The following is a 115,343-nucleotide window of genomic DNA, read 5'->3' on the forward strand; positions in this document are numbered from 1 at the left end:
TTCAACGCCAGTCCGGCAATTGACGCGCCCGGCTGCAGGCAGGCGTCAATCAGCTTGCGCTTACCCTCAGCGTCAAACTTGCGCTTGCCTGCCGCCGTCACGCCGGTCACCCGCAGGGGAAGGAAATCAACTTCGTTCTGTGTCATCGGTTGCGTCCGCAAGTTGTAGTTGCGGACGCAAGCCTGCGCTCGTTCAGCTTCCGATTCTAGGTGCGCTTAAATTCGCGCTTACGGTCGAGCGACTGCGGCTAGCCAAAACACTACCTAGAAACGCCCCGGTATTACCTCGTTGCTGGCAATTGAGGCGCCGCGTTCAGCGCGGCGTCCGAGGCCCCTTTTTGCCCGCATTTTTTGCGAATCCCCAGAAGCGTGCCGAGCCCGTACGGCAGCTTCTGGCTCGTCGCATGCCGATTTTCAACAGCAAGTCCAACTCCAAGAGGAAAAGCACCATGCGCAAACAGACTCTCCCAGCGGTCTTCAGATTAACAGGATGTATGCGCTGTCGGGCAATCCGGGCAATTTCGCTACGAACCGTTCATACAGCGTCGGCGCGACCTACGCGAATGGTCCGTTGCATCTGGGTGCGGCTTACGTGATGCTCGATCATCCGGCCACCGACACGACAGGCGCGATTCCATCCGACAACTACTTCACGTTTCTCAAAGGTATCAGCCGGCAGCGCATTTACGGCGCGGGCGGACTGTACGACATCGGTAATGCCAGCGTCGGGCTCATGTACACGAACACCCGCTTTGAACTGACGCCCGCGAGCCAGTATCAGACGTACCAGAACGCGGAAGCGAGTCTGCGCTACCGCATCACGCCCGCGTTGCGTGCCGCGGTTGGCGAAACCTATACGAATGTATCGACGAACGGGAAGGTGGATTCAAACCGTCAGAACGCCGAGCACGCGCGCGAAGCGACGCGACTGGCCTCCGAAGCCTTGCAAGCCGCACACGAAGGCGATGGCGCAACCGCTCGAATGCTAGCGACGATGAATGACATCAGGGACGGTTCCGCGAAAATTTCCGAAATCATGACATTGATCGAGGCTATCGCGTTCCAAACCAACATTCTCGCCCTAAACGCGGCGGTTGAAGCGGCGCGCGCCGGCGAGTCTGGGCGCGGCTTCGCCGTGGTTGCCGGCGAGGTTCGCACACTCGCTCAACGCTCGTCCAAGGCAGCAAAGGAGATCCGAGCACTGATCCGCAGTTCCTCGTCGACGGTGCAGTTGGGTTCAACTCACATGGAAGTGGTCGGCCACACGATGGCGAATATCACTCGCGCTATTCGCCTTGTAGCAGATATCAACGCGGCGATTTCGGTGGCATCCTGTTCAGACTGCGCCGACGAACCCTCATGGGTGTTCGGCGCTAGGAACGAGCGGAACCGCGTTGACGATAACGATCCAGCGTCACCGCACCGACGATCACGAGCCCCTTGACGATGTACTGCCAAATATCCGACACGCCGAACAGCACCAGACCGTTAGATAGCACCGCGATGATCAGTGCGCCCACCAGCGTCCCGACGATCGAGCCCACACCGCCGACGAAACTCGTGCCGCCGAGAATCACGGCAGCGATGGCGTCGAGTTCATAGGACTGCCCGAGTTGAAGGCCGTTCGCCGCGTAGAGACGTGCCGCTGACATCACTGCGCCGACTCCAGCGAGCAGGCCGGAGATCGCGTAGACGAAGAGCTCAATGCCCCATACGTTGATGCCAGACAAGCGCGCCGCTTCCGGATTGCCTCCGACCGAATAGATGCGCAGGCCTAGCACGGTGCGGCGCAGAATGAACCACGAGACGATGACTACGGCGAGCGCGATGATGACGAGCCATGGCACGCCGAACAGCGTGTCGTTGCCGATAAAGGCGAATGAGAGCTGCGGATTGAAGATGGTCGTGTCGTGCCCGATGAGTCGTGCGATGCCACGCACTGCGGTGAGCGAGCCGAGCGTCACAATGAAAGGCGGCAGCTTGAGCAGTGCGATCAGCAGGCCGTTGATGACGCCGAAGCCGAGCCCAACCGCGAGCGCTGCCGGAAGGCCGAGCCAGCCGAGGCCCGAAATGTTCGAGGCCAGCAGCGCTGTGACGGCCGCCGCCGACAGCACCGAGCCGACCGAAAGATCGATGCCGCCCGTCAGAATCACGAAGGTCATGCCCGCCGCGAGCACGATGTTGATCGAGGCCTGCTGCGTAATGATCGACAGATTTTGGATGCTGAAAAAACCGTCCGTCAGAATGCCGAACCCGGTGCACAAGAGGATCAGCACCGGCAGCATGCCCGCCGTTCGCATCAGCGCCTGCATTCGTTCCTTGTGCTCGATGCGCGTCTTGCGCTGCGCCGTGCCCTCCGCCTTCGCAATGGGTGCACTGCCCGTTTCGTGATGTTTCGACGCGTTAGCCATGTCTCTTTCCAGATATGCTTTCGTCAAGCCAACGGCTCGGCCTTCGAGCCCGTCGCCAGTTCGATAATTGCTTCCTGTGAAATCGGCTTGCCTGAATGGCCGCCGAGTTCGCCCGCGATTTCGCCTTCGCGCATCACTAGCACGCGGTCCGCCACGCCGATCACTTCCGGCAGTTCGCTCGAAATGACGATCACGCCCACGCCCGAGCGCGCCAGGTCGTTGATGATTCGATAAATCTCTGACTTCGCGCCGATATCGACGCCGCGCGTAGGCTCGTCGAGGATCAGCACTTCCGGCTTCGTTTCGAGCAGCCGCGACAGCAGCACCTTCTGCTGATTGCCGCCCGACAGCGCGCCGACATGGACGCGCATGTTCGGCACGCGAATGCTCAGCGCGGCGATTGCGTCCGTGGCGCGCGTGTTGCCGCGCGGCAAATCCATCACGCCCATCTTCGCGTCGCGTCCGGCAACCGTGATGTTGATGTTGTCGCGAACGCTCATGTCGAGGAACAGACCTTGTCCCTTGCGGTCTTCGGTGAGATAGACGAGGCCCGCGTCGATGGCGTCGCGCGGCGTGCGCAGTCGCAAGGGCTTGCCGTGCATCGACACTTCGCCGCGCGTCTTTTCTGCCGCGCCGAAGATAAGGCGCGCCAGTTCCGTGCGCCCCGCGCCGACGAGTCCAGCGATGCCGAGCACTTCGCCCTTGTGCAGATCGAGGCTGCAACCTTTCACGCAATTGTCGTCGGCGATATCGCGCACGGACAGCACGACGTTGCCAGGATCGTAGCGCGCGTGCTCCTTCTTGTAGAAGCCGGAGATATCGCGGCCGACCATCATCTTGACGAGGCTTTCGGCGGAGAGTTCGTCGCGCATCAGCGTGCCGATGTACGAGCCGTCGCGCAGCACGGAGACACGATCGCTCAATTCGTAAATCTCGGCCATCCGGTGACTGATGTAGATGATCGCGATACCTTCCGAACGTAACTGGCGCACGAGCTCGAAAAGCCGGCCGGTTTCGCGCGACGATAGCGGCGTCGTCGGCTCGTCCATCACGAGGATGCGCGCGTTGGCGTGCACGGCGCGCGCGATTTCGACGAGTTGCCGTTCCGCGATCGACAGATCGCCAACCAGCGTATGCGGTTTGAACGGCGCGCCGAGGCGCTTCAACACGTCCTCGCAGCCGCGCTCCATGCCCGCGCGATCGACGAGCCTGCCGCGCCGCAGTTCGCGCCCTGCGTAAATGTTCTCCGCGACGGACAGATTCGGTGCGAGACTCAATTCCTGATAGATCACCGAGATGCCGAGCGAGCGAGCGGCAAGAGGTCCGGCGATGGCGGTGGGCTGGCCATCGATTAGAATCTCGCCGCCCGCATCGGCCTGATACGCTCCGGACAGAATCTTCATGAGCGTGGATTTGCCCGCGCCGTTTTCGCCCATCAGCGAATGCACTTCGCCGGGATAGACTGAAAGACGCACATCGTTCAGCGCACGCACACCGGGAAACGTCTTGCTGATGCCTCGCATTTGTAGCAATGGCGTACTCTTTCGCGAACGAACCGGGGATTGCGAAATCAACATGATCATCTCTTTTTTGTGCCGACGCACTGCGAAGGTCTGCTATGGCGACACGTTGGGTAAGCCAACTCGAACAGTAGATGACGACTCCCTCTTCCATCGGACAGGACGGAGAGATGACTCGCTGATATGTTCAAGCGGCTTATCGTGGCGCGGTCCACCCTTTGTAACTACCGACGTTCTCACGAGTGACCAGCGTCGAAGGCATCAGCGTCATCTCGCGCGCGGGAGCCTTCCCATTCATGATGTCGTAGCCGATAGAAATCGCCTTCTGAGCCATCAAGTATGGATCTTGACTGGCCGATGCCTGGATGAGCGAATCGGATTTCAACGCTGCTTCGACCTCGGGAGAACCGTCAACGGACGTTATGACGATACCGCTTCGGTGAAGCTGCTTCGCAGCTAAGTCGCTACCGATTGCCTGAGGATCGTTGATTGCGAAGACTGCATCCAGCTTGGGGTAGCGCGTCAGATAGCCCTGCATGACGTTCATCCCCCCTTCTCTCGACGCTTTGCCATCTTGATCGTCGCTGAGAACTTTAATACCCGGCGCCTTCGCGAGCACAGACTTGCAGCCTTTTACCCGGTCAACGATGGATGAGACCTGGGGCCCATTTTCGATGATCATCGCGCCCTTCCCGCCCAACTTCTTCACGATGTAGTCGCAAGCGAGCTCTCCTGCTTGAACATTGTTGGTCTGAACCGTAGCGTTTGCGCCAGCAGATGCGACATCGACCGCCATGACTACGATTCCGGCAGCGCGCGCCTTCCTGACCGCCGGTTCGATGGCCTTCGGGTCTACCGAATTGAGAAAAATCATGTCGACATGTGCCGAAATGAAGTTGTCAATCTGAGTGAACTGCTTATTCAAATCGTAGTCCGCGGAGACGGCGGTCAGCTTAACGTTCGGGTTGATCTGTTTTGCCTTATCTTCCGCCCCTTGGACGAGCAATGTCAGATAAGGATTTCCAAGCGAGCCGACCGTCGCGCCGATGGAGGTAAGCTTTCTTTCGTCAGCGTGAGCACCGCTTGACGCAATGCCAAAGGCAATTGCAACGCTCGCGACGACAATCTTCGTTTTCAACATATTCGTCTCCTAAAGACCAACAAGTGTCAACAATTGGCTTGGACGAGCTACGGCTCTGCCAATCGCATTAATTTAAGTGGCTACCGGCGGTCAGCCGCGCGTATGACTCCAACAACAAACTGATTTTCAGAATCTCGAGCGATTCCAACCCTGCCCCCAAATTGCCATGCAGATGAACTTCGGCTGCGCGCGTAACTCGCAGACCAAACCTAACGAGTTGAAGATTGAACGCGCCGTCAGCCGTTAAACTGGCTTACTTGCAATTCGCAGAAATTGCCGACTGCAACGCTCGAAGCCAGCACGTCACGGCGACTGCGCCACCGTCTGGCGAACCGACCGCCCGTTCTCCGAGGTAGCTGGCTCGGCCGGCACGCGGTTTCATGTTCGCAGTCTGCTGAGTGCCATCCTCCGCCGAGGCGACGGCGGAACGCCATGCCCGCGCTGCCGGTTCCCCCGCATGCAGTTTTTGCTGGAATGTCGTGACTGCGGGTATGAGCGCATCAAGCATTGTGCGATCTCCAGCTTTTGCTCCGCCTAGATCACTGATTGCTTGGACAGCGTCTTCGAAGGCTTGAGCCCAATCACTCGCACTCGGTTGATCGACCTCGCCGAGGCGACGTGAGGCACGAGCGAGCGCCGTCGCGTAGAACGGGCCTGAGCTCCCCGCGATCGCGCGACGCAGTGCAGCGCTGAGGGCGGCAAGTCCATCGCTGGGTGACGAAAGCGCGCTCTCGGGTATAGCCATGATCGCCTCAGCGGCCCGCTTCATGCTCATCCCGAGATCGCCGTCACCAGCAATAGAGTCGAGCTCGGTCAGACGAGGCTCGTTTTCGCGCAGCGCCTCTGCAACGGCTACTAGTGCGGGTCTGAGAACGGCCGCCCAACGCTGCCCACTCTCGCCGCAATTTACGTTAGCCGCCTCGCGCCCCTTGGCTGGCGATTCGATACGAATACTTCGATTTACCTGACCGCCGCGCGGCCACGCGTGCGCGTCGGTCGCCGCATCGAGCAACTTGAGCCGTGCGCCGTCAACGCGGAGAATCGAAATTGAGCAGCCCGGCATGTTGAGCGCCGAAAGTAACGTTCCCGACCACGCCCGTTCGACGATGATCCCACGCTTGTTCAGCAGCTCGTATGCAGCGCGAAGAACGACGTCGAGCTCCATTTGAGTGGTGGCACCAAGCCCGTTGATGAGCAGCGCGACCTGCTCCCGCTGTGAGATCTCCATATCATCGACGATATTGGAAATCAGCACATCGACAAGCTTGTCGGCAGGCAGCGGTACGGTGCGCTCAACACCCTTTTCGCCGTGTATCCCCAAACCAAGCTCGATTTCATTGTCCGCAAGGGTGAATCCCGACGTCTGCGAGCCAGGCAGCGTACAGCCGTCGAGCGCAACGCCCATCGTTCCAAGATCGGCCGCTGCCCCGCGTGCAGCTGCAGCAACTTGCTCGAGCGACTGACCTTCGGCCGCTGCGGCGCCAGCAATCTTGTGCACGAGTACAGTCCCGGCAATGCCGCGTCGACGATCGCGCGTCGTGTGCCGGCGCAACGAGACGTCATCGGCGACAATCACCACCTCTACGGGGATGCCTTCTCCGCGCGCAAGCTCCGCTGCGAGGCCAAAGTTCAACCGATCGCCGGTGTAATTTTTGACGATGAGCAGCGCACCCTGCGGACCCGCAGTTGCGCGGATGGCCGCGAGCACCGCGTCTGTTGAGGGAGACGTGAACACTTCCCCGCACACTGCCGCACTCAACATTCCCGCGCCAACGTATCCACCATGTGCGGGTTCATGGCCGCTTCCACCGCCCGAAATGATCGAGACCGGACGACTGGAAACTTCTTGTAGATCTCTGCGGACAAGAACGTTCTCTTGGCCAAGAATGGCCACACCGGGCGCCTGGCGTGCAATGCCTTCAAGCATCTGCCGTACTACGTCGGACGGGTTGTTGAGGAGCTTTTTCATGGCAACCTTTGAGGATCAGTGACGTTCAGTCGGGCGTAACGGGTAGTTAGGCGGCACGGACCAGCGAGGCCCGGTCTTCTTCAGCGATCTCGGCGAGGAAAGAGCGCTCGCCTTCCGGGTTGAAGGCATGCGGCGTGTCCTCCTTGTGCTTGAGGGTGATCGACTGTCCCAGTTCTAGACCAGGCTGTCGCTCAAACTGAGCCATGACGATCGCGCTGCCAGTTGAAACCTGAATCATGACCTGTGAGCCAAGCGGCTCGATGAGTTCGATCTTGCCGCGCACCCAACCACAACCTTCCAGCGGTCCTGCTTCTGCCGGAAATAGATGCTCCGGCCTGATACCGGCAATCATTTTGTGCGAGTCGGAGCGCGCAAGAGCTTTGGCAAGACGATCCGACGTACGTAATTCGAAGCCGGGACCACGCAAGACTTTGCCATTCTCCTCCGACGTCGCATACAAGAAATTCATGGCCGGACTACCAATGAAGCTCGCAACGAACTTATTGACTGGTTCGTCGTAAATGCGCTGCGGCGTGTCGATCTGCTGCGCAACGCCGTTGCGCATGACAACGACGCGATGCCCCATTGTCAGCGCTTCCAGCTGATCGTGAGTAACATAGAAAGTTGTGACTTTTAGACGACGGCACAGTTTAATGATTTCGCCGCGCATATCGACGCGCAGTTTGGCATCGAGATTGGAAAGCGGTTCGTCCATGATGAAGATGCGCGGCTCTCGCACGATCGCTCGACCCAAGGCGACGCGCTGACGTTGTCCGCCCGAAAGTGCGGCGGGCTTGCGATCCAGATACTGCGACAGCGCAAGCGATTCCGCGACTTGCCGAACACGCTGGCCGATACGCTCTTTCGACCATTTCCGCACCTGGAGGCAGAAGGCGATGTTGTCGTAGACGGTCAGATGCGGGTACAACGCATAGTTCTGGAAGACCATCGCGACATCACGCTCGGTCGGCGACAATTCGGTCACGTCCGCACCATCGATAAGAATCTTTCCGGACGACACCTCTTCAAGGCCAGCAATCATTCGCATGGTCGTCGATTTGCCACAACCGGATGGTCCGACGATAACGATAAACTCGCCATCTTTCGTCGTGAGGTTGAGCGCGTCGACAGCGTCAACGCCTGCAAACGACTTCTTAATGTTCCGCAATTCGACGACAGCCACGATAGTCTCCTAAAATTGCAACCGGCCCAATCTTCAGCCGTCATCCCGAGCCATTATTCGGCTGGCGCTCCCTTGCTCTCGCTAATGAACCGCGTGGCACCAGCATGGAGTCGTTCGTAAGCGTCTTGCCATTCGGGAACCGGCTGAACGACGCGGGACTTTCTTGAAAACGGCTCGCATATAAGGCTCGGTCCCAGCGCATCTCGCGCAACGAGCGCAACGCCTAGCGCGGTCAACTCATCTTCTTCCACTGCGAATACAGACTCTCCGAAGATGCTTGCCCGCAGTTGTAGCAGCGCATCCGAACGGGCCCATCCTCCCACGGCGTAGATTGGGCTTGCTGCCGCCCCAGCCTTTTGAATCGCTTGGCGCATACACTTGGCGTAGAAACACGCTGCTTCAAGAGTCGCCCGCAACTGTTGAGGATCAGCCGTGCCCATAATGTCTGTTTGACGCCGGATTGCACGATCTATCGCCTCTCGGATATCGGGTAATGCACTCGGCGCCCCCCGCGCGCGGGAACTGGCGAGGAACGCTCGTAACGACGCACCGGAGTCTGATGCGCGGAACGGCTCGATCGACGCCGCGAATTCGAACACACCAAGGCACGCTACTCCCGGAGTACCCAAGGCAGGAACCGAGAAGGCGACGTAGGGGTCGCCATGCGGCTCAAGCGCAGGAACCTCGTCGTAGACCAAGTTCGCTGTCCCGAGCGAATCAATCATCGCGTGCTGCTTCAAACGCCTTACGGCCGAGGCGGCAATTGGGTGATCATGGCCGCCCGCAACCAGAAGCGTGGACTGAGTAGCGGCCCCGCTTTTCAGCAGGCAGCCTGTAGCGACGGTACCAATAACAGTGCCTGCTGTCACAACCTTTGGCAGATCTGGCGCACCACTGGCTTCGAGCAAGCCAGAAATCCATGTACGGGAAAAGACGTCATAGCACGCTGTGCGTGCAGCAAGCGTCTGACTCATGAACGGAGTTTGGCCCCACCAGACAGTCGGATAGTCAGTCAAGGCGATCCAGAAGCTTGCCTCCCGCATTGCATTCGCGCGGTTCGCGCGCAGCCACGACCATTTCGCTGCAGTACGCGAGTAATCGATCGGTAGCCCAGCTCGAATGTCGTCTCCGGTCAACTCTCGTAACGTTCGAGCCTCTTGCTCGGCCCGCCGATCAAACCAAGGAATGGCAAGATCCAGCGGACGCAGATCTCGTCCGACCGCCAACCCGTCTTCGCCAACGCCAGTGACGGAAATTGCGGTCAAGGGCACCTTTGTACCAACAGCTTGCCAGCCCTCAATCACTAGCTGCTCAAGTTTCTCAACCAGGACCATCGCGTCTGTTACTGGCCCAAAGCCTTGCATAACCCGTGGGACCGGGATGGCTTTGGTCCAGAGCGTCTGTGCCTGACCATCGACCAATATGACTTTCAGATTGGTCGAGCCCAAGTCAATCCCACATAGAAGGACGTCCATTGCAGGAGTCACGGTCGCGCTCACTCTCGTTCCTAGCTCAAGGCGGCAAATGTCACGATTAGTCGAAGCGCAGTTGCGTTTTGACCGCGCTGCTCGATGCCATTTTCTGGACGGCCGCACCAAAATCCCACACTGAGTACGTCTCGCCGATGAGCTTGCCGGCGGGTTGCGCAATGTCGTACATCAGATCTACCGCTGCAGGGAATTGGTTGGCCAAAGAGTTCGACCCAATGATGCGTAACTCGTGCTCGTAAATCGTGAACGGATTGACTTCAACAATTGCCTCGACGTTGTGGACGCCTACCTGCACCAACACGCCCGTCTTGCGGATGTGGTTGAGAGCCATGCGCAAGGCCGGCATCGCGCCAGCGGCTTCAAAAACGACTTCATATCGCTCGTCGCCGAGCTGTTCAGGCGTCGCAACTTTGTGCGCACCGACGTCCACGGCGATCGGGTGCTTGCCCTGGTTCGGATCAATCACCGTTACTTCCGCCGCGCCGTGGTGCCGTGCGATGATCGAAGTGAGCAATCCCATAGTCCCTGCACCGATCACGAGCACTCGCCGATCCCTGACGCCTTGCGATGATTCAACCGCGTGCAGCGCACAGGCGAGCGGTTCTATCAGAGCGGCCACTCCGTAACCGATGCTCTCTCGAACCACATGAGCGTTCTGTCCCGGAACCACGACCTGTTCAGCGGCGGCACCTGGGCGCCCTACTCCGATGGGGGTGAGCGCGTTGCAAAGATGAGGCTTGCCCTCCTTGCACCATTCGCACGCGCCGCACGAAACGTTGGGGTTGACCGCGACAAAATCGCCTTCCTTGATTCCCTTGACTTCACGGCCGGCCGCGACAACGTGGCCAGCGAACTCGTGACCAGGCGTGACCGGATAATTGGTTCCAGGAAAGCCGTGCTGGCAAATATGAAGGTCCGTTCCGCAGATTCCGCATGCGACCGGTCGGACAACAATTTCCCTATCCTTGGCAATCGGCGCAGGAAGCTCGATGACGTCAATCTTGTGGTTACTTTCAATACGGACGGCACGCATTGCTCAACCTCAATGGATGTATTCAGTTATGGCGTTTATCGGACCGCCCCAAATGTCAGACCTCGCGTCAGGCTCTTTTGAGCGAGCCAACCAGCTGCCACGACCGGAATATTGAGCAGCACCGCGACAGCCGCGACTTGTGCCGTGTACAACTGTCCGAAGCTCAGGAACTTCTGCAAGAAAACAGGAAGGGTGCTTGACGTCGTCGTCAAATTCACAGCAAGGAAGAACTCGTTCCATGCAAAAATGCCGCACAACAACGCTGTTGACGCGAGTCCAGGCATGATGAGCGGGACCACCACCAGCAGGAGTTCCCGGAAGAAGCCCGCGCCGTCGACGCGAACCGCCTCAAAAATTTCGACTGGAATCTCGATCATGAAAGATCGAATCATCCACACAGCAAGGGGCAAGTTCATCGACGTGTATACGATGACGAGGAGCGAGACCGAATTCAACAATCCCAGGCTTTGCGCCACAAGGTAGATCGGGACGATGCCAGCCGCAACCGGCATCATCTTCGTGGAGATCAAAAAGAAGAGCACATCGCGCCATTTTTCGACCGGTCGCACACATAATGCGTATGCCGCGGGCACTGCCAAGCAGATCACAATCGCCGTGGAGACGCCAGTTGCAATCACCGAATGCAGAGCGAAGTCGAGGAAATCGTTGTCGAAAATGCGCGCATAGTGCTCCAGCGTCGGGCGGAAGATCAGCAGCGGCGGAGAGCTCACCGCGTCCTGTTCCGTCTTGAAGCTCGTCAGCACCATCCATGCAATCGGCGCGAACATTGTGAGCGCACCGCCCCACGTCAGAACACTCAAAAGGATGTCGAAAGAAGCGCTTATAGTCTTGCGGCTCATTATCGGCCCCCAGCACGGAAGATCCCAGCGACGACTTTAAGCATCGGCATCACAAGGGCGATCGCGATCGCGAGGGTTATGACGCCGTAAGCGGATGCCTGACCGAGATCGAATGCGCTGAAAGCTTCAAGATAGACGTAGTACGAAAGATTGGTCGTCGCGTAGGCTGGGCCACCTGCCGTCAGCGTCGCAATGGCCGCAAAGTTCTCAAGAACGTACATCGATGCGAGGAGCGCAGTCAGCTCGAAGAAAGGGCGCAGGTGAGGCAGCATTAACCGTCGGAAGGTGAGCCAACGACCCGCCCCGTCAATTGATGCGGCTTCCGTCACTTCGACCGGGAACGATTGCATCCCTGCCAGCAGAATGAGAAGAGCGAACGAGGCCCACTGCCAAGCGGTCAAGATGATGATCGATAAGCGCGGATATTCGCTGACCCAATTGAGCTTCCCTAGGCCCAGCGCCGACGTCGACCATCCGAGCAATCCGAAAGTCGGATCAAAAAGACCGGCCTTCCAAAACAGCGCCGCTGCAACAGGCATGACGAAGAAAGGCGTGATCGCCAGCGTTCTAGCAATTGCACGGCCCCGAAAAGTGCGGTGCAATCCAAGCGCGAGCAGCGTTCCGACAACAATCGCGCCGACGACGATACTGATCGTCATGAACGCTGTGTTCGCGATCGCCTTCAGGAACACCGGATCCGAAATGGCGTCGATGTAGTTGTTCAAGCCGACGAATCGCTTCGCACTTGTAGACACCAGATTCCAGCGAAACAGGCTATAGAAAGCCGTGATAAAAAATGGAGCTTGCGTGACGGCGACCACGACGATCACCGCCGGTAACAATGGAGCTCTGCGCAACCAGGCCTTTCGCTGTTGCTGCTTGTTGCGCCCTACCGCACGAGTCTCGTCGGTCGGGACAGCATTTGCACTTGAGTAAGCCATGAGCATCTTCCCAGTTTGTTTCCGCCGGTGCCGAGCGTACTTGAGCGCTATTCGCACCGGCGATTACCACATCAGCTTCCGCTCGTGGTTATTTGATGTAACCGGCGTCTTGCATGATGTCGGTCATCTTCTTCTGGGATGCATTGATGGCCTCATCAACCGTCACTTGTCCGCTAATCGCACCTGAGATTTGCTGTGACGTGAAGTCGCCGATTTGCTCGAACTCCGGGATATCTACGTATTGAACACCCGAGTACGGAACCGGCTCGATCGTGGGACGCAGCGGGTCGGCCGAATTGATCGACTGGAGCGTCAAGTCGCCGAACGACGCAACGGCCTTCTTATATTCGGGAATCTGGTAAGTCGAAGTCCGCGAACCGGGCGGCACTTGGCCCCAACCGGCTTTTTCGCCTGCCAACTTGATGTATTCCTGGCTCGTGAGCCACGAGATCAGCTTCCATGCTGCGTCCCGGTTCTTACTCGTGGTAGGAATCGACAGACCCCACGCCCACAACCAGCCCGAAGCCTTTGTTGCCTTCACCGGGGCCATCGCAAAGCCGACGTTGTCCTTCACGCCCGGACCCGCTTGATCGAGCACCGGGCCTGCAAAGACGGTGTCGTCGTACCACATCGCCGCATGACCTTGCGAGAACAGCTGCAGACACTCCTGCCAGCCGTCTTTCGCCGCGTCCGGTTGGCCGTGCTGGCGAATCAAGTTCACGTAGAAATTGATAGCGGCTTTCGATTCGGGTTCGGAAAGTGCGGGCTGCCACTTTTGATCGAACCAGCGACCGCCGAATGTGTTGATTACGGTGGTGAGCGATGCGAGGTTTTGGCCCCAGCCGGGAACGCCGCGAAGACAGATGCCGGAGACACCAGCCTTCTTGTCGTCCAGCTTCGCCGCAAACTGAGCAACCTGATTCCAAGTAGGTGTCTCGGGCATTGTCAGACCAGCTTTTGCAAACAGGTCCTTCCGATAAAACATGAATGAAGACGAACCGTAAAACGGCGTCGCGAACAGATTTCCCTTATAGGAAACCAGATTGCGGATCGGCCTCAGAAGATCCCCTTCGTTCCAGGCGGTGTCCGCCTTAGCGTACTGACTGAGGTCGACGATCCAGCCCTTCTGTGCCCACAGCGGCACTTCATACGCGCCGATCATCACCACGTCGTATTGGCCGGACTTCGTTGCGACGTCCTTCAGCACGGCGGGACGCAGCTGATTTTCCGGAAGCGTCTGAAAGCGAACCTTGATATCCGGGTATTTCTTCTCGAAGTTGCCGATAAGCTTCGCCGCGGTCTGCATTTGCGGGTTGGCGGCGAGCGCAACTGTCAGTATGGTTTCGCTGTATGCAAGCGTTGCAAATCCCAATCCCAAAGAAGCAATGAGGCCGGTTTGCACAGCGAGCAAGCGCAGTCGAGCCGAGTATTTCATTTAGTACTCCTAATTTATTGGGCGGGTACGCCGGTCTGTTCGGCGTAGTACGTTGGACCTTAGTCGTTGTTCAAACCTGCCTGCGCGTCTACCGTCACCTTCACGACGTCACTGCGCAGCCATGACGTATAGAAATCAAAAGGCTTGCCGTCGGCGCCCCACGAGACGGAGGTCACGAGCAGCAGCGGTGAGCCAGCTGGCACCTCTAGCAGAGCGGACAACGGCTCAGTCGCCGCTACTGCCTCGACGCCACGGCGAGCACGGGTCACGTCGTAACCTGCCGCCCTCAGGGTGCGGTTGAGCGAGGCACCGCCGGTCAACGCTTCGCTGGAGCGCAGGACGCTTTCGATTTCCAGCAACATATAGTTGACCGAGTACAGCGCCAGCTCACCGTCGAGTCGGCGCAGTCGAGCCAACTTGAAGCCACCGCTACCCGATTTGAGATCCAGCGCTTGCGCAACGTGATCCGGCAAGATGCATCGCTCAGCTTCGAGAACCTTCGTTTCCACCGAACGGTGCTGTTCAACTTCCACTTCAAAGAAGCCCTCAGCAACTTGTAACGTCCAGCCGGATTGCGCCTGGTCCGCCACGAAAGCCCCCCGGCGCGGCACCATTTTGATCCTGCCTTGGTCCGCCAGATGTCGAAGCATCTCGCGCACCGTCGAGCGTGCCAACTCGTAGTCACGGCAAAGATCGCTTTCAGAGGGCAGCCGGTCGCCGGGCGCATAGTCGCCGCGATCGATCGCTTGCTCCAGCAATTGCGAGAGCTGCAAATAGTAGGGAACCGGCGATGAGCGGTCGATTCCCGGCGCAAGCGGAGTAACGGCTTTCATATCGGTTCGTGATGTAGGTGTTGTACGTACAAGATGGAGGCGAGTATAGGCGTCGCGAAATCGAAAAAGAAGATGGGGTTCTCACCTACTTTTGTACGTTCTGTTCGTGTGTATCATACGGTACGTCTTGTACGTACAACACGTACACTTTTCCAACTGGGTCGCTTCGATTTAGCTTTCGCACCCAAATCTTCGCTAGGGACGCTCTTATGTCTATGGAATACCGCCTTCGTCGTACGCTGCCCAGTAACCGTGTGGCGATCATCATGCCGGTCGATCACGGCCTTATTTTTGACCGCATCGAAGGCCTCGAGACGCCGTCCGCGCCGTTTGCCGCGTGGGGCGAGAGCGACGTGACCGGCTTCATGATGACGCCGGGCCAAGTACGTCAAACTGCGCGGTACTTTGCAGCTCACCCTCATCTCACGCGGGTTCTGACGATCGACACCTACTACGACTACCGGAACCTGGATGGCGGCGGCTCACACGGCCTGATCACCAATGTGGAAGAAGCTGTTCGTATGGGCGTCGACGCAGTCAAAATGTTGTTCCCCTGGAACATGTCTCGTGCTGAACAAGTCGCCATGTGCACGCGCGTCGGGCAAGTGGTAAACGAGTGCAATCGCTGGGAGATCCCGCTCGTGCTCGAACCGGTCATCATAGGTGCGCCGCGTACCGAGGAAGTCATCAAGCAGGAAGAGAAGGTCGCGCGCATTGCTTACGATTTGGGCGCGCACGTCATCAAGATTGCATTCCCCGGCGAAGAGCGCACCAAACGTCTCGTCGACGAATTGAAAGTACCGCTGGTCATCGCAGGCGGCCCGCTGACTGGCACCCCTGCCGACACGATCGATGCGGTCGCGCAGACCATTCGTTCGGGCGCGCGCGGCGTGATCGTTGGCCGCAACATCTGGCAGCGGGAACGCGCCGAGGGTCTGCAGGTCCTGTCCGAAGTGGCCAAGTTGACCCGCGCGCAAAAGTTCAACGACTGAGCTCTGCCGCCAAAGATGCTCGAACTCGCGCAGCCTCCTGATCGAGCGCTGCGCCGGTTTCAGTTCCGCGTACGCATCACTCCCACTCGGCATCAACGTTTCCTGCGTTCTCCTTCTCGCGCCAATACATGCTCGGCGCATTCAAGAAGCCCGTTGATCAAACGTGCGCGAGGCGATGCCCTGTGCCAAAGCACACCAAAGCGCCGCGGTTCAGTCTTGCTCGGTAGTACCATCCTTGCGATGGCGAGCCCCGCTGTCAAAGGCGAGATGATGTCCGGTACGAGCGACACCCCGAGCCCACGGTCGACCATCATCGCGATGGCCGTCAGCGAATTCAGTTCGAACAACTCGTGCGGAACGATTTTCGCCGCGCGGAGGTATTGATCAGCTTGCTTGCCGCCGCCGAGCGAACGGTCATAGCGAATAAATGGCTCGCGGCGCAGCAATTCGTGCGGTTCCTCATCCTTCATTCGCAAGGGCGCCAGCACGACAATCGGCTCCTCGCGCAACAGATGCCAGTCATAAGCCTTGGGGAGCGCAAATGCCGGATGAAGGCAGATCGCCACATCGAGGTCTCCGCGCTGCAGCGTCTCGTACAACTCCATCGACGTCCCTGCACGGATCAGTACCTTGGCTCGAGGAAACGCAGCCGCGAAGTTTGCAAGCACGTCAGGCAAGAGGCTTAGGAGCGCCGTGGTAATCGTGCCGATCCGCAACTCACCCGCCGCTTCGCCTTCCAGCGCGAAGGCCTTGAGTTCCGAGCATTCACGCACGAGTCCCCGCGCCTTGTCGATCACGCGATGCCCGGCTTCCGTGGGAATGACCGTGCGCCCGGCGCGCACGAAAAGCGACACGCCCAGTTCGCGCTCGAGCGCTTGAATCTGCTGGGCGACGGCCGCCGGCGTCACACCGATACGACGCGCCGCTTCGGCCATTGAACCGCTATCGACCACGAGCAGCAGATTGGCGAGAAAATCGATGTCCATGAAGATAGTTTATCTATTATTTGAAGATAGACGTAGATAGTTCATCTAAATCCATAACAGTCTTAGACTCCTTTCCAGACATAGAAGGACTGGAGACATGAGAAGCAAGCTCTTCGTGCCGGCATCGCGTCCGGAGCTTTTTGCCAAGGCGTTCGCGAGCGCCGCCGATGCGCTGTCCTTTGATCTGGAGGATTCAGTCGCCGCCGAACGCAAGCAGCAGGCGCGCGATGCGCTTTGCGAACTGCTGCGCTCGAACGAGATTGCCGGCCATACGAAAGTGCTGATCGTTCGCGTGAATGCGTTGGACACGCCGCATTTCGCCGCCGACATTGACGCCGTGGTTCAGCAAGGCCTGGAATACATCAATCTTCCGAAGCCCGAGACGGTCGATGACGTTCGTGCGGCCGCATCGGCGATTGAGCGGGCGGAGCGGGCGAACACCATCAGCCGGCCCATAAAACTGCTGCTTAACATAGAGTCGCCGAAAGCGTTTCGCCACGCAGCCGAACTGGCGAGCGCCCATCCGCGCGTGGCGGGGCTGCAACTGGGTCTCGGCGATCTGTTCGAGCCGCTCGGCGTCGGTCGCGGTGACGTGGCCGCAGTCCAGCAGGCCATGTTCGGGTTGCGTATCGCGGCGGGCGAAGCCGGCGTCTTCGCCTACGACTCCGCATTCGCCAATATCAAGGACGAAGCCGGCTTCCGCGCCGAGGCGCAACTCGCGCGATCGATGGGCTTTCTCGGCAAGAGTTGCATTCACCCGCGCCAGATCGCGCTCGCGAACGAGGTCTTTCGCCCCTCTGACGAAGACATCGCGCATGCGGTGCGTGTCGTCGAGGCGGCGCGCGACGCTGACGCGAAGGGCATCGCCGCCTATGTGGTCGACGGCCGCATGATCGATCCTCCTTTCATCGAACGCGCACGCGCGCTCATCGCCCAGGCACAGCGGCTCGGCTTGCTGACGGGCGAACAGCGCCTCGCACTCGCAAGCGCGCATGCCGAAATCTGCGATGCGCAAGCACGCTGACTCACTCGAACGGAAGGAGAATTTCATGCAAGCATCGGCCAATCACGCCAGTGCCGCGAGCGCGGACCCGCTCACGGGCGTGCGCGTGCTCGATCTGAGCGCTTATATCGCCGGCCCGTACGGATGCACGCTGCTCGCCGATCAGGGCGCCGACGTCATCAAAATCGAACCGCCCACGGGCGACAATCTGCGCAAATATCCGTCGACGCTCGAAGCAGAAAGCCGCGCATTCCTCGGCGTGAATCGCGGCAAGCGTGGCCTCGTGCTCGATCTCAAGCAGCCGGAGGCGCTCGCGGTGCTGATGCGCCTTGTTGAAGCCGCCGATGTGCTTATCCACAACTTTCGCCCGAGCGTGCCCGAGCGGCTCGGTATCGCCTATGAGCAGTTGCGCGCGGTCAATCCGCGCCTGATCTATTGCGCGGTGACCGGCTACGGCGACACCGGCCCGAACAAGGACAAGGCGGGATACGATCAGGTGCTGCAAACGATGACGGGTATGTGCACGCTGCAAGGCAAGCGCGGCGGACCGCCCGAGATACTGTACGGATCGGTGGTCGACTACTACGCTGCCGCCCTCGTGGCGGCGGGTGTGTCGTCGGCGCTCTTCGAGCGCGAGCGTAGCGGCGCCGGACAATATGTCGGCGTATCACTGTTGCGCAGCGCGCTGGCGATGCAATCGGCTCGCATGATCTGGGCCGAGGGCGAACCGAAGGACATCAGCCGCGACATGCGCTCTGGCGGCATCACCGGCATCCATCCGACACGCGAAGGCTATCTGTACATTTCGGCCAACACGCCGCATTTCTGGCAATCGCTCTGCGAGAAGACCGGCCTAGCATCGCTGGCGCAGAACGAACGCTATGACTCGGTACGCAAGCGCGCACTGCATTGCGACGAAATCATTCCGCAGTTGCACGCTGCACTTCAGGCGCGCACCGCGCTCGAATGGGAAGCGCACTTCGGCGACGCCGTACCCTGTGCGGCCGCGCGCAGTGTCGAAGATATGTTCGACGACCCGCAAGTGTTGGCGGAAGACATGGTGACCCGCTTCGACTATCCGGGCATCGGCACCTATCGCGGCATCAAGCATCCGATTCGATTCGGCACAACGCCTGGACGCGATCCCGCAGCCGCGCCCGCATTCGGCCAGCACTCCGATGCGCTTTTGCGCGAGTTCGGCTGGACGGACGACGCGATCGAGTCGCTGCGCGCGAAGCGCGCGGTGTTGTGAGGAGATACGCGATGCCGTTCGATCTACCCGCGCACGCGTGCGACTTTTCTGATCGGCCCGGTGGTCTACGGCGGGCGCTGTTGCTGCTGGTCTGACGGACGCGCATGAACAAATCGAACGGAGACAGACGTATGGAATCAGCGACGACTCAACCAACACGGGCACACGCCCATCCTAAATCGCTGACGGAGCGCTGGTGGGGCCTGTTCGACACGCGCGTCGGCGCGCTGCCCGTACCGGTGTTTTTAGCGCTATTGGCCGTGCTCGCCGCGATGACGCTAAAGGGCAAGCTCGCTTCGGACCTGCCCACCGGTATTGCGCTGGTGGCGGTCGGCGGTTTCGCATGCGCCGAACTCGCAAAACGCATTCCGTGGATTCGCCACATCGGCGCGGCATCGATTTTCGCAGCGTTCATTCCGTCGATGCTCGTCTACTACAAGCTGATGCCCGCGCCAGTCGTCAAGGCGGTCACCGACTTCACGAAGAGTTCCAATTTCCTCTATCTCTTCATCGCGGCGATCATTGTGGGCAGCGTACTCAGCATGGACCGGCAGACGTTGATTAAAGGCTTCGTGCGCATTTTCATTCCGGTTGCGAGCGGCTCCGTGGTCGCGGCCCTCGTGGGGACTGGCGTGGGCGTTGCGCTCGGCATGCAAGCAAAGCACGCGCTTTTCTTCGTCGTCGTGCCGATCATGGCGGGCGGTGTCGGCGAGGGCGCGCTTCCGCTCTCCGCGGGCTATGCGCAGATTCTGGGTGTCGAACGAGGACCGCTCTTTGCGCAGGTGCTCTCGGCCGTCATGCTCGGTAACATCGCTGCAATCTGCTGCGCGGGTCTGCTGAGCTACCTCGGCGCACGCAAGCCCAGTCTGACCGGGAATGGCCAACTCACCATCGCCGGATCGGCTGAGGACACCGCCCACGCGGCCGCGCCTTCGTTCGAATTCGATGTGAGTTCGGTCGCCGCAGCGGGTGCGACGGCGATCACGCTCTATCTGCTCGGCGTGCTGAGCCATCAACTGTTCGGCTGGCCCGCTCCGGTCGTCATGCTGGTGCTCGTGGTCGCGGCGCAGTGCTTTCAGGTGGTGTCGCCGCGCGTGCGCGGCGGGGCACGCTTCATGTATGGCTTCTTCTCGACGGCCGTCACCTATCCGCTGATGTTCGCCATCAGCGTCGCGATGACACCGTGGGGCGAAATTGTCACCGCGTTTCAGTGGATCAATATCGTGACGGCTGTGTCGACGGTGCTTGCGCTGACTGCGACCGGATTCTTCGTTGGACGCATGGTAGGGATGTATCCCGTGGAAGCGGCGATCGTGAACGCGACGCATAGCGGCCTCGGCGGCACCGGCGATGTCGCGATCCTGACAGCCGCCAACCGAATGGAGTTGATGCCGTTCGCGCAGATCGCGACGCGCATCGGCGGCGGCGTTACCGTGATGACCGCGCTGGCCGTGTTCGCTTACTTGCGTTAGGCATGAGGCGGCGCACCCAAGTGTCCGGCGCGGAATCGCCGATCGAACCAAAAATGGGTTGGTCAGCCAGCGGCGGGAAGAGACTTCGCGTCAACGCCAGCGCTGGCTCGTTGCTAGCCATCGCAGCAATCATCGTCGCCATTACAATCTGGCGGTCGGTTAGCTACCCAAGATGGAGCGGCATCCCCTTGGCGATTGGCCTCGCGCTCTATAATCCCGCAGTTCTTTGGAACGTAGCCGCTCCGCCTCGCTCACGGGCTGCTCGTCGGTATAGGATGCTGGTGGATTGCAGCAGGGATGTTGAACCGGGGCACGAGGCAATGCCCTCAAGTTGCGCAATGTCAACATCGCTGACTGTATCGGCGAGATCGTCGATATGTAAGGCATGCCACTTCAGAAGGAGTCATCATGCGGCACGTCAACTCGCCATTCCGCCCTGCCTTGCTCACGGCCGACGTCCGATGTCGCAGGCATGAAGAATCTTCGGGACATGGTTCTGGCAGAAGGTCAGGTATGTCCGAACAATAGTCGAGGGATGGCGATGGGATGGATAAAGGAGGTTGATGGGCTGCTCGGGCAACGGAAACTGCGGCAGCAATTGCACGAGGCGCTTCTCCTGAATAGGCGCAGCCGCTAGAAAAGGCGGCAACTCAGTTAGCACATCATTAGCGAGCGCACGCACGCACGCACGCACAAGTGATGATAATCGTTGGTGGACAGAAGGGCCTTTGGCTCGATGATATGCCCAGCCAAGTCCCATCGTGCCGGGGCATCGACACTCGACATCCATACAGCGCACGGGAACCGATAGAGTTCGTCGGGTAGTGCCGGCACGCCGAGGCGCTCCACTAGCTTCGGGTTAGCTACTAGAACATGGCGATAGGACAAGATGTGTCGCGCCACCATAGCCTCGTGAACGATCGAGCCGACACGCAGGGCGACGTCGATGCCGTCCTCGATTAAATCCACCCGACGTTCAGTTGAGTAGACGTGGACTTGGATGTCCGGATAGCGGCGCTGGAACGCCGCAAGCAAATCCCACCATGGCTCAAAAGACTGAGGGAACGATAGCCGTAAGCGCCCTTTCAACTGCGCCTGATCGCTTACGATGGCTTGCTCGGCCTCAAGTAGCGCCTCGATGCCACGACTAGCCTGCTCGTACAGCTTTGTTCCGGCATCAGTCAGCCTCACCCCTCGCGCCGAGCGCTCCAGCAACTGCACCATAAGCTGCCGTTCCAGCTCCCGTATCCGACGGCTCAGCGTTGGCAATGGGATTCCAAGACGGCTCGCCGCCGCCGAAAGACTACCCGCCGGGACGACGGTAACGAACATGTGAGTGGCGTTCAGGTCCATACGGCATGCCTCTCATAACTGAGAGGCGGCTTCCAATTTTTGACAATGTTAATTCATTTATGGCAACGATATCCTGTTGCCTTAAAGATCTCAATTCCAAGAATGAGGACGCGTATGCAACAGACGTGGACATGTCGAATGAGGACATTTATGGCGATAGTCACAACCATAGCGACGCTAACTGCAACAAATGGCGTGGCCGCACCTGACGAATTCGCGGGGAGCGAGAAGCTGAAGGCGCACTCCGAGGAATTTCGGAAGCGCGTCGTCGAAGTAACGGATGGCGTGTACACCGCCATCGGCTACTCCGCCAGCAACGTCACGCTGATCCAGGCCGACAACGGGTCGATCATCGTCGATACCTCGGCCAACCCGGTCGATGCTCAAGCGATCATCAATGCCTTCGGGGATCGCATGACCAGACCTGTGCGTGCGATCATCTACACGCACAACCACCCCGACCATTCCGGCGGTGCGACGATATTCGCGGGCAATGACAAGCCCGAGATCTACAGCCACCAATTGCTGGTCTCGGCTAAACCCGACACGGGACGCGGCCGGCGCGATGGCGGCGATGTATTCGGAACCGCTCTGCCCGACGACCAGTTCATCAATGCCGGCACCCAGCTCGAATACGGCAGGAAGACGCCGCACGCGCGCGAGGGTTTTCTCCCGCCTACGAAAACCTTCGACGGCGAGCAACAAAGCCTGACGATTGCCGGCGTGCGGATGCAGCTCATCCTCACCCCCGGCGAGGCTGACGAAAACATCTCCGTCTGGCTGCCGGACCGCAAGGTACTGATCGCTGGCGACGTATTTCTGAAGACATTCCCCAACATTGCCCCCCTTCGCGGACTCCCCACGCGTCCGGCGGACAAATGGGTCGCCAGCCTAGACAAGCTGATCGCTCTGAATGCCAAATATGTCATTCCCGGCCATATGAGCACACTAGCCGGCGCGGACAAAGTCAGGGACGCTCTCACGGCTTATCGGGACGGTATCAAGTTCGTCTATGACAAAACCATGGAAGGGATCAGCAGGGGGAAGACCCCAGATGAGTTGGTTCAGGAAGTAAAACTTCCAGCGCGGCTAGCGCAACACCCATATCTACAAGAGTATTACGGCACTGTAGCTTGGTCAGTGCGCGGCATCTATTCGCAAAATGCTGGTTGGTTCGACGGCAACCCAACGCATATCTTCCCGCTGACCGAGAAGGAACGAGCGGAAAAAGTCATTGCGCTGGCAGGTGGAAAAGAAAAAATGTTGGAAGGCGCGGAAGCATCGCTTTCTGTCGGTGAGTTTCAGTGGGCCGCCGAGCAGGCCGACTATGTTCTTGCCATCGCACCGCAGAGCAATCGGACAACCATAATAAAGGTGCGCGCGCTTAGAGAACTGGGCGGGCGTCAGATGAATGCCACGGCGCGCAATTACTATCTGACAGTCGCGCAGAGCCTAGAGAAAGGCCTCCAAGCCGGTGGCTCAAAATAAGAGCAGCTAACAGAACTAGGACGTCGTCCCTGCGTAGGTTTGTGGGCGCGATACCGTCCACCGTCACCCTCTTTCGAATGCGCTCCGCGATACCGTCACGACCGCGATGCGAGCCCAAAAGACCCCTTGAATGTCGGGTGGCGGTTCGAGGCAGCCCCTGATTCAAACTCTTGTGGACACCAGCGAATCGGATTCGGATGGTCGCGATCGAGAAGAACACGCGCCTTATTCGACGGATCTGATCGACGAGAATGGTCGCAGGTTGAAGGACTTCTGCCGAAACTCCGGAAGACCACCGAAGACACGGAACTGGCACAGCAGGCGACGGTGTCGCCCGCTACCACCTCCCAAGTGTTGACCGAACTGGAGCGCTTCGACTGGCTGTTGGCGCGAGGGCAAGGCCCGAGCAAGGAGCGTCATCACGAAGGCCAAAATGCTGGCGGTGCGGATTGGTGAAGTCTTTGACATGCACGACGTCGAGTATGAAGTCAGCCACGAGGCCGCCGCGCAACGTTACCGTCGTCGATACCGTCATCTTCAACGCCTCTCAGAGAGCTACTGCTGCCTCGTCGGAGTGCCGATCGTCCGCCAAGCGTCATGCTCCCGCGATTCATTGGCTAGTCTTTTATTGGCAATCAACTAAAAAATGCAACACACTCCGGGTACGATGCCTTCCACTGATAAGACGCTCGAACAAGCGGTCCTGGCGCTCGCTGAGCGCCAGCCGCTGCTGCGCGCCCGCGATCTGGTCGAACAAGGGCTGCCGACCATGGTGCTCAGCCGGCTCGTTGCGGCGGGCAAGCTGGAACGCGTCGCCCGCGGCGTCTACAGCCTGCAAGGGCGCGCCCCGAGCGAGCATCGATCTCTGGCCGAGTCCGCACTGCGCGTGCCACGCGGCGTGGTGTGCCTGCTGTCGGCACTGCGCGTTCACGGCATCGGCACACAGGCCCCCTTCGAGGTCTGGATGGCGATTCCCCCACATACACCCACGCCGCGCCTAGATCAGCCGGCCCTACGCGTGGTGCGCATGTCAGGCGAAGCCCTGACCGAAGGCGTCGAGCACATGGAGATCGATGGCGTACAGGTGCCCGTATTTAACTTGGCCAAGACGGTGGCGGACTGCTTCAAGTACCGCAACAAGATCGGCCTTGACGTAGCCCTGGAAGCGCTGCGCGATGGCTGGTCGCAGCGCAGGCTCACGATGGACACGCTCTGGCACTACGCGACAGTCAACCGCGTGACCAATGTCATGCGCCCCTATCTCGAGAGCGTGACTATATGAGCCGCAACCTCGCCGCCTCCATCCGGGCCCGCCTGAAGCAGCACGCGGATGCCTCGCTGGATGGCGCGCGCATTGCGCTGCAGGTGGATATCGGTTTCGGTGATGCCGTCACGCCGGCACCTGAATCCGTCAACTACCCCGTGCTGCTCGACGATCTGCCGGCTCCACAACTGCGGGCCTATCCGAAGTACACCGTGGTGGCAGAGAAGTTTCACGCAGTGTGCCTGCTGGGCATGGCCAACACCAGCATGAAGGATTACTTCGATCTCTGGGTGTTGCTGACCGAGGAGAGCTTGGACCCTGCCGCACTGCATCGCGCATTCCAAGCCACGTTCGCCCGGCGAAGGCTGACCATCCCCGAAGCGATCCCCGCGGGCCTGAGCGACGCCTTTGCGCAGGACGCCACGAAGCAGAAGCAGTGGGCAGCCTTCCTGAAGAAGAACCGCCTGCAGCCTTTGGACCTTGTCCAAGTCGTGGGGCGGATGCGCGATGAGTTCCAGCGACTTCAAGCGCGCTGAACGCGGCCTCGCCCGTTCAAACGGCCGAGCCTATGAGCTTCACCGGAGCCCAACAAGTCCTCGACGATCACATGCAGGAACGCCCTGTATCTTGAATTCAAGAGAGGCGAAGCACTGGTGCCGGTCGAACGCATCGAGGCAGGAACTGATGCTGGTTGAACGAGACGCCCAAACGCACGGACCGCGTGCTCGCGCATATATATGAGAGCGACGCGAAGGGCGGCAGGCCGGCCCTGAGCGGCGGTGTCGTCCCGACGCCCGGCGTCTTGTTAGGTCGCAGCCCGACCCGATTGAGTCGTTCGATTACATGCAACGACTGACCGTTACGCGCTGATGGATGGAGGATCACCGTCGGCCGGATAAAATCTCTACTCTTAACCTGGCATCGATCCCATGACGAACGACCACTGCAGTTGGGTCGCGACACCCATCAGCGGGCAGCTTTTGCGTGGCGCCCTTGAACTCGAACAGACAGAACGGGGAGTATTGCCGCACCGTCTGCCCGCCTGGGCTCGCGTTCAATGCACTGACCCTCAGTTGGCGATGGCCGAATCGCAACCCTCCGGCGTGCGGCTGGCGTTCCGCACCCAGGCTACGGATATTGAACTTGATGTCCTGCCGACACGGTACGTCTATGCCGGTGTCCCGCCCAGGGCCGCCGGCGTGTATGACCTGCTCATCGACGGTCACCTTGTCCGCCAGAACAGCGCTGCCGGTGGAGACATTGTGACGATCAACATGGCCGCCGGCACAACCTCCAAAGAGGCCGGCCCGATCGCTACCCTCCGATTTGCCGACCTGCCCAGCCACGACAAGAAAGTCGAAATCTGGTTGCCGCACAATGAGACCACGGAACTCGTCACGCTGCGTGCCAATGCCTGCGTTGAGCTTGAGGCCGACTCCAGTCGCAAGGTCTGGTTGCACCACGGCAGCTCCATCAGTCACGGTTCCAGCGGAGACAGCCCCACCTCGATCTGGCCAGCTCTTGCCGCGTCCCTCGGCGACGTGGAACTGATAAATCTTGGTTTAGGCGGCAGCGCTCTACTCGATCCCTTTACCGCTCGAACCATACGAGGCACGCCTGCTGACCTGATCAGCCTTAAAATCGGCATCAACCTCGTCAACACGGATCTAATGCGCCTGCGCGCCTTTACGCCCGCGGTGCACGGTTTCCTCGACACGATCCGCGAAGGCCATCCAACCACGCCATTGCTGATCATTTCGCCGCTCTACTGCCCGATTCATGAAGATACGCCTGGCCCTGGGGCGTTCGATGTTAGTGCGCTGGCCACAGGGCGGGTGTCGTTTCGGGCGACGGGCGATCCGGCCGAGCGTAAGGCTGGGAAACTAACGCTGACCATCATCCGAGACGAGTTGCGACGCGTCGTGCTGCAGCGTGCGACAAACGATCCACATCTGCACTATCTCGATGGTCTTGAGCTCTACGGTCAACGGGATTTCGCCGATCTGCCGCTTCCCGATCAACTCCACCCAGATGGGCCGACGCATCGTCGCATTGGCGAACGGTTCGCCAAGCTTGCGTTCGGCCGCAACGGTCCTTTTTCGGTCGAATGCGCATAGCTGTGAAATTGGCATAGGCTCGCCAGCTGACATTCAAGCGCAAAGTGTGAATGTCCCTTCCTGGCTGATTTCCGCCCCATGCGAAAAGACGGCTCGAACTCGGCATCCGGCGCAACGCGATCACCGAGCGAAGTCCCCGTTGCACATCAATTCCGGCTACCCGCCAGTTGAGGTCCTGACCGGGCTCCCGAGCACCGCTGCAACTTCTGCCCCTTCAATTCTCCCGATGGCACGAAGCGCCTAACCCACCGCTCGCCGATACCGTCACTGATACCGTCAACGCCCCTGACGGTATCAAGCCAGCCTCTACACATACCGCCCATCGATACCGTCAGCAATACCGTCAAATATCGGCTGCTCGGGACTACATGCAAGCACCAACGAAGGTTTATTTCTTCCATACAATCAACGACTTGCGGACCCCCATCGTGCAATTTAGAATTGGACACACGCAATTTACCGATCACCGCAAGCCATTGATTCAAAGGGAATTTTAAAAAACCTCATTCCCACTCAATCGTCGCCGGCGGCTTCCCCGAGATGTCATAAACGACGCGATTGATCCCGCGCACTTCGTTGATGATCCGATTCGACACATGCCCGAGCAACTCATGTGGCAAATGCGCCCAGTGCGCCGTCATGAAATCGAGCGTCTGGACCGCCCTCAGCGCGACGACAAACTCATAAGTCCGCCCATCGCCCATCACGCCCACGCTGCGCACCGGCAAGAACACGGCGAACGCCTGACTCGTGAGGTCGTACCATGACTTGCCCGTCTCTTTGTCGATGGTGTTGCGCAGCGTCTCGATGAAGATCGCATCGGCACGCCGCAACAAATCGGCGTACTCGCGCTTCACTTCCCCGAGAATCCGCACACCGAGCCCCGGCCCGGGGAACGGATGCCGATAGACCATCTCATGCGGCAAGCCGAGCTTCACGCCGAGCTCGCGCACCTCATCCTTGAACAACTCGCGCAGCGGCTCGAGCAGCTTCAAGTTCAACGTCTCGGGCAGACCGCCCACGTTGTGGTGGCTCTTGATCGTATGGGCCGCCTTCTTGCCCTTGCCGGCCGATTCGATGACGTCCGGATAGATCGTCCCCTGCGCGAGCCACTTCGCATCTTTGAGCTTGCCTGCCTCGACCTGGAAGACCTCGACAAACTCTGCTCCGATGATCTTGCGCTTCTGCTCGGGATCGGTCACGCCCGCCAGCTTGGAGAGGAACGCTTCGCTCGCATCGACATGAATGACGCGCACGCCAAGGTGATCGGCAAACGTCGCCATCACCTGCTCCGCTTCGTTCAAACGAAGCAACCCGTGATCGACGAACACGCAAGTCAGCTGATCGCCGATCGCACGGTGCAGGAGCGCCGCCGCGACCGACGAATCGACGCCGCCCGACAGACCCAAAATCACATGCTCGCTGCCCACTTGCGCGCGAATCTTTTCGACGGCTTCGTCGATGTAATGCCCCATTTCCCAATCGGCCTTCGCGCCGCAGATCGACAGCACGAAGCGCTCGAGCATCGCGCGCCCTTGCACCGTATGCGTGACCTCCGGGTGCCACTGCACGCCGTAGAAATGGCGCGATTCGTCGGCAATCGCCGCGATCGGACACGACTCCGTCGACGCCATCATCTTGAATCCCTCGGGCATCTCGGTGACCTTGTCGCCGTGGCTCATCCAGACCTTCAGCATCCCGTGCCCTTCGGGCGTGCGGAAGTCCTCGATGCCTTCGAGCAGGCTCGTATGGTTGCGCGCCCGCACTTCCGCATAGCCGAATTCACGCACGTGCCCCCCGTCGACTTTGCCGCCGAGCTGCTCGGCCATCGTCTGCATTCCGTAGCAGATTCCCAGCATGGGCACGCCGAGCTCGAAAACGGCTTGCGGCGCACGTGGCGTATCGGACTCCGTAACGGAGTTCGGCCCGCCCGACAGGATCACGCCCTTCGGCGCGAACTCGCGGATGAACGCGTCGTCGACATCGTACGGATGAATCTCCGAATAGACGTGCGCTTCGCGAATGCGGCGCGCAATCAGTTGGGTGACTTGCGAGCCGAAATCGAGGATCAGGATCTTGTCATGCATGGCGGGCGCGTAACTCAAATGGGCAAATGGAATTCAATTCATTGGCCGCCGTCACGGCGACCGAACATAAACAAATTGCGCCTTCCCGCCGGAAGCTCTTTCGGCTGAAAGGCGCAACGTCCGATGGCACGCGGCGTGCGTCATCGAAGACTGCGAGGCAGGAACATCGATCGATCGAGATACCCACGCGCCGCGACGCTCTCATCGGCCGTCGTGGCCGTCGTCAATCGATGTGGTAATTCGGCGCTTCTTTCGTGATCTGCACATCGTGAACATGCGATTCGCGCATGCCTGCCGCCGTGATTTCGACGAACTGCGCCTTCTCATGCATCTCTGCGATCGTCTTGCAGCCGCAGTAGCCCATGCTCGCGCGCACACCGCCGATGAGCTGGAACAGGATCGCGTTGACCGAGCCTTTGTAAGCCACGCGGCCCTCGATGCCTTCGGGCACGAGCTTGTCGATATTCGCCGAGTTGTCCTGGAAGTAACGGTCCGCGGCGCCATCCTTCATCGCGCCCACCGAGCCCATGCCGCGATACGACTTGTACTGTCGGCCCTGATAAAGGAACACGTCGCCGGGCGCCTCTTCGGTGCCTGCGAGCATGCTGCCCATCATCACCGCGTCCGCCCCGGCCGCGATCGCCTTCGAGACGTCGCCCGAATAGCGCACGCCGCCGTCGCCGATGACGGGCACGCCCGATCCCTTCAGCGCTTCGGAGACGTTCGCGATCGCCGTGATTTGCGGCACGCCGACACCCGCCACGATCCGCGTCGTGCAAATCGAGCCGGGCCCGATGCCGACCTTCACGCCGTCCGCCCCGTATTCGACGAGCGCACGCGCGGCATCCGCCGTGGCGATGTTGCCGCCGATGACTTCCACGTGCGGGAAGTTCTTTTTGACCCAGCGCACACGCTCGAGCACGCCCTTGCTGTGGCCATGAGCCGTATCGACGACGATCACGTCAACGCCCGCCGCCGCGAGCAGCGTCACGCGCTCTTCGTTATCGGGACCGACGCCGACGGCTGCGCCGACGCGCAGCTTGCCGTGCTCGTCCTTGCAGGCGGCCGGGTGCTCAGTCTGCTTCGTGATGTCCTTGACGGTCATGAGCCCGCGCAACTCGAAGGCGTCGTTCACGACGAGCACGCGCTCGAGGCGGTGGCTATGCATGAGCGCCTTCGCATCGGCGAGCGAGGTGCCCTCCTTGACCGTCACGAGCCGATCCCGCGGCGTCATGATGCTGCGCACGGGCTCATCGAGCCTTGTTTCGAAGCGCAGGTCGCGATTCGTCACGATCCCGACCAGTTTCGGGCCCTCGACGACCGGGAAGCCGGAAATGCCATGCTGCTGCGAGAGCGCGATGACGTCGCTCACCTTCATTTCGGGCGGGATCGTGATCGGATCGCGAACGACCCCCGATTCGAAGCGCTTAACCTTCGCCACTTCACGTGCCTGCTCGGCGGCGGTCAGGTTCTTGTGAACGATGCCGACGCCGCCCTGCTGCGCCATCGCGATTGCCAGGCGCCCCTCGGTGACCGTATCCATCGCGGCGGATACGAGCGGGATATTCAGGGAGATATTGCGGGTCAACCGGGTCTTGAGGCTGGTGTCGCGCGGCAAAACCTCGGAGAAGGCCGGGACGAGGAGCACGTCATCGAACGTGAGTGCTTTCTGGATCAGACGCATGGCAAATCCTATAGGCGCAAAACCGAATTATACGCGATACCTCCCTGGTTTTTCACTGTGCGAACAGCAAGTTAGCGATTTTTGCGGCCGATTCGCGCCCTCGCTTTCGGTTCTTCGTTCGGTCGATGTTCGTTCGTTTTTCGGAGCGCGAGGCCGCGCAACTGGAAAGAACGAAGGGCCGCGATTGCAGAATCGAACAAGACATCGCCGCTCAGGACCGCCTAGACTGCGAGCCGGTCCATAAGAGAAACGGGGAAGCGACAATGCGACGCGGGGTGATGTACGGCATGATGGCGGGAGCGCTCTGGGGCACGGCCTTTCTCGTGCCGCGGCTCCTGGCCGATTTTTCCCCGGCCCTGCTCGCCGCGGCGCGCTGCATGATGTACGGGGTGGTCTCGCTGGCCGCCGCGCTGCCGATCGCTCGGCGCATCGCTGCCAAGCTCACACGTGCCGACCTCGTGGCGCTCGCCCGCCTCGCCTTGATCGGCAATCTCGTCTACTACGTGTTCCTGACTGCCGCCGTGCATCATGTCGGCATCGGGCCCACGTCGCTGATCGTCGGTGTGCTGCCCGTCACGGTGACGCTCGCGGGCCGGCGCGATCACGGCGCCGTGCCGCTCGGCCGCCTGATTTGGCCGCTCGCGCTCGTCATGGCCGGTATCGTCTGCATCAATGTGGACGTCTTTGCGAACGCCCCGGCGCCGACGCCGGACGCGGAATCGGTGTCGGGCAAGCTCCTTGGCCTCGTCTGTGCGCTCGGTGCACTCGCGAGCTGGACGTGGTTCGCCGTCGAGAATGCGCGCACGCTGCGGCGTCTCAATGCGCAGGAGACGAAGTTCGACAGCAACGAATGGTCCGTGCTGCTCGGCATCCTGACGGGCCTCTTCGGCGCGATGCTGTGGTTCCCCGCTTCCGCGCTGACCGGCGGGCCGGCCGGCATCGCGAAGGCGGGCGCGATAGCGGCGGCCGGCGCGGGCGACGCCCGCTGGCAGGTCTTCTGGCTATTGAACCTGGGGCTCGCCGTCGGTGCCTCGTGGCTCGGCAACGGCCTCTGGAATGCCGCCGCGACGCGGCTGCCGCTGACGCTTTCGGGTCAGATGATCGTCTTCGAAACGCTGTTCGCCCTGCTTTATGGCTTCATCTACGATAGTCGCCTGCCGAGACCGCTCGAAGCGGCCGCGATCTTGCTGCTGCTCGCGGGCGTCGTCTGGGCGGTGCGCCGGCACAGCGGAGGGCAAGCGGGAAAGCGTCCAGAGCAGGACGTTACCGTGCTGGATGCGCATCTGGCGCGCGAAGCCGCGGCCCCATCCCGGGATGAGGCGCGCAGCCCTTCAGCGTGAATCCTTGGGCAGCCACTTGCGCCCTTCGATCGATCCTTCACGGCGCGTCTTGTCGACGCGCCGCTGCCGCGCGACCTTCGGATCGACGATGAGCGCGCGATAGATCTCGACGCGGTCATGATCGGCAAGCGGCGCATCGAGCGGCTTCAGCTTGCCATAGATGCCGACCTTCGCCGTCGCCAGGTCGATCTCGGGATGGCGCTCGACGATGCGGCTGGCCTCGAGCGCATCTCGCACGGTCGAGCCGGCGGGCACATACACTTCGATCAGCGTCTGCGCCTTGGCGAGCGCGTAAGAAACCTCGACCGTCAACTCCGTACTCATGATTTTCCGTAGCGCTGATTGGCGCGCTTCACGAACGATTCGACGAAAGTATTCGCGATGTGATGGAAAACCGGCCCGATGAGCTTCTCGAGGATGACGCTCGCAAACTCGTAGTGGAGCGCGAATTCGATCTTGCAGGCGTCGGTGCGCAGCGGCGTGAAGCGCCAGTAGCCCGTGAACTTGCGAAACGGGCCGTCGGTGAACTCCATGTCGATGCGAGTCGGCCGCTGCTGGGTATTGTGCGTGGCAAAGTGCTGCTTGATGCCCTTGAAATTGATGTCGATCCGCGCCTCCATGCTGTGCTCGTCCTGGTGCCGGATCTGCACGCCTCCGCACCACGGCAGGAAGTTCGGATAGTCGTTCACGTCCGTGACGAGGTCGAACATCTCCTCAGCCGAATGACGGATCAATACGGTTTTCTGGACATCTGCCATAAAATTGCACCGCGCGAGGCGAAAGTGAGTCGGCGCTACGGCCTCTCGAGGCACCGCTTTGCTAAAATTGCGATTTTAAACGAGTTCGCCGCCGGTCATTCATGAGCATCATCGACAACAGAAAAGCCTTCTTCGATTACTTCATCGAAGAACGCTACGAGGCAGGGCTCGTGCTCGAGGGATGGGAGGTCAAGGCGCTGCGCGCCGGCCGCGCCCAGATCAAGGAGGGCTACGTGGTGGTGAAGGACGCCGAGCTCTTTCTGATCGGCGCGCACATCAGTCCGCTGCCCGAAGCGTCGACGCACGTGAACCCCGATCCCGTGCGCACGCGCAAGCTGCTTTTGCACGCCGACGAGATCAAGAAGCTCATCGGCAAGGTCGAGCAGCGTGGCTATACGCTCGTGCCGCTCAACTTTCACTACAAGGGGGGCCGCGTCAAATGCGAAATCGGTCTCGCCAAGGGCAAGAAGCTGCACGACAAGCGCGAAACCGAGAAGAAGCGCGATTGGGAGCGCGAAAAAGCGCGGCTCATGCGCACGGCCGGCTGACGAAGGGGCGCTCGCGGCCACGGCGCCCAGCTTTCGCCGAAACGCCAGCCGTGGCCTAACTCAGCGGATTTCGGCCGCCTGCGCGTTTTTGCCGCGACTGACAATCGTGAGCGCCGACGCGATCATCGTGCTCAGATCCGACAGATTGCCCGGGACGATCAGCGAATTGCCTGCCTTGGCCAGATTCCCGAACGCGTTCACGTACTGCTCGGCCACTTTGAGGTTCACGGCGTCCATGCCGCCCGTCGACTGAATCGCCTCGGCAATCTTCCTGATCGCCTGTGCGTTGGCTTCGGCCACGGCGAGAATTGCGGCGGCCTCGCCCTGCGCCTGATTGATCGCCGCCTGCCGCTCGCCCTCCGAGCGCTGAATGGCCGCCTCGCGGCCGCCCGACGCGATATTGATCTGCTCCTGCTTGCGGCCTTCCGAGGCCGCGATCAGCGCCCGCTTCTCGCGCTCGGCCGTGATCTGCGCCTGCATCGCATGAAGGATTTCCTTCGGCGGCGTCAGGTCCTTGATCTCGTAGCGCAGTACCTTCACGCCCCAGCTCTCGGCGGCTTCGTCGAGAGCCGCGACGATACTGCGGTTGATGAGATCGCGCTCCTCGAACGTCTTGTCGAGCTCGAGCCGGCCGATGACCGAGCGCAGCGTCGTCTGCGCGAGCTGCGTGATTGCGAGCACGAAGTTACTCGAGCCATACGACGCCTTCATCGGGTCCGTGACCTGGAAGTACAGCACCCCGTCCACCTGCAGCTGCGTATTGTCACGCGTGATGCAGACCTGCGCCGGGACATCGAGCGGAATCTCCTTGAGAACGTGCCGGTAGGCTACGCGGTCCACGAACGGCAGCACGAGGTTCAAGCCCGGCGCGAGCGTCGCATGATAGCGGCCGAACCGCTCGACGACCCACGCATGCTGCTGCGGCACGATCTTGATCGTCTGCGCGGCGATCACGATCACGACCACGAGCAACACGGCTGCGACGATGGTCATGTCCATTGTTTTTACTCCTTCGTTGTTGACAGAGGATGGTCGGATCGCGCCGGCTTCTTCTCCACGACGATCAGGCGGTTCGCCCGCACGGCGGCGATCTCGTAGACGCGCGCATCGGCACTCGCGCCGGGCGCGAGCTCCACGTCCCATTCGGCCCCACGGTATGGGACGCGGGCACGGCCGTCATGCCAGACATGAACCTCGAGCGTCGCTCCGATATCGGGATTCACGTCGGGATTCGACGACGCGTCGCGCCGCGCCTTGCGGCGCCCGAATCGCGAGCGCCGCAGCACGATCACGGCCGCCAGCGCGACGAGCGCGGCGGCCAGATATTGCTCGGCCGCGCTCGCGCCAGCCCAGTGTGCGATCGCGCCGGCGATGAAGCCGAGCGCGATCATGAGCAGGTAGAACGTCCCCGTTAGCAGCTCGGCGACGATCAGCGCCCCCGCGCCAACCCACCAGATAAAGTCGCTCGGCGACATAGTGGTCTCCCTTTTTTCCGATGCGGCTCAAAACGGTCGAGGACGCTCTCACCGCGGCTCATCGATGCCGGCCACACCATAAAAAAACGCCCCGGTCCTACTACCGAGGCGTTATAGCATGAAGCCGTTGCACCGATGACGTGCAACCTGGAAATCAGACGATTCCGATCAATGGGTCACCGTAGCCTTTGCGAGTGCCTGCCATGTCTCGATGACCGTGTCCGGGTTCAGCGAGATCGACGAAATACCCTCGTCGGTCAACCACTGCGCGAAGTCGGGGTGATCGGAGGGACCCTGACCGCAGATGCCGACGTACTTGTTCTGGCTCCGGCATGCTTCGATGGCCCGCTTCAACAGGAACTTGACCGCATCGTCGCGCTCGTCGAAATCCGCGGCCAGCAGCTCCATGCCGGAATCGCGGTCGAGCCCGAGCGTCAGCTGCGTCAGGTCGTTCGAGCCGATCGAGAAGCCGTCGAAGTGCTCGAGGAACCGCTCGGCCAGAATCGCATTCGACGGAATCTCGCACATCATGATGAGGCGCAGGCCGTTCACGCCACGCTTTAGGCCGAACTTCGCGAGCAGCCCGATCACGCGCTCGGCCTGCTTCAGCGTCCGCACGAACGGCACCATGATCTCGACGTTCGTGAGCCCCATGTCCTCGCGCACACGCTTGAGCGCGATGCATTCCATCTCGAACGCTTGAGCGAACTCCTGCGCGACGTAACGCGAAGCGCCGCGGAAACCGAGCATTGGGTTTTCCTCGTCCGGCTCATAACGCGAGCCGCCGATCAGCTTTTTGTACTCGTTCGACTTGAAGTCCGACAGGCGCACGATGACGGGACGCGGATAGAACGCGGCCGCGATCGTCGCCACGCCCTCGGCGAGCTTGTCGACATAGAACGCGCGCGGCGACGCATGGCCGCGCGCCACGCTCTCGACGGCCTTCTTCAAGTCCGGATCGACGTTCGGATACTCGAGGATCGCCTTCGGGTGCACGCCGATGTTGTTGTTGATGATGAACTCGAGCCGCGCGAGGCCGACGCCGGCGCTCGGCAACTGCGCGAAATCGAACGCGAGCTGCGGATTGCCGACGTTCATCGCGATCTTGACCGGAATCGGCGGCAGATCGCCGCGGTCGATCTCGGTCACTTCCGTCTCGAGCAGACCGTCGTAGATCTTGCCCTCGTCGCCCTCGGCGCATGAGACCGTCACGAGCGTGCCGTCCTTCAGCACGTCGGTGGCGTCGCCGCAGCCGACCACGGCCGGCACGCCGAGCTCGCGCGCGATGATTGCCGCATGGCAGGTGCGCCCGCCGCGATTCGTGACGATCGCCGATGCCCGCTTCATGACGGGCTCCCAGTTCGGGTCCGTCATGTCGGCAACGAGCACGTCGCCCGGTTGCACGCGATCCATTTCAGACGGGTCGCGAATGACGCAGACGCGCCCCGCACCGATCTTTTGGCCGATCGCGCGGCCCGTTGCGAGCACCTGCGACTGCCCCTTCAGCTTGAAGCGCTGCTCGACCTTGCCGGCGTTCTGGCTCTTCACGGTCTCAGGGCGCGCCTGCAAAATGAAGATCTTGCCGTCGCGGCCGTCCTTGCCCCATTCGATGTCCATCGGGCGCTTGTAGTGCTGCTCGATGATGACGGCGTACTTCGCGAGCTCGATCACATCGTCGTCCGTGATCGAGAAACGGTTGCGCTGCTCGTGCGCCACGTCCACCGTCTTCACGCGGCCCGGCTCGCCCGGCTGCGTGAACTCCATCTTGATCAGCTTCGAGCCGATCGAGCGCCGGATGATCGGGTACTTGCCCTGGGCCAGCGTCGTCTTGAAGACGTAGAACTCGTCCGGGTTCACCGCGCCCTGCACCACCGTTTCGCCAAGACCGTAGCTCGACGTGATGAAGACGGCGTCCTTGAAGCCCGATTCGGTATCGAGGGTAAACATCACGCCGGCCGCGCCGACATCGGAGCGCACCATGCGCTGCACGCCGGCCGAAAGCGCGACCTCGGCATGCGTGAAGCCTTTGTGGACGCGGTAAGAGATCGCGCGGTCGTTATAGAGCGACGCGAAGACGTGCTTCATGCGATCGAGCACTTCCTCGATGCCGACCACGTTCAAATAGGTTTCCTGCTGGCCCGCGAAAGACGCGTCCGGCAAGTCTTCGGCCGTCGCCGACGAGCGCACGGCAAAAGACAGCTCTTCGGGCGAGCTCTTTTGCAACGTCTCGAAATGGGCGCGAATCTCGGCTTCGAGGCGCGGTTGCAGCGGCGCGTCCGCGATCCATTGCCGGATTTCCTTTCCCGCGGCCGCGAGCGCCTTTACATCGTCGACGTCGAGCGATTCGAGCCGTGCGGCGATCCGCTCGGTCAGCTGGTTGTGCTCGAGGAAATCGCGAAAGGCGAGCGCGGTCGTTGCGAAGCCGGTCGGCACGCGAACGCCCGCCTCGGCCAGCTGGCTGATCATCTCGCCGAGCGACGCATTCTTGCCGCCGACGATTTCGACATCAGTCATTCGCAACTGCTCGAACGGAATTACATACGCCTGGTCCTTTACGACGTTTGCTGCGTTAGACATACAAGCCCCTAAGTGTGAAAAAAATTCTCGGCTGCGCACGCGGGCTTGGATGCGGGAACCGGGCAACCGGCTCCCCGCATCATGCGCAACCTGTTCGATAAGCAATCGCCAGCGCGTTTTGATAGCAATGGCTTATCGAACAGGTTCGTCGCTATTTTACCGTGCCGACTCGCCAAACGGTGGCGGCGGCGCGATAATTGCCGCGCTTCGTCTTTGAAAAGGCCGATCGGCCTTCCCCCACTCGAGCTTTTGTCGATGCCGCCGCCCACCGTATTCATCGTCTCCGACGGTACTGGAATCACTGCCGAAACGTTCGCGCATTCGATCCTGTCCCAGTTCGACCAAAAATTCCGCCTCGTGCGCGTGCCGTTCGTCGATTCGGCCGACAAGGCCTTTGCGACTGTTGAAAAGATCAGCGAATCGGCCGTCCTGGACGGCCGCCGGCCGATCGTCTTCACCACGCTCGTCGATAGTTCGTCGAACTCGATCGTGAAGAACTCGAACGCGCTCGTGCTCGATATCTTCCAGCAGTTCGTCGAACCGCTCGAGCTCGAACTCGACATGAAATCGACGCACGCCGTCGGGCGCGGGCACCAGAACGCCGATACCGAGGAGTACAAGAAGCGGATCGAGGCCATCAATTTCTCCCTGGCCCACGACGACGGTCAATCGAACCGGAATCTTGCCGAAGCCGACGTCATCCTGATCGGCGTCTCGCGCAGCGGCAAAACGCCGACGAGCCTCTATCTGGCCATGCAATATGGCGTGAAGGCAGCGAACTATCCGTTGATCCCCGAGGATTTCGAGCGCGGCAAACTGCCGACGCCGCTTTTGCAACATCGCGACAAGCTGTTCGGCCTCTCGATCGACGCGCAACGCCTTTCCGAGATCCGCAACGAGCGGCGCCCCGGCAGCAAGTACGCTGCGCTCGAGAATTGCCGCTACGAGATCAACGAGGCGGAGGTGATGATGCGGCGCGAAGGCGTCAAGTGGCTTTCGTCAACGCACAAATCGATCGAGGAAATCGCGACCACGATCTTGCAGGAGATCAAGCTCGATCGACCGGCTTATTGAGCGGCAGCGAAGACACGCGCAGTGCTCAGCCGCGCCGCTGGCGGCACTGCTCGAAAAGACAGATGGCTGCGGCCGCCGCCACGTTCAGCGACTCCATGCCGCCCGGCTGCGGAATCGTCAGCCGGTAGGTCACCGCTTCGCGCCAGGCGAGTGAGACGCCCGCCCCTTCGTTGCCGAACACCCAAGCAACCGGCCCTGACAGATCGCAGTCGTAAAGCGCCGCATCGGCGTGAGAATCGGTGATCGCCACGGGCACTGCGAGCCGCTCGACGAGCGTGCGCGGCTCGATGTCCTCGTGCACGTCGAGCAGAAAGTGCGCGCCCATGCCCGAGCGCAGGACTTTCGACGACCACGCGTAAGCAGTCCCCGGTCCGCAAAACACGTGCTTCACGCCGGCCGCGGCCGCGCTGCGCAGAATGGAGCCGACGTTGCCTGCGTCTTGCACCCCGTCAAGCACGACGCAGGTCGTCTCGATCCGCTCCGGCAGTGTCGGCGCAAGCTTCGGTACGACGAAAAGCAACCCAACGCCGTTGACCACGTTCGAAACCTGGCCGAAAAGCGCCGCCGGCAGCGTAGCGACGCGCGACGGATCGATCCGGCCGACGATCGCCTGTGCCTCCGCATGCCGCATGGCCTCGTCCGTCACGACGCAGGTCTCGGGCTCCCCGGCGACGTCGAGATAAGCGCTCGCAAGATGAAAGCCCTCGAGCAGCGCCTGGCCGCTCTTGCGCTGCTGGTGCGTCGAGCCGGCGAGCGCCTTCAGGCGCTTGTAGAGCGGGTTGTCGCGCGAGGTGATCGCTTTCACGGGCGGCGCTCGGCGTCGCGCTCGGCGTCGCGCTCGGTCGCCGCGCCGTCGCTGCCGGCCACGGCCGCGCGCCCGGCCGTCTCGTCGGCGGCGAAATCCGCGAAAGGTGCCGCGTCGGGCGCGCCGGGCTCTCGCGCAAACTCGCCGGCGCCAGCATCCGCCTCCGCCCGCGCGTCCGCATCGACGAGATCGAACGCCTCCTCGATCGTCGCCGGTGCGACGATGGCGACGCCCCGCGGCAGCTCCACTCGAATGCCGAGCCGCTCATACGCCTCGCGCACGGGCGCGAAAGAGCGCCGATGATGCTCGCAGGGGCCGTGGGCAAGAAGCGCGGCCAAATGCTGCGGCGTGCTGTAGCCGACATGCGAATCGAACCCATAGACCGGAAACCGCTCGTGCAGCTCGGCCAACATCCGATCGCGCGTGACCTTGGCCAGAATCGACGCGGCCGAAATCGCGGGCACGAGCGCATCGCCGCCGATGATCGCCTCGCTGCGCACGGACAGCGTCGGGCAACGGTTGCCGTCGATCTTGGCCAGCGTCGGCGTGACGGCCAGCCCTTCGACCGCGCGTTTCATCGCGAGCATCGTCGCATGCAGGATGTTGAGCGTATCGATTTCCTCGACGCTCGCGGAAGCGACGCAATAGGCGATCGAGCGCTCGACGATCTTCTTGTAGAGCGCCTCGCGCGTCTTCGCATTGAGCACCTTCGAATCGTCGAGCCCGCGAATGCGGCGTTTGGGATCGAGAATCACCGCCGCCGCGACGACCGGTCCCGCAAGGGGCCCGCGGCCTGCTTCGTCGACGCCGCAGACGATATCGAGCGGCGACTCGAAATTGAGCGCGGCTTGAGCGAGCTTGGCCGCTCTCACGGTTGCCGCCTTGCCTGTTTTCATCGTCGCTTTCATCGCCGTCTTCGCCGATGCAGGGGACTTGGCGGACGGGTTCGAATCCGCCTTCGCATTCTTCGCAGCACTGCGCGCCGGTGCATTCGCGGTGGCTGATACGCCGGTGCGCCGCTTCGTTGCCGACGCTGTCATCTGCGCAGCTTCCTTGCATCGATCACGCGCTCGACGGCCTCGGCCGCGCTTTGCGCCGTGTTCCGCCGCAGCGTGTGGTGCATCTGAGTGAATACGTCCACGAGCGTGCGCCGATTCGCCTCGTCGTGCAACTGGGTCAGCGTCGCGTCGGCAAGCGCTTCCGGTGTCGCGAAGTGCTGCAGGATCTCGGGCACGACGAAGCGCCCGGCGAGGATGTTCGGCAGGCCGACGTACGGCAGATAGCCCTGCCGCCGCATGATCTGTCCCGTCAGCCAGGGCACCTTGTACGAAATCACCATTGGCTTTTTGAGCAGCGCGGCCTCCAGCGTCACGGTGCCGCTCTTGACGAGCACCGCGTCGGCGCTCGTCATCGCGCGCTGCGCATCGCCATCGGTGAGCGTCAGCGCCAGGCCGGGGTGCGCGTCGACGAGCGGCTGCAACAACGCGCGCAACGCCGGGGTCGCGGCCGGCATCACGAAACGAACGCCCGGCTCACGCTGCTGGATCAGCGCCATCGTGTCGAAGAAAGTCGGACCGATCAGTGCGATTTCGGAGCGCCGACTGCCGGGCAGCACGGCGATGACGGTGCCGCCTTCGGGCAAGTCCAGCGCCCGGCGCGCGCCGGCCATATCAGGCTCGAGCGGAATGTCGTCGGCAAGAGGATGGCCGACATAGGTGGCCGCCACGCCCGCCTTCTCGAGCAGTTCGATCTCGAATGGAAACACGCAGAGCATGTGATCCACGGCCTTGACGATCTTCTTGATGCGGCCGCCGCGCCAGGCCCAGATCGATGGGCAGACGAAATGGATCGTGGGAATGCCCGCCGCGCGCAGCGCCTCTTCCAGCCCGAAGTTGAAATCGGGGGCATCGACACCGATAAACGCATTCGGCCGCTCGGCGAGCAGCTGACGCTTGAGCTCGCCGCGAATGCCGAGGATTTCGGGGATGTGCCGCAGCGCCTCGACATAGCCGCGTACGGTCAGCTTCTCCATCGGCCAATGCGCCTCGAAGCCGTGAGCGATCATGCGCGGACCGCCGATACCGTAGTAGCGCGTCTCTTCGGGCAAGCGTCGCGCCAGGCCGCCCAACAGCGCGCCTCCGAGCAAGTCGCCCGACGGCTCGCCCGCCACCAGGGCGATGCGCAGCGGACTCGTCTCCAACGGCATTTAGCGAATGATGCCGCGCTGCGACGTCTCGATGAACGCAATCAGCTTGCGCACATGCTCGTCGCCATCGCCGCCCGCCGACGCGAGTTCGGCAAGCTGGGCCTTCGCGTCTTCGAGCGAAAGGCCGTTTTTGTAGAGCAAACGATAAGCCGTGCGCAACGCCGAGATCGAATCGGCGGAAAAGCCGCGGCGGCGCAAGCCTTCGACGTTGATGCCGTGCGGCTCCGCCTTGTTGCCGGCCGCCATGACGAACGGCGGCACGTCCTGCACGACGGCCGATGCGCCTCCGAGCATCGCGTGATCGCCGATCTTGACGAACTGATGGACGCCCGACATCGCCCCGACGATCGCCCAATCGCCGACGGTCACGTGTCCGGCCATCTGCGCGTTGTTCGAGAGGATCACGTGGCTGCCGACACGGCAGTCGTGGGCGATATGAACGTACGCCATGATCCAGTTGTCGTCGCCGACCGTCGTCACGCCGCCGTCCTGGGTCGTGCCCGTGTGAATCGTCGTGAACTCGCGGATCGTATTGCGATCGCCGACGACGAGGCGCGTCGGCTCGCCCTGATACTTCATGTCCTGCGGCCGGCCGCCGATCGACGCGTAGTGGCCGATCCGGTTGGCGGCGCCGAGGGTCGTATGGCCTTCGATCACACTGTGCGAGCCGACGACGGTGCCTGCTCCGATCACGACATGCGCGCCGACGATGGAGTACGGACCGATCTCGACATCGTCGGCGAGTTCGGCGCCGGTCTCGACGATTGCGGTGGGATGAATCTTGCTCATGCGGCTTGGCCCTTCCTTATTGATCGCCTGTGTGCTTCACGGTGCACATGAGGTCCGCTTCCGCGGCGGTCACGCCGTCCACTTCCGCGCGCGCCTTGAATTTCCAGATGCCGCGCATGTAGCGCTCGAACGACGCATGCAGGATCAACTGGTCGCCCGGCTCGACGACCCGCTTGAAGCGCGCGCCGTCGATGCCGACGAAGTAATAAAGCGTCTTCGTCGGATCGTGCGGCTCCTCGGCGAAAGTCAGCAGCGCCGCCGTCTGAGCGAGCGCCTCGAGGATCAGCACGCCCGGCATCACCGGTCGTTGTGGGAAATGCCCCATGAAATAGGGCTCGTTGATCGACACGTTCTTGAGCGCCTTGATGCTCTTGTGCGGCTCCAGCTCGAGCACCCGATCGACGAGCAAGATCGGATAGCGATGCGGCAGCAGGGTAAGAATCTTGTGAATGTCGAGATTGATTTTTTCGGTGCTCATGGTCTGTCTACTCCACGCCTGACTGCGCGGATGGTAACTGCGGATACTTCAGGCGCAGCGCTCCCGTGGCCGATGACGGCGCTACGCGGCGCCGTCGCGCTTTTCGACTGCCGCCTCCAATGCCTTGATGCGCTCGCGCAGCTTGTCGAGATTGCGCATCAGCGCGGCACTCTTGTTCCATTCCGCGTGCTCGACGGCCGGGAACGCGCTCGTGTAGATGCCCGCCTTCGGCAACGATTTGGATACACCCGACTTCGCCGTGACGATCACGTAATCGCCGAGCGTCACATGCCCCGCGATGCCGACCGCGCCGCCGATCATGCAGTGCTTGCCGATCGTCGTGCTGCCCGCGATGCCGGCACAACCCGCGATCACCGTATAGGCGCCAATGCGGCAGTTGTGGCCGATCTGGACGAGGTTGTCGATCTTGACGCACTCCTCGATGACGGTATCGGCCATCGCGCCGCGATCGATCGTCGTGTTCGCGCCAATTTCGACATCGGCCGCGATCGTTACGCCGCCGACCTGCGGAATCTTGACCCAGGTGCCGGTACGCGCGTCCCCGGCACCCGTGAAGTCGGGAGCGAAACCGAAACCATCGGAGCCGATGACGGCGCCCGCATGGACGATCGCGCGCGGCCCTATCTTGCAACCGTGATAGACGGTCACGTTCGGGTAGAGATGCGAGCCTTCGCCGATTGTGGTGCCCCGTCCGACGAAGACGTTTGCGTCGAGCCGCGCGCCCTCGTCGACGATCGCACCGGCTTCGATCACGACATGCGGTCCGATGACGGCCGTTTTCGCCACTTGCGCGGAAGGATCGACGACGGCGCTCGGATGCACGCCGTGCGGCAATGCCGGCGCCGCGAGATCGATGAACATCTGCGCGACGCGAGCGAAGTAAGCGTAAGGATTCGGCGTGACGATGAAGTTACGCCCTTCGTGCGACGAGAGCTTTTCGAGATCCGCCGGCGCGATGAGGACCGCGCCCGCGCGCGTCGCTTCCACTTGTGCGAGGTACTTCGGATTGGCGAGAAACGCGAGCTGATGCGGCTGCGCCTGATCGAGCGGCGCCAGCCCACCGACGCGCACCGTGGCGTCGCCTACGATCTCACCGCCGAAACGCTGAGCGATTTCTTCCAGCGTCAATGCCATTGCCCTGCGACTCCCGCGGTTCAGTTCGTTGCGGCCGGCTGCGATGCCGCGAGCGCCTTCAGCACCTGATCGGTGATGTCGATGCGCGGGCTCACGTAGACGGCTTCCTGCACGATCAGATCGTAATGCTGCTGCTCGGCGATCTGCTTGATGACCTTGTTGGCCTTGTCGAGCACGGCGGCGAGCTCTTCGTTGCGGCGCTGGTTCAGATCCTCGTTGAACTCGCGGCGCTTGCGCTGGAAATCGCTATCGAGATTCGACAGGTCGCGCTGCTTGTCCGCCCGCTCGGTCGGCGACAACGACGCACCGTTCTTGTCGAGCGCATCCGACATCGTCTTCAACCGCTGCGCCATGTCGCGCAGATCCTTGTCCCGCTTCGCGAACTCGGCCTCGAGCTTCTTTTGCGCGGCTTGCGCGGCAGCCGATTCGCGCAGGATGCGATCGGAGTTGACGGCCGCGATGCGCGCTTCCTGGCCGACCGCCTGCGCGCTGCCCGCAGCGAGCGCGGCGATCAACGTCGCGGCGCACATCAAGCGTTTCGAAAACGAACCGGTTAGCAAAATCTTCCTCTCGATGCTGTTTGAGCCGACGCGATCAGAACGCCGTCCCGATCTGGAACTGGAACTTCTGGTATTGGTCGCCCGTATGTTTCTGGAGGGGGAAGCCGAGGCTCAGCTTCAGCGGGCCAATCGGCGAGATCCAGGCGAGACCGACACCATAGCCGTACCGCAGGCCGTTCGCCCCCGTACTGTTGCCCAAGCTGCCCCAGACGTTGCCGCCGTCCAGGAACGTAAACACGCGCAGCGTGCGGTCGTAGCCGGTGCCCGGCAGCGGGAACGTCAGCTCGATGTTGCCGACGACCATCCGTGAGCCGCCGATCGGGTCGCCCGTCGTTTGGTCGCGCGGACCGAGCGAACTCGGCTCGTAGCCCCGCACCGAGCCGATACCGCCCGCGAAGTAGTTCTTGAAGATCGGAAAAGGCTTGCCGCCGAGACCGTTGCCGTAGCCGCCCTGGAGGTTCAGGCCGAGCACGAAGCCGCGCGCGAACGAGTAGTAGTACTGCGCCTGCACGTCGGCCTTGTAGTACTCCGTCGCGCCGATCGGCGTGCCGTATTCGGCGTTCGCCTGCGTGTAGTAGCCGCGGCTCGGTACGAGCGCGCTGTCGCGCGCGTCCCGGGACCAGCCCACGGTCAGCGGAATGTTGTTCGAGACGCGCCCGAACGAGCTCACGTAGTCCTTGTAGCTTTGCGGCGTGTTCGCATCCGTATCGAGCCGGTTCTGCTCGAAGCCCGCGCCGAAGTAGACCGTATCCACTTCGGAGAACGGAATGCCGAATTTCAGGTCGCCGCCCGCCGTGATGATCCGGAAGCTCGAAGTCGTCGAGTAATAGAGCGGCTCGGTCGTGCGGTAGTAGACATCCGTGATTCGCTTGATGCCGTCCACCGTGAAGTACGGATCGACTTGGGTGACCGTCAGCGTCCGGTAAGTGCGCGCCGTGTTGACGTTGACGGAAAGGCTCGTGCCCGAGCCGAAGACGTTGTCCTGCGAGACGCCGGCCGACAGCACGACCTTGTCCGTCGACGAGAAGCCGGCACCGAGTGTGATCGCGCCCGTCGGCTTCTCCGCCACCTTCACGTCGACGTCGACCTGGTCCGCCGTGCCTTCCACGGGCACCGTGGTTACATCGACATCGGTGAAGTAGCCGAGCCGGTTGATGCGGTCTTTCGAGAGCGCGAGGCGGCTCGAATCGAACCACGAGCTTTCGAGCTGGCGCATCTCACGGCGGATCACCTCGTCGCGCGTGCGCGTGTTGCCGTTGATGTTGACGCGCCGCACATAGACGCGCCGGCTCGGATCGACCTGCAACGTCAGGGCCACCTTGTGGTGCTGCTGATCGATATCGGGCTGCGCGTTGACGGTCGCGAACGCATAGCCGTACTCGCCGAGCTTGTCGACGATCGCCTTTGTGGTGGCCTGCAGCTTGTCGGCCGAGAAACGCTCGCCCGGCTTGATCTTGATGAGCTTTTGCAGCTCCGGCCCCCGATCGAGCAGGTTACCGGCGAGCTTGATGCTCGAAATCGTGTAGGGCTCGCCCTCATGCACCGTCAGCGTGAGGTACATGTCTTTCTTGTCGGGCGAGATCGAGACCTGCGTCGACTCGATGTTGAACTCGAGGTAGCCGCGGTTCAGATAGTACTTGCGGACGTTTTCGAGGTCGGTCGTCAGCTTGTCCTTCGCATAGAGGTCGTTCTTCGTGTACCACGAGAACCAGTTCGGCGTGGATAGCTGCATTTCGTCGCGCAGCGTGCTCGTGCTGAACGCGTGGTTGCCGACGAAGTTGACCTGGCGAATCTTGGCTTTCGGCCCTTCGGCCACGGAGAACAGAACCGACACACGGTTCTGGTCGAGCGGCGTGACCGTCGTCGTCACTTCGGCCGCGTAAAAGCCGCGCGTCAGATATTGACGCTTCAACTCCTGCTCCGCACGATCGACGAGCGACTTGTCGTAATAGCGGCCCTGCGACAAGCCGACGGTCTTCAACGCCTTCAGCAGCGCATCCTTCTCGAACTCGTGCAGCCCCGAGAAGTCGATCGAGGCGATGGCGGGCCGCTCGATCACGTTGACGACGACGACCTGGCCTTCGGTCGAAATGCGTACGTCGTTGAAGAAACCCGTCGCATAGAGTGCGCGAATGGCCTCCGATGCCTTGTCGTCCGTGAACGTATCGCCTTGCTTGATCGGCAGGTAGGCGAACACCGTGCCGGGTTCGATCCGTTGCAGCCCTTCGATTCGGATGTCTTTCACCACGAAAGGCGTCGTTGCATGAGCGACGAGCCCATGAGCGGCGAGCGCCGCGGCCGCGACGGTACTACGAGCAAAGCGATGAGGTTTCAACAACGTGCATCCCCAGTATTTTTAGCTGCAACCATCCTTGAGCGGCCTGCCGAGGACAGGAGCCGCCGGACGCATTAGAAGTGGATTAACCGAGCCAGATCGTTGAATAGCGCGATGGCCGACAAGGCGACGATGCAAACGAGGCCGGCTCTTTGCAAAACGAGCTGCCAGCGTTCCGATACAGCTTTGCCGGTCGCGGCTTCAACCAAATAATATAACAGATGCCCCCCGTCCAATACCGGAATCGGCAATAAGTTCAACACGCCGAGGCTGATGCTCACGAGCGAAAGAAAGGACAGGAAAGGCTCCCATCCGAGGCGCGCGCTCTTGCCCGCATAGTCGGCGATCGTCACGGGACCCGACAGATTCTTGATCGAGGCCTCGCCCGTCAGCATCCGCCCGAACATCCGCAGCGAGTACACGCCGATCTCCCAGGTGCGCCGCGCGCCGCGCGCGACGCTCTCCAGCGGGCCATAGCGGACATCGACCGTCGAGACTTTGGTCGCCAGCGCGGCGCCGATGCGGCCGACCTCGAGGCCCGTCTCGCGATCGCGGCGCGCTTCCGGCGTGACCGTCACGGCGATCGGTTCCTTCGATGCGCCGCCACGTTCGATGCGCAGGACGATCGGGCGTCCGGCGTGCGACTTGACATAGGCAATGAACGCCTGAGCCCCATCGACGCGCCGGCCATCGACGCCGCGCAGCGAATCCCCCGGGGCCAGGCCGGCGCGCGCGGCCGCGCTGCCGGGCTCGACGGCGGCGACCGAGAGCGTCCCGCCTTCGTCGAAGCCGAGTTTCGACATGAAATCGTCGTCGACGTCGCGATCGGAAACCTTGCTGAGATCGACCTGAAAGTCGTAGACGCCGTGCCCGTCGCGTGCGCGCATGACCACGCGCTTGTGATCGAATGCCGCATCGAGCAGCTTCCAGCGCAAGTCCGACCACGACCGCACGGGCTCGATATCCGCGCCGTGTTCGTCGCCGATCGAGAGGATCGTCTCGCCGCCTTCGAAGCCCGCGCGCGCGGCGACGGTGCCGGCCGGCGGCGTCGCCAGGGTCGCCGTCGGCTCGACGACGCCCGTCGCGAAGACGACCGCGAAGAGCACGATCGCCAACACGAAGTTGGCAAGCGGACCGGCGAGCACGATCGCGATACGTTTCACCACGGATTGCCGGTTGAACGCGAACGGCAGGTCCTTCTCGTCGATGCCCGGACCGGGGTCGCGCTCGTCGAGCATCTTCACGTACCCGCCTAGCGGCAAAGCGGAAATCGTCCACTCCGTCCCGCTCTTTTTGCCGACCCAGCGCACGAGCGGGCTGCCGAAGCCGATCGAAAACCGCAGCACCTTGACGCCGCACAGCCGCGCGACACTGAAGTGCCCGTACTCGTGTACGACCACGAGCACGCCGATTGCAACGGCGAATGCGGCGATTTCGATCAGCACGTTCATCGATGCCTCACTGCACCGCGCGATCGGCCGAGCCGGCGCTGCCCAGGCGACGGCCGGCGGCCGGCCGCGCCGCGATGAAATCGAGCGCCGCGCGCCGCGCCGCGGCGTCGGCGTCGAGCACGTCCGAAAGACCGTTCGGCGTGCGGTTCGGCAGCGCGTCGAGCACGGCGGCGACCGTTTCCGCGATCGTCGTGAACGCGATGCGCCGCGTGAGGAACGCCTCGACGGCCACCTCGTTCGCGGCGTTGAGCGCCGCGCTCGCGATGCCGCCCGCTGCTAGCGCCTGCATCGCGAGCGCGAGACACGGAAAGCGCTCATAGTCGGGTTTCTCGAACGAGAGCGATGCGACCTGGGCCAGGTCGAGCTGCGGGACGCCCGAATCGACGCGCTCGGGGAACGCGAGCGCATGAGCGATCGGCGTGCGCATGTCGGGATTGCCGAGTTGGGCGAGGACCGAGCCGTCCGCATAGGAGACGAGCGAATGAATCACGCTCTGCGGATGGATCAGCACGTCGATACGCTCGCCGGGCAAATCGAATAGCCAGTGCGCCTCGATGACTTCGAGGCCCTTGTTCATCATCGTCGCCGAATCGACCGAAATCTTGCGGCCCATGACCCAGTTGGGGTGCTTGCACGCCTCGTCGGGCGTCACGTCGGTGAGCGTCGCCGGATCGCGCGTCCGAAACGGCCCGCCCGACGCGGTCAAAATGATCTTCGCGACCCCGCCGTGCAGCGGAGCGCCGCCCGACGCCACTTCACGCGGCAAGCATTGGAAAATGGCGTTGTGCTCGCTGTCGACGGGCAAAAGCGTCGCGCCGTGATCGTGCACGGCATCCATGAAGATTGCGCCCGACATGACGAGCGCTTCCTTGTTCGCCAGTAAAATCCGCTTGCCCGCCATGGCCGCCGCGAGCGTCGGCGCGAGACCGGCGGCGCCGACGATTGCCGCCACCACCGTATCGCAGCCGGCGCTTTTCGCCACCTCGACGAGCGCCTCCTGGCCGTAGGCCACTTGCGTGGCCGAGCCGGCGGCGCGCAGTTGCAACTCGACGCTCGCCGCCGTATCGGCATCGCCGACCACCGCGACATCGGGCTGGAATTTCAGACATTGCGCGACGAGCTTTTCGCCGTTGCGATGGGCGGTCAGCGCGTGGACCTCGAAGCGTTCCGGGTGGCGGGCGACGACGTCGAGCGTGCTGTCGCCGATCGAGCCCGTGGAACCGAGCAGTGTCAAACGTTTTTTCATATCTCTTTCCCGAGGCCTCAGCGCAGCTTGCCTGAGGCCCTAACCCTCATCCTCCGACGCAGCGCGCTAGCCGATGAAGAGCATCGCGAGCGGCAACGCCGGCAGCAATGCATCGACACGGTCCAGCACGCCACCGTGCCCCGGTAGCAGCCCGCTCGAGTCCTTGACGCCGGCCTGGCGCTTCAGCATCGATTCGAACAGGTCGCCAACGATGCTGAACGCGACGATGAGCGTCAGCACGAGCACCGCGCGCGCCCATCCGAGGCGTGCACCGAGCGTCGTGAAAAGCGTTGGCGCGAGCGCATGCGTGGCGAGCGCGGCCACCCCTACGACGATTACGGCGATCCAGCCGCCGAAGGCCCCCTCCCACGTCTTGCCGGGGCTGATCGCCGGCGCGAGCTTGTGTTTCCCGAATGCCTTGCCCGAAAAGTATGCGCCGATGTCGGCGAGCCAGACGACGATCAGTATCGACAGGACAAACGATACCCCGATCGCCCGCGCCACGACGAGCGCATGCCAGCACGCCGTGAAGACGACGATCCCGGCCAGAAACAGAAAGACGCGCCATGCCCCGTGCGCGAGCCGCGGCTTGCGTGCGAGCACGAACGGCCCCGTCAGCAGCCAGAATACCGCCGCCGCCTCGAACAGCGGCCGCGCGGCGCGCATCCCGGGGCCGAGCCTCGTGCTCGCGAGCACCGCGAGCGCTGCGATCGCGGCATAGCCCACCGCCGTCATGCCGTTAAGATTCAAAAGACGTGCCCATTCCCAGGCCGCCAGTACAACTACGAGCCCGATCAGCGCGCCGAACCCGGCCGCCGGCGCATAGAGCGTCACCGGAACGAACACCGCCAGCAGCACGACGGCTGTGACGACACGGGTCTTCAGCATGGGAGCGAATCGGCGTCCTGCGATTGCGGCTCGAGCTGAGCGCTCGTCCGGCCGAACCGGCGCTCGCGCCGCCCAAACGAGGCGATGGCGTCGGCCAACGTATCGGCGTTGAAATCGGGCCAGAACGCGTCGGTGAAGTAGAGTTCCGTGTAAGCGAGTTGCCAGAGCAAAAAGTTGCTGATGCGCGTTTCGCCGCCCGTACGGATGAAAAGGTCCGGCTCGGGCGCGTAGGCCATCGCCAGGTGCTCGGCGAATGCCTGCTCGTCGATGACGCCGGCGCTGCCTTCGCGCGCGGCCTGTTCGGCGACTTTCCGGGCCGCCTGCAGAATGTCCCAGCGACCGCCGTAGTTCGCCGCGATCGTCAGCGTAAGGCGCTTATTGCCGGCCGTTTTCGTTTCGGCCCGGCGAATGAGGTCCTGAATGCGCGAATCGAATTGCGAGAGATCGCCGATCACGCGCAGCCGGATGCCGTTCGCGTGCAGCTTGCCGACTTCGCGCTCGAGCGCCGTCACGAAGAGACGCATGAGGAACGAGACCTCTTCGACGGGCCGGCGCCAGTTCTCGGAGCTGAACGCGAAGAGCGTCAGATATTCAACGCCGGCTCGCGCGCACGCTTCGACGCAGGCGCGCACGGCATCGACGCCGCGCGTGTGGCCGGCCACGCGCGGCAAGCGGCGCTGCGTTGCCCAGCGCCCGTTGCCATCCATGATGATCGCGATATGGCGCGGGACCGCTGCGACATCAGGCACGCGAACAGTTGAGCTGGTATATGTCATGGCCGCCGATACGAAAAACTGCTGGAAAGAGTGAGATCCGACGAGTCGGTCGAGACCCGGAGGCCTCAGACGGTCATGATCTCGGCTTCCTTCGTATGAACGAGCTTGTCGATTTCCGCGACGTATTTGTCGGTCAGCTTCTGGACTTCATCGCCGGCGCGGCGCTCGTCGTCTTCCGAGATTTCCTTGTCCTTCACGAGCTTCTTCAACTGCTCGTTCGCGTCGCGGCGCAAATTGCGTACGGCGACTTTGGCCGTTTCACCCTCGCTCTTCACGACTTTCGTCAGCTCGCGGCGACGCTCCTCGGTGAGCGCCGGCATCGGCACGCGGATGAGATCGCCCTGCGTGGCCGGGTTGAGACCGAGATCCGATTCGCGAATCGCCTTCTCGACGACGGCGACCATCTTCTTCTCCCACGGCTGCACGCCGATCGTCCGCGCGTCGATGAGCGTCAGATTCGCGACCTGGGAAATCGGCACGTTCGAGCCGTAATAATCGACCTGAATGTGGTCGAGGAGCCCGGTATGCGCGCGCCCCGTGCGAATCTTGGCCAGATCGCTCTTGAACGCCTCGATCGAGCGCTGCATTTTCTGATCGACGCTCTTCTTTATCTCTGCGACACTCATTTGGACCTCCGAACCTTCATGGCAGTACGGGCCGGCCACACCAGCGGCCTCGAACGCCGCTGGCGCGAGGCGCGCCCGCGCCCTGCGAGAGTTTACACGTGGACGAGCGTACCCTCGTCCTCACCTTGTACGATGCGCTTCAATGCGCCGGGTTTGACGATCGAAAACACACGGATCGGCAGCTTTTGATCGCGGCACAGCGCAAACGCCGTCGCATCCATGACCTGCAGGTTGCGGCCGATCGCTTCATCGAAGCTGATCGTGGAATAGCGCGTGGCCGTCGGGTCCTTGTTCGGGTCCGCGGAGTATACGCCGTCCACTTTGGTTGCCTTCAAAACGACTTCCGCGCCGATCTCCGAGCCGCGCAACGCCGCCGCCGTATCGGTCGTGAAGAACGGGTTGCCCGTGCCGGCCGCGAAGATCACGACCTTGCCTTCCTCGAGCTGGCGAATCGCTCGCGGACGGATGTACGGCTCGACCACCTGATCCATGCGCAGCGCCGATTGGACGCGCGCCTCGATGCCCGCATGACGCATGGCATCCTGCAGCGCGAGCGCGTTCATCATCGTCGCCAGCATGCCCATGTAATCGGCCGTCGCGCGGTCCATGCCGGCCGCGCCGCCCGCTACGCCGCGAAAGATGTTGCCGCCGCCGATCACGATCGCCAGCTGCGTGCCGAGGCGCACCACCTCGGCGATATCCGTCACCATTCTTTCAATCGTCGCGCGGTTGATGCCGAAGGCATCTTCGCCCATCAAAGCTTCACCGGAGAGTTTGAGAAGAACGCGTTTGTAGGCTGTGGGCATAGCGGTATCCGATCGCGCCGAAGGAGATGACAACAATGTGGAACTGTAGGGGTGAAACCTGAATTGGAGCAAGCGCCGGCGCCTCCTGCATGCCCGCCTTGCCGCGTGCCGCGTGGCCCCGCGCGCGCAGGCGCCGAACCGCACGTTTCGCCGCCGGACACTCGGGTTAACCCGTAACGGCAACCCCGAATGCCCGCCGACGTGATGTCCTGGGCGAGCGCCAGGCCGCTTAGGCGCGGCTAGCCAAAGCCGCGCAAGCACTGCTCCCGGCTTGGCGCCCGCCGCCGTCCCGCTTTACTGTTGACGCGCCGCGGCGACCTGCGCGGCCACTTCGGCCGCGAAATCGTCCTGCCGCTTTTCGATGCCTTCGCCGACGACGAAAAGCGCGAACCGCTGGACCGACGAGCCAGCCGCCTTCAGCATCTGCTCGACTGTCTGTTTGTCATTCTTCACGAACGTTTGGTTCAACAGCGACACTTCCTTCAGGTACTTCTGGACGCTGCCTTCGACCATCTTCGCGACGATCTCGGCCGGCTTGCCCGATTCGGCCGCCTTCTGCTCGGCGATGCTGCGCTCCTTGGCGATGAGCTCGGCCGGAACGTCGTCGGCCGACACCGAGACCGGCTTCATCGCGGCCACGTGCATCGCGACGTCCTTGCCGACCTGCTCGTCCGCGCCCGTGTACTCGACGATCACGCCGATACGCGTGCCGTGCAGGTAGGTGGCCAGCTTGTTCGCGGTCTCGTAGCGCTCGAAACGACGGATCGACAGGTTTTCGCCGATCTTGCCGACGAGCGCCAGGCGAACGGCGTCGACGGTCTGGCCGTCGAGCGTCAGCGCCGAAAGCGCCGCGACGTCGGCCGGGTTTTGCTGGACGACGAGCTCGGCCACTTGCTTGGCGAATGCGTTGAAATCGTCGTTCTTCGCAACGAAGTCCGTTTCGCAGTTGAGCTCGACGAGCGCGCCCTTGCCGCCGCTCACGAACGCGGCGATGACGCCTTCCGCCGTCACGCGCGAAGCGGCCTTGCTGGCCTTGTTGCCAAGCTTCACGCGCAGCAGCTCTTCGGCACGCCCCATGTCGCCGTCCGCTTCGGTCAGCGCCTTCTTGCATTCCATCATCGGCGCGTCGGTTTTCGCGCGCAGTTCTGCCACCATGCTTGCGGTAATTGCCGCCATCATTCGCTCCTTGAGACTTGTCTCGTAACTTAAAAAAAGGGGGCCTTTAAGAAGCCCCCTTTTTTGCCGGCTGAGGGATTGCGTTACGCTTCCCCGTTGACCTCGACGAACTCGTCGCCGTCGCCGCGCACGGCTTGCACGACTTCATTCACCGCGTTCGCACGGCCTTCGAGGATCGCATCGGCCACGCCTTGCGCGTAAAGCGCCACGGCCTTGCTTGCATCGTCGTTGCCCGGGATCACGTAGTCGACGCCCTCGGGGGAGTGATTCGTATCGACAACGGCAATCACCGGCACGCCGAGCTTGTTCGCTTCGGTCACGGCGATCTTGTGATAGCCGACGTCGACGACGAAGATCGCGTCCGGAATCCCGCCCATGTCCTTCACACCGCCGATCGACTTCTGCAGCTTGGCGATTTCGCGCTCGAACAGCAACGCTTCCTTCTTGCTCATGCGCTCGAGCTCACCCGCCTCGACCGCGGTTTCCATGTCCTTCAGACGCTTGATGGACTGCTTGAGCGTCTTGAAGTTGGTCAGCATGCCGCCGAGCCAGCGCTGGTTCACGTACGGCATGCCGGCGCGCGCCGCCTCTTCCGCGATCGTGTCGCGCGACTGACGCTTCGTGCCGACGAAGAGGATCGTGCCGCGATTGGCCGCCAGCTGACGCACGTACTTCAGTGCGTCGTTGTACATCGGCAGCGTCTTTTCGAGGTTGATGATGTGAATCTTGTTGCGATGGCCGAAAATGAACGGGGCCATCTTGGGGTTCCAGAAGCGCGTCTGGTGTCCGAAATGGACGCCGGCTTCCAGCATCTGACGCATGGTGACTGCCATGAAATTCTCCACGAGGGTTGGGACTTAAGCCGGCTGCCGCACCGGTCGCGCTCGCGCTCTGCCTCCCGCATCGGGAAAGCCCGCCCGCTCGCGGCGGACTACGCGCTCGTCGCAACCGGCACCCTTGGATGCCCCGGCTTGCGAATCAGCCGCCGACAGACGGAATGTTCGACTCACATCCGATCCATCCAATTCCGGATCGAATCGGGCCGAACTTCCACTCGACGACTAGCCCGAGAGTATAGCACGCGCGCCGAAGGTGCCTCAAGGCCGGACTGGGAATGCCAACCTTGCCGCCACCGTAGCTCGAAACCGGCGCCGCGAAGGCGCGCGGCCCGGCATAGACCCTGCCAGCGGCCGAATATGGTGCGATAATCGCCGGATCCACGTTTCAGGCACGAATCCATGGCCATTACGATCAAAAACGAACACGACATCGCCAAAATGCGCGTCGCGTGCCGGCTTGCGAGCGAAGTGCTCGATTACATCACGCCGCACGTCAAGCCAGGGGTGACGACGGGCGAGCTCGACCGCCTCTGCCACAACTACATGCTCGACGTGCAAGGCACGGTGCCCGCGCCGCTCAACTATCAGCCGCCCGGTTATCCGCCCTATCCGAAGGCCACGTGCATTTCCGTCAACGACGTGATTTGCCACGGCATTCCGGGCGACAAGATCGTCAAGAACGGCGATGCGCTCAACATCGACATCACCGTCATCAAGGACGGCTATTTCGGCGATACGAGCCGAATGTTCATCGCCGGCGAAGGCTCGATCCTCGCGAAGCGGCTCGTGCAGGTCACCTACGAGTGCATGTGGCTCGGCATCGAACAGGTCCGCCCAGGCGCGCACCTCGGCGACATCGGCCACGCGATCCAGCGGCACGCCGAGGCGAGCGGCTACAGCGTCGTGCGCGAGTACTGCGGACACGGGATCGGCACCGTGTTCCACGAGGATCCGCAGATCCTCCATTACGGCCGCCCGGGCGCCGGTCTGGAACTGCAGCCGGGCATGATCTTCACGATCGAGCCGATGATCAATGCCGGACGCCGCGAAATCCGCACGATGCCTGATCAGTGGACCGTCAAGACGCGCGACCGCAGCCTCTCGGCGCAGTGGGAGCATACGGTGCTCGTCACCGATTCCGGTTTCGACGTGCTGACCGTCTCGGCGGGAACGCCCGAGCGGCCGCGCTTGCCCGTCGCCGCATGAGCGGGGAGATGAGCGTCGCCGCCGCCCTGCCCGATCCCCTTTCGCTGAAAGCCGATTATCGGGTCGCCAAAACCGCGTTGCTCGAGCGCTTCAAGACCGCGAGCAACGTCGACACGGCGATGCGCGCGCTCGCCCGCGCGACGGACGACGCCTTGCGGCGCGCCTGGGTCGGCTGCGAGATGCCTGCCTCGCTCGCGCTCGTCGCCGTCGGCGGCTATGGGCGCGGCGAGCTCGCTCCGTTCTCCGACATCGACATCCTGGTGTTGCTGCCCGAATCGCCCGAGCCCGCGCTCGAGGCGCGCATCGAGCGGTTCATCGGCCTCGCCTGGGATCTCGGGCTCGAGATCGGCAGCAGCGTGCGCACCGTCGGCGAATGCCTCGAGGAGGCAGAGCGCGACATTACGGTGCGCACTTCGCTCATCGAAGCGCGGCGCATCGTCGGCAGCACGACGCTCTTTCAGCGTTTCGCGTTGCGCCTGAACGAAACGCTCGATGCGCGCGCGTTCTTCCAGGCGAAAGTCCTCGAGATGCGCCAGCGTCACGCGAAGTTTCAGGACTCGCCGTACAGCCTCGAGCCGAACGTCAAGGAAAGCCCCGGCGGGCTGCGCGATTTACAGCTGATCCTCTGGATCACCCGCGCGGCGGGATTCGGCAGCAGCTGGCGCGAGCTCGACGAGCGCGGGCTCATCACGGCGCGCGAAGCGCGCGAGCTGCGCCGCAACGAGGCGTTCCTGAAGGCATTGCGCGCGCGCCTGCACCTGATCGCGGGGCGGCGCCAGGATATGCTCGTCTTCGATCTGCAGACGGCGGCGGCCGAAAGCTTCGGCTACAAGGCGACGGCGGCGCGCCGCGCGAGCGAGCAGCTCATGCGCCGCTACTACTGGGCGGCCAAGGCGGTGACGCAGTTGGCCACGATCCTGATCCAGAACATCGAAGCGCAGCTCTTTCCGCGCACGAGCGGCGTGACGCGCGTGCTGTCCGAGCGTTTCGTCGAAAAGCAGGGCATGATCGAAATCGTCAGCGACGACGTTTTCGAGCGCACGCCCACCGCAATCCTCGAGGCGTTCCTGCTCTACGAGGCCACGCCGGGCACGAAAGGTCTGTCGGCGCGCACGCTGCGCGCGCTCTACAACGTGCGTGACGCGATGGATGCCATTTGGCGCAAGAACCCCGAGAACCGGCGCCTCTTCATGGAGATCCTCAAGCAGCCGCATGGCATCACGCATGCGCTGCGGCTCATGAATCAGACGAGCGTGCTCGGGCGCTATCTGCTGAATTTCCGGCGCATCGTCGGGCAAATGCAGCACGACCTCTATCACGTCTACACGGTCGATCAGCACATCCTGATGGTGCTGCGCAATCTGCGCCGCTTCGCGCTCGCGGAGCATGCGCACGAGTATCCGTTCTGCAGCCAGCTCATGGCGAACTTCGAACGCCAATGGGTGCTCTATGTCGCGGCGCTCTTTCACGACATCGCCAAGGGCCGCGGCGGCGATCATTCGACGCTCGGCATGGCCGACGCGCGCCGCTTTTGCCGCGAGCACGGCATCACGGGCGACGACGCGGCGCTCATCGTCTGGCTCGTTCAGCATCATTTGACGATGAGCCAGGTTGCGCAAAAGCAGGACACGAGCGATCCGGCGGTCATCAAGCAGTTTGCCGAGCTCGTCGGCAGCGAGCGGCGCCTGACGGCGCTCTACCTGCTCACCGTGGCCGACATTCGCGGCACGAGCCCGAAGGTCTGGAACACCTGGAAGGGCAAGCTGCTCGAGGATCTCTATCGCACGACGCTCGCCGTGCTCGGGGGCGCGCATCCGGACCAGCATTCGGAGCTCAAGATGCGGCAGGAGGAAGCGATCGCACTGCTGCGCCTCGAGACCGTGCCCGAAAACGCGCATCGCGCACTTTGGGATCAGCTCGACGTCGGCTACTTCCTGCGGCACGATGCTGCCGACATCGCCTGGCAGACGCGCGTGCTCTACCGCCATGTCGCGGCGGACGCGCCGATCGTCCGCGCGCGCCCCTCGCCTATCGGAGAGGCGCTGCAAGTGCTGGTCTATACGCGCGATCGGCCCGATCTCTTCGCCGGCATTTGCGCTTATTTCGACCGCAACGGCCTTTCGGTGCTCGACGCGCGCGTGAACACGACGCGTCACGGCTATGCGCTCGACAATTTCATCGTTGCCCATACCGAAGAGGACGTGCAGTACCGCAACATCGCCAATCTCGTCGAGCAGCAGCTCGCGGCCTGGCTCGCCTCCGAGGCGACGCTGCCGGAACCGTCGAAGGGCCGCCTCTCGCGGCTCTCGCGAACGTTTCCGATCACGCCGCGCGTCGACCTGCGAGCCGACGAGCGCGGGCAGTACTACATCCTGTCGATTTCGGCGAACGACCGCCTCGGTCTGCTCTACGCCATCTCGCGCGTGCTCGCGGAGCATCGCGTCGGCGTGCACGCGGCGCGCATCAACACGCTTGGCGAGCGCGTCGAGGACGTGTTCCTGCTCGACGGTCGAGGGCTTTCCGACAATCGGCTGCAGATTCAGGTCGAAACGGAGCTGCTGCGCGCGATCGCCCTTTGAGCCGTAAGCCCGCGCGGCTACTCTGCCGTCGATAATCGGGCTTCCTCTGTTATTGCATCTTTTTCGAGAATTTATGCGCGTCAAGTTGACAGCCAAGCATCCGCGACCGGCCGCGCCGGATCGCGCGCCTGTCCGTGCCGGCAGCCCTTCCGGACGAAAACCGGTTCGCGCCGCCGCCCCCGCCAAGCCGGCGGGAGCGGCGGCGTCCGGAGGCCGACAGGACCGCTCGCCGGCCAAGGCGCCAGGCGCCGCGCCGAAGCCGAAGCCAAGCAGTAGCGCTCGCCCCGATCGCGCACCGGCCAGGAAGACGCCGCGTGCGAGCGATTCCGCGACACAACCCGCGAAGGCGAAACCGGCCGGCCGCAAAGTGACGCCCGGCGCGCGCCGGAGCGAAACCGAGGCGGGAAACGGCGCGCGGAAGACCGGCAGTCCAGTCAAGCGCTCGGGCGACGGGTTCGCTGCCCGATCCGCGCACACTGAACGCCGGGACCGCGACGAGCGCAGACCGCAGGCGGTCGAACGCGCGAGCGGCGAGCAGGCCACGCGATCGAGGCAGCCAGAGCGTCGGGAAGGCGAAGCGCGCAAGCCGCAATCCACCAAGCGCTCGATTGGCGAGCGGGCCGCACGCTCGACGCAGACCGATCGTGGGGAAGGCGAACAGCGCAGGCCTCAATCGGCCAAACGCGCGAGCGGCGAGCGGGTCGCGCGCGCAACGCACACAGAACGTGGGGAACGCGAGCAGCGCCGGCCTCAACCCGTCAAACGCGCCAGCGGCGAGCGAGCCGCCCTCGCAACCCACGCCGAACGTGGGGAACGCGGGGAACGCAGGCCTCAACCCGTCAAACGCGCCAGCGGCGAGCGGGCCGCGCGCGCAACCCACGCCGAACGTGGGGAACGCGAGCAGCGCAGGCCTCAACCCGTTAAGCGCGCCAGCGGCGAGCGAGCCGCGCGACGCTCCACGCACACCGAAGGCCCGGAACGCGAGCAGCACGACGGCGACACGTCCGGCACCCTGCGCCTATCGAAGCGGATGTCCGAGCTCGGCCTTTGCTCGCGCCGTGAGGCCGACGAGTGGATCGAGAACGGCTGGGTGAGCGTCGATGGCGTACGCGTCGATACGCTCGGCGCGCGCGTGCGTCCCGACCAGCGCATCGAAGTCAGCGCCGATGCGCGCGCGGTGCAGGCGCGCCAGGTGACGGTCCTGCTGCACAAGCCTGTCGGCTACGTTTCGGGCCAGGCCGAAGACGGCTACGAACCCGCGATCACGCTCGTTACGGCGGCGAATCGCTGGGATGGCGATCGCTCGCCGCTGCGGTTTTCGGCAACCCACCTGCGTGGCTTGGCGCCGGCGGGCCGGCTCGACATCGATTCGACAGGGCTCCTCGTGCTGACGCAGGACGGCCGTATTGCCAAGCTGCTCATCGGCGAGCATTCGGGCGTGGAAAAGGAGTATCTCGTGCGCGTCGCCTATGGCGAGCGCACGACCGACGTCGCGCAGCACTTTCCGGCGGACAAGCTCGCGTTGCTGCGGTACGGCCTCTCGCTCGACGGCAGCCAGCTAAAGCCGGCCAAGGTCAGCTGGCAAAACGGAGAGCAGCTGCGCTTCGTGCTTCGCGAAGGCAAGAAGCGGCAGATCCGCCGCATGTGCGAACTGGTCGGCCTGCAGGTGGTGGGATTGAAGCGCGTGCGGATGGGCAGTGTAACGCTCGGCGCCCTGCCGCCGGGGAAATGGCGCTATCTGCTGCCGAACGAGGCGTTTTGAGCGGGGCAGCGCCGGCGCTCGAGCGGACTCGGCGCTCGAGCGCGACCCGGGTGCTCCAAAGCCGGCGCAGCCAAGCGCTGCTGCATCACAGGCGATGCAGCAGCCACGGCCGCCCGGCACCTGCGCTGTACGTCAATCGTCGCTGTTCGGGTCGAGGCCGGGAAACAGCACCTCGGTAAAGCCGAACTTCGAGAAATCCGTAATCCGCATCGGATACAGCTTGCCGATCAGGTGATCGCACTCGTGCTGCACGACGCGCGCGTGAAATCCTTCCGCAACGCGATCGATCGGCTGACCGTGCTGATCGAAGCCGTGATAGCGGATCATCGAAAACCGGCTGACGACGCCGCGCATGCCGGGCACCGACAAGCACCCTTCCCAACCCTCTTCCATGTCCTGCGAGACAGGTGTCACCGTCGGATTGATGAGGACCGTCTCCGGCACCGCCGGTGCCTCCGGGTACCGTTCGTTGTGCCCGAAGCCGAAGATGACGACTTGAAGATCGACGCCTATCTGCGGCGCCGCAAGCCCCGCGCCGTTTACCGCGTGCATCGTCTCGAACATGTCGGCGATGAGCTCGTGCAGCTCCGGCGTATCGAAATGGTCGACGGGTTGGGCGATGCGCAAAAGGCGCTCATCGCCCATCTTGAGGATTTCTCGTATCATGAATTGTCGCCCTCCAGGAGCTTGCGCATACCGTCTTCGTCGAGTACGGGGATGCCGAGTTCCTCGGCCTTCGCCAGCTTACTGCCGGCCTCTGTGCCCGCCACCACGTAATCGGTCTTTTTCGACACTGAGCCGGCCACCTTCGCGCCGGCCGCCTCCAGCATTTCCTTGGCCTCTTCGCGCGACAGCGATGGCAAAGTGCCGGTCAGCACGACCGTCTTGCCGGCCAGCACACCCTGCGGCGCGCGCGGCGCGGGTGGCCCCTCGGGCCACGTCACCTTACCCGGCGCACGCAATTGCTCGATCACCGTGCGGTTGTGTTCCTCGGCAAAGAACTGATGTATCGCCTCGGCGACGACTGGCCCGACGTCCTTGACCTCGAGCAATTCGTCGAGCGACGCATTCATCAGCGGATCGAGCGAGCCGAAATGGCGAGCGAGGTCCTTGGCAGTCGATTCGCCGACATGGCGGATGCCGAGCGCATATATGAAGCGCGCGAGCGTCGTCTTCTTCGCCTTTTCGAGTGAATCAAGCAGATTTTGCGCCGACTTCTCCGCGAACCGATCGAGCTCCGCCAATGTCGAGAAACCGAGATTGAACAGATCCGCCGGCGTGCGCACGAGGTTCTGTTCGACGAGCTGATCGATGATCTTCTCGCCGAGCCCGTCGATATCGAGCGCTCGCCGCTGCGCGAAATGCCAGAGCGCCTGCTTGCGCTGGGCCGGGCAAAAGAGCCCGCCCGTGCAGCGCGCGACGGCCTCGTCGGGCAGCCGCTCGATGCGCGAGCCGCAAACGGGGCAGTTCGTCGGCATGACGAATTCGCGCGCATTCTCGGGCCGGCGCTCGAGCACGACTGATACGAGTTCCGGGATCACGTCGCCCGCGCGCCGCACGATCACCGTGTCGCCGATCCGCGCGTCCTTGCGGCGCACTTCGTCCTCGTTGTGCAACGTGGCATTGGTGACCGTCACACCGCCGACGAACACAGGACTGAGCCGCGCCACTGGTGTGATAGCGCCCGTGCGGCCGACGTTTACGTAGATGTCGACGAGCTCCGTCATCGCTTCTTCGGCGGGAAACTTGTGCGCAAGCGCAAAGCGTGGCGCGCGCGAGACGAAGCCGAGCTTGTCCTGCTCGTCGCGCCGATTGACCTTGTACACGACGCCGTCGATGTCATACGGGAGCGACGTGCGCTTTTCGCCGATGCGCCGGAAGAATTCGAGCAGCCCTTGCGCGCCTTTGACGACGGCCTGCTCCGCGCAAACGGGAAGGCCCAGCTCGCCATACCACTCGAGCAGCCCGCTATGCGTATCGGGCATCTCGATGCCTTCGAGCTCGCCGATTCCATATGAAAAGAACGACAGCGGCCGCTGCGCCGTCATTCTCGGATCGAGCTGGCGCAGACTGCCGGCCGCGGCGTTGCGCGGATTTGCGAACTCGCGCTGCCCCGCCTCGCGCTGACGCTCGTTCATCCGCTCGAAGTCGCGTCTGAACATCAGCACTTCACCGCGCACTTCGACCACGCGCGGCACGTTTGCGCCTTTCAGCTTCAACGGGATCGCGCGGATCGTTCGAACGTTTTGCGTCACGTCCTCGCCCGTTGCGCCATCGCCGCGCGTCGCGGCCCGCACGAGGCGGCCGTCCTCGTAGCGCAGCGCGATCGCGAGGCCGTCGAACTTGAGTTCGCACGCATATTCGATCGGCGAGTGCCCGAGCGCCTCGGCGCTGCGGCGGTCGAATGCGATGATGTCTTCGTCGGAGAAGCCATTGTTGAGCGAGAGCATCGGCACTGCGTGCACGACGGGCAAAAACCCGCTCGCTGCCTGGCCGCCGACGCGCTGCGTCGGCGATTCAGGCGTGATCAGATCGGGATGCTCGCTCTCGATGCGCTGCAGTTCGAGGAACATCCGATCGTATTCGGCATCGGGAATCTCCGGCTGATCGAGCACGTAATACGCATGGTTCGCGCGTTCGATCTCGGCGCGCAGCCACGCTGCGCGCTCGGCCGGCTTGTCTGCGGGCGGTTCAACGGTGTTCAGGGCCATGCTGTCGGCGTTCGCGTTCGCTTTTCAGTTGATCCCGCATTATCGCAGGCAAGCCCGGGCTTGCGTTCACCGGGGCAGGATCATTGGCTGAATAGCCGACGCGTTGCCGCCGAGCCGGCCGGAATGCCGGCCTCCTCGAGCTTCGCATAGAGCGTCATGAGCTGCTTCTCGATCGCGAGCAATGCCGCTTCGGGCAGCGGCCGCCGCTGATCGTCGACGACGCGTCCCCCGATGCGCTCGGCGAGCGACTTCGCGTAGTCGCACATGAGCCTGAACGGCAAGATGTCTTCGTCGGCGACGGGCACGTCGAGAATCAGCGTGATCGTCTGCCCTCCCTTGTAGGTGAGGTCGTCGCGCAGAAAATTGGTATCGCCGAACTGCAGCATGAAGACGGGGCTTTGCTTCGCATCGAGCTTCACGAAGCGCGTGCCGTCGCGTGAGAGCAGCAAGCCGTCTTGAGAAGCGACGGCCTGCACGTAGTTCGCCGACCATGGCGCGCCGTCGGAAAGCACGTTGATCGAGAGCTGCGCATCGCACTGCGCCGAGAATGCGTCGAGCTCGCGCGCCATCGAGACCGTCTCGAGCATGTCGGGAAACTCCGGCCCGCCGTCTACCGCGTCGGCAAACTGCTGCACGCCCGAGACGAATTCGGAAAACTCGAGCTCGTTGAGCGCGCCCGATCGATTCGCGAGCTGCACGGCCGCGCGCATCTCTTCATAGCGATGCCCGCTTTGCAGCAGCTCCCAGCCGGCCCCGCCTTCGGGCTTGCCTTCGATATAGACGGGCTTGCTGCCCGCACGCCGCAGCCTTTGCGCAAACGGCATCGCCTTGTCGCCGGCAATGGGGCCGCCGAGGCGGATCGGCACGACGCAGTCGATGCGCCGATCGACGACGTGCGGCGGCGCGGCCGAGATCGTCGTCGCGGCCGGAGCGATCGGCTCCTCGGGCTTCGCGGCGCCACTCTCGTCGATCGAGGGCTCCGCTTCGTCCAGATAGCCGTTCGGTATCGTACTGTCGGCTTGGATGTCGGCCGGTGTGTCGAGCGGCGCGGCGCCGCCGAAGCTCGGCTCGATGCGCCCGCTCGCCCCTTGGCGCGGGGCCTCCCCCACATCCGGCTCGCGCCGCGCGGTCGGACGCGCGGGCTCGATGAACGGCCGCTCTTCCTCGTGATCGTGGCGCGTATGCGGATCGACAGTATCGGGCGGCATTGGTCTCGGCATCCGGCGACGGACCTTCGCCGCAGCCCACGCGTTGTACACGACCACGCCCCCTACCACCACGGCACCCGCGCCGATCAATCCGAGTGTCAACTCGTCCATGCACGCTCCATCAAGCATTCTTCTGTGGGCCGCCGGCCCGGGCCGGCGCATCGCGCCAATGCGCGCCGCGTCGGCCGACCGTTCAATGTCAAGCCGTATTCTGGGCGAAACCCGCGGCCGTTTCCATGTCGACGGCAACGATACGCGAGACGCCTTGCTCCTGCATCGTCACGCCGATAAGCTGCTGCGCCATTTCCATTGCGATCTTGTTGTGCGAGATGAAGAGGAACTGTGTTTTGTCCGACATCGCCCGAACGAGGTTCGCGAACCGCTCGGTGTTGGCGTCGTCGAGCGGGGCGTCGACTTCGTCGAGCAGACAGAATGGCGCCGGATTCAACTGGAACATCGCGAAGACGAGCGCGGTCGCGGTCAGCGCTTTTTCGCCGCCCGACAGCAAATGAATCGTGGAGTTCTTTTTGCCGGGCGGCTGCGCCATCACCTGCACGCCCGCATCGAGAATTTCGTCGCCCGTCATGATCAGCTTCGCCTGGCCGCCGCCAAAAAGGCGCGGGAAGAGCTCGCCGAAATGCCGGTTGACCTCATCGAACGTACCCTGCAGCAATGTGCGCGTTTCCTGATCGATCTTGCGAATCGCGTCCTCGAGCGTCTCGATGGCGCGCGTGAGATCGGCCGATTGCGCATCGAGGAACGTCTTGCGCTCGCTCGCCGCGGCCAGCTCCTCGAGCGCCGCCATGTTGACGGGGCCGAGTGCGTTGATCGCATTGTTGATGCGCGTCACCTCGCCCTGCAGGTAGGACGGCTTCATGTCCGGCGTCAGCTTCTGCTGCAATTGCGCTTCGTCGACGCCGGCCTCGCTCAACTGCTCGACGAACTGCTCCCCGGAGATTCGCGCGGCCTGCTCCTTCAATTGAAGCTCGGTGATCCGGTCGCGCAGCGGCTGCAGCGAACGCTCGGCCGTGAGCCGCAGCTCGTCCGCCTGGCGTAGCTTCGCCGTCAGGTCGTCGAGTTCCGTGCGCGCCGCGCCGAGCGCGGCTTCCTTCGCCGCGCGGACCTCGAGCGCATCTTGCAGGCCCGTGTGCGCGGTCTGCTCGTTGATCGTCTCCAACTCGGCTCGCGCATCGTCGAGAGAAGCGGCAACGCGCTCGCTCTGATCGTGCGCGACCTGGATGTTCCGCTTCAGCTCCTCGATCCGCGTCGCCACGTTGCGCGCGGCGAAGCGCGCGTCGGTCGCCGCGCGCTCGAGATCGCGCGCCTGCGTGCGCGCCGCGCCGAGCTCCTCGTCGAGCGCCTCGAACGACAGCTGATTTTCTTCAAAGCGCGCCTGCAGTTCGGCGAGCTCGCCGTCGTGCCGCTCGAAATTGCCCTCCGATTCGGCTCGCTGCGCACGCTGCTCCTCGATCTGCGCCTTGATTTCCTCGAGTTCTTCGCGAATCTGCGTGCTGCGCTGCGTGTAGCGCTCGTGGGCCTGCGCGAGCTTCAGCACCTCCAACTGCAGCGCATGGACGCGCTGGGTCGCGCGCTCGGCTTGCGCGCGTTCATCGGCGAGCGTTTGCGAAGCCTGCGTATAAGCGGCCTCGGCGCGAATCGCCGCGGTCTTCGCCTCGTCGGCCAAGAGCGTCTGCGCGCGAAGCTGGCGCGTGAGATTCTCGATTTCCTGCTGACGCGCGAGCATGCCGGCCTGCTCCGAATCGGCCGCATAGAGCTGCACGCCGACGCGTGTGACGATATGCCCCGCCTTGACGACGAGCGCGGCGCCCTCGGGCAACTGCGAGCGCATCGCGAGCGCTTGCGGCAGATCGTCGGCGATATAGACCGTGCCGAGCCAATCCGAAAGCACGGCGCGCAAGCCCGCATCGTCGATGCGGACGAGCGAGAGCAGCGTCGTGAGTCCGGCCGGCGTTTCGCGCGGCGTCGCAGCCGACGGCGGCGCGTAGAAAGCCAGCTTGGCGGGCGGCGCATCGCTTGCGAACGCCTTCACCCAGTCGAGGTTCGAGATTTCGAGCGCGGCCAACCGCTCGCGCAGGACCGACTCGAGCGCCGTTTCCCAGCCCGCCTCGATATGAAGCTTCTTCCATAGCCGCGGCAGGCCGCCGAGCTCGTGCTTGTCGAGCCAAGGCTGGATCTTGCCCTCGGTCTGCACATTCTCCTGAAGCTGCTTGAGCGCGACGAGACGCGCCTCGAGCTGGTGAATCTGGGCGCTCTCGGACTGCACGCGCTCGTGGGCCGCGCGGCGCTCGGCGTCGTGCACCGGCAGCGCTTCCTGCGCGTCGGCGAGCCGCGCTTGAGCCTCGCTCAGAATCTCTTCGTGCTCAGCGAGCTGGATTCGCTGTTCTTCGAGCTGGGCCTCGTCGGGCGCGTCGAGGCCGCTCGCCTCCGTCTGAAGGCGCTCCTGGCGCTGCTGCAGCTGCTGCAGCTGCTGATCGGCATTGCGCTGGTGAGCGGCCTCGAGCTTGAGCGCCTGCTCCGTCTGCGCGATCGCGCCCCGCTCGTCGTTGAGTTGCCCCTGCGCATCGCGCCAGCGCGCCTCGAGCGTCGGCAGCGCGTCGTGCCTGGCGGCGGCCTCCTCTTCGGCGATCGCGGCTTTTTCTTCCGCGATGGCAAGCTGCGCCTCGGTATCCTCGAGATCGCCGCGCGCTTTTTCGGCCTGCATCTGCCACTGCTCGCGCTGCGCCGTCAGCGCGGCGATCTGCGCCTGGACGCGGTTGCGCGATTCGATGATGAACTTGATCTCGGCCTCGAGCCGGCTCACTTCGGCGTTGGCCTCGTAGAGCGCGCCTTGCGCGCCCTGCATCGCGTCGCTGGCCGCGTAGTGCGCGACACGCAGCGTTTCGAGCTCCGCCTCGACCTCGCGCAGCTTGGCCGTCTGAGCTTCGAGATCGATCTGTGCCTCGGAGATGGCGCGCTGCTGGCGCGCCTGCTCGGCGGCCGCCTCGTTCTTGCGAAGCAGCCAGAGCAGGCGCTGCTTCTCCTCGCCCTCGGCCTGCAGCTCCTTGAACTTCGTCGCCACGACGGCCTGCGCTTCGAGCTTCTCGAGATTCGTGCCGAGCTCGCGCACGATATCCTCGACGCGCGTCAGGTTCTCGCGCGTGTCGTGCAGGCGGTTCTCCGTTTCGCGCCGGCGTTCCTTGTACTTCGACACGCCCGCGGCCTCTTCGAGAAACACGCGCAGCTCTTCGGGCTTCGCCTCGATGATGCGCGCGATCATGCCCTGGCCGATGATGGCGTAGGCGCGCGGCCCGAGGCCCGTCCCGAGGAAGATGTCCTGAATGTCGCGCCGGCGCGCCGGCAGATTGTTGATGTAGTAGCTCGACGTGCCGTCTCGCGTCAGCACGCGCTTGACCGCGATCTCGGCGTACTGGCCCCATTGGCCCGCCGCGCGGCCGTCCGAATTGTCGAACACGAGCTCGACGCTCGCCCGGCTGCCGGGCTTGCGCGCCGTCGATCCGTTGAAGATCACGTCTTGCATCGATTCGCCGCGCAGCTCGGACGCGCGCGATTCGCCGAGCACCCAGCGGACGGCATCGATGATGTTCGACTTACCGCAGCCGTTGGGCCCGACGACCCCGACCAGCTGGCCGGGTACCTGAAAATGCGTGGGATCGACGAAGGACTTGAAGCCAGCGAGTTTGATCGAGGTGAGACGCACGGCGATTTCGCTGTTTTTGAATAAGATCGGCAATCATACCATCGGGTCCGGCGCCGTCGAGTCGCCCCGCGGGGCTATAATTGCCCGCTTCCGACGATTCGTGATTTTTTGGCGCGCCCAGCGCCGGCATGGTGCGCTTCGACGCGCAGGCCGGCATCGCGCATCCCGTTCCGCACCGCCGAGCTCAACGTGAACGCACTGAACCCTCGCCTCGATCTGCTTCAGCCCTATCCGTTCGAAAAGCTGCGCGTGCTGCTGAAAGAGGCGACGCCGCCCGCCACCTTGCCGCACATCAGTTTCGGCATCGGCGAGCCGAAGCATGCCACGCCGACGCTGATCCGCGAGGCGATCGTCGCTTCGCTCGATGCACTCTCGAGCTACCCGGCCACCGCCGGCTCTGGCGCGCTGCGCGAGGCCATCGCGCGCTGGACGACGAACCGCTACGGCTTGCCCGCGCTCGATCCGGCCACCGACGTGCTGCCGGTCTCGGGCTCGCGCGAAGCGCTTTTCGCGCTCGCGCAGACCGTCGTCGACGGGACGCGCGAAGGCGCGGTCGTGCTCTGCCCGAACCCGTTCTATCAGATCTACGAAGGCGCGGCGCTTCTTGCCGGCGCTGAAGCCCACTTCGCGAACAGCGACCCCGCGCGCAACTTCGCCTGCGACTACGGCGCCGTGCCCGACGAGGTCTGGGCGCGCACGCAGCTCCTCTACGTCTGCTCGCCGGGCAACCCGACGGGGGCCGTGCTCACGCTCGACGATTGGCGCGAACTCTTTGCGCTCTCCGACCGCCACGGATTCGTGATCGCATCGGACGAATGCTATTCGGAGATCTATTTCGACGAGGCGACGCCGCCGCTCGGCGGCCTCGAGGCGGCGCACCGGCTCGGCCGCGGCTACGAGCGGCTCGTCATGCTCTCGAGCCTGTCGAAGCGCTCGAACGTGCCCGGCATGCGCTCCGGCTTCGTGGCCGGCGATGCGGTGCTGCTGAAGAAGTTCCTGCTCTACCGCACCTATCATGGCGCCGCGCTCTCGACGGTCTACCAGGCGGCCAGCATTGCGGCATGGAACGACGAAACGCACGTACGCGAGAACCGCGCGAAGTACATTCAGAAATTTTCGACCGTCAGGCCGATGCTGTCGGAGGTGCTCGACGTGAGGATGCCCGATGCAGCCTTCTACCTCTGGGCCAACGTAGCGCGCACGGGCCTCTCGGACACCGAGTTCGCCCGACGTCTCTACGCCGACTATAATGTGACCGTTTTGCCGGGGTCGTATCTTGCACGAACCGCTCACGGCACGAACCCGGGCCGCGATTTCGTCCGCATTGCGCTCGTCGCCGACGTGAGCGAATGCGTCGAAGGCGCACGCCGCATCGTCGATTTCTGCCGCGCGCTGTGACTCTCGCGCGGGCACGCGTGAAGCGCGCATCCGTCGCGCTCGCGCTCGATCCACCGATATCCAATCCGCCAGACCACGAACATGTCGCAACAACTACAGCAGATCATCGATAACGCCTGGGAAAACCGCGCCGAGCTGTCGCCCAAGGCGGCGCCGGCCGAGGTGCGTGACGCGGTCGAGCACGCGCTCGAGCAGCTCGACAAAGGCGCCCTGCGCGTCGCCGAAAAGAAGGACGGCCAATGGGTCGTCAATCAATGGCTGAAAAAGGCCGTGCTGCTGTCGTTCCGACTCGAAGACAACGTGCCGCTGCCCGCCGGCGGCTACTCGCAGTTCTACGACAAAGTGCCGTCCAAATTCGCGAACTACACCGCCGAGGACTTCGCGGCCGGCGGCTTCCGCGTCGTCCCGCCCGCCATTGCGCGGCGCGGCTCGTTCATCGCGAAGAACGTCGTGCTGATGCCGTCGTACACGAACATCGGCGCCTACGTCGACGAGGGCACGATGGTCGATACGTGGGCAACGGTCGGCTCGTGCGCGCAGATCGGCAAGAACGTTCACCTCTCGGGCGGCGTCGGCATCGGCGGCGTGCTCGAGCCGCTGCAAGCGAATCCCGTCATCATCGAGGACAATTGCTTCATCGGTGCACGCTCCGAGGTCGTCGAGGGCGTCATCGTCGGCGAGAACTCCGTCATTTCGATGGGCGTCTACCTCGGCCAGAGCACGAAGATCTACGATCGCGAAACCGGTCAAGTCAGCTACGGCTACGTGCCGCCGGGCTCGGTCGTGGTGGCCGGCAACCTGCCGTCCAAGGACGGCACGCACAGCCTCTATTGCGCCGTGATCGTCAAGAAGGTCGATGCCAAGACGCGCGCGAAAGTCGGGCTCAACGAGTTGTTGCGAGGCGACTGATGGCGGCGAAAGGGCGAACGATCGTCTACGGCATTCCGAACTGCGACACCGTCAAGAAGGCCCGCACGTGGCTCGAAGCGCGCGGCGTGGCGTTTGAATTCCAGGATTTCAAAAAAGCCGGCCTCAGCGCTGCGCTCGTGAAGTCGTGGCTGGCCGACGTGTCGATTGAGTCGCTGCTGAACCGCCGCGGCACCACGTGGCGCGGCCTGCCCGACGAAGCAAAGGCCGCCGCCGAGACCCTCGACGGTGCGATCGCGCTCATGGTCGAGAAGCCGTCGATCGTCAAGCGGCCCGTGGTGGTCGTCGACGGACGCGTCAAGTCGCTCGGCTTCTCCGCGGACGAATACGCATCGCTCTTCGGCTGACCGATCGGCGCGGCGGTCTCGCGCCCGCCCGCCGCCCGCAGGCGGTCCGGCCAACTTTTATTGAAACGGGTTCGCATTCATGTCCGGCACCCTTGCCCTCACCGAAGAACTGATCGCGCGCGCCTCGGTGACGCCCGACGATCAGCATTGCCAGCAGCTTCTGATCGAGCGGCTCGAAGCGATCGGCTTCGAGTGCGAGACGATCGCCTCGCACGGCGTCACAAATCTCTGGGCGGTCAAGCGCGGCGCCGACGGGACGAGCGGCAAGCTGCTCGCGTTCGCGGGCCATACCGACGTCGTGCCGACGGGGCCGCTCGAGCAATGGAAATCGCCGCCCTTCACGCCTACGCGGCGTGACGGCAAGCTTTACGGACGCGGAGCCGCCGACATGAAGGCGTCGATCGCGGGCTTCGTCGTCGCGAGCGAGGAATTCGTCGCCGCGCATCCCGGCCATCGCGGCTCGATCGCCTTCCTCATCACGAGCGACGAGGAAGGCCCCGCCACGGACGGCACCGTCAAGGTCGTCGAGGCGCTGCACGCGCGCGGTGAACGGCTCGACTACTGCATTGTCGGGGAGCCGACCTCGGACGCGACGCTCGGCGACATCATCAAGAACGGCCGCCGCGGCTCCATGTCGGGCAAGCTTACCGTCAAGGGATTGCAAGGCCATATCGCCTACCCGCATTTGGCGAAGAACCCGATTCATCTGCTCGCGCCGGCCCTGGCCGAGCTCGTCGACGAACATTGGGATGCCGGCAACGAGTACTTTCCGCCGACGACCTGGCAGGTCTCGAACCTGCACAGCGGAACCGGCGCGTCCAACGTCATTCCGGGCCGCGCCGAGCTGATCTTCAACTTCCGGTTCTCGACGGCGAGCACCGTCGAGGGCTTGCAGCGGCGCGTGCATGCGATCCTCGACAAGCACGGCCTCGACTACGAGCTCGAATGGACCGTGAGCGGCCTGCCGTTTCTTACCCCCCGCGGCGAGCTCTCGGACGCGCTCTCGCGCGCGATCGCCGACGAGACCGGCGTCACGGCGGCGCTTTCGACGACGGGCGGCACATCCGACGGCCGTTTCATCGCGCGCATATGCCAGCAGGTGGTCGAGTTCGGGCCGCCGAACGGCAGCATCCACAAAATCGACGAGCATATCGAGCTCGCCTTCGTCGAGCCGCTGAAGAACATTTACCGGCGCGTGGTCGAAGCGCTGATTGCATAGCGCCGAGCGCGCAATCGAGGAGCCGCTGACGATGACGACGCCCATGACCCCGTTCACCACCGTGCGCGATCTGCTGCGCTACGCCGTGTCCCGTTTTACCGCCGCGCAGCTCGCCTTCGGCCACGGCACGGCGAATGCCTACGACGAAGCCGCCTATTTGATTCTGCACACGCTGCACCTGCCGCTCGATACGCTCGATCCGTTTCTCGACGCGCGGCTGCTGGACACCGAAATCGCGGACGTGCTGAAGGTCATCGAGCGGCGCGCGACGGAGCGCGTGCCGGCGGCCTACCTCACGAACGAGGCATGGATGCACGGGCGGCGCTTTTATGTCGACGAGCGCGTGATCGTGCCGCGCTCGTTCATCGGCGAGCTGCTCGAGGATGGGCTGCAGCCGTACGTTGCCGATCCCGACGAAGTCGCCGCCGTGCTCGAGCTGTGCACGGGTTCGGGGTGCCTCGCGATCCTGGCCGCCGAGGCATTTCCGAATGCCGACGTCGATGCGGTCGATATTTCGCCGCAAGCAATCGAAGTGGCGCGTATCAACGTCGCCGACTACGGGCTCGATGACCGCGTCGCTCTTTTCGAGGGCGATCTGTTCGCCCCGCTGCCCGAGCGACGCTACAACGTCATTCTCGCGAATCCGCCCTACGTGAACCGCTCGTCGATGGAAATACTGCCGGCCGAATATCGGCACGAGCCCGAGCTCGCGCTCGCCGGCGGCGAAGACGGCATGGACGTCGTCCGCCGGATCGTGGGAGCGGCACGCTCGTGGCTAGAGGACGACGGCGTGCTCGTCGTCGAAATCGGCAACGAGCGCCATAACGTGGAGGCAGCGTTCGGCGGGCTCGATCTCGTCTGGTTGCCGACGAGCGCCGGCGAAGACAGCGTGTTTCTGATCCAGGCGAGCGATCTGCCCGAGCTTTGATCGACCGCCCTTGCGGCGCTCAGGCGCGCTTTCCGTCGCGCGCACGCGGAAGATCCGCCCCTCATCGGACGGCGTTCGGTAAGATGCGAACCGGCGGCGCTTCGAGCGTCGCCGGGTAGACCGAACCGGCAGTCTCGCGCACGCATGCAATTCGAATTCAACTGGCTCTCGCTTGGCACGCTCATCTTCGTCTCGCATACGCTTGGCGTCATCGCGGCCATCCATGCCATCCTCAATACGCGTACATCGCAAGGCGCCGTCGCGTGGGCCGTCTCGCTCGTCGCGATGCCGTACCTTACGCTGATCCCCTATCTTTTTCTCGGCCGCAGCAAGTTCGCCGGCTATGTCGATGCGCGCCGCCTCGAAAACGAATTGCTGCGCACGCGCGCGCATCCGAGCGCCTGGGACACGCACGCGTCATCCGCGGGCCGCCCCGCCGACGCGCTCGGCCACCATGTCGTGCGCGCGCTGACGGGGCTTTCCGGCATGCCGTTTCTGCCCGGCAACGCGGTGCGCACGCTCGTCAACGGCGATGCGACCTTCGGCGCGATCCTCGACGCGATCGAGAACGCGCGCCGTTATGTGCTCGTGCAGTTCTTCATCGTACGCGACGATCCGCTCGGCACGATGGTGAAGGATCTGCTGATCGCCAAAGCCCGCGAAGGCGTGCGCGTCTGCTTCCTTTACGACAGCATCGGCTCGTTCGATCTTCCGCAACGGTATGTGGCCGAGCTGCTGGCCGGCGGCGTCGAAATCCATCCGTTCGCGACCAACCGGCGCTTCGTCAATCGATTCCAGCTCAACTTCCGCAACCACCGCAAGATCGTCGTCGTCGACGGCGAGCGCGCCTTCGTCGGCGGTCATAACATCGGCGTCGAGTACCTGGGCGGAAATCCACGGCTTTCGCCGTGGCGCGACACGCACATCGACATGCGCGGTCCCGTCGTGGCGAGCGTGCAGTTCGTCTTTCTCGAGGACTGGCACTGGGCGACGCAGCGGCTGCCGCGGCTCGAGCCGTCGCAGGCCGAAGAGCCGCAGCCGCAGCATGGGCACGACATGCACTGCCTCGTGGTCGCGCCGAGTCCGGCGGACAAAGGCGAGACGGGTTCGCTGTTCTTCGTCGAGGCGATTCACGCGGCACGCGAGCGAATCTGGATTACGACGCCCTACCTGATCCCGGATGAGGCCGTATTCGCGGCGCTGCGCCTTGCGGTCATGCGCGGCGTGGACGCGCGGATTCTCATTCCGAGCCGGCGCGATCATTATGTGGTTTTCGAGGCATCGAAGCTTTATGCGTACGACCTCATTCGGGCGGGCGTGCGCATTTTTCGGTACCGCCCCGGCTTCCTGCATCAAAAGGTCGTACTGATCGATAACGTGGCCGCAGCGGTCGGCAGCGCCAACCTCGACAATCGATCGTTTCGCCTCAACTTCGAGATCATGGTCTTGACGATCGATCATGAATTCGCCGCTGAAGTCGAAGCGATGCTGGCCGAGGACTTTGTACTCGCTTACGAGGTCGATCGCAGCGAATATCGGGAAGCGCCTGCGCTAAGACGCGTGACCATGCACGTGGCTCGGCTTTTTTCCCCGATTTTGTAACTGACGTCGGCGGTTCTGTCGGCCAAAAACTCGAGGCTCACGCGCCGCCGGCCACTTGTACTAGCGCGAAAAAACGACGCTGGTGCAACCACGCCGCTTCACCGTCAGCCCCAAAATCCAAGGGGTGCTTTGGCTGCGCTCGCGCGTGGCTGTGTGGGTCGATCCGCGTGCCGAATGCCGACCAAGCCGTTGCCGAGGCTGGCGAAATGAGTATGTCCCTCACCGGCATGCCAGGTGACTTTCATCCTGGCATGACTGGATTCGTACAAATTGGCCAGCTCCTCTCGCGTATTGACGATGCGCCAGTTCCCCCGGTCACACACGGCCAGTGGCAGCGACGGGTGCGCCACTGCGGACACGAGCTTATCGCGCATACGTTCCCGGCTCATGGCAAAGGCCGGATAGTTGACCTGCGGCCCGTGGCGGACGACGAGATGCTCAAGGCCGGCGCGATGCGGGTCGACTGCGGCAACAGCGGTATTCACCGCCTCGCGAACGAACGCCTCTTCCGTCGATTCGCTGACGACGCTGTGCGGACCACCCGCGCCCTTCATCATCAACATGTCGTGCGCGTCATAATCGCCCGTGATGACCGCCTTTTCCCAATTGGGTTGGGCTTTCAGTGCGCGCAAATTTCCGTCTCTTGCGTAAGAGAAATCGATCGGAATATAAAAGTTGCCGTGATCGTCAGGCCGCACCTGCGGGCCGCCGGCGCCCTTCCATTGCGCGGCGGCCTCCCGCGTGACGAATACGCCCACGGGGCGGCCGTCCTCCCAATGGGCCGCCAGCCCCTGCAAGCCACTATCGGCCACTCCCTGTCGCAAACTCTCCGGTACGCGTGCCGATTTCAGTGTCTTCTCGAGGATCGTATGGGGCTTGGTAGCCGCCCCTCGATCGAGCCAACGCAGAGCGAGCGCTCCAGTATCTCGGAAACTGACGACGAAGTTTCCTTTTGCGGCCGCCGCGGAAATGGCGATGAGATGTTTTTTAGTGACGAAACCGCCGTCGACGACCTGCCGCTCGACCGGACTGAGCGCCCGATCGAGGTCAACCTTGGACGCAGCGCCCGCAATCACATTCAACCGTCCTCGACAGGGCACCGGGTCTAAAGTGTCGAGGTCCTCATGATTCGGCCTTGCGCTGTTCAACAGAGGAGCTTCACTTGCATGAGTGCCAGCCGCGTGACTTCTTCGATCAGCGAAATCGACTCGAGGTCTGTTTGCGAAACTGAGTTTCAAGCCCTACTCCAATGAAATAGACGTCGCAACGATTCGAAAAACCGGATCCCGCTGCCAGCGGCGTTTCGACCAGTGCTTTCAGAGCAGCGCCTCGATATCGGGCACCAGCGCTTCGGGCTTCACCTTCGGTCCGTAACGCCTGACAACGTTACCGTTGCGATCGATCAGAAACTTCGTGAAGTTCCACTTGATCGCCTTCGTCCAAAGCAGGCCGCGAGCTTCCTTCGTCAGATAGCGATAAAGCGGGTGCGCGTTTGCGCCCTTTACGTCGACCTTCTCGAACATCGGAAAAGTGACGCCGAAGTTCTTCTCGCAAAAAGTCGCGATCTGCGCGGCATCGCCGGGTTCCTGCTTGCCGAACTGATTGCACGGGAAGCCCAGCAACTCGAGGCCACGCGCCGCGTACTTTTCGTAGAGCTGCTGCAGCCCCGCGTACTGCGGCGTGAACCCGCACTCGCTCGCTGTGTTGACGATGACGAGCACCTTGCCGCGATAGCGATCGAGGCTGATCGTTTCGCCGCCGAGCGTGCGTGCCGAAAATGTGTAGACCGGACTCATGCGCATCTCCTCCATGAATCGCGAAGTCTACGCGAACGTAAGCGCGACAACGACCGGATTCCTCTCAAACGCATTCCGTCGTGCTTAGCAACGCACCATCGCTTCGGCATTGATCGACCCGCCGCCATGACAAGGCGCCATCTGCCGCGGCATCTCCGGCGCGGGGTCGCCCGAGCCGTCTAAAATAGCGGTTTTCGCTTCAGCCGCCCGTCCGCCGTGATCCGCTTCAGCCAGTTCAGTCTATCGCGCGGCGTCAAGCCGCTCTTCGACGCCACCACATTCACGTTGAACCCCGGCGAAAAGGCCGGGTTAGTCGGTGCAAACGGGGCCGGCAAGTCGACGCTCTTCGCCGTCTTGCGCGGCGAGCTGCATCCCGACGCCGGCGATTTCTCGCTGCCGCCCTCCTGGCGCATCGCGCATGTAGCCCAGGAGACGCCTGCCGTCGAGAGGACCGCGCTCGACTACACGCTCGATGGCGACGCGGCGCTGCGCGAGATCGAAGCCCGAATGGCCGCGGCCGAGGCCGCGCATGACGGCGAGGCGCTCGCCCATGGGCATGCGGCCTTCGCCGATGCCGACGGCTACACGGCACCGTCGCGCGCCGAAGCGCTGCTGCTCGGGCTCGGCTTTACGCTCGCGCAAACGCGCGAGCCGGTCGCGAGCTTCTCGGGCGGCTGGCGCATGCGGCTGAACCTCGCGCAGGCGCTGATGTGCCGCTCCGATCTGCTGCTGCTCGACGAACCGACGAACCACCTCGATCTCGATGCGATCGTCTGGCTCGAAGACTGGCTCCATCGCTACGCCGGCACGCTAGTCATCATTTCGCACGATCGCGAGTTCCTCGATTCTGTCTGCAATGTCACGCTGCACCTCGATAACCGGCAGGTGAAGCGCTACGGCGGCAACTACTCGCAGTTCGAAATCCTGCGCGCGCAGCAGCTCGCGTTGCAGCAAAGCGCCTACGAGAAGCAGCAGAAGACGATCGAGCATCTCGAGAGCTTCATCAATCGCTTCAAAGCCAAGGCGACGAAGGCGAAACAGGCGCAAAGCCGGATGAAGGCGCTCGAGAAGATGGAGCGCATCGCGCCGGCGCATGTCGCGTCGCCGTTCACGTTCGAGTTCCGCGAGCCCGATGCGGCGCCGAACCCGATGCTCGTCATGGAGGACGTTCGGTGCGGCTACCATTCGGACGACGGCAGCGAGATCGCGATCCTCGACGGTATCTCGCTGTCGATACAGAACGGTCAGCGTATCGGCCTGCTCGGCGCGAACGGCCAAGGCAAGTCGACGCTCGTCAAAACGCTGGCCGATACGCTACCGCCGCTTGCGGGCTCGATGCGTCAAGGCCGCGGGCTCGCGATCGGCTACTTCGCTCAACATCAGCTCGAAACGCTGCGGCCGGACGACTCGCCGCTCGCGCACCTCGCCCGGATCGCGCCCGACGCGCGCGAGCAGGAGCTGCGCGACTATCTCGGCGGCTTCAATTTCCCCGGCGAGATGGCGAGCTCGTCGATCGCGCCGTTCTCGGGCGGTGAAAAAGCGCGGCTCGCACTTGCGCTCATCATCTGGCAGAAGCCGAATCTGCTGCTGCTCGACGAGCCGACAAACCATCTCGACCTCGAAACGCGGCATGCGCTGACGATGGCGCTCGCGCAGTTCGAGGGCACGCTGATTCTGGTTTCGCACGATAGGCACCTGCTGCGGGCCTGCACGGATCAGTTCATGCTCGTCGCCAACCATCGGCTGCAACCGTTCGATGGCGATCTGGACGACTACCGCGACTGGCTGTTGCAGCACGCGGCGCAGGTACGCGAGGCGGCGAGGGCCGCGGGAACGGCCGACGCGGCAAAGTCGGGAAGCCTGGGCGCCGGAGCCGGCAACGGCGCGACGGACGGGGCGGCGAACCGCAAAGACCTGCGGCGCCAGGAAGCCGAAGCCCGGCAAAAGCTTGCGCAGCTCAGAAAGCCGCTGCAAACGCGGATTGCCAAGATCGAGAAAGAAATGGAAGCATTGAACGCGGAAAAGGCGACGCTGGACGCATTCGTGGCCGATCCCGCGAGCTACGAGCCCGCGACCAAAGCGAAGCTGACGGATACGATAAGACGGCAAGCGGACGTCCAGGCGCGGCTTGAAACGCTCGAAGCCGCTTGGCTCGAAGCGCAGGAGGAACTCGAACAAATCGGTTAGGAGGTGTTCGTTGACGACGCATAGTCCGCTGCGAGGTCTTCGTGTACTCGATCTCACCCGCCTGTTGCCAGGCCCGGTCGCCACACTGCGGCTGGCCGAGCTCGGCGCCGACGTGCTCAAGATCGAGGAGCCCGGTGCCGGCGACGGCGCACGCGCCATGATGCAAACTGCCGCCGACCGGGCCGCCGGCCGGCCAAGCGCGTTCTACCGGATCGTCAATCGCGGCAAGCGCGAGACGCGGCTCGACCTCAAGAGCGAAACGGGCCGCACGGTGCTGCGTGCGCTCGTGCGCGAATCGCACGTGCTCGTCGAGAGTTTTCGTCCGGGCGTGATGGCGCGTCTCGGGCTCGACTATGCGAGCCTCGCGCAGATCAATCCGAAGCTCGTCTACTGCGCGATCACGGGCTACGGCGCGCATGGACCGCTCGCGCATCGGCCCGGCCATGACATCAACTACCTCGGGTACGCGGGCGTGCTCGATCAGATTCGGGCAGCCGACGGCACCCTCGTCCTTCCCAATATCCAGATCGCCGATTTGCTCGGCGGCGCCGCCACGGCCGTCACGCAAATTCTCGCGGCACTCTGGCAGGTCGCCCAGGGCGGCAACGGCGCCTTCCTCGACGTATCGATGACGCATGCGATTCGCGACAACAACGTCGTGGCGCGTGCGGCGCTGGAGACGAGGGATGCCGCCGCGGACGCGCAAGGCACGGCCGATACGCTCGCCGGCAGCCGCGGGCTCCTCGACGGCGGCGTGCCCTGCTACAACGTCTACCGCACGGCGGACGGCCGCTGGCTCGCGGTCGGCGCGCTCGAGCTCAAGTTCTGGGAAAAGCTGTGCCGGGCGCTCGGCCGGGAAGACTGGGCAAGCCGCCACTGGAGTCTCGGGCAAGCCATCGGCGGCCCCGATGCGACGGCGCTCACGCGCGAGCTCGCCGCGCGCATTGCCGCGCAACCGCTCGCAAGCTGGCTCGAGCTGCTGGAGCCGCTCGATTGCTGCGTCTCGCCGGTCCTCACGGTCGAGGAGGCGCGCCGCCACCTGCTGTTTCGCAACGACGGCCCGGCGTAAGCGCAAGCCGAAAGCCGATAGCCGAAAGCCGCCTCGGCCGCCGCGACTCGGGATAAGCTCCGTCAACCTAGCCAGGGCACCTGCGAAGGGGCCATGCTGATGCACGCCCCTTTGCCGCCGCGCCCTATTCCAGCTCCTTCACGCGGTCGATCGCCTCTTCGATGCGCTCGACGGCGAGCACCTGCAAGCCGTCGACGGCCTGCTTCGGCGCATTGGCCTTCGGGATCAACGCCGCGGTAAAGCCGAGCTTCGCCGCTTCCTTGAGCCGCTCCTGGCCACGAGGCGAAGGCCGGATTTCTCCGGCGAGCCCGACTTCGCCGAAGACGATGAGCCCCTTGCCGAGCGGCTTGTTGCGCATCGACGAATGGATAGCGAGCAAGACGGCGAGATCGGCGGCCGGCTCGGCGATCTTGACACCGCCGACCGCGTTGAGAAACACGTCCTGATCGAAACAGGCGATGCCCGCATGACGATGCAGCACCGCGAGCAGCATGGCGAGCCGGTTCTGCTCGAGCCCGACTGCAAGACGCCGCGGATTCGGCACATGGGCCGTATCGACGAGCGCCTGAATCTCGACGAGCAGCGGCCGGGACCCTTCCTGGGTGACGAGCACGCACGAGCCCGGCACATGCTGGCCATGCTGGGAGAGAAACAGCGCGGACGGGTTGGCCACGCCGCGCAAGCCGCGCTCGGTCATGGCGAAGACGCCGAGTTCGTTGACGGCGCCGAAGCGGTTCTTGAACGCGCGCACGAGGCGGAAAGACGAGTGCGTATCGCCTTCGAAATAGAGCACGGTATCGACGATATGCTCGAGCACGCGCGGCCCGGCAAGGTTGCCCTCCTTCGTCACGTGCCCGACCATGACGATCGTCGTGCCCGACTGCTTCGCGATGCGCGTCAATTGCGCCGCGCACTCGCGCACCTGCGCGACCGAGCCCGGCGCCGAAGTCAGCGCCTCGGAGTAAACGGTCTGAATCGAATCGATCACGGCCACGTCGGGACGCTCGGCCTCGATCGCGGCCTGGATCTTCTCGAGCTGGATCTCGGCGAGCAGCTTCAGCTCAGCGGCCTTCGAGCCGGATTCGAGCAACGTGAGCCGCTGCGCACGCAAGCCGATCTGCGCGGCCGATTCCTCGCCGCTGATATAAAGCGCGCGACGGCTTTCGGCGACCGCGGCGAGCGATTGCAGTAAAAGCGTCGACTTGCCGATACCCGGATCGCCGCCGATCAGTACGACGCCGCCCGCGACGAATCCGCCGCCGAGGACGCGATCGAATTCGCCGATGCCGGTCGAGAAGCGCGGCACGTCCGCCGCTTCGATCTCGGCGAGACGCTGCACGGGGGCACTTTTCGCGAGCGACTGAAAGCGATGCCCGCCCGCCGCGGGGGCGACCGCCTCGACGAGCGTATTCCACGCCCCGCAGGCTGGGCACTGCCCTTGCCACTTGGGGGCCTGCCCCCCGCATTCGGAACAGGTAAAAGTCGTTTTCTGCTTTGCCACGTGCCGCCTTGATCTTTCTTGTCGGTTCTTTTTCCGGAGAGAGCCGGGCGGTTTATTCGGCGCGCACGGGCACACGCTGCGCCACGGCGCACATGAGCTCGTAGCCGATCGTGCCGCAAGCGCGAGCGACGTCGTCGATCGATAGCTGCGCGCCCCAGAGCTCGACGCGCGAGCCGACGTTCGCCGTCGGGCATGGCGTCAGGTCGACCGTGATCATGTCCATCGATACGCGGCCCACGACGCGCGTGCGCACACCATCGACGAAGATCGGCGTGCCTTCGGGCGCGCAGCGCGGATAACCGTCCGCATACCCGCAGGCGACCACGCCGATGCGCATCGGCCCCGCCGCGGCGAAGGTCGACCCGTAGCCGACCCTTTGCCCGGCCGCGAGCGTCTGCACCGCGATGAGCTCGGAGGCGAGCGTCATCGCCGGCTGCAGGCCCAGCCCCTCGATCGCGCCGGAGACGCCCGACGGCGACCCGCCATAAAGGATGATGCCGGGCCGAACCCAGTCGAAGTGCGACTGCGGGTGCCAGAGCGTCGCCGCGGAGTTCGCGAGACTGCGCGCGCCCGCTATCCCTTCGGCGCCGCGCGCGAAAGCCGCCATCTGTTCGCTGATGCCGCGCTCGCTGTCGGCGTCCGAGAAATGGGTCATCAACACGATCTGGCCGACGCCGGGGCAGGCGCGCGCGCGCTCCCACGCTGCGCGGAACTTTTCGGGCGTATACCCGAGCCGATTCATGCCCGTGTTCATCTTGAGCTGGATGTTGAGGGGCTTCGAAAGCCGGGCCATTTCGAGCATGCGCAGCTGCTCGTCGCAGTGCACCGTCGTCGTGAGGCTATAGCGATCGATGACGTCGATGTCGGTCGGTCGAAAAAACCCTTCGAGCAGAAGAATCGGCCCGGCCCAGCCAAGCTCGCGCAGCTTGACCGCCTCTTCGAGATCGAGCAGACCGAAGCCGTCTGTCGCGCGCAGACCGGGGAATGCGCGGGCGAGCCCGTGGCCGTATGCATTGGCCTTGACGACGGCCCACACTTTCGAGCGCGGCGCATGGCGGCGCGCGACGGCAAGATTGTTGGCTAAGGCGGCGGTATGAACGGTGGCGAGAAGCGGGCGCGGCATAGGTGTTTTCGTCTGAATAGGGAACGAAGAACGCTCGTGGCGCTCTTTTCGTGCATATAAACCGGCCAAAAAGCGTCGTCTTCCCGACGCGCCGGCAGTCCGAAGGCACCTATTTTCGTGATATAAAGCCGTGCGCACAACCCATTTCGAACGGCATAGGTCCCAACGCGTCTCTCGCGCGGCCGGGCGGACGACCGCAGCGAGGACACACACGCATCAGATGAAAAAAGGTTTTTATTCCATCATGGCCGCGCAGTTCTTCTCGTCGCTGGCCGATAGCGCCCTTCTGATCGCCGCCATTGCACTGCTCAAAGACCTTCACGCCCCGAACTGGATGACACCGCTGCTCAAGCTGTTCTTCGTCCTTTCGTACGTCGTGCTGGCCGCCTTCGTCGGCGCGTTCGCCGATTCGCGCCCGAAAGGCCGCGTCATGTTCGTGACGAACACGATCAAGATCGGCGGTTGCCTCTTCATGCTGTTCGGCGCGCATCCGCTCATCGCCTACGGCATCGTCGGTTTCGGCGCCGCCGCCTACTCGCCCGCCAAGTACGGCATTCTCACGGAGCTGCTGCCGCCCGAGCGGCTCGTCGCCGCGAACGGCTGGATCGAGGGAACGACCGTCGCCTCCATCATCCTCGGCACCGTGCTCGGCGGCGCGCTGATCAGCCCGCACATCGCGAGTCATATCCTCCGGCACCATCTCCCCGTCATCGCCACGGCCGCCGAGGCGGCCATGGTCGTGATCGTCGGCATCTACATCGTCGCGGCGATCTTCAACCTGCGCATTCCCGATACGGGCGCCCGCTATCCGAAACAGCAGCACGGGCCCATCCGGCTCGTGACCGATTTCGCGGATTGTTTCCTGACGCTCTGGCGCGACAAGCTCGGGCAGATTTCGCTCGCCGTCACGACGCTCTTCTGGGGCGCCGGCGCGACGCTGCAATTCATCGTGCTCAAATGGGCCGAGGTCTCGCTCGGCATGTCGCTTTCCGAGGGCGCGATCCTGCAGGCGATCGTCGCCGTGGGCGTGGCGGTCGGGGCCATGATGGCCGCCGCCAAAGTGCCGCTCAAGAAATCGCTGAGCGTCTTGCCCGTCGGCATTCTCATGGGCATCGCCGTCATGGTGATGGCGTTTTATACGCGCAATCTCGTTCCCCCGAACTGGGGCCTCTACTTCGGGCATATGCGCGTGCCCGGTTATCTCATCATCGCGTACGTGTTTCTCATGTTCGTCGGTGCGCTTTCGGGCTTCTTCGTCGTGCCGATGAACGCGCTGCTGCAGCACAGGGGCCACGTCCTGCTCTCGGCGGGCCATTCGATCGCCGTGCAGAACTTCAACGAGAATCTTTCGGTGCTCGTCATGCTCTGCCTCTATGCGGTGCTCGTCTGGCTCGACGTGCCCGTTGCCATCGTCATCGTGCTGTTCGGCACGTTCGTCTGCCTGACGATGTGGATGGTCATGCGCCGGCACCAGGCCAATCAGCGCGCGTTCGACGCCGTCGCATTGATCGGCGAGGTCAAGCACTGACGGGCCGAGGCTGGTATCCCGAGGCTTCGCACACCTCCCGCTCTCGCACACCTGGAACCATGTCGCGCTCCATTCCGAACGTGTTGACGATCGCCGGCTCAGATTCGGGCGGCGGCGCCGGCATTCAGGCCGATCTGAAGACGTTTTCGGCGCTCGGCGCGTACGGTGCGAGCGTCGTCACAGCGTTGACCGCGCAAAATACATGCGGCGTCACGGCTGTCCATACGCCCGACGCGTCATTCGTCGCGGCGCAGATCGACGCTGTCTTCGGCGATATCGGCATCGACGCGGTCAAGATCGGCATGCTCTCGAACGCCCGCATCGTGCGCGTCGTCGCCGCCGCGTTGCGGCGCTACGAACCGCGTTGCGTCGTGCTCGATACGGTGATGATCTCCAAAAGCCATCGCGCGCTGCTCGAGCCAGACGCAGTCGCGGTGCTGCGCGACGAACTGCTGCCGCTCGCGACAGTCGTCACGCCGAATCTGCCCGAAGCGGCCGCGCTGCTGGGCGTCGTCCCGGCCGCGGACGAGCCGGAGATGCTGCGTCAGGGCGAAGCGTTGCGCGCGTTTGGCGCTCATGCCGTTCTGATGAAAGGCGGACATCTTGCGGCGCCCGACAGCCCTGACTGGCTCATCGACGCGAGCGGGTCGCACCGGTTCGGCGGCCCTCGCATCGCTGTCTCGAATACGCACGGTACCGGCTGTACGCTGTCGTCGGCCATCGCCGCCCTCGTGCCGCAGCGCGCTGACCTTAGGAGCGCCATCGCCGACGCCAAGGCCTACTTGCTCGATGCATTGCGCGAAAGCGGCCGGCTGAGCGTCGGGAGCGGGATCGGGCCGCTCCATCATTTTCACCGCTGGTGGTAAGGCCGGCCGGCGAAGGCGCAGGCTCGCTCGGGCCAATCGTCGGGTACCACGAAGCCGCGTGCGGATTCCCGCCAATGCGGCGAGCCGGCATCGCCCTCCGCACGGACGAACGCCGCGACCATCGTCGGATCGTCGTGCTGCGCCAACCGCTCGGCGAGCGCCTGCGCCGTGGAAAGCCCGGCCGCTTGCGCCCCGTCGCCTTTGCTCGAGCGCCGCGGCGCAAGCCACGCCAGTCGTGGCAGGATCGCCCAGGCGTCGGCGCGCTGGAGCGACAAGCGTGAGCTTTGCTCGATAGCTGAGTGGGATGCGAAATTGTCGACTCGGGTCGCGTCGCACGCGAACCGCCCCGCAAAGCGCGGCCACTGCGCCCGCGTGATCCAGAATCCGCGCGCGTGCAGCGGATCGACAGCTTGGGGATGCAACTGAGGCAAAGCAACGTTGCGGACGGGGGCGTACTCTCGCCAACGGTAAAACAGCCAGCCTTTGACGAGCATCTGAGCTTCCCACGGGCCCGCATGGCCGAGCGAGGCGAATTCGTCGCGTGCCGACAACGGCAACTGATGCTCGAGCAGACGGGCGAGCTTTACATCGAAGCGATCTTGCAGGTTCGGCCCGACATAGTCGGCCAGAGACGCTGATTCACCGCCCAAATGCAGATAGCACTTGACCGCGAGCTCCCAATGCTGACGTCGGCCGCTTGCCGTTTCGACGAGGAAATCGCATTCCCCGACCGTGCGCCCCGCGAGGCGCAGCGCCACATTCGCCGCGATGAGCCGAGTCGCCGGACCGTGGGCGAGAAAGTAAGCCAGCAGGCATTCGGCATACCGGCCGAGCCGTGTCAGCCTCGATGTGGCGAGCGTTTGCCGCAACGGATCCGAATCGCGGTCGAGCGCGAGAAGCCAGGCTTCGGTCGCAGCCACTTCGTCCGCCGTCTCGAATGCATTCACCAGCATGCCGAGCGGGGGCTGCTCGCGCAGCAGAGGTGGACTGAAGAGGAGCCAGGCCAGATCGCGTACGGCGTCGTCGTGGAGTTCAGCCAGCAACGCTTCGAGCACGGCTCGCCGATCGGCCGGCTCGAGCGCGTTCATCTTTCCGCCTGTTCGGCGAGCGCGCGCCGGTAGGTATCTTGCGCAAGGCACAGGTCGACCCAGGCTTTCGCCTTGTCCGTCAGGCTGCGCAACAAGTAGGCCGGATGATAGGTGACGATGACGGGTACATCCTGGTATCGATGAACGCGCCCGCGCAACGAGGAGATGCTTGCGTCGGTCTTCAGGAGATTCTGCGCCGCCACGCGGCCGAGCGCGACGATCAGCTTCGGCTTCACGAGTTCGACCTGACGCTGCAGGTAGGGCTCGCAGCGCGCCACTTCGTCGGGTTCCGGATTCCGATTGCCGGGCGGTCGGCACTTGACGACGTTCGCGATATACACGTTGCGGCCGCGTGCAAGCTCGAGCGCATGCAGCATGCTGTCGAGCAGCTTGCCGGCCTGCCCGACGAACGGCTCACCCTGCTTGTCCTCGTTTTCCCCCGGCCCCTCGCCGATCAGCATCCAGTCGGCTTCCCGGTCGCCGACGCCGAAGACCGTCTTCGTGCGCCGCTCGCAGAGGCGGCAAAGCTGACAGGCCGCGACACGCGCCTCGAGCGCCTCCCAGTCGAGCGCGGCGACGCCGGGCTCCGACGCGTCCGTGTTACTGCTCCGCGCCGAAACAGCCGACGTAGTCTCGACGGATGCCGCTGGCGGCGAGACGTCGGCCCCGGATGGATGGAAGTCGTCGAATGCCGTCTCGTTCTCGATCGAGTCCGTCTGCGCTCGGACCGTCGGCTCGACCGGCGGCACCGGCTTGGTCGCTTGGCGCGCCGCCACGGCTGGCCCGGCGACGGTCGTTGCCGGTACCGTGGCGCCGCGATCCCCGCCCGAGGAGGTCTCGGCGGTCGCGGTCGGTGTTGTCGTCGCTGTCCGCTCACCTCGCCGCACCCAGATCGGCGCGAGCCCCAATGTTTCGAGCGCGGCTTCATCGAACGCCATGCGCGTCCTCCTTCGGAAACGTGAATCGCATGACGAGCGCGTCTTCGCGGCCGCGATGGCGGGCGGGATAGTAGTTCTTGCGGCGGCCGATCGTCACGAAGCCGAAGCGCTCGTAGAGCCGCACGGCGCGAAGGTTCGACGGCCGGACCTCGAGCAGGATGCCCGCAAGCCCCTTGCCGCGCGCGATGCGCACGGCTTCTCGGAGCAAAGCGAGCCCCGCCCCCGTGCGCTGAACACGCGGCGCGACGCAGAGGTTCAGCAGATGCATTTCGTCGACGACGGGCATGAGCACACAGTAGCCGATGAGCATGCCCGTGACGTGCCGCATGCAGACGCCGAAATAGCCGTTGCGCAGCGAATCCTCGAAGTTGCCGCGCGTCCACGGAAACTCATAGGCTTCGCGCTCGACGACGGCAACTTCGTCGAGGTCCGCGTCGGTCATCGGCGTCATGTAGCGGTCAGTCAGCAACACTCCGCTCATGGAGCCGACTCCCCCGCCCGAACGGCCCGTGCCGCAAGCCGTTCGGCCGTCGTTTGCGCGACTTTGTCGCGCACGTATTCGGGAGCCGCCTGATCGGCCGACACGGTGCGGCCGCCGCGATAGGCGCGCAAGGCCGCGTACGCAAGCGGCACGGCGTGCGGAACCGCATCGTGGTCGACGACGCTCGCGGCCGCCGCGGCCGGCAGCCGCTCGCCGAACTGAGCCGCGGCGTTGCCCGCGAGGGCGAACGGCTCGGAAGGAACGACGACAGCCGCGGGTGCCGCGAGCGCGGGCCGCGACAGCGTCTTCCATTCGCCCTCGCCGGCATCCCACGCGTAGTCGGCCCAGTAGACTTCGTCCATGCGCGCGTCGAGTGCGGCGAGTACGCGCGTCGACGCCGCATCGCGCATCCTGGCGCTCTCGGCGCAGGCCAGCAGCGTGCTGACGGGAACCACGGGCACGCCGAGCGCGAACGCCAGCCCTTGCGCTACCCCGGTGGCCGTGCGCAGGCCCGTGAACGAGCCTGGGCCGGCGCCGAACGCGATCGCGGAGCATTCGGCCAGTGCGAGTCCCGCTTCGTCGAAGAGCTCGCGCACCGCGGGCAGCACGCGGGCGCTCGATACGGCGCCGGTCCTGTCGTGACGGCCCCAGATTCGCGAAGGCGCGCCGGATTGCGCGCCAGGACTATCGTCGGAACAAAGCAATGCAACCGAGCAATATTCGGTCGAAGTGTCGATCGCAAGTAAAACGGTACGGGTCATGGCCGGTATTGTAATGCGACACCAGTGACTGACCGCGTTTGGAGGCACTGCTCCAGGCTTTCGCGCTCGCCGCTTGCTATGATCGGCCGCCTGACCTTTTAGGCAAGGAGAACGTTCGATGACCACTCTCGACGCGCGTTTCGAGCAGGCGCTGACCGACGTGAAGGCGCTCGCCGAAAAACCGGGCAACATGACGCTGCTGCGGCTTTACGCGCTCTACAAGCAGGCAACGGAGGGCGACGCGCACGGCGACAAGCCGGGCTTCGCCGACATCGTCGGCAAGTACAAGTACGACGCCTGGGCCTCGCTCAAGGGGACGGAGCGGGATCGCGCCAAAGAGCTCTACATCGAGCTCGTCGAATCGCTCAAAAGCGGCGCGGTCAGCTAAACAGGGCGTCCTCCGACTCGCGCGTGGCTCCTGTGAGATCGCCTTTCGCCTATCGGCTCGTCGCAGCGTGACCGGCCGTCCCCGGGCCCCGACGAGGTAAATCGGCTCGGGTGGCGCAGCGCAGCAAAACCCGGTATAATCCGCTCCGCGTCCTGTCGTGGCGGAAGTCTTCCTCGGCTTCCGCTGCGATCGGGCGCTTAAGTAGCGTTCCGCTCCAATCCAGTTTAGAAACTGTCCCTTCCGCCTAGGCCCGCTACGGGTCGTCTTGAACGGCTGGCGGCGGCGTCTTCCCGGCGTCCCGCATTCGAAACAGCTTCTAACGAAATGCTCGCAGCAACATGCGGGCTGCCCCCGTTTTTCGATTTGCTCGCAGCGGTCGTGCAAGCCGAACCTGTGACTCAGGTCGGTCGGAATGAGCGCTTTTGCGCGTAGTTCCGATCTCGAACGAAACGGTCGATTGGCGCCGGCGTTTTTTCCCTGTGTCACAAGGATTCTCATGACTTCGAGCTTCACCTCCACCTCGACCTCCCCGCTCAACGCCATCGCCGATCACGCACTCCGTCTCGACGACACGGCGACGCCCGCCAGCGACGAGCCTCAGGTCGCGGCACCCGCGGGCAGCGGCTTTGCCGCGCTGGGCCTTTCGCCCGCCATCGTCTCCGCACTGACGGCCGCGGGCTACGTCGAACCGACGCCGGTTCAGCAGCGCGCCATTCCGGCCGGCCTGGCAGGCCGAGACCTGCTCGTGTCGAGCCCGACGGGCTCCGGTAAAACGGCGGCCTTCATGCTGCCGGCCATCGAGCGCTTCGCTCAATTGCAAAAGACGCCAGCCTCGCAGCCGGGGGAACAGAACGGCGAGCGCCGGACACGGCGCGGGCCGCCCGTGGCGCGCCCGGCTCTGCTCGTCCTCACGCCGACGCGCGAACTCGCCATGCAGGTGACGACCGCGGCATCGACCTACGGCAAGCATCTGCGCCGGTTGCGCACGGTCAGTATTCTCGGCGGCGTCGCCTACGGCCAGCAGTTGATGCTGCTCGCGAAGAATCCCGAAATTCTCGTGGCCACGCCGGGCCGCCTGCTCGATCACCTCGAGCGCGGCCGCATCGATCTGTCTCAATTGCAGATGCTCGTGCTCGACGAAGCCGACCGCATGCTCGACATGGGCTTCATCGACGACATCGAGACGATCGTCGCGGCCACGCCCGCGTCGCGCCAGACGATGCTGTTCTCGGCCACGCTCGACGGCAAGATCGGCTCGCTCACGAATCGGTTGCTGCGCGACCCGGAGCGCATCGAGATTCGCCGGCAAGCCGAGTCGAGCTCGAACATCGCACAGACGGTGCATTTCGTGGACGATCGCGACCATAAGGACCGCCTGCTCGATCACCTGCTGCGCGATGCCGCGCTCGATCAGGCGATCGTCTTTACGGCGACGAAGAACGATGCCGACCAGCTCGCCGGCCGCCTCGCCGATGCCGGCTTCGCCTCGGCGGCGCTGCACGGGGACTTGCCGCAAGGCGCGCGCAACCGCACGATCCGTGCGCTGCGCGAGCGCCGTTTGCGCGTGCTCGTGGCGACCGACGTCGCGGCCCGCGGGATCGACATTCCCGGCATCACGCACGTGTTCAACTACGATCTGCCGAAGTTCGCCGAGGACTACGTTCACCGTATCGGCCGCACGGGCCGGGCGGGCCGTTCGGGCACGGCGGTGAGCCTCGTTCATCATGCGGAGCAAGGCGCGTTGAAGCGGATCGAGCGCTTCGTACGCTCGCCGCTTCCGGTCAACGTCATCGAGGGATTCGAGCCGCGCAAGGCACCGCCCGCGAAATCGCGCGCGGGCGCGGGCGGCCGAGGCCGCCCCGGCGGCGAGCGCCGGCGATTCGGCTCGAACGCGGCAGGCACGGGCGCCGGCAACTCGCGCGGCGCCGGTGGGTATGGAGAGAGCCGCGGCAAGGCGTCCGCGAATGGTGACCGGCGCGGCGGCAGCGGTTGGAGCGGCCGGCCGACCGACGGCTCCCGGGATGGCTACGCCGCCCGGCGCGGCGACAGTGCGCGAGGCACCCGCCGCGGTAGCTAAGGCAGCAACAGCCGGCGCGCCTCTTTACGGGCGCGCCGGCTGATCGCCGCGCCGACCACGGCGCCGGCGATCGGACAGGCTCCTACCCGCCTTGAACGACGCAGCCGTAGCCTGTCTCGAAATTTCACGATGCGAAAAATATTTTTGAGACGTAAAAACGGTGCTGCGTGGCACAACGACGAGCGTTGCGGGATGAAAGATGTCGTTTCTCATCGTGAAATTAAAAACCTAATGCCTTGATATTTAAGGAAAATAAAGACTAAAAAAGATTGAGACGATGGCTGTTGCCAGCTAACGAGATTGCCTAGACTCTTATATAAGACCTCGCCGCCGGCGAAGCGACGACGAGCACAGGCTTTTTTACTCTAGGCAACAAGGAGCACATCATGTCCCGTCAAGAGCAGGCAACTCAACTTCAACGGCAGTGGGAGACCGACGCTCGCTGGAAGGGCGTCAAGCGCGGCTACACGGCCGAAGACGTCGTGCGTCTGCGCGGTTCGCTGCATCCCGAGCATACGCTCGCCAAGCACGGCGCCGAGAAGCTCTGGAAGCTCATCAATACTGAACCGTTCGTCAACGCGCTCGGCGCGCTGACCGGCAACCAGGCGATGCAGCAGGTCAAAGCAGGCCTCAAGGCCATCTATCTATCGGGCTGGCAAGTCGCGGGCGATGCGAACGTCGCCGGCGAGATGTATCCCGACCAGTCGCTCTATCCCGCCAATTCCGTCCCGCAGGTCGTCAAGCGCATCAACAACACGTTCACGCGAGCGGACCAGATCCAGTGGTCGGAAGGCAAGAACCCGGGCGACGAAGGCTATATCGATTTCTTCGCGCCGATCGTGGCTGATGCGGAAGCGGGCTTCGGCGGCGTCCTCAATGCCTTCGAGCTGATGAAGGCGATGATCGAAGCCGGCGCCGCGGGCGTGCACTTCGAAGATCAGCTCGCCTCGGTGAAGAAATGCGGCCATATGGGCGGCAAGGTGCTCGTGCCAACGCGCGAGAACATCGCCAAGCTCGTCGCGGCGCGCCTGGCAGCCGATGTCTGCGGTGTGCCGTCGGTGCTGATTGCCCGCACCGACGCAGAGGCGGCCGACCTGATCACGTCCGATGTCGATGAGAACGACAAGCCGTTCCTGACGGGCGAGCGCACGATCGAAGGATTCTTCCGCACGAAGCCTGGGCTCGCGCAAGCCGTCTCGCGTGGCCTCGCGTACGCGCCCTACGTCGATCTCGTCTGGTGCGAAACGGGCAAGCCCGATCTCGAATACGCGAAGAAATTCGCCGAAGCAATCCACAAGCAATTCCCCGACAAGCTGCTGGCCTACAACTGCTCGCCCTCGTTCAACTGGAAGAAGAATCTCGACGATGCCACGATCTCCAAGTTCCAAAAGGAACTCGGGGCGATGGGCTACAAGTTCCAGTTCATCACGCTGGCGGGCTTCCACTCGCTCAACTACTCGATGTTCGATCTCGCGTACGGCTACGCGCGCACGCAGATGAGCGCATTCGTCGAACTGCAGCAGGCCGAGTTCGCGGCGGCCGAGAAGGGCTTCACGGCCGTCAAGCACCAGCGCGAAGTCGGTACCGGCTACTTCGACGCCGTGACGCAGACAGTCGAGCGCGAAGCATCGACGACTGCGCTTCACGGCTCGACCGAAGACGAGCAATTCTTCGACAGCAAGAAGGTCGCCGCCTAAGCACATATCAGTGTGAGGAGCCATTCGGAAACGCGACGGGCCAGCCGGCCCGCTCGCGTCTTCGATCCGCCCCGGCGCGCCGGTGACGGACCGATCGGCGCTATTGCACGGCGCGCTTATCGGTAGACGAGGACGGGGATCTTCGTATGCGTGAGCACGCGCTGCGTTTCGCTGCCGATGAGCAGACTGCCGAGTCCGCGGCGGCCGTGCGACGCCATGAAGATGACGTCGCAGCGGCCCTGCTCCGCGGCTTCGATGATGCCGAGGTACGGCGACGGATGCACGCTCGTCTGGCACGTGCAGGCGACGCCCGCGCGCCGGGCCGCCTCCTCCACGTCTTCCAGGTGCGAGCGGGCTTCGCGTTCGCTGCGCGCGACAAAGTCTTCCGGCAGCTCGACGGCCGCATCGGAAAACGGCGAATAAGGATACTGGGGCAGGCAAGCGTAGGCAGTGACACGCGCGCCGATCGCTCGCGCAAGCTCGATCGCGCCGTCGATCGCCTTTTGCGAGAGATCCGAACCGTCGGTCGGGACCAGGATGTGCTTGAACATGATGCCCTCCTCGGCGGCTGCGTCGCGCATGGCGCGGCGTCGCCGCGATGCGCGCGTTGTGCGAAGGCGGCAGCGCCTGATCCGATTGTAGTGCGCGGGTCGCGCCGCTTTCGTCCGATGTAAGGGACAGTCCGCATATCGAAAACCCGCCCGACCCGACCGCCTCGTCGCGCGACCCGCTCGTTCGCCGCCGCCCCGCCGATCTCGCCATCCCCCTTCCAGGAGACATACCATCATGCCCAACACGCTGCCCTTGCCTTCGGGCGTCGAAATCACCGGCGCCATCGAGCCGGGCTTCGAGAAAATCCTCACGCACGACGCGCTCGCGCTCGTCTCGCAGCTGCATCGCACGTTCGAGCCGCGCCGGCGCGAGCTATTGCAGGCGCGCGCGGCTCGGACCGAACGGCTCGATGCGGGTGAGCGCCCCAGCTTCCTCACAGAGACCAAAGCGATCCGAGAAGGCGATTGGACGATAGCGCCGCTTCCGCGCGATCTCGAATGCCGGCGCGTCGAGATCACGGGCCCCGTCGAGCGCAAGATGATCATCAACGCGTTGAACTCGGGCGCCGACGCCTATATGACGGACTTCGAGGATTCCAACACGCCGAACTGGCACAATCAGATTACGGGGCAGCTGAATCTGATCGACGCTGTGCGCCGCAATATTTCGCTCGAGCAGAGCGGCAAGACATACAGGCTCAACGACAAGATCGCCACGCTGATCGTGCGTCCGCGCGGCTGGCACCTCGGCGAGAAGCACGTGAAGGTCGATGGCCAGCGCGTATCGGGCGGCATCTTCGATTTCGCGCTCTATCTCTTCCATAACGCGAAGGAACTCGTCGCGCGCGGCAGCGGCCCCTACTTTTATCTGCCGAAGCTCGAGAGCCATCTCGAAGCGCGCCTCTGGAACGACGTATTCGTCGCGGCACAGGAAGCGCTCGGCATCGCCCGCGGCACTATCCGCGCGACAGTGCTCATCGAAACGATCCTCGCGGCGTTCGAGATGGACGAAATTCTCTACGAGTTGCGCGAGCACAGTTCGGGGCTCAACGCGGGCCGCTGGGACTACATCTTCTCGGCAATCAAGAAATTCAGGAACGACAAAGACTTTTGCCTCGCGGACCGCGCGCAGATCACGATGACGGTACCGTTCATGCGCGCCTATGCGTTGCATCTGCTGAAGGTCTGCCACAGGCGAAATGCGCCCGCGATCGGCGGCATGAGCGCGCTGATCCCGATCAAGAGCGACGCGGCGGCGAACGAAAAGGCCATGAGCGGCGTACGGGCCGACAAAGCGCGCGATGCCACGGACGGCTATGACGGCGGCTGGGTCGCGCATCCGGGACTCGTTCCCGTTGCGATGGAAGAGTTCGTCAAGGTGCTCGGCGACAAGCCGAATCAGATCGCCAAGCAGCGCGACGACGTACAGGTGACGGCGAAGGATCTGCTCGACTTCCGCCCCGAGACGCCGATCACGGAGGCCGGCCTGCGCAACAACATCAACGTCGGCATCCATTACCTCGGCTCCTGGCTCGCGGGCAACGGCTGCGTGCCGATCCACAACCTGATGGAAGATGCCGCGACGGCGGAGATCTCCCGCTCGCAAGTCTGGCAATGGATTCGCTCGTCGAAGGGCAAGCTCGACGACGGCCGCAAGGTCACGGCCGAACTCGTGCGGGATCTGACGAAAGAGGAACTCGAGAAAGTGAAGAAAGAGGTGGGCAGCGACGTGGCGCCCTACGTCCGTGCCGCGCAGATTTTCGAAAAAATGTCGACGGCGGAGCAATTCACCGAGTTCCTCACGCTGCCGCTTTACGAGGAGCTATAAGCCGTGGCCTGAACGGCAGGCACGGCTGTCGCGAGCTGCGCGCAGCCGTGTTTGCGCGTGGCGCCATCGTTCGCTCGAGACCGGACTGCAACCGAGCCACGGCCGTCATCCGAGCGCGGGCTCCGCGTCGCGTGTGAGCCGGTACTCGACCCAGTCGCCGATTTCGATCCGCGGCAGGCCGGCCACCGATTCGGCGTCGACGGGATAGTAAAGGCAGGTCAGGTTGCGCCCGTCCACGGCGACGGTGACTTCGCGTGACTTGAAAAGCCCCTCCACGCCGGGGTAGACCTCCTCGATTTCATCGAGAACGGGGACGAGGGCATCGTCGATCTCATAGACGTCGCCGTGCACGAGTCCGGCGGCGGCGGCGTCGAGCACGAGTCCCGGGTAAAGCCCAAAGTCATAGAGACGCCCGCGCACCGCGGCAGTGCCGGTGAGACGCGGCGCCTCGATGTCATGGCGTGCCGCGGCGCGCACAATATCGTTGATCTCGCCTGCGCGCAACGTGCCGTACACGAAAACGTATCGCATCCGCACTCGTTCTCCTGTTCGCTCGCCCCGTAGTGGCATGGTGGGTGGTTCCGCCGCACGCGCCGCTCGCCTGCCAGGCAGCCTCGAAGCGCGGAATACGGCACGCGCGCCGCCGGAGCCGTGCCGGTCGCGCGCATCCAAAGAGCGCATTATGCATGCCTCGAGGGCCACCGCGGAACCCGGGCCGCTCATACAATAGCGAACCATGAGGACCCGTGAGGATTCGCGTGCCGGCCCCGTGCCGCGCTCCGCGAAGCCCGCTCGAGTCGCCTGCCGATCCGTTTCGCCATGACCGAATCGACTGTCCCACTGCCTTCGGCGCGCGTACGCTTTGCCGACATTCCGCCGCAATTCGCGCCGACGCGCGACCATCCGGTTCGCGTGCGCTCGCGAGCCGTTCCGGCCGGCGAACGCATCGCCTTGCACATGCACGCATGGGCGCAGGTGGCCTACGCGTCGCGTGGGGTGCTGCGCATCGGCGTCGAGAGCAGCACCTGGATCGTCCCGCCCTCGCGCGCAATCTGGGTGCCGCCGCACGTGCCGCATGAAGTCGTCATCGTCGAAGACGCCTATCTGCGCGCGCTCTATATCGACGAATCCGTGGTGCCGGCGGGACTCGAGAGTTGCCGCGTCATGGAAGTCTCACCGCTTTTGCGCGAACTGATCGCGTCCATCGACGCGGCCGACTTGTCGCCCGCGCGTGAGCGCCTGCTCGGCGCGCTCGCCCTCGATGAGCTGACGCACTCGGTCCCGTTGCCGCTATCGGTGCCGATGCCGCGTGAAAAAAGGTTGCGCGCGCTTTGCGACGCCCTGCTCGCCGATCCGGGCAACGCGGACCCGCTCGAGTATTGGGCGGCAACGGTCGGCGCGAGCACGCGCACGATCGCGCGGCTCTTTCGCCAGGAACTCGGCATGAGTTACTCGCAATGGCGCCAGCAGGCCGTGCTCGCGCGGGCGATTCCGCTGCTCAGCCAGGGGAGGCCGCTGTCGCATATCGCGCAGGCGCTCGGCTACCAGAGTCAGAGCGCGTTTTCGGCCATGTTCCGCCGAGCGTTCGGGGAGAGCCCGCGGGCGTTCATGGTGCGCGGGCACGAGCGCCGGCAAGAAAGCAAGGCGCTGGAAGAAGACGAGCTCGAGGATCTGCCGGACGGCCAGGCCGGCCGTTGATCGCGCCGGGCGCCGCTTGGAGTCGGACGCGGATCAGACGCGCCGCGTCATATGGCGGATCGCGCCGATCTGAGTGATCCGCGGGCCGGTCACACGATAGCCCATGCGCAGATAGAGACGCGCAGCCGGGTTGTCGACGAAGACGCGCAGCTGCAGCTCGCTCAATCCCCGCTCGCGAGCCCAACGATGCGCCGTCTCGAGCATATAAGTGCCGGCCCCCTGGCCGCGGTAGCCGGCCGCGATCTGGACGTCACGGATGTGCAGCGAATTACCCTCTTCGGTCAGGCGCATGACGCCCACGCGCTGGCCGTCGGCTTCGAGAATATAGTTTTCCGATTCGCGCCAGCTGACGAAGAAAAGATCGGCACGCCAGACGAGATGATGGCGTTCGTAGTAGCCGTTCATGTTGTTGCGCGTCAGCGCCTCGGCGAACTCGAAGTCTTCGGGCGCGGCGTCACGCAGGGCGAACGGCAGCGGTGCGTCGGTGGGAGCGAACATCTGCGCGGCAACGGGACGATTCAGGGACACGGTACGGCACTGGGACGCCGCTTGCAACTGAGATTTCCCCCGGCGATGGTGCGGCGCGACACATGGCTGCCGGCGCGTGTCACGGCCGCTCTCTTCGTTTCCGATCCACGTGCGATTAGCTGTAAGCCAAAAAAAAGCCCGTTGAATTCATCAACGGGCTTTTCGATTTGGCGGAGTGGACGGGACTCGAACCCGCGACCCCCGGCGTGACAGGCCGGTATTCTAACCGACTGAACTACCACTCCAGTCTTGCAGATCATGGCCCGCGAGCGTCGGTCGTGTCTCACGGGCTGCGGCGTCTCGTGCCTCCGGGTTTAACCCGGCGCTCGAATACGCCACCGATATCTGGCGTCCCCTAGGGGATTCGAACCCCTGTACTCACCGTGAAAGGGTGATGTCCTAGGCCTCTAGACGAAGGGGACAAACGTACCGCTTACACCTTTATTAAAAAAGCCCGTTCAAGCCTACTGAACGGGCTTTGTCTGGCGGAGTGGACGGGACTCGAACCCGCGACCCCCGGCGTGACAGGCCGGTATTCTAACCGACTGAACTACCACTCCACTTTCTTTGCATCATACTCGCGAGCGTCGGTCTCGTCTCTCGAGCTGCGGCACGTCATCGCTTCCGCGACTGAAATACCGCCGATGTCTGGCGTCCCCTAGGGGATTCGAACCCCTGTACTCACCGTGAAAGGGTGATGTCCTAGGCCTCTAGACGAAGGGGACAAAATCTCTTCGTACTACCGCGCTTCGCAATCAACTTTTGGCCATCAACTTTCGCCGAAAGCGAAGAACGCTATTCTAGCTTCCCGTTCGCCGTTTGTGAAGTTTTTTCTTTCCTCACATCGGGCGCCCGAAGGACTTTCCGCGCGCCGGCCGACCCATTCCCGCAACGATCGACTGCCTTCCGCGAAAGCCCTCTAGCTTCGAAAAGCGAGCCTGCGATTATACGCATCGTCCGCCGTGATGCGCAAGCGGACGCCGACGTCAGGTTCGGGGTTCGGGTTGGCCCAACAGAGATCAGCAATCGGTCCGCCGCCCGGCCCCTTCCTCAGACCGCCAGAGCCTGCAGCAGCGCATCTACGCTCGCTTTCGCGTCGCCGAACAGCATCCGCGTGTTTTCCTTGTAGAAGAGCGGATTGTCGACGCCCGCATAGCCGGACGCCATGCTGCGCTTCGAGACGACGACGGTGCGAGCCTTCCAGACTTCGAGCACCGGCATCCCGGCAATCGGGCTCGCCGGGTCTTCGAGCGCGCCGGGATTGACGATATCGTTCGCACCGATCACCAGCACGACGTCGGCATGGGCGAAGTCGTCGTTGATCTCGTCCATCTCGAGCACGATGTCGTACGGTACCTTCGCTTCGGCGAGCAGAACGTTCATGTGCCCCGGCAACCGACCCGCGACGGGATGAATGCCGAAGCGCACGCGCACGCCCATCGCGGAAAGCTTGCGCGTGATCTCGCTGATCGTCGATTGCGCCTGAGCCACGGCCATGCCGTAGCCCGGCACGATGATGACATCCGACGCATCGCGCAACATGGCGCCGACTTCGTCGACCGTCGCCGAGACGACCTCACCCTCGACCTGCGCCGCGGCCGCGCCGCTCGACGCGCCGAAACCGCCGAGTATCACCGATAGAAAGCCTCGGTTCATCGCGCGGCACATGATGTAGCTCAGAATCGCGCCGCTGGAGCCGACGAGCGCGCCCGTCGTGATCAGCAGATCGTTGTCGAGCATGAACCCCGTGGCCGCCGCCGCCCAGCCCGAGTAGCTGTTCAGCATGGACACGACGACGGGCATATCCGCCCCGCCGATCGCCATCACGAGGTGAACGCCGAGCGCGGCGGCGAGCACGATCATCGTCAGGAGTGCGAACAATCCGGACTCGACGGTCGGTGCCGTCAGAAAGCGATAACCGAGCACGGCGCACAGTGCGACGACGAGAAGATTGAGCAGGTGCCGAGCGGGCAAGACGAGCGGTTTGCCGCCGATCGTCCCTTGCAGCTTGAGGAACGCGACGATCGATCCGGCGAACGTCACCATGCCGATCAGTGCGCCAAGGTAGATCTCGCATTCGTGGATCGTCTGCTGCACGCCCTCTTGCCCCGCCGCGGGCGCGAGATAGCTGTTGACGGCCGTCACGACGGCCGCGAGGCCCACGAAACTGTGCAGGATCGCCACGAGCTGCGGCATCTGCGTCATTTCCACGCGCTGCGCGAGAAGCGCGCCCAACGCCGCCCCCGTCGCGGCACAGACGACCACGATCGCAAGACTGACGCCGGGCGCGATGACAAGCGTCGCCGCGACGGCAATCAGCATGCCGATCATGCCGTACAGGTTGCCGCGCCGCGCCGTGAGCGGATTGCCGAGGCCGCGCAGGCTCAAAATGAACAGCGTGCTCGCGCCCAGATACGCGACGTTGCCGATTCCGTTCAACATCAGGACTCCTTATCAATTACGCTGGAACATTCTCAGCATGCGCTGCGTGACGAGAAATCCGCCCGCGATGTTGATCGTCGCGACGAAAAGCGCGATGCCGCCAAGCGTCGTCACAAGCGTGTTCGACGTGCCGAGCTGCAGCAGCGCCCCGATGACGATGATGCCGCTGATCGCGTTCGTCACGCTCATGAGCGGCGTATGCAACGCCGGCGTCACGTTCCAGATGACCTGGTACCCGACGAAGACCGCGAGCACGAAGACCGTCAGATGAGCAACGAACGACGGGGGCGCAACGGCACCCAATGCGAGCAATGCCACGGCGGCAATGGCGATGAACGCGAGCGTGCCCATACCGGGTTTCCGTCGAGCGCCTTCGCCGTTTTCCTTCTGAGCGGCTGCGCCCGGCGCGCGCGCCGCATGGTTCGCCGATTCGCCGGCACGCTCGACGCTCGCCTTCTTTTCCGTCGCCGGCTGCTTCGGCGCGGGCGGCGGCCAGACGATCGAACCTTCGTGAACGACCGTCGCGCCCCGCATGACTTCGTCGTTCATATCGATTCGCAGCGCGCCATCCTTGTTCGACGTGAGATCGGTCAGCAAATGCCGGATGTTCGTCGCATAGAGCTGGCTCGACTGCGTCGCCATCCGGCTCGGCAGGTCCGTGTAGCCGACGATCGTCACGCCATGCACGTTCACGACCTCGCCGGGCTTCGTGAGCTCGCAGTTGCCGCCCTGCTCGGCCGCCATATCGACAATCACGCTGCCCGGCCGCATCGACTCGACCATCTCGGCCGTGATGAGCGTCGGCGCGGCCTTGCCGGGAATGAGCGCCGTCGTGACGATGATGTCGATTTCCTTCGCCTGTGCCGCGAAGAGCGCCATCTCGGCCTCGATGAAGCGCGCGCTCATTTGCTTGGCGTAGCCGCCGCTGCCGCTGCCCTCCTCGTCGATATCGACTTTCAGGAACTCAGCGCCCATGCTTTGCACTTGCTGCTCGACTTCGGGACGCGTATCGAACGCACGCACGATCGCACCGAGGCCGCGCGCCGCGCCGATGGCCGCAAGCCCCGCCACACCGGCGCCGATGACCATCACCTTCGCCGGCGGCATCTTGCCCGCCGCGGTGATCTGCCCCGTGAACAGCCGCCCGAAGTGGTGAGCGGCTTCGATCACGGCGCGATAGCCGGCCATGTTCGCCATCGAGCTCAACGCGTCGAGCTTTTGCGCACGCGAAATGCGCGGCACGCAGTCCATCGCGAGGACGTTCGTCCGACGCTCGGCGAGGCACGTCAGCAACCCCGGGTTCTGCGCGGGCCAGACGAAGCCGATCAGCGTGGCACCCTCCCGGATCAGAGAGGTCTCGTCGACGTCGAGCCGCGGGTGGAACGCGGGCGGACGCACTTTGACGATGACATCAGCCCCGGACCAAAGCGCGCGGGTATCGCTGACCATCTCGGCGCCGGCAGTGCGATAGGCGTCGTCGTCGAACGACGCGGCGGCTCCGGCACCCGCTTCGACCGTCACCGCGTATCCGAGCTTGATCAACTGCGCGACAGTATCGGGCGTCGCCGCGACGCGGCGCTCGCCCGGATGCACTTCGCGTGGCACGGCGATGGTCGTCATTGCTCCCCCGTCGCCGCGAGCGTGTTCGAAAGCGAGCCGATCCCATCGATCGACACCGTCACCGTCGCCCCGTCCTTGATCGATCCGACGCCGATCGACGTGCCGCACGCGATCACGTCGCCCGGCATCAGCGTCATGTCCTGCGAGAGCAGGCTCACCTGCTGCGCCGGCGAGAAGATCATGTCGTCGAGCGGATAGTTCTGCCGCTCGGTATCGTCGAGTCGGGTTGCCACGCGCGCGGCGCGCCAATCGAAGTCGCAGCGGATCGCAGGGCCGATGCAGCTGAACGTATCGAAGCCCTTTGCCCGACACCATTGCGCGAAGTTCGGATCTTCGTCCAACAACTCGACGGCCGTGACATCGTTGATGCAGGTATAGCCGAAGATGTACCGATCGGCCTCGTCCACCGCCACGTTGCTGCAGCGCTGCCCGATCACGATGCCGAGCTCGCCCTCATAGGCGATCTTGCCGCGGTATGCGCGGGGGCGTCGGATGGGGGCGCCAGGCCCGATGACGGACATCGGCGGCTTTATCAAAAACAGCGGATGAACGGGCGCGGCCTTGCCGAGCTTCTCGGCAAGCGCATGGAAGTTGTTCCAGAGCGCGACGACCTTGGTCGGCACGCACGGACTCAACAGCGTCACGTCGTCGAGATGCCGCCGGCCTCCCGTTTGTTCGGGGTCGCCGAACATGTTGCCGCGGTATTCAACAACGCAGTCGTCTTCGAGCAAGCCGAAGCCGACGCTTCCGTCCTTCGACAGAAAGCGGACCCATGATGTCATGGGGGTTCTCCTTTATCGGATCGTCAGATCGCTCCGACCTCGCGCAGATGCGCGACGTCTTCGGGGGTGAAGCCGAGCTCGGCCATGACTTCGTCGGTATGCTCGCCGAGCAGCGGCGAGCGCGTCACTAACGTGGGGCTGTCCGACAGCTTGATGGGATTGCCGACCGTCAGGTACGGTCCGCGAACCGGATGATCGACTTCGACGATCGTGCCGGTTTCGCGCAGCGCTTCGTCTTCGGCAATCTCCTTCATCGAGAGCACCGGGCCGCAAGGGATGTCGTACTTGTTCAGAATCTGCATCGCCTCGAACTTCGTCTTCGTCATCGTCCAGCGCTCGATTTCAGCGAAGATCTCCTTAAGGCGCGGCAAGCGCGCTTGCGGCGTCGCGTAGTCGGGATCGGTAATCCACTCTTCCTTGCCGATCACGTTGCAGACCTTGGCCCATACCGGGGCCTGCGCGATGAAATAGATGTAGGCGTTATAGTCCCATTCCCAATTCTTGCAGCGCAGGATCCAGCCCGGCTGACCACCGCCCGACGCGTTGCCCGCGCGCGGCACGGCCGGCCCGAACGTCCCCTGCGGGTGCTGCGGATATTCGCGCAACACACCCGTGCGGTCGAGCCGCTGCTGGTCGCGCAGCTTGACGCGGCACAGGTTGAGCACGGCATCTTGCATCGCCGCGAGCACATACTGTCCGCGGCCGGTCATTGTCCGTTGATAGAGCGCTGTCACGATGCCCAGCGCGAGATGGAGTCCGGTGCCGCTATCGCCGATCTGTGCGCCGCTCACGACGGGCGGCCCATCGTCGAAACCCGTCGTCGAAGCCGCACCGCCCGCGCACTGCGCGACATTCTCATAGACCTTGCAGTCCTGGTAAGGGCCGGGGCCGAAGCCCTTGACCGACGCCATGATCATGCGCGGATTCAATTCATGGATGCGCTCCCAACCGAAACCCATCCGCTCGATCGCACCCGGCGCGAAGTTCTCGACGAGTACGTCGCATTGTCGAATCAACGCCTCGAGGACCTTCTTGCCTTCGGGATGCTTCGCGTCGATCGTGACCGAACGCTTGTTGTGGTTGAGCATCGTGAAGTAAAGGCTGTCGGCATCGGGGATGTCGCGCAGTTGCTCGCGCGTGACGTCGCCGGCTCCTGCCCGCTCGACCTTGATCACGTCCGCGCCGAACCAGGCGAGCAGCTGCGTGCAGGTCGGGCCGGACTGCACATGCGTGAAATCGAGGACGCGCACACCCATCAGTGCCTTGCTCACTTCCTGTCTCCCAAACTCGTTTGTCTCTATCGGCACCGTGCTTTCTTCACAGCTTCGGTGCCATTGCACTTACAGGTTTTCAAACCCGGCTCGGCGCATTCGATTTGTTATGTACTACTAACTAAATAACCAGGAACGCTACGTGAGCATGCACCGCAGCGCTCAGGCCGAGGCGGCGCCGACGAGCGCGATTGCCACGCGCCGCGCGGCGGCAAGGGCGGCCGCTTCGCTCTCGAACACGGCATCATCGACGACGCGTTGATACGGCAGAATGCTCAGCTTCGGTTCGCCCGCCGCTCCATCTTCGGCGTTTCGGACCGCCGCATAGGCGGTCCACCCGCCGTTCTCGATGAGCTGCATCGCGGACAGCTCCAGCCGGTACGATCCCACAATCTCCACGCGCATCGCTTCCTCGTTTGCTCTTGCTTGAACCCGAGCCGCCGTATCGCCGCGCGTGCGTCGAGCTTGGCGCGGCGAACGATCGGTGGATGACGTCAAGCCCCGACTCGGGCCTCCAATTCGGTGAGCCGCTTGCGCAGATTGCGCTCTTCCTGAAAGCGGCTCGTTTCGTCGCGAATGACAGCAACGATTCCGCTGAGCGTCCCGGGCGCCGAATACAGCAGCGCGACGCTGAATGCGATCGACAACGCCCTTCCGTCCTTGTGCACAGCGGGCACCTTGAGCACATCGTTGCCGTAGCGCGTCTCGCCCGTTTGCATCGTCTTCTGGTAGCCCTCCCAATGACGGGCTTGCAGACGTTGCGGAATGATGAGGTCGAGCGACTTGCCCAGCGCCTCGTCCTCGCTGAAACCGAATATTCGCTGCGCCGCCGGGTTCCAGAGGGTGATCCTGCCTTCCGGATCAGAGACGATGATCGCGTCGCCGACGGCCGCGACCAGTTGTTCGAGATCGATCGTCGTTTGCATAGTGCTCTCTCACTCCGTACGTTGTGCCGCTATGGGCGGGATGGACCGGCTCGCCGCCGCGCCTGGCGACCCTGCTGGCGCTGATGGCAGGCGCCGCGGCGGCGATTGCTTCGACGATAAACGAAAAAGCGCATGCCCGTCGCGGCGGCCCTCCGCCCGCCCATGTCTTCAGACGGCCTTCGCTTCGTGCATATGGGCGATCTGCTCCTTGCTGTAGCCGAGTTCGGCCAGCACTTCGTCCGTGTGCTGCCCGAGGAGCGGCGAGGCCGTGATCTCGGGCCTGAGGTCGGAGAACTTGATAGGACTGCCCACCGTCAGATACTTGCCGCGCACAGGGTGATCGACTTCGACGATCGAGCCGGTCTTGCGCATCGATTCGTCGTAGGCGAGCTCCTTCATGCTCAGCACCGGCGAGCAAGGAATGTCAAATTTGCGCAGGATATCGACGGCCTCGTACTTCGTCTTGCCGGCGAGCCACTCCTCGATCTTCGCGAAGATGTCGAAGATATGCGGCTGGCGCGCGTCGGGCGTGTTGTAGTCGGGGTCGTTGATCCATTCAGGACGTCCGATCGCGCGGCAGATCGGCTCCCACGCGTGATCTTGAACGGTGAAATAGATATAGGCGTTCGGATCGGTTTGCCATCCCTTGCACTTGAGCACCCATCCGGGCTGGCCGCCGCCGCCCGCGTTGCCGCCGCGCGGCACCACATCGCTGAATGTGCCGTGCGGATACTGCGGATACTCTTTGAGGTAGCCGACGCGCTCGAGACGCTGCTGATCGCGCAGTTTCACGCGGCACAGGTTCAGCACGGCGTCTTGCATCGAGACGGCCACCTTCTGTCCCTTGCCCGTCTGCTGGCGGCCGATGAGGGCCGTGAGAATGCCGATCGCGAGATGCATGCCCGTGTTGCTGTCGCCGAGCGCGGCCGCACTGACTGTCGGCGGGCCGTCCCAGAAGCCCGTCGTCGAGGCGGCACCGCCGGCGCACTGCGCGACGTTCTCGTAGACCTTAAGGTCCGAATAGTGATGGCCTTCGGAGAAGCCCTTCACCGAGGCGACGATCATCTTCGGATTGAGCTCGTTGATGCGTTGCCACGAAAAGCCCATGCGGTCCAGCGCGCCGGGCCCGAAGTTCTCGACGAGCACATCCGAGCCGCGAATCAGCTTCTCGAGAACCTCCTTGCCTTCGGCCGTCTTAGTGTCGAGCGTCAGCGAACGCTTGTTGCTGTTGAGCATCGTGAAGTAAAGCGCATCAGCATCCGGAATGTCGCGCAGTTGATTACGCGTCACGTCGCCGGAGCCCGGACGCTCGACCTTGATCACGTCGGCACCGAACCAAGCCAGCATCTGCGTGCAAGCGGGACCCGCCTGGACGTGCGTGAAATCGATGATCTTGATTCCTTTGAGCGGCAGTGTCACTTTCATTCTCCTAAGGGTGTCGTGTCGGGCGATGTCAGGCGTCAGTGCTTCTTCGCCGAGCTTTGCGGATTGAGGTTCGTCAAGCGGCCGCTTTCGGTGCCGGCCGATTCGTCGATGACGGCGTTGATGAGGGCGGGTTTGCCGGTCTTCAACGCCTCGGCCACGGCTTTTTCGAGCTCGGCCGGTGTGGTCACGTGATAACCCGTGCCGCCGAACGCCTCGATCAGCTTGTCGTAACGCGAGCCCTTGACGAACACCGTCGGCGCCACATCCTTGCCGCCGGACGGATTGACATCCGTGCCGCGATAGACGCCGTTGTTATTGAAGACGACGATGCAAACGGGCAGCTCATATCGGCAGATTGTCTCGACCTCCATCCCCGAAAAGCCGAACGCGCTATCGCCGCAGATCGCGAGCACTTGTTTGCCGGTCTCGACGGCCGCGCCGACCGCGAAGCCCATGCCGATGCCCATCACGCCCCAGGTGCCGCAATCGAGACGCTTGCGCGGCTCGTACATGTCGATGACCGCCCGCGCGTAGTCGAGCGTATTCGCGCCCTCGTTGACGAGCATGATGTCCGGATGCGCCTTCACGACATCGCGCAGCACGCGCAGTGCGCTGTGGAAGCTCATCGGCGTCGGGTCCTTCCCGAGTGTTTCCGCCATCTTCGCGAGGTTCTTGTTCTTGCGCTCGGCCACGACTGAAAGCCACTCGGCACTCGGCTTCGGGAAGCTCGGGTCGATTCCCTCGAGGAGCGCCGAGACGCACGAGCCGATATCGCCGACGACGGGCGCCGCGATTGCAACGTTGCTGTCGATCTCGGTGGGCGCGATATCGATCTGGATGAACTGCTTCGGCGCCCCCCAGGTCTTGCCCTTGCCATGAGCGAGCAGCCAGTTCAGGCGCGCGCCGACGAGCAGGACGACGTCGGACTCGGCTAACACGAACGAACGCGCGGCCGATGCCGATTGCGGATGCGTATCGGGCAGAAGCCCCTTCGCCATCGACATCGGCAGATAGGGAATGCCTGTCTTTTCGACGAGTGCCCGGATCTCGGCATCGGCCCGCGCGTAGGCCGCGCCTTTGCCAAGCAGGATCAACGGACGCTTCGCGCCTTTGAGCAAATTGAGCGCGCGCTGGACCGAGTCGGGCGCGGGCAGCTGGCGCGGCGCGGGATCGACCACACGCACGAGCGAGTTGCGTCCCTCGACGGCGCCGACGGCCTGAGCCAGCAGCTTCGCCGGCAGATCGAGATAAACGCCGCCCGGGCGTCCCGATACCGCGGCGCGAATCGCGCGAGCTACGCCGATACCGATGTCCTGCGCATGCAGCACCCGAAAAGCCGCCTTCGCATGCGGCTTGGCGATGTTGAGTTGATCCATCTCCTCGTAATCGCCTTGCTGGAGATCGACGATCTCTCGTTCGCTCGAGCCGCTGATGAGGATCATCGGAAAGCAGTTCGTCGTCGCGTTGGCCAACGCCGTCAGCCCATTCAGGAAGCCAGGCGCGGATACGGTCAGGCAGACGCCGGGCTTTTGCGTCAGATAGCCGGCAATCGCCGCCGCGTTGCCGGCGTTTTGCTCGTGCCGAAAGCTGATGACGCGCATTCCTTCAGCTTGCGCAAGCCGCGCCAGGTCGGTAACGGGAATTCCGGGCAAGCCGTAGATGTTCTCGATACCGTTGAGCTTCAACGCTTCAATGACGAGATGAAAGCCATCCGTCATCGGCGACGTTTCGTTGACTTGGGGGACCTTCAGTTCGATCGCCCCAGCTGCTTCTGCCATGTCATGCCTCCTTGGCGCAGAATGTTTGCGTTTGTTGTGATATACCATATATCACACACTGTATTAGATCAAGCGTTTTTTGCGTCGCCTTTCGCGTCGCCTTTCCCGCCTGTCCTCTTAGTCGAGAAAGTCGCAGTGCGCTTCCACGAATGCCGCCAGATCGAGCGAGTGCTGGCGCACGAGCTGCTCGGCACGCTCGGTGTCCCGCGCCTCCAGCGCCTCGATGATGCGCATGTGATCATCTATTGAGCGCGCGGCGCGATCGCGCTCGCCGATCGTCATCCGACGGATCGCGCGCACGTGCATGAAGATGTTCTTGCTCGTTTCGACGAGCACGGGAGATTGCGAAAGCTCGAAGACCGCCTGATGGAATGCGATGTTGGCCTCGGAGTACTCGTCGACGTGCTCGGCCGGCGTCGCTTCGCCGAAGGCGGCGAAGATGCGGCGCAGACCCGCAATATGCCCGTCCGAGGCGCGTACCGTCGCGAGACGTGCCGCCATGCTCTCGAGCGCTGCCCACATGTAGATCATCTCGACGATTTCGCGCTTCGTCTTGCGCTGGATATAGACGCCGCGCCGCGGCACCGTCCGCAGAAACCCCTCCTGCTCGAGCAGCGTCATCGCTTCGCGCACCGGCGTACGGCTGACACCGAGCGCCTCGGCCAATTCCTTTTCGTCGAGCCGGATGTCCTCGCGGGACTCATAGATGTCCGTCTCGGCGATGGCCCGCCTCAAGCTGGCATAAGCCCTGTCACGCAACGACAGGGAACCTCCGATCGGCGCAAGCGATAACGACACTTGCGGCGGTCCGGACTCCATGCGCCTGTCCGTCGACATAGTCTCCTCGCGACCTCAGTATGCTAAATACTGTATATCAGATATCTGCGAGGTCAAGCGGTTTTGCGAAACGCCCGCGAGCCGCGTCTGGCGCGCTCGCTGGGTTGCCTCTTGTACGCGCCGCGTGCGTTGGTGAAGATAAATGTTTGTTTATGGATTTCCAATAAAACTTTAACTATCACCTATCGAGCCGCAGCCCTATGCTTTAGCCAACTCATCGATCCACGATGGAAGGAGAAGCCCATGACCTCTACAGCATTCGACGATCGTCGCCTCGACGACGATCGCGACCTGAAGGCGCATGTTTGCGCGTACAACATGGCGTTCGCCGAGCTGGGGCTGCGCTTTCGCTGGGACACACAAACGCTGGCGTCGCTTGCATCGATCGATGGCGAAGCGGCTCGCATCGTCACGTACATCGAAACGCACCATCCTCATCTGCTGACCGCCTATAGCGCCGAGTTTCTGAGCGAGGCCATCCTGACGAAGAAGTACGCGCTGCGGCCCGAGGCGCTTGAAGCGTGCGCGGCTATCGCCGCCGAAACCAAGCGTCCTTCCGTGCTCCAGGTCCGCACGCGAGAGATGCGTGCCTCGCCCTGCTTCAACGACGACTTTTCCGGGGACTTCGGGCTGCCCATGCTCAGCGGCGCGTGACATCCCGTCTCTAACCGCAATCCCAACGCCGCGTGACTCCCACGCGGCGTTTTGTTTTCTCCGGCTTCGCGGGCGAAGCCCGTTGCGCCAATCTCTTCCCTCAAACCCAAAGCGCCTCGCTCGGTGAATCGAGCAAGGCGCCCCCGGTTCAAACGTCGATCACAGTGCGCGCGACGATCAGTGCGAAAGGGTCGACGACGATTGATGCGTGGTGACGAAAGCCGAGCCTGCGTTCTGCGCTTCGATCCAACGTGCGCGCATCGGCGCGAGGACGAACTTGGCGCCGATGCCGGCCGTAATCGTGATGGCGGCCGCGACGAGGAACACCGCGTTCCAGCCGCCCATCTCGGCCAGGATCGACGCGAGCGGAACGAGTAGCGCGGCCGTACCCTTCGCGGTATAAAGCAAGCCCGCGTTTGCGGCGGCGAACTTGCTGCCGAACGTATCGGCGCAAATGGCCGGGAAGATCGAGAAGATTTCGCCCCAGCAAAGGAAGATCAGCGCCGCGAACGTCATGAACGCATAAGGGTTCGTGCCGTACTGCATGAGCCCGAGCAGCGCAAGGCCCTCTCCGATGAAGACGATGAACATCGTGTTCTCGCGGCCGATCTTGTCGGAAACAAAGCCGCAGAGCGGACGCGTGAAGCCATTGCAGATGTTGTCGATCGAAAGCGTCATCGTGAGCAGCGGCAGCGTCATCCCGAACAGTGTCATCGGAATGCGAGCGAGCCCGAGGTCCTTCGCGATGGGGCCGATCTGCGCCGTCGCCATGACGCCGCCGGCCGCGACCGCGACGAACGATACATAGATGAGCCAGAACACGGGCGTACGCGCCATCTGCCCCGGCGTGTAGTCGACCTTCGTGACGGCGAACTTGCGTGCCGGCACCACGCCGGCGCGGACCACGGGCTTCGTGAGCAGCATGGCCAACAAGAAGATGGCGACGCCCTGGAAACCACCAAAGACCAGGAACGCCTGTTCGTAGCCCGAGCGCGTGATCATGGTCGCGATCGGAATGACGGTCACCGCGGCACCCGCGCCGAAGCCGGCCGCCGTCAGCCCCGCCGCGAGGCCGCGGCGGTCGGGAAATAATTTAAGGGCGTTGCCGACGCAAGTTCCATAGACGCACCCGGCGCCCACGCCTGCAATGACCGACGCGATGTAGAGCTCGGGCAGCGTCGTCGCGAAAGAATCCATGATCCACGCCGCACCGGCGAAGACCGCACCGATCGCAACCACGAGCCGCGGCCCGAACCGGTCGACGAGCCACCCCTCGACGGGCACGAGCCACGTCTCGGTGATGAGGAAGATCGAGAAAGCCACTTGAATGGATGCCGGGTCCCAGTGATGTTTGGTATGCATCGGCCCCACGAAGAGGGTCCAGGCGTATTGCAGGTTGGCGACCAGCGCCATGCATAGCATGCCGATGACTAGCTGACACCATCTGTTCTTCCATAACACGGGGGCATGCTGAACGGATCCGTTCATGTGCTTTGTCTCCATCGATCTATTTATTAAAGCGAGAGGCGCGATGGCTTGCGGTTGGACCGGGCCCGTTGTCGATAGCCGCTTGATCGCATACCTGCATGCTAGGGGCTGCGATCAATTGCCGATAATCAAACTTTGTTACCGTTTAGATTAAGGTGCACTTATATATGACGTAACCGCCGCTACGGGCCGGTCGATTCGAGCTTGCGGCAACACGGCGAGTCGGCGCGCGCATTAGGGTCTTCGCTAGCTTTGGAAAACCTGAACTTTGTTACGATGCCGATAGCCTCTTCCTTATGCATCGGCCCATGACAATCAGAAACGCCACGCTTCGGCAGCTGAAGGTTTTCGAGACCGTGGCACGTTTGCTCAGCTTCTCGCGCGCCGCCGAGGAGCTTCACTTGACTCAGCCGGCCGTCTCGACCCAGGTCGCGCAACTCGAGGAGCACGCGGGATTGCCGCTTTTCGAGCAGTTGGGCAAGAAGATCTACCTCACGCCGGCGGGCGCCGAAATGCTCCAGTTCAGCCGCAACATCCTGCTGCAGTTTCAGCAGGAAGACGAAGCGATGAGCCAGCTCAAGGGCATCTCGGGCGGCAAGCTCAACGTGGCCGTCATCAGCGCGGGGGATTACTTCTTCCCTCGTCTTCTCGCGGAATTCACGCGCCGGCACTCAGGCGTCACGCTCAATCTGTCCGTCCACAATCGCGAGGAGCTGCTTCAGCAGCTCGTCACGAATCAGACCGATCTCGCGGTCATGGTGCGTCCGCCTGTCGGCATGGACGTGACAACCGAGCCGTTCGCCCCCCACCCCTACGTCATCGTCGCCGCCCCGAGTCATCCGCTCGCGAACAAGCGCTTCATCACGATGGCGCAACTTGCCGAGGAACCGTTCGTCGTTCGCGAGCGCGGCTCCGATACGTGGAATTCGATGCAGGAAGGCCTGGCCGGCAGACTCGAGAATCCCAAGATCGCGATGGAGATCAAGAGCACGGAGACGATCAAGCAGGCAGTGATCGCCGGGATGGGCATCGCGTTCCTATCGGCGCATACGATCAGCCTCGAGCTTCAGGTCGGCCACCTCGTCGTACTGGACGTCGAGGGCTTCCCGGTCATGCTCAATTGGTATGTCGTGCACCGCAAGAACAAGCGGCTGCCGCCCGTCGCGGACGCGTTCAAGCAATTCCTGATCGACGAGGGCGCGGCGCAGATCGAACAGATCACGCGAGTCAACGCGTTGACGGCAAAGCGCCTTTGAGACTCGACTCGCGCGAGCAGCCATTGGCGGCCTTGGCTCGCGCGAGCCTGCCTTGGGCGCGCCCGCGGGCCAAACGCCTCAGTCGAGGAAGTCGCAATTCGCCTCGACATAGGCGGCGAGATCGAGCGAATGCTGGCGAACGAGGCGTTCGGCAAGCTCCGTATCGCGCGCTTCGAGCGCTTCGATGATGCGCAGATGATCGACGATCGAGCGTGCGGCACGATCGCTCTGCGAGATCGTCATGCGCCGAATCGCGCGCACGTGCACGAAGATATTCTTGATGGTATCGAGGATGATCTGCGACTTCGACAACTCGACGATCGCCTGATGGAAGGCGATGTTGGCGTCCGAGTACTCCTCGATGTGCTCCGCGGGCGTCGTGTCGCGAAAGCTGTCGAACATGCGACGAAGCCGGGCAATCTCCTCATCGCTCGCGTGCAGCGTGGCGAGCCGCGCCGCCATGCTCTCGAGCGCGGCCCACATTTGAATCATTTCGACGATCTCGCGCTTGCTCTTGCGCACGATGTAGATCCCGCGCCGCGGCACGGTGCGCAAGAATCCCTCCTGCTCGAGCAGCGTCATCGCCTCGCGGATCGGCGTCCGGCTCACGCCGAGCGTCTCGCTCAACATCCGCTCGTCGAGACGCACGGGTTCGCGCGTTGCATAGATATCCGCATCGGCGATCGCTTTGCGCAACATCGCGTAAGCCTGATCGCGCAGGCTCGCGCTCGCCCCGATCGACTTGAGCGACAGCGTCAACGGCGCTGCCGCATTCTTACTAGTTAGCAGTTCTGACGACATTCAATGCCTCACGTTGCGGCCGCCGGTGTTGTGGTGCGGCCGGATGATCCGCTTCGCCGAGACCGGCGAAACGACCATGCTCGGCCGCCTTCATCGCCACCGGCGCCGGAATCCACTTCGCCATCCAATACGTCGCGGCGGCCCCGAGGCCGACGGCACCAATGGCAAACCATGCCAACGAAAGAAGGTCCATTTGCTTGCTCCGGAAACATGACTGGAATGAAGTCATGTTATGCTGCGCCGCGGTAACCGTCAATATTTTGTATGTGATATTTCACGAAACACACGTGACGAGTTGCTTTCGTACGACAAAGACTCCGGTGCAATGAGTGTGACTCTCTTGGGCGGAGACGAAAGGATACCGCGCGCGCCATCAGATTGCGGGCGCGCCGTGAGTTTGAAACGCGTCGCTAGGCCGCGCCGAGCGCCACCTTCCGCTCGGCGTCGCGATTGGCGCGGGCCACCGGCTGACCGAGTGCCTGCTGCGCCGTCTGCTCTCTGAGCTTGATCAGCGCGAGCACGGTATCGATGGTCGGCGTCGGTTGGCCGACGAGACGCCCCATTTCCTGGACGACGGTCAGCAACGGATCGATTTCCATCGGCCGGCCGTGCTCGAGGTCCTGCAACATGGAAGTCTTATGTGCGCCGACCGCGCCCGCCCCGTCGATGCGCCTTTCGACATCGACGCGAAAGTGCACGCCGAACCGGTCCGCAATTGCCTTCGCTTCGAGCATCATCGTTCGCGAGACGGCGCGTGTGCCGGCATTGCTCGTGATGACGTCGAGCGTCGCATGCGTGAGCGCGCTGATCGGGTTGAAGCAGAGGTTGCCCCACAGCTTCAACCAGATTTCGTCGCGGATATCCTCGCGGATTGGCGCATCGAAGCCCGCCGCCGTCATGATCTCGTGAAGCCTCACGATGCGCTCGGTCCTTTCGCCGCTGGGCTCGCCGATCGGAAACTTCTTGCCGTAGACATGCCGAATGACACCGGGCTCGACGATTTCCGCCGCCGGATAAAGCACGCAACCGATCGCGCGCTCGGGACCGAGCGCCTCCCATTGCTTGCCGCCGGGATCGACGCTATCAAGCTTCGTGCCGGCGAAAACGCCGCCATGACGATAAAAATACCAATACGGAATACCGTTGACGGCCGTGACGATCGCTGTATCCGGCCCGATGAGCGGCTGCATCGCATCGACGACGCCGGGCACTGAATGCGCCTTCAGCGCGACGATGACGTAGTCTTGCAGACCGAGCTCGCGCGGATCGGCCGTGCATTTGACCTTGACGACGCGCTCGACGCCCTCGAGCTGCAGACGGACGCCGTTTTTCTGCATGGCGGCCAAATGCGCGCCGCGTGCGATGAAACTCACGTCGGCGCCGGCCAGCGCGAGCTGGGCGCCCATGTAAGCGCCGATCGCTCCGGCGCCATAAACGCAGATCTTCATTGTCGTTTCCCTTTGGTCGAGTCAAGAAATCTGGTCGGTCAGCTCGGCCCGATAGCGCCCGGTCGTCAGAGGCGATCCTCGAACGGTTCGCGCACTGGCGGCGCGCTTCTTATCGTCCGCATCGCTTACGGCTCATAGTGCGCGGCGCGATCCATCAGGAAAAGTTAAAGTTTTTTATTATGTCGATTCAGGATCGTCGATGTACGGAACGTCATCGCGCTCGCGGCTGCGGAACTTCGAAAACACGCGGCGCAGGGCCGACATCCCTTCTGCCGAATCACTCTCGTGGATGCGCGGATAGCGATGTCCGGTCATCCGGTGAAACAGCAATGCCGCCATCAACAGCGCGCCCGATTGGAGTGCGATGGGCATCGCCACGAATCGAAAGCCGAGCTCGTGAATGTTGGGGCCGCCGAGCACGGCTGTCAGCGCGACGGCACCCGAAGGCGGATGGACGCAGCGCAGTGCGAGCATCGCGCTGATGGCGAGCGCGACCGCGGTCGCCGCGGCAAAGACCGGAGTGGCGATCAGCTGCGCGCAGGCCACCCCGAGGATGGCTGAGACGACATTGCCGCCCATGATCGACCAGGGCTGAGCAAGCGGACTCTCCGGTACCGCGAAAAGCAAAACCGCCGACGCGCCCATCGGCGCGACCAGCAGCGGCACATCGACCGTCTCGCCGAGTACGAGATGCGCCACCCAACCGGTGAACGCTATGCCGAACAAAGCGCCCAGGGACGACAAAAGGCGCTTGGATTTCGCTGCCGCTCCGTTTCTCATCGACGTCGCTCGTTCGTGATCGAAAGTCGGGCTCGTCGCCCAATGTGGCGAGAGTACGGTTTCTTGCACCAATATGGACAGTCAATAATTCTTTGCGTACCAATAAGCTTTTCGTTATCGACTCACATGGCCAGTGAGCGCGGTCATTGGTTCGGACACCTATCCATCGTCTTCCGCCAAACCGGGAGAGAAGCATTACTATTTGTTCCAAACTGATCGGTGCGGTGCATCCCAACAACAGTAAGGAGACACGCATGAGAGACGTTCCCGTCGCAGTCCGCAGTGCCGCGGTGCTGTTGAGCGCCGCGATCGCAGTTGGCGCGTTGATGTCGAGCGCATGGGGCGCGGACGACGACCACGACGGCCCCGCTGCGAATACCCTGCCCTCGTTCATCGTGGCGAGCAGTCTGCGAACGAAGACTTATGACGGCGTCAGCGACGATCTGCTGACCGCGGGCTTGGGCAAGACCGGCCTCGCGGGCCCCCAACCCGCGATTGCCGATCCCGCCCATCCGAGCGCCGCCGAGTTGCGGCGGTTGGCGATCTGGTCGAACTATCGGGCGCTCGTCGATATCACCGCGAACGGCGGCTACGGCCGCTTCTGGGGGCCCAACGTCGATCTGAACGGCAACGACACGCTCGGCGAGGGAAAGATCGCGGGCACCGAATACCTCGCCTATGCCGACAACGGCACCGGCCGTCGCAACGTCACGCTGCTCGTTCAGGTCCCGGTCAGCTTCGATCCGGCCAACCCTTGCATCGTGACGGCGACATCGTCGGGCTCGCGCGGGGTCTACGGCGCCATATCGGCGGCGGGCGAATGGGGCCTCAAGCGAGGCTGCGCCGTCGCCTATACCGACAAAGGCACCGGCAACGGCGCGCACGAACTCAGGACGAATCTGATCACGTTGATCGACGGCGAGATCGAGGATGCGGCGGCGGCCGGACGCGCCAGCCTCTTCACCGCGAACGTCGCGAGCGGCGCCCTTGCCACCTACAACCAGATGTTTCCGAACCGCTACGCGTTCAAGCACGCGCATTCGCAGCAAAACCCCGAGCAGGATTGGGGCAAAGATACGCTCGAAGCCATCAAGTTCGCCTATTGGGTGCTGAACCAGCAGTTCGGCCCCGTCATCGGCGATTCGTCGAATCACCGCGTGCTTTATCGGCCCGGCCGCATTACGACGATTGCAACGTCGGTCAGCAACGGCGGCGGCGCGTCGCTCGAAGCAGCGGAGCAGGACAGACGAGGATGGATCACTGCCGTCGTCGTCGGGGAGCCGCAAGTCAACGTCTGGATGCCGCACCGTGCGGAGGTATTCGAGGGCGGCCAGCGCATCTTCGCGGCCGGCAAGCCGCTCGCCGACTACACGACGCTCGCGAATCTGCTGCAGCCGTGCGCCGCGCTCGCGCAGGCTGCCGCCGGCGCACCGTATCTCACGGCGCTGCCCCTCGCGACCACGACGGCGATCCGCGAGGCTCGCTGCGCGTCGCTTGCCGCGGCCGGCATGGTGAGCGGAACGGACACGCAAAGCCAGGCGAACGATGCGCTCTCGCGGCTGCATGAAGCCGGCTACGAAGCGGACTCCGATCTGCTGCAGGCGCCGATGTGGGATTCGCAGGCGGTGCCGGCCGTGGCCGTGACCTACGCGAATGCCTATACAAGATCGAGCGTGATCGACAATCTCTGCGGGTTCAGTTTCG

The 115,343-nt window shown here is 63.4% G+C and carries 97 protein-coding genes, 4 tRNA genes and 3 pseudogenes (1 of these 104 running past the window's edge); 33 read left to right on the forward strand and 71 right to left on the reverse strand.

Features of this window, described 5'->3' with window-relative positions; all coding sequences use genetic code 11:
- Positions 1–146 (reverse strand): annotated as a pseudogene (locus B0G57_RS16515) (IS66-like element accessory protein TnpA); the annotation flags it as partial.
- Between the two features lie 142 nt (positions 147–288).
- Here B0G57_RS16515 and B0G57_RS32135 point away from each other — a divergent pair.
- Positions 289–1,443 (forward strand): porin, encoded by a 1,155-nt coding sequence (locus B0G57_RS32135; protein WP_269845391.1) that lies wholly within the window; start codon positions 289–291, stop codon positions 1,441–1,443.
- On the opposite strand, the gene B0G57_RS16525 is transcribed toward B0G57_RS32135, so the two are convergent.
- The 11 genes from B0G57_RS16525 to B0G57_RS16575 form a co-directional block, all read right to left on the reverse strand.
- Complete coding sequence (locus B0G57_RS16525) at positions 1,373–2,410, reverse strand: ABC transporter permease subunit (protein WP_026230340.1); 1,038 nt, start codon at positions 2,408–2,410, stop codon at positions 1,373–1,375. The two genes, B0G57_RS32135 and B0G57_RS16525, sit on opposite strands and share 71 nt — an antisense overlap.
- 23 nt (positions 2,411–2,433) lie before the next feature.
- A complete protein-coding gene (locus B0G57_RS16530) occupies positions 2,434–3,933 on the reverse strand; it encodes a sugar ABC transporter ATP-binding protein (protein ID WP_189595342.1) in 1,500 nt (499 codons plus the stop codon).
- Between the two features lie 193 nt (positions 3,934–4,126).
- Positions 4,127–5,071, reverse strand: a complete 945-nt coding sequence (locus B0G57_RS16535; RefSeq protein WP_018444244.1) for an ABC transporter substrate-binding protein — start codon at positions 5,069–5,071, stop codon at positions 4,127–4,129.
- Between the two features lie 253 nt (positions 5,072–5,324).
- Positions 5,325–7,040 (reverse strand): dihydroxyacetone kinase family protein, encoded by a 1,716-nt coding sequence (locus B0G57_RS16540; protein ID WP_026230338.1) that lies wholly within the window; start codon positions 7,038–7,040, stop codon positions 5,325–5,327.
- A 46-nt stretch (positions 7,041–7,086) separates the two neighbouring features.
- Positions 7,087–8,223 carry an ABC transporter ATP-binding protein gene (locus B0G57_RS16545; RefSeq protein ID WP_018444242.1) on the reverse strand — a complete coding sequence of 379 codons (1,137 nt, stop codon included), beginning with the start codon at positions 8,221–8,223 and terminating at the stop codon, positions 7,087–7,089.
- A gap of 53 nt (positions 8,224–8,276) precedes the next feature.
- Complete coding sequence (locus B0G57_RS16550; protein ID WP_223258694.1) at positions 8,277–9,722, reverse strand: FGGY-family carbohydrate kinase; 1,446 nt, start codon at positions 9,720–9,722, stop codon at positions 8,277–8,279.
- Between the two features lie 34 nt (positions 9,723–9,756).
- A complete protein-coding gene (locus B0G57_RS16555; protein ID WP_018444240.1) occupies positions 9,757–10,746 on the reverse strand; it encodes an alcohol dehydrogenase catalytic domain-containing protein in 990 nt (329 codons plus the stop codon).
- 35 nt (positions 10,747–10,781) lie between these two features.
- Positions 10,782–11,606, reverse strand: a complete 825-nt coding sequence (locus tag B0G57_RS16560; protein WP_026230337.1) for a carbohydrate ABC transporter permease — start codon at positions 11,604–11,606, stop codon at positions 10,782–10,784.
- Positions 11,606–12,547, reverse strand: coding sequence for a carbohydrate ABC transporter permease (locus tag B0G57_RS16565; RefSeq protein WP_026230336.1), 942 nt, complete (start codon positions 12,545–12,547; stop codon positions 11,606–11,608). Before B0G57_RS16565 ends, B0G57_RS16560 begins: the two co-directional genes overlap by 1 nt.
- Positions 12,548–12,635: 88 nt before the next feature.
- On the reverse strand, positions 12,636–13,982 hold the full coding sequence (locus tag B0G57_RS16570) for an ABC transporter substrate-binding protein (RefSeq protein WP_018444237.1): 1,347 nt from the start codon (positions 13,980–13,982) through the stop codon (positions 12,636–12,638).
- 59 nt (positions 13,983–14,041) lie between these two features.
- Positions 14,042–14,815: a GntR family transcriptional regulator gene (locus tag B0G57_RS16575; RefSeq protein WP_018444236.1), complete on the reverse strand. Its 774-nt coding sequence runs from the start codon at positions 14,813–14,815 to the stop codon at positions 14,042–14,044.
- A gap of 209 nt (positions 14,816–15,024) precedes the next feature.
- On the opposite strand from B0G57_RS16575, the gene B0G57_RS16580 reads away from it, so the two are divergent.
- On the forward strand, positions 15,025–15,807 hold the full coding sequence (locus B0G57_RS16580) for a class I fructose-bisphosphate aldolase (RefSeq protein WP_026230335.1): 783 nt from the start codon (positions 15,025–15,027) through the stop codon (positions 15,805–15,807).
- A 92-nt stretch (positions 15,808–15,899) separates the two neighbouring features.
- On the opposite strand, the gene B0G57_RS16585 is transcribed toward B0G57_RS16580, so the two are convergent.
- Entirely contained in the window at positions 15,900–16,793 is an 894-nt protein-coding gene (locus B0G57_RS16585; protein WP_018444234.1) for a LysR family transcriptional regulator, read from the reverse strand.
- A gap of 97 nt (positions 16,794–16,890) precedes the next feature.
- On the opposite strand from B0G57_RS16585, the gene B0G57_RS16590 reads away from it, so the two are divergent.
- From B0G57_RS16590 to B0G57_RS16600, 3 genes are all read left to right on the forward strand, one after another.
- Positions 16,891–17,817 (forward strand): HpcH/HpaI aldolase/citrate lyase family protein, encoded by a 927-nt coding sequence (locus tag B0G57_RS16590; RefSeq protein ID WP_018444233.1) that lies wholly within the window; start codon positions 16,891–16,893, stop codon positions 17,815–17,817.
- Between the two features lie 25 nt (positions 17,818–17,842).
- On the forward strand, positions 17,843–19,048 hold the full coding sequence (locus B0G57_RS16595) for a CaiB/BaiF CoA transferase family protein (RefSeq protein WP_026230334.1): 1,206 nt from the start codon (positions 17,843–17,845) through the stop codon (positions 19,046–19,048).
- A 131-nt stretch (positions 19,049–19,179) separates the two neighbouring features.
- Positions 19,180–20,520: a 2-hydroxycarboxylate transporter family protein gene (locus tag B0G57_RS16600; RefSeq protein WP_018444231.1), complete on the forward strand. Its 1,341-nt coding sequence runs from the start codon at positions 19,180–19,182 to the stop codon at positions 20,518–20,520.
- A gap of 445 nt (positions 20,521–20,965) precedes the next feature.
- Here B0G57_RS16600 and B0G57_RS32265 read toward each other — a convergent pair whose 3' ends face one another.
- Complete coding sequence (locus B0G57_RS32265) at positions 20,966–21,280, reverse strand: LysR substrate-binding domain-containing protein (protein ID WP_324603369.1); 315 nt, start codon at positions 21,278–21,280, stop codon at positions 20,966–20,968.
- Positions 21,175–21,873, reverse strand: a complete 699-nt coding sequence (locus B0G57_RS16610; protein ID WP_018444229.1) for a LysR family transcriptional regulator — start codon at positions 21,871–21,873, stop codon at positions 21,175–21,177. Before B0G57_RS16610 ends, B0G57_RS32265 begins: the two co-directional genes overlap by 106 nt.
- A 150-nt stretch (positions 21,874–22,023) precedes the next feature.
- On the opposite strand from B0G57_RS16610, the gene B0G57_RS16615 reads away from it, so the two are divergent.
- The 4 genes from B0G57_RS16615 (at position 22,024) to B0G57_RS16635 (ending at position 26,742) form a co-directional block, all read left to right on the forward strand.
- Entirely contained in the window at positions 22,024–23,361 is a 1,338-nt protein-coding gene (locus B0G57_RS16615) for an alkyl/aryl-sulfatase (protein ID WP_018444228.1), read from the forward strand.
- Between the two features lie 667 nt (positions 23,362–24,028).
- A complete protein-coding gene (locus B0G57_RS16625) occupies positions 24,029–24,643 on the forward strand; it encodes a type IV toxin-antitoxin system AbiEi family antitoxin domain-containing protein (protein WP_018444227.1) in 615 nt (204 codons plus the stop codon).
- Complete coding sequence (locus B0G57_RS16630; RefSeq protein ID WP_018444226.1) at positions 24,640–25,161, forward strand: nucleotidyl transferase AbiEii/AbiGii toxin family protein; 522 nt, start codon at positions 24,640–24,642, stop codon at positions 25,159–25,161. Before B0G57_RS16625 ends, B0G57_RS16630 begins: the two co-directional genes overlap by 4 nt.
- 393 nt (positions 25,162–25,554) lie before the next feature.
- A complete protein-coding gene (locus B0G57_RS16635) occupies positions 25,555–26,742 on the forward strand; it encodes an SGNH/GDSL hydrolase family protein (RefSeq protein ID WP_018444225.1) in 1,188 nt (395 codons plus the stop codon).
- A gap of 503 nt (positions 26,743–27,245) precedes the next feature.
- On the opposite strand, the gene guaA is transcribed toward B0G57_RS16635, so the two are convergent.
- Both guaA and guaB read right to left on the reverse strand, forming a co-directional pair.
- Positions 27,246–28,829: a glutamine-hydrolyzing GMP synthase gene (guaA, locus tag B0G57_RS16640; RefSeq protein ID WP_018444224.1), complete on the reverse strand. Its 1,584-nt coding sequence runs from the start codon at positions 28,827–28,829 to the stop codon at positions 27,246–27,248.
- A 223-nt stretch (positions 28,830–29,052) separates the two neighbouring features.
- Entirely contained in the window at positions 29,053–30,513 is a 1,461-nt protein-coding gene (gene guaB / locus B0G57_RS16650) for an IMP dehydrogenase (RefSeq protein WP_018444222.1), read from the reverse strand.
- A gap of 263 nt (positions 30,514–30,776) precedes the next feature.
- On the opposite strand from guaB, the gene B0G57_RS16655 reads away from it, so the two are divergent.
- Complete coding sequence (locus tag B0G57_RS16655; protein ID WP_083925852.1) at positions 30,777–31,853, forward strand: DMT family transporter; 1,077 nt, start codon at positions 30,777–30,779, stop codon at positions 31,851–31,853.
- Here the strand turns inward: B0G57_RS16655 and B0G57_RS16660 are convergent.
- Together B0G57_RS16660 and B0G57_RS16665 are read right to left on the reverse strand one after the other, a co-directional pair.
- A complete protein-coding gene (locus B0G57_RS16660) occupies positions 31,845–32,177 on the reverse strand; it encodes an RnfH family protein (RefSeq protein WP_018444220.1) in 333 nt (110 codons plus the stop codon). The genes B0G57_RS16655 and B0G57_RS16660 overlap by 9 nt on opposite strands.
- Positions 32,174–32,611: a type II toxin-antitoxin system RatA family toxin gene (locus B0G57_RS16665; RefSeq protein WP_018444219.1), complete on the reverse strand. Its 438-nt coding sequence runs from the start codon at positions 32,609–32,611 to the stop codon at positions 32,174–32,176. Before B0G57_RS16665 ends, B0G57_RS16660 begins: the two co-directional genes overlap by 4 nt.
- 101 nt (positions 32,612–32,712) lie before the next feature.
- Between B0G57_RS16665 and smpB the strand changes: the two genes are divergently transcribed.
- Positions 32,713–33,159, forward strand: a complete 447-nt coding sequence (smpB, locus tag B0G57_RS16670; RefSeq protein ID WP_018444218.1) for an SsrA-binding protein SmpB — start codon at positions 32,713–32,715, stop codon at positions 33,157–33,159.
- A 60-nt stretch (positions 33,160–33,219) separates the two neighbouring features.
- On the opposite strand, the gene B0G57_RS16675 is transcribed toward smpB, so the two are convergent.
- The 3 genes from B0G57_RS16675 to ppsA all read right to left on the reverse strand — a co-directional run bounded on the left by B0G57_RS16675 (position 33,220) and on the right by ppsA (position 37,211).
- Complete coding sequence (locus B0G57_RS16675; RefSeq protein ID WP_018444217.1) at positions 33,220–34,158, reverse strand: SPFH domain-containing protein; 939 nt, start codon at positions 34,156–34,158, stop codon at positions 33,220–33,222.
- Positions 34,159–34,163: 5 nt separating this feature from the next.
- Positions 34,164–34,634, reverse strand: coding sequence for an NfeD family protein (locus B0G57_RS16680; RefSeq protein WP_018444216.1), 471 nt, complete (start codon positions 34,632–34,634; stop codon positions 34,164–34,166).
- Between the two features lie 168 nt (positions 34,635–34,802).
- Positions 34,803–37,211 (reverse strand): phosphoenolpyruvate synthase, encoded by a 2,409-nt coding sequence (gene ppsA, locus B0G57_RS16685; protein WP_026230333.1) that lies wholly within the window; start codon positions 37,209–37,211, stop codon positions 34,803–34,805.
- Positions 37,212–37,466: 255 nt separating this feature from the next.
- On the opposite strand from ppsA, the gene ppsR reads away from it, so the two are divergent.
- Positions 37,467–38,285, forward strand: coding sequence for a posphoenolpyruvate synthetase regulatory kinase/phosphorylase PpsR (gene ppsR, locus B0G57_RS16690; RefSeq protein ID WP_018444214.1), 819 nt, complete (start codon positions 37,467–37,469; stop codon positions 38,283–38,285).
- A gap of 25 nt (positions 38,286–38,310) precedes the next feature.
- Here ppsR and B0G57_RS16695 read toward each other — a convergent pair whose 3' ends face one another.
- The 16 genes and pseudogenes from B0G57_RS16695 to rpsB form a co-directional block, all read right to left on the reverse strand.
- Positions 38,311–39,090, reverse strand: coding sequence for a TrmH family RNA methyltransferase (locus B0G57_RS16695; RefSeq protein ID WP_018444213.1), 780 nt, complete (start codon positions 39,088–39,090; stop codon positions 38,311–38,313).
- Positions 39,091–39,275: 185 nt separating this feature from the next.
- A pseudogene (rnhB, locus tag B0G57_RS16700) lies at positions 39,276–39,998 on the reverse strand (ribonuclease HII); the annotation flags it as partial.
- Between the two features lie 128 nt (positions 39,999–40,126).
- On the reverse strand, positions 40,127–41,296 hold the full coding sequence (lpxB, locus tag B0G57_RS16705; RefSeq protein WP_018444211.1) for a lipid-A-disaccharide synthase: 1,170 nt from the start codon (positions 41,294–41,296) through the stop codon (positions 40,127–40,129).
- Positions 41,297–42,085 (reverse strand): acyl-ACP--UDP-N-acetylglucosamine O-acyltransferase, encoded by a 789-nt coding sequence (gene lpxA, locus B0G57_RS16710; protein WP_018444210.1) that lies wholly within the window; start codon positions 42,083–42,085, stop codon positions 41,297–41,299.
- Between the two features lie 16 nt (positions 42,086–42,101).
- Positions 42,102–42,563, reverse strand: coding sequence for a 3-hydroxyacyl-ACP dehydratase FabZ (fabZ, locus tag B0G57_RS16715; protein WP_018444209.1), 462 nt, complete (start codon positions 42,561–42,563; stop codon positions 42,102–42,104).
- An 81-nt stretch (positions 42,564–42,644) separates the two neighbouring features.
- Positions 42,645–43,718, reverse strand: a complete 1,074-nt coding sequence (lpxD, locus tag B0G57_RS16720; RefSeq protein ID WP_018444208.1) for a UDP-3-O-(3-hydroxymyristoyl)glucosamine N-acyltransferase — start codon at positions 43,716–43,718, stop codon at positions 42,645–42,647.
- Positions 43,719–43,738: 20 nt separating this feature from the next.
- The gene (locus B0G57_RS16725; RefSeq protein WP_085952756.1) at positions 43,739–44,278 is read right to left on the reverse strand and encodes an OmpH family outer membrane protein; all 540 of its coding nucleotides are present in this window, start codon (positions 44,276–44,278) and stop codon (positions 43,739–43,741) included.
- Positions 44,279–44,312: 34 nt separating this feature from the next.
- Entirely contained in the window at positions 44,313–46,616 is a 2,304-nt protein-coding gene (bamA, locus tag B0G57_RS16730; protein ID WP_018444206.1) for an outer membrane protein assembly factor BamA, read from the reverse strand.
- A gap of 71 nt (positions 46,617–46,687) precedes the next feature.
- Positions 46,688–48,064 carry an RIP metalloprotease RseP gene (gene rseP / locus B0G57_RS16735; RefSeq protein WP_018444205.1) on the reverse strand — a complete coding sequence of 459 codons (1,377 nt, stop codon included), beginning with the start codon at positions 48,062–48,064 and terminating at the stop codon, positions 46,688–46,690.
- 7 nt (positions 48,065–48,071) lie between these two features.
- The gene (locus B0G57_RS16740) at positions 48,072–49,310 is read right to left on the reverse strand and encodes a 1-deoxy-D-xylulose-5-phosphate reductoisomerase (RefSeq protein ID WP_018444204.1); all 1,239 of its coding nucleotides are present in this window, start codon (positions 49,308–49,310) and stop codon (positions 48,072–48,074) included.
- 66 nt (positions 49,311–49,376) lie between these two features.
- Positions 49,377–50,198, reverse strand: coding sequence for a phosphatidate cytidylyltransferase (locus tag B0G57_RS16745; protein WP_018444203.1), 822 nt, complete (start codon positions 50,196–50,198; stop codon positions 49,377–49,379).
- Complete coding sequence (gene uppS, locus B0G57_RS16750) at positions 50,192–50,974, reverse strand: polyprenyl diphosphate synthase (RefSeq protein ID WP_026230332.1); 783 nt, start codon at positions 50,972–50,974, stop codon at positions 50,192–50,194. Before uppS ends, B0G57_RS16745 begins: the two co-directional genes overlap by 7 nt.
- A 65-nt stretch (positions 50,975–51,039) precedes the next feature.
- Positions 51,040–51,600, reverse strand: a complete 561-nt coding sequence (gene frr, locus B0G57_RS16755; RefSeq protein WP_026230331.1) for a ribosome recycling factor — start codon at positions 51,598–51,600, stop codon at positions 51,040–51,042.
- Positions 51,601–51,692: 92 nt separating this feature from the next.
- Positions 51,693–52,406: a UMP kinase gene (gene pyrH / locus B0G57_RS16760; protein ID WP_026230330.1), complete on the reverse strand. Its 714-nt coding sequence runs from the start codon at positions 52,404–52,406 to the stop codon at positions 51,693–51,695.
- Between the two features lie 294 nt (positions 52,407–52,700).
- Positions 52,701–53,582: a translation elongation factor Ts gene (gene tsf, locus B0G57_RS16765; RefSeq protein WP_026230329.1), complete on the reverse strand. Its 882-nt coding sequence runs from the start codon at positions 53,580–53,582 to the stop codon at positions 52,701–52,703.
- An 83-nt stretch (positions 53,583–53,665) separates the two neighbouring features.
- Positions 53,666–54,415, reverse strand: a complete 750-nt coding sequence (rpsB, locus tag B0G57_RS16770; RefSeq protein WP_018444198.1) for a 30S ribosomal protein S2 — start codon at positions 54,413–54,415, stop codon at positions 53,666–53,668.
- Positions 54,416–54,820: 405 nt separating this feature from the next.
- Here rpsB and map point away from each other — a divergent pair, with 405 nt between their 5' ends.
- The 3 genes from map to B0G57_RS16790 all read left to right on the forward strand — a co-directional run bounded on the left by map (position 54,821) and on the right by B0G57_RS16790 (position 59,968).
- Complete coding sequence (map, locus tag B0G57_RS16780; RefSeq protein WP_018444196.1) at positions 54,821–55,627, forward strand: type I methionyl aminopeptidase; 807 nt, start codon at positions 54,821–54,823, stop codon at positions 55,625–55,627.
- Between the two features lie 8 nt (positions 55,628–55,635).
- On the forward strand, positions 55,636–58,206 hold the full coding sequence (locus B0G57_RS16785; protein ID WP_018444195.1) for a [protein-PII] uridylyltransferase: 2,571 nt from the start codon (positions 55,636–55,638) through the stop codon (positions 58,204–58,206).
- A gap of 73 nt (positions 58,207–58,279) precedes the next feature.
- Positions 58,280–59,968: a pseudouridine synthase gene (locus B0G57_RS16790; RefSeq protein WP_083925845.1), complete on the forward strand. Its 1,689-nt coding sequence runs from the start codon at positions 58,280–58,282 to the stop codon at positions 59,966–59,968.
- 132 nt (positions 59,969–60,100) lie between these two features.
- Here the strand turns inward: B0G57_RS16790 and def are convergent, their stop codons facing one another.
- The 4 genes from def to smc all read right to left on the reverse strand — a co-directional run bounded on the left by def (position 60,101) and on the right by smc (position 67,605).
- Positions 60,101–60,634, reverse strand: coding sequence for a peptide deformylase (gene def / locus B0G57_RS16795; RefSeq protein WP_026230327.1), 534 nt, complete (start codon positions 60,632–60,634; stop codon positions 60,101–60,103).
- Positions 60,631–62,679, reverse strand: a complete 2,049-nt coding sequence (ligA, locus tag B0G57_RS16800; protein ID WP_018444191.1) for an NAD-dependent DNA ligase LigA — start codon at positions 62,677–62,679, stop codon at positions 60,631–60,633. Before ligA ends, def begins: the two co-directional genes overlap by 4 nt.
- Before the next feature lie 80 nt (positions 62,680–62,759).
- On the reverse strand, positions 62,760–63,998 hold the full coding sequence (locus B0G57_RS16805) for a cell division protein ZipA C-terminal FtsZ-binding domain-containing protein (protein WP_018444190.1): 1,239 nt from the start codon (positions 63,996–63,998) through the stop codon (positions 62,760–62,762).
- Positions 63,999–64,086: 88 nt separating this feature from the next.
- A complete protein-coding gene (gene smc / locus B0G57_RS16810; protein ID WP_026230326.1) occupies positions 64,087–67,605 on the reverse strand; it encodes a chromosome segregation protein SMC in 3,519 nt (1,172 codons plus the stop codon).
- A 198-nt stretch (positions 67,606–67,803) separates the two neighbouring features.
- On the opposite strand from smc, the gene dapC reads away from it, so the two are divergent.
- From dapC to cls, 6 genes are all read left to right on the forward strand, one after another.
- On the forward strand, positions 67,804–69,003 hold the full coding sequence (gene dapC / locus B0G57_RS16815) for a succinyldiaminopimelate transaminase (RefSeq protein ID WP_026230325.1): 1,200 nt from the start codon (positions 67,804–67,806) through the stop codon (positions 69,001–69,003).
- A gap of 81 nt (positions 69,004–69,084) precedes the next feature.
- Positions 69,085–69,912, forward strand: coding sequence for a 2,3,4,5-tetrahydropyridine-2,6-dicarboxylate N-succinyltransferase (dapD, locus tag B0G57_RS16820; RefSeq protein WP_018444187.1), 828 nt, complete (start codon positions 69,085–69,087; stop codon positions 69,910–69,912).
- Entirely contained in the window at positions 69,912–70,277 is a 366-nt protein-coding gene (locus tag B0G57_RS16825; protein WP_018444186.1) for an ArsC family reductase, read from the forward strand. The genes dapD and B0G57_RS16825 overlap by 1 nt, the downstream gene beginning before the upstream one ends.
- Positions 70,278–70,356: 79 nt before the next feature.
- The gene (gene dapE / locus B0G57_RS16830) at positions 70,357–71,496 is read left to right on the forward strand and encodes a succinyl-diaminopimelate desuccinylase (protein ID WP_018444185.1); all 1,140 of its coding nucleotides are present in this window, start codon (positions 70,357–70,359) and stop codon (positions 71,494–71,496) included.
- Between the two features lie 31 nt (positions 71,497–71,527).
- Entirely contained in the window at positions 71,528–72,424 is an 897-nt protein-coding gene (gene prmB / locus B0G57_RS16835) for a 50S ribosomal protein L3 N(5)-glutamine methyltransferase (protein ID WP_399277852.1), read from the forward strand.
- A 144-nt stretch (positions 72,425–72,568) separates the two neighbouring features.
- Positions 72,569–74,026, forward strand: coding sequence for a cardiolipin synthase (gene cls, locus B0G57_RS16840; protein ID WP_018444183.1), 1,458 nt, complete (start codon positions 72,569–72,571; stop codon positions 74,024–74,026).
- 104 nt (positions 74,027–74,130) lie between these two features.
- Here cls and B0G57_RS16845 read toward each other — a convergent pair whose 3' ends face one another.
- Together B0G57_RS16845 and B0G57_RS16850 are read right to left on the reverse strand one after the other, a co-directional pair.
- Positions 74,131–75,264 (reverse strand): hypothetical protein, encoded by a 1,134-nt coding sequence (locus B0G57_RS16845; RefSeq protein ID WP_146013379.1) that lies wholly within the window; start codon positions 75,262–75,264, stop codon positions 74,131–74,133.
- Between the two features lie 78 nt (positions 75,265–75,342).
- A complete protein-coding gene (locus B0G57_RS16850) occupies positions 75,343–75,822 on the reverse strand; it encodes a glutathione peroxidase (RefSeq protein WP_026230323.1) in 480 nt (159 codons plus the stop codon).
- Positions 75,823–76,038: 216 nt separating this feature from the next.
- Between B0G57_RS16850 and B0G57_RS16855 the strand changes: the two genes are divergently transcribed.
- Entirely contained in the window at positions 76,039–78,009 is a 1,971-nt protein-coding gene (locus tag B0G57_RS16855; RefSeq protein WP_018444180.1) for an ATP-binding cassette domain-containing protein, read from the forward strand.
- 10 nt (positions 78,010–78,019) lie between these two features.
- A complete protein-coding gene (locus B0G57_RS16860; protein WP_018444179.1) occupies positions 78,020–79,078 on the forward strand; it encodes a CaiB/BaiF CoA transferase family protein in 1,059 nt (352 codons plus the stop codon).
- Between the two features lie 124 nt (positions 79,079–79,202).
- Here B0G57_RS16860 and radA read toward each other — a convergent pair whose 3' ends face one another.
- Both radA and alr read right to left on the reverse strand, forming a co-directional pair.
- Complete coding sequence (gene radA / locus B0G57_RS16865) at positions 79,203–80,579, reverse strand: DNA repair protein RadA (protein WP_026230322.1); 1,377 nt, start codon at positions 80,577–80,579, stop codon at positions 79,203–79,205.
- A 52-nt stretch (positions 80,580–80,631) separates the two neighbouring features.
- Positions 80,632–81,702: an alanine racemase gene (gene alr, locus B0G57_RS16870; RefSeq protein ID WP_018444177.1), complete on the reverse strand. Its 1,071-nt coding sequence runs from the start codon at positions 81,700–81,702 to the stop codon at positions 80,632–80,634.
- Positions 81,703–81,922: 220 nt separating this feature from the next.
- Between alr and lplT the strand changes: the two genes are divergently transcribed.
- Positions 81,923–83,230, forward strand: coding sequence for a lysophospholipid transporter LplT (lplT, locus tag B0G57_RS16875; protein WP_018444176.1), 1,308 nt, complete (start codon positions 81,923–81,925; stop codon positions 83,228–83,230).
- A 59-nt stretch (positions 83,231–83,289) separates the two neighbouring features.
- Positions 83,290–84,096, forward strand: a complete 807-nt coding sequence (gene thiD, locus B0G57_RS16880) for a bifunctional hydroxymethylpyrimidine kinase/phosphomethylpyrimidine kinase (RefSeq protein WP_018444175.1) — start codon at positions 83,290–83,292, stop codon at positions 84,094–84,096.
- Here thiD and B0G57_RS16885 read toward each other — a convergent pair.
- Genes B0G57_RS16885 through tsaB form a run of 4 tightly spaced genes read right to left on the reverse strand, consistent with a single transcriptional unit; the run spans position 84,081 to position 87,364 of the window.
- Positions 84,081–85,184, reverse strand: coding sequence for a DUF1853 family protein (locus B0G57_RS16885; RefSeq protein ID WP_104489593.1), 1,104 nt, complete (start codon positions 85,182–85,184; stop codon positions 84,081–84,083). The two genes, thiD and B0G57_RS16885, sit on opposite strands and share 16 nt — an antisense overlap.
- Positions 85,181–86,191, reverse strand: coding sequence for a uracil-DNA glycosylase family protein (locus B0G57_RS16890; protein WP_399277924.1), 1,011 nt, complete (start codon positions 86,189–86,191; stop codon positions 85,181–85,183). The genes B0G57_RS16885 and B0G57_RS16890 overlap by 4 nt, the downstream gene beginning before the upstream one ends.
- Positions 86,109–86,603, reverse strand: a complete 495-nt coding sequence (rimI, locus tag B0G57_RS16895) for a ribosomal protein S18-alanine N-acetyltransferase (RefSeq protein ID WP_018444172.1) — start codon at positions 86,601–86,603, stop codon at positions 86,109–86,111. The genes B0G57_RS16890 and rimI overlap by 83 nt, the downstream gene beginning before the upstream one ends.
- Positions 86,600–87,364, reverse strand: a complete 765-nt coding sequence (tsaB, locus tag B0G57_RS16900) for a tRNA (adenosine(37)-N6)-threonylcarbamoyltransferase complex dimerization subunit type 1 TsaB (RefSeq protein ID WP_018444171.1) — start codon at positions 87,362–87,364, stop codon at positions 86,600–86,602. The genes rimI and tsaB overlap by 4 nt, the downstream gene beginning before the upstream one ends.
- Positions 87,365–87,482: 118 nt before the next feature.
- Here tsaB and B0G57_RS16905 point away from each other — a divergent pair, with 118 nt between their 5' ends.
- The 3 genes from B0G57_RS16905 (at position 87,483) to aceA (ending at position 91,526) form a co-directional block, all read left to right on the forward strand.
- The gene (locus B0G57_RS16905) at positions 87,483–87,752 is read left to right on the forward strand and encodes an acyl-CoA-binding protein (RefSeq protein WP_018444170.1); all 270 of its coding nucleotides are present in this window, start codon (positions 87,483–87,485) and stop codon (positions 87,750–87,752) included.
- A 496-nt stretch (positions 87,753–88,248) separates the two neighbouring features.
- A complete protein-coding gene (locus B0G57_RS16910; RefSeq protein WP_018444168.1) occupies positions 88,249–89,829 on the forward strand; it encodes a DEAD/DEAH box helicase in 1,581 nt (526 codons plus the stop codon).
- A gap of 386 nt (positions 89,830–90,215) precedes the next feature.
- Complete coding sequence (aceA, locus tag B0G57_RS16915; RefSeq protein ID WP_018444166.1) at positions 90,216–91,526, forward strand: isocitrate lyase; 1,311 nt, start codon at positions 90,216–90,218, stop codon at positions 91,524–91,526.
- A 116-nt stretch (positions 91,527–91,642) separates the two neighbouring features.
- Here the strand turns inward: aceA and B0G57_RS16920 are convergent, their stop codons facing one another.
- Positions 91,643–92,077 carry a universal stress protein gene (locus tag B0G57_RS16920; protein WP_026230320.1) on the reverse strand — a complete coding sequence of 145 codons (435 nt, stop codon included), beginning with the start codon at positions 92,075–92,077 and terminating at the stop codon, positions 91,643–91,645.
- Positions 92,078–92,312: 235 nt separating this feature from the next.
- On the opposite strand from B0G57_RS16920, the gene aceB reads away from it, so the two are divergent.
- Positions 92,313–93,905: a malate synthase A gene (gene aceB, locus B0G57_RS16925; RefSeq protein WP_018444164.1), complete on the forward strand. Its 1,593-nt coding sequence runs from the start codon at positions 92,313–92,315 to the stop codon at positions 93,903–93,905.
- A 105-nt stretch (positions 93,906–94,010) separates the two neighbouring features.
- Here the strand turns inward: aceB and B0G57_RS16930 are convergent, their stop codons facing one another.
- The gene (locus tag B0G57_RS16930; RefSeq protein WP_018444163.1) at positions 94,011–94,436 is read right to left on the reverse strand and encodes a gamma-glutamylcyclotransferase family protein; all 426 of its coding nucleotides are present in this window, start codon (positions 94,434–94,436) and stop codon (positions 94,011–94,013) included.
- A 288-nt stretch (positions 94,437–94,724) separates the two neighbouring features.
- On the opposite strand from B0G57_RS16930, the gene B0G57_RS16935 reads away from it, so the two are divergent.
- Positions 94,725–95,603, forward strand: a complete 879-nt coding sequence (locus B0G57_RS16935; protein ID WP_018444162.1) for an AraC family transcriptional regulator — start codon at positions 94,725–94,727, stop codon at positions 95,601–95,603.
- Between the two features lie 33 nt (positions 95,604–95,636).
- Here B0G57_RS16935 and B0G57_RS16940 read toward each other — a convergent pair whose 3' ends face one another.
- From B0G57_RS16940 to B0G57_RS17005, 14 genes are all read right to left on the reverse strand, one after another.
- Positions 95,637–96,101: a GNAT family N-acetyltransferase gene (locus tag B0G57_RS16940; RefSeq protein ID WP_018444161.1), complete on the reverse strand. Its 465-nt coding sequence runs from the start codon at positions 96,099–96,101 to the stop codon at positions 95,637–95,639.
- Between the two features lie 198 nt (positions 96,102–96,299).
- Positions 96,300–96,376 (reverse strand) — tRNA-Asp (locus B0G57_RS16945).
- Between the two features lie 101 nt (positions 96,377–96,477).
- Positions 96,478–96,553: transfer RNA gene (locus B0G57_RS16950), tRNA-Glu, on the reverse strand.
- Positions 96,554–96,614: 61 nt separating this feature from the next.
- Positions 96,615–96,691, reverse strand: a tRNA-Asp gene (locus B0G57_RS16955).
- 89 nt (positions 96,692–96,780) lie between these two features.
- Positions 96,781–96,856, reverse strand: a tRNA-Glu gene (locus tag B0G57_RS16960).
- A gap of 325 nt (positions 96,857–97,181) precedes the next feature.
- Positions 97,182–98,573: an NAD(P)(+) transhydrogenase (Re/Si-specific) subunit beta gene (locus B0G57_RS16965; RefSeq protein ID WP_018444160.1), complete on the reverse strand. Its 1,392-nt coding sequence runs from the start codon at positions 98,571–98,573 to the stop codon at positions 97,182–97,184.
- A gap of 12 nt (positions 98,574–98,585) precedes the next feature.
- Positions 98,586–100,193 (reverse strand): Re/Si-specific NAD(P)(+) transhydrogenase subunit alpha, encoded by a 1,608-nt coding sequence (locus B0G57_RS16970; protein ID WP_018444159.1) that lies wholly within the window; start codon positions 100,191–100,193, stop codon positions 98,586–98,588.
- Entirely contained in the window at positions 100,190–100,975 is a 786-nt protein-coding gene (locus B0G57_RS16975) for a fumarylacetoacetate hydrolase family protein (protein ID WP_018444158.1), read from the reverse strand. The genes B0G57_RS16970 and B0G57_RS16975 overlap by 4 nt, the downstream gene beginning before the upstream one ends.
- Positions 100,976–100,998: 23 nt before the next feature.
- The gene (gene frc / locus B0G57_RS16980; RefSeq protein WP_026230319.1) at positions 100,999–102,246 is read right to left on the reverse strand and encodes a formyl-CoA transferase; all 1,248 of its coding nucleotides are present in this window, start codon (positions 102,244–102,246) and stop codon (positions 100,999–101,001) included.
- 162 nt (positions 102,247–102,408) lie between these two features.
- Positions 102,409–102,651, reverse strand: coding sequence for a hypothetical protein (locus B0G57_RS16985; RefSeq protein ID WP_018444156.1), 243 nt, complete (start codon positions 102,649–102,651; stop codon positions 102,409–102,411).
- 89 nt (positions 102,652–102,740) lie between these two features.
- Complete coding sequence (locus tag B0G57_RS16990) at positions 102,741–103,172, reverse strand: PAS domain-containing protein (protein ID WP_018444155.1); 432 nt, start codon at positions 103,170–103,172, stop codon at positions 102,741–102,743.
- Positions 103,173–103,340: 168 nt separating this feature from the next.
- The gene (gene frc / locus B0G57_RS16995; protein ID WP_026230318.1) at positions 103,341–104,591 is read right to left on the reverse strand and encodes a formyl-CoA transferase; all 1,251 of its coding nucleotides are present in this window, start codon (positions 104,589–104,591) and stop codon (positions 103,341–103,343) included.
- A 41-nt stretch (positions 104,592–104,632) separates the two neighbouring features.
- Positions 104,633–106,375, reverse strand: coding sequence for an oxalyl-CoA decarboxylase (gene oxc / locus B0G57_RS17000; protein WP_018444153.1), 1,743 nt, complete (start codon positions 106,373–106,375; stop codon positions 104,633–104,635).
- A 117-nt stretch (positions 106,376–106,492) separates the two neighbouring features.
- On the reverse strand, positions 106,493–107,212 hold the full coding sequence (locus tag B0G57_RS17005; RefSeq protein WP_026230317.1) for a GntR family transcriptional regulator: 720 nt from the start codon (positions 107,210–107,212) through the stop codon (positions 106,493–106,495).
- 243 nt (positions 107,213–107,455) lie between these two features.
- On the opposite strand from B0G57_RS17005, the gene B0G57_RS17010 reads away from it, so the two are divergent.
- Positions 107,456–107,866 (forward strand): hypothetical protein, encoded by a 411-nt coding sequence (locus tag B0G57_RS17010; RefSeq protein ID WP_018444151.1) that lies wholly within the window; start codon positions 107,456–107,458, stop codon positions 107,864–107,866.
- 177 nt (positions 107,867–108,043) lie between these two features.
- Here the strand turns inward: B0G57_RS17010 and oxlT are convergent, their stop codons facing one another.
- Complete coding sequence (gene oxlT, locus B0G57_RS17015; RefSeq protein WP_018444150.1) at positions 108,044–109,354, reverse strand: oxalate/formate MFS antiporter; 1,311 nt, start codon at positions 109,352–109,354, stop codon at positions 108,044–108,046.
- 308 nt (positions 109,355–109,662) lie between these two features.
- Between oxlT and B0G57_RS17020 the strand changes: the two genes are divergently transcribed.
- Entirely contained in the window at positions 109,663–110,610 is a 948-nt protein-coding gene (locus tag B0G57_RS17020; protein WP_018444149.1) for a LysR family transcriptional regulator, read from the forward strand.
- A gap of 78 nt (positions 110,611–110,688) precedes the next feature.
- On the opposite strand, the gene B0G57_RS17025 is transcribed toward B0G57_RS17020, so the two are convergent.
- From B0G57_RS17025 to B0G57_RS17040, 4 genes and pseudogenes are all read right to left on the reverse strand, one after another.
- Positions 110,689–111,411: a GntR family transcriptional regulator gene (locus tag B0G57_RS17025; RefSeq protein WP_026230316.1), complete on the reverse strand. Its 723-nt coding sequence runs from the start codon at positions 111,409–111,411 to the stop codon at positions 110,689–110,691.
- Entirely contained in the window at positions 111,389–111,604 is a 216-nt protein-coding gene (locus tag B0G57_RS17030; RefSeq protein ID WP_018444147.1) for a hypothetical protein, read from the reverse strand. The genes B0G57_RS17025 and B0G57_RS17030 overlap by 23 nt, the downstream gene beginning before the upstream one ends.
- Positions 111,605–111,821: 217 nt before the next feature.
- Positions 111,822–112,859 carry a 2-dehydropantoate 2-reductase gene (locus tag B0G57_RS17035; RefSeq protein ID WP_018444146.1) on the reverse strand — a complete coding sequence of 346 codons (1,038 nt, stop codon included), beginning with the start codon at positions 112,857–112,859 and terminating at the stop codon, positions 111,822–111,824.
- A gap of 270 nt (positions 112,860–113,129) precedes the next feature.
- Positions 113,130–113,639, reverse strand: a pseudogene (locus B0G57_RS17040) (HPP family protein); the annotation flags it as partial.
- Between the two features lie 254 nt (positions 113,640–113,893).
- Here B0G57_RS17040 and B0G57_RS17045 point away from each other — a divergent pair.
- Positions 113,894–115,343, forward strand: the 5' portion of a protein-coding gene (locus B0G57_RS17045) for a D-(-)-3-hydroxybutyrate oligomer hydrolase (RefSeq protein WP_018444144.1). Its footprint extends 674 nt past the window's final position; the window shows 1,450 of its 2,124 coding nt (coding positions 1–1,450); the start codon lies at positions 113,894–113,896; its stop codon lies beyond the right edge, outside the window.

This window comes from Trinickia symbiotica, from assembly GCF_002934455.1.
Taxonomy (GTDB): Bacteria; Pseudomonadota; Gammaproteobacteria; order Burkholderiales; family Burkholderiaceae; genus Trinickia; species Trinickia symbiotica.

Excerpts from the sequence above, each read along its gene's own strand:
- B0G57_RS16790 (WP_083925845.1), top strand. The coding sequence starts at position 58,280 with ATGCGCGTCAAGTTGACAGCCAAGCATCCGCGACCGGCCGCGCCGGAT.
- ppsA (WP_026230333.1), bottom strand. The coding sequence starts at position 37,211 with ATGTCTAACGCAGCAAACGTCGTAAAGGACCAGGCGTATGTAATTCCG.
- oxlT (WP_018444150.1), bottom strand. The coding sequence starts at position 109,354 with ATGAACGGATCCGTTCAGCATGCCCCCGTGTTATGGAAGAACAGATGG.
- map (WP_018444196.1), top strand. The coding sequence starts at position 54,821 with ATGGCCATTACGATCAAAAACGAACACGACATCGCCAAAATGCGCGTC.
- B0G57_RS16575 (WP_018444236.1), bottom strand. The coding sequence starts at position 14,815 with ATGAAAGCCGTTACTCCGCTTGCGCCGGGAATCGACCGCTCATCGCCG.
- alr (WP_018444177.1), bottom strand. The coding sequence starts at position 81,702 with ATGCCGCGCCCGCTTCTCGCCACCGTTCATACCGCCGCCTTAGCCAAC.
- oxc (WP_018444153.1), bottom strand. The coding sequence starts at position 106,375 with ATGGCAGAAGCAGCTGGGGCGATCGAACTGAAGGTCCCCCAAGTCAAC.
- frr (WP_026230331.1), bottom strand. The coding sequence starts at position 51,600 with ATGAGTGTCGCAGAGATAAAGAAGAGCGTCGATCAGAAAATGCAGCGC.
- B0G57_RS16920 (WP_026230320.1), bottom strand. The coding sequence starts at position 92,077 with ATGTTCAAGCACATCCTGGTCCCGACCGACGGTTCGGATCTCTCGCAA.
- B0G57_RS16930 (WP_018444163.1), bottom strand. The coding sequence starts at position 94,436 with ATGCGATACGTTTTCGTGTACGGCACGTTGCGCGCAGGCGAGATCAAC.
- ligA (WP_018444191.1), bottom strand. The coding sequence starts at position 62,679 with ATGGCCCTGAACACCGTTGAACCGCCCGCAGACAAGCCGGCCGAGCGC.
- B0G57_RS16565 (WP_026230336.1), bottom strand. The coding sequence starts at position 12,547 with ATGGCTTACTCAAGTGCAAATGCTGTCCCGACCGACGAGACTCGTGCG.
- B0G57_RS16785 (WP_018444195.1), top strand. The coding sequence starts at position 55,636 with ATGAGCGTCGCCGCCGCCCTGCCCGATCCCCTTTCGCTGAAAGCCGAT.
- B0G57_RS16665 (WP_018444219.1), bottom strand. The coding sequence starts at position 32,611 with ATGGCAGATGTCCAGAAAACCGTATTGATCCGTCATTCGGCTGAGGAG.
- B0G57_RS17020 (WP_018444149.1), top strand. The coding sequence starts at position 109,663 with ATGACAATCAGAAACGCCACGCTTCGGCAGCTGAAGGTTTTCGAGACC.
- dapD (WP_018444187.1), top strand. The coding sequence starts at position 69,085 with ATGTCGCAACAACTACAGCAGATCATCGATAACGCCTGGGAAAACCGC.
- B0G57_RS16740 (WP_018444204.1), bottom strand. The coding sequence starts at position 49,310 with ATGAAAAAACGTTTGACACTGCTCGGTTCCACGGGCTCGATCGGCGAC.
- rimI (WP_018444172.1), bottom strand. The coding sequence starts at position 86,603 with ATGAGCGGAGTGTTGCTGACTGACCGCTACATGACGCCGATGACCGAC.
- B0G57_RS16595 (WP_026230334.1), top strand. The coding sequence starts at position 17,843 with ATGCAAGCATCGGCCAATCACGCCAGTGCCGCGAGCGCGGACCCGCTC.
- B0G57_RS16525 (WP_026230340.1), bottom strand. The coding sequence starts at position 2,410 with ATGGCTAACGCGTCGAAACATCACGAAACGGGCAGTGCACCCATTGCG.
- B0G57_RS16990 (WP_018444155.1), bottom strand. The coding sequence starts at position 103,172 with ATGCAAACGACGATCGATCTCGAACAACTGGTCGCGGCCGTCGGCGAC.
- aceB (WP_018444164.1), top strand. The coding sequence starts at position 92,313 with ATGCCCAACACGCTGCCCTTGCCTTCGGGCGTCGAAATCACCGGCGCC.
- smpB (WP_018444218.1), top strand. The coding sequence starts at position 32,713 with ATGAGCATCATCGACAACAGAAAAGCCTTCTTCGATTACTTCATCGAA.
- B0G57_RS17010 (WP_018444151.1), top strand. The coding sequence starts at position 107,456 with ATGACCTCTACAGCATTCGACGATCGTCGCCTCGACGACGATCGCGAC.
- B0G57_RS16940 (WP_018444161.1), bottom strand. The coding sequence starts at position 96,101 with ATGTTCGCTCCCACCGACGCACCGCTGCCGTTCGCCCTGCGTGACGCC.
- B0G57_RS16805 (WP_018444190.1), bottom strand. The coding sequence starts at position 63,998 with ATGGACGAGTTGACACTCGGATTGATCGGCGCGGGTGCCGTGGTGGTA.
- fabZ (WP_018444209.1), bottom strand. The coding sequence starts at position 42,563 with ATGAGCACCGAAAAAATCAATCTCGACATTCACAAGATTCTTACCCTG.
- B0G57_RS16975 (WP_018444158.1), bottom strand. The coding sequence starts at position 100,975 with ATGACATCATGGGTCCGCTTTCTGTCGAAGGACGGAAGCGTCGGCTTC.
- B0G57_RS16535 (WP_018444244.1), bottom strand. The coding sequence starts at position 5,071 with ATGTTGAAAACGAAGATTGTCGTCGCGAGCGTTGCAATTGCCTTTGGC.
- def (WP_026230327.1), bottom strand. The coding sequence starts at position 60,634 with ATGATACGAGAAATCCTCAAGATGGGCGATGAGCGCCTTTTGCGCATC.
- lpxB (WP_018444211.1), bottom strand. The coding sequence starts at position 41,296 with ATGCCGTTGGAGACGAGTCCGCTGCGCATCGCCCTGGTGGCGGGCGAG.
- B0G57_RS16555 (WP_018444240.1), bottom strand. The coding sequence starts at position 10,746 with ATGCGTGCCGTCCGTATTGAAAGTAACCACAAGATTGACGTCATCGAG.
- B0G57_RS32265 (WP_324603369.1), bottom strand. The coding sequence starts at position 21,280 with ATGGGACTTGGCTGGGCATATCATCGAGCCAAAGGCCCTTCTGTCCAC.
- B0G57_RS17005 (WP_026230317.1), bottom strand. The coding sequence starts at position 107,212 with ATGTCGACGGACAGGCGCATGGAGTCCGGACCGCCGCAAGTGTCGTTA.
- B0G57_RS16825 (WP_018444186.1), top strand. The coding sequence starts at position 69,912 with ATGGCGGCGAAAGGGCGAACGATCGTCTACGGCATTCCGAACTGCGAC.
- B0G57_RS16585 (WP_018444234.1), bottom strand. The coding sequence starts at position 16,793 with ATGGACATCGATTTTCTCGCCAATCTGCTGCTCGTGGTCGATAGCGGT.
- B0G57_RS16590 (WP_018444233.1), top strand. The coding sequence starts at position 16,891 with ATGAGAAGCAAGCTCTTCGTGCCGGCATCGCGTCCGGAGCTTTTTGCC.
- B0G57_RS16850 (WP_026230323.1), bottom strand. The coding sequence starts at position 75,822 with ATGAGTCCGGTCTACACATTTTCGGCACGCACGCTCGGCGGCGAAACG.
- pyrH (WP_026230330.1), bottom strand. The coding sequence starts at position 52,406 with ATGCCCACAGCCTACAAACGCGTTCTTCTCAAACTCTCCGGTGAAGCT.
- B0G57_RS16745 (WP_018444203.1), bottom strand. The coding sequence starts at position 50,198 with ATGCTGAAGACCCGTGTCGTCACAGCCGTCGTGCTGCTGGCGGTGTTC.
- B0G57_RS16985 (WP_018444156.1), bottom strand. The coding sequence starts at position 102,651 with ATGCGCGTGGAGATTGTGGGATCGTACCGGCTGGAGCTGTCCGCGATG.
- ppsR (WP_018444214.1), top strand. The coding sequence starts at position 37,467 with ATGCCGCCGCCCACCGTATTCATCGTCTCCGACGGTACTGGAATCACT.
- B0G57_RS16660 (WP_018444220.1), bottom strand. The coding sequence starts at position 32,177 with ATGAGTACGGAGTTGACGGTCGAGGTTTCTTACGCGCTCGCCAAGGCG.
- guaA (WP_018444224.1), bottom strand. The coding sequence starts at position 28,829 with ATGCATGACAAGATCCTGATCCTCGATTTCGGCTCGCAAGTCACCCAA.
- tsaB (WP_018444171.1), bottom strand. The coding sequence starts at position 87,364 with ATGACCCGTACCGTTTTACTTGCGATCGACACTTCGACCGAATATTGC.
- tsf (WP_026230329.1), bottom strand. The coding sequence starts at position 53,582 with ATGGCGGCAATTACCGCAAGCATGGTGGCAGAACTGCGCGCGAAAACC.
- B0G57_RS17035 (WP_018444146.1), bottom strand. The coding sequence starts at position 112,859 with ATGAAGATCTGCGTTTATGGCGCCGGAGCGATCGGCGCTTACATGGGC.
- B0G57_RS16560 (WP_026230337.1), bottom strand. The coding sequence starts at position 11,606 with ATGAGCCGCAAGACTATAAGCGCTTCTTTCGACATCCTTTTGAGTGTT.
- B0G57_RS16965 (WP_018444160.1), bottom strand. The coding sequence starts at position 98,573 with ATGTTGAACGGAATCGGCAACGTCGCGTATCTGGGCGCGAGCACGCTG.
- B0G57_RS16600 (WP_018444231.1), top strand. The coding sequence starts at position 19,180 with ATGGAATCAGCGACGACTCAACCAACACGGGCACACGCCCATCCTAAA.
- B0G57_RS16885 (WP_104489593.1), bottom strand. The coding sequence starts at position 85,184 with ATGAACGCGCTCGAGCCGGCCGATCGGCGAGCCGTGCTCGAAGCGTTG.
- lplT (WP_018444176.1), top strand. The coding sequence starts at position 81,923 with ATGAAAAAAGGTTTTTATTCCATCATGGCCGCGCAGTTCTTCTCGTCG.
- B0G57_RS16610 (WP_018444229.1), bottom strand. The coding sequence starts at position 21,873 with ATGGACCTGAACGCCACTCACATGTTCGTTACCGTCGTCCCGGCGGGT.
- B0G57_RS16570 (WP_018444237.1), bottom strand. The coding sequence starts at position 13,982 with ATGAAATACTCGGCTCGACTGCGCTTGCTCGCTGTGCAAACCGGCCTC.
- guaB (WP_018444222.1), bottom strand. The coding sequence starts at position 30,513 with ATGCGTCTGATCCAGAAAGCACTCACGTTCGATGACGTGCTCCTCGTC.
- B0G57_RS16910 (WP_018444168.1), top strand. The coding sequence starts at position 88,249 with ATGACTTCGAGCTTCACCTCCACCTCGACCTCCCCGCTCAACGCCATC.
- lpxA (WP_018444210.1), bottom strand. The coding sequence starts at position 42,085 with ATGAGCAAGATTCATCCCACCGCAATCGTCGAGACCGGCGCCGAACTC.
- lpxD (WP_018444208.1), bottom strand. The coding sequence starts at position 43,718 with ATGGCATTGACGCTGGAAGAAATCGCTCAGCGTTTCGGCGGTGAGATC.
- B0G57_RS17030 (WP_018444147.1), bottom strand. The coding sequence starts at position 111,604 with ATGGACCTTCTTTCGTTGGCATGGTTTGCCATTGGTGCCGTCGGCCTC.
- B0G57_RS16630 (WP_018444226.1), top strand. The coding sequence starts at position 24,640 with ATGAGCCGCAACCTCGCCGCCTCCATCCGGGCCCGCCTGAAGCAGCAC.
- prmB (WP_399277852.1), top strand. The coding sequence starts at position 71,528 with ATGACGACGCCCATGACCCCGTTCACCACCGTGCGCGATCTGCTGCGC.
- uppS (WP_026230332.1), bottom strand. The coding sequence starts at position 50,974 with ATGACATATACCAGCTCAACTGTTCGCGTGCCTGATGTCGCAGCGGTC.
- cls (WP_018444183.1), top strand. The coding sequence starts at position 72,569 with ATGCAATTCGAATTCAACTGGCTCTCGCTTGGCACGCTCATCTTCGTC.
- B0G57_RS16905 (WP_018444170.1), top strand. The coding sequence starts at position 87,483 with ATGACCACTCTCGACGCGCGTTTCGAGCAGGCGCTGACCGACGTGAAG.
- B0G57_RS16970 (WP_018444159.1), bottom strand. The coding sequence starts at position 100,193 with ATGACGACCATCGCCGTGCCACGCGAAGTGCATCCGGGCGAGCGCCGC.
- thiD (WP_018444175.1), top strand. The coding sequence starts at position 83,290 with ATGTCGCGCTCCATTCCGAACGTGTTGACGATCGCCGGCTCAGATTCG.
- B0G57_RS17025 (WP_026230316.1), bottom strand. The coding sequence starts at position 111,411 with ATGTCGTCAGAACTGCTAACTAGTAAGAATGCGGCAGCGCCGTTGACG.
- aceA (WP_018444166.1), top strand. The coding sequence starts at position 90,216 with ATGTCCCGTCAAGAGCAGGCAACTCAACTTCAACGGCAGTGGGAGACC.
- B0G57_RS16655 (WP_083925852.1), top strand. The coding sequence starts at position 30,777 with ATGCGACGCGGGGTGATGTACGGCATGATGGCGGGAGCGCTCTGGGGC.
- rseP (WP_018444205.1), bottom strand. The coding sequence starts at position 48,064 with ATGAACGTGCTGATCGAAATCGCCGCATTCGCCGTTGCAATCGGCGTG.
- B0G57_RS16540 (WP_026230338.1), bottom strand. The coding sequence starts at position 7,040 with ATGAAAAAGCTCCTCAACAACCCGTCCGACGTAGTACGGCAGATGCTT.
- B0G57_RS16580 (WP_026230335.1), top strand. The coding sequence starts at position 15,025 with ATGTCTATGGAATACCGCCTTCGTCGTACGCTGCCCAGTAACCGTGTG.
- rpsB (WP_018444198.1), bottom strand. The coding sequence starts at position 54,415 with ATGGCAGTCACCATGCGTCAGATGCTGGAAGCCGGCGTCCATTTCGGA.
- B0G57_RS16635 (WP_018444225.1), top strand. The coding sequence starts at position 25,555 with ATGACGAACGACCACTGCAGTTGGGTCGCGACACCCATCAGCGGGCAG.
- B0G57_RS16530 (WP_189595342.1), bottom strand. The coding sequence starts at position 3,933 with ATGCGAGGCATCAGCAAGACGTTTCCCGGTGTGCGTGCGCTGAACGAT.
- B0G57_RS16935 (WP_018444162.1), top strand. The coding sequence starts at position 94,725 with ATGACCGAATCGACTGTCCCACTGCCTTCGGCGCGCGTACGCTTTGCC.
- B0G57_RS16675 (WP_018444217.1), bottom strand. The coding sequence starts at position 34,158 with ATGGACATGACCATCGTCGCAGCCGTGTTGCTCGTGGTCGTGATCGTG.
- dapE (WP_018444185.1), top strand. The coding sequence starts at position 70,357 with ATGTCCGGCACCCTTGCCCTCACCGAAGAACTGATCGCGCGCGCCTCG.
- B0G57_RS16625 (WP_018444227.1), top strand. The coding sequence starts at position 24,029 with ATGCCTTCCACTGATAAGACGCTCGAACAAGCGGTCCTGGCGCTCGCT.
- B0G57_RS16615 (WP_018444228.1), top strand. The coding sequence starts at position 22,024 with ATGGCGATAGTCACAACCATAGCGACGCTAACTGCAACAAATGGCGTG.
- B0G57_RS16680 (WP_018444216.1), bottom strand. The coding sequence starts at position 34,634 with ATGTCGCCGAGCGACTTTATCTGGTGGGTTGGCGCGGGGGCGCTGATC.